This window comes from Streptomyces sp. NPDC006435, assembly GCF_040612315.1.
In the GTDB taxonomy this organism is placed as follows: domain Bacteria; phylum Actinomycetota; class Actinomycetes; order Streptomycetales; family Streptomycetaceae; genus Streptomyces.
Genome location: NZ_JBEXPY010000019.1, coordinates 57,672 through 144,560 on the forward strand (window position 1 = coordinate 57,672; position 86,889 = coordinate 144,560).

General features: G+C 72.3%; 81 protein-coding genes (1 of these 81 cut by a window edge). 29 read left to right on the forward strand and 52 right to left on the reverse strand.

The window, feature by feature from the left end:
• A protein-coding gene (locus ABZZ04_RS19820) for a nitrilase-related carbon-nitrogen hydrolase (RefSeq protein WP_356933503.1) crosses the window boundary here: on the reverse strand, positions 1 to 225 show its beginning. It extends 618 nt beyond the left edge of the window; only the first 225 of its 843 coding nucleotides appear in the window; the start codon lies at positions 223 to 225; the stop codon falls past the left edge of the window.
• A gap of 394 nt (positions 226 to 619) precedes the next feature.
• Between ABZZ04_RS19820 and ABZZ04_RS19825 the strand changes: the two genes are divergently transcribed.
• On the forward strand, positions 620 to 1,894 hold the full coding sequence (locus tag ABZZ04_RS19825; RefSeq protein WP_356933504.1) for an aminotransferase class I/II-fold pyridoxal phosphate-dependent enzyme: 1,275 nt from the start codon (positions 620 to 622) through the stop codon (positions 1,892 to 1,894).
• Positions 1,895 to 2,001: 107 nt separating this feature from the next.
• Here the strand turns inward: ABZZ04_RS19825 and ABZZ04_RS19830 are convergent, their stop codons facing one another.
• Positions 2,002 to 2,463 carry a nuclear transport factor 2 family protein gene (locus ABZZ04_RS19830; protein WP_356933505.1) on the reverse strand — a complete coding sequence of 154 codons (462 nt, stop codon included), beginning with the start codon at positions 2,461 to 2,463 and terminating at the stop codon, positions 2,002 to 2,004.
• Between the two features lie 88 nt (positions 2,464 to 2,551).
• Between ABZZ04_RS19830 and ABZZ04_RS19835 the strand changes: the two genes are divergently transcribed.
• The 3 genes from ABZZ04_RS19835 (at position 2,552) to ABZZ04_RS19845 (ending at position 5,153) form a co-directional block, all read left to right on the forward strand.
• Complete coding sequence (locus ABZZ04_RS19835) at positions 2,552 to 3,112, forward strand: TetR/AcrR family transcriptional regulator (protein WP_356933506.1); 561 nt, start codon at positions 2,552 to 2,554, stop codon at positions 3,110 to 3,112.
• A gap of 50 nt (positions 3,113 to 3,162) precedes the next feature.
• Entirely contained in the window at positions 3,163 to 3,834 is a 672-nt protein-coding gene (locus ABZZ04_RS19840) for a hypothetical protein (protein ID WP_356933507.1), read from the forward strand.
• Between the two features lie 191 nt (positions 3,835 to 4,025).
• Positions 4,026 to 5,153: a Rieske 2Fe-2S domain-containing protein gene (locus ABZZ04_RS19845; protein ID WP_356933508.1), complete on the forward strand. Its 1,128-nt coding sequence runs from the start codon at positions 4,026 to 4,028 to the stop codon at positions 5,151 to 5,153.
• Between the two features lie 9 nt (positions 5,154 to 5,162).
• On the opposite strand, the gene ABZZ04_RS19850 is transcribed toward ABZZ04_RS19845, so the two are convergent.
• On the reverse strand, positions 5,163 to 5,432 hold the full coding sequence (locus ABZZ04_RS19850; protein WP_356933509.1) for a helix-turn-helix transcriptional regulator: 270 nt from the start codon (positions 5,430 to 5,432) through the stop codon (positions 5,163 to 5,165).
• A gap of 41 nt (positions 5,433 to 5,473) precedes the next feature.
• On the opposite strand from ABZZ04_RS19850, the gene map reads away from it, so the two are divergent.
• Complete coding sequence (gene map, locus ABZZ04_RS19855; protein WP_356933510.1) at positions 5,474 to 6,241, forward strand: type I methionyl aminopeptidase; 768 nt, start codon at positions 5,474 to 5,476, stop codon at positions 6,239 to 6,241.
• Between the two features lie 73 nt (positions 6,242 to 6,314).
• On the opposite strand, the gene ABZZ04_RS19860 is transcribed toward map, so the two are convergent.
• Positions 6,315 to 6,905, reverse strand: a complete 591-nt coding sequence (locus ABZZ04_RS19860) for a TetR/AcrR family transcriptional regulator (protein ID WP_356933572.1) — start codon at positions 6,903 to 6,905, stop codon at positions 6,315 to 6,317.
• A 156-nt stretch (positions 6,906 to 7,061) separates the two neighbouring features.
• Between ABZZ04_RS19860 and ABZZ04_RS19865 the strand changes: the two genes are divergently transcribed.
• A complete protein-coding gene (locus ABZZ04_RS19865) occupies positions 7,062 to 8,081 on the forward strand; it encodes an aldo/keto reductase (protein WP_356933511.1) in 1,020 nt (339 codons plus the stop codon).
• 178 nt (positions 8,082 to 8,259) lie between these two features.
• Here the strand turns inward: ABZZ04_RS19865 and ggt are convergent, their stop codons facing one another.
• Complete coding sequence (gene ggt, locus ABZZ04_RS19870; RefSeq protein WP_356933512.1) at positions 8,260 to 10,068, reverse strand: gamma-glutamyltransferase; 1,809 nt, start codon at positions 10,066 to 10,068, stop codon at positions 8,260 to 8,262.
• A gap of 104 nt (positions 10,069 to 10,172) precedes the next feature.
• On the opposite strand from ggt, the gene ABZZ04_RS19875 reads away from it, so the two are divergent.
• A complete protein-coding gene (locus ABZZ04_RS19875) occupies positions 10,173 to 10,916 on the forward strand; it encodes a hypothetical protein (RefSeq protein WP_356933513.1) in 744 nt (247 codons plus the stop codon).
• A 154-nt stretch (positions 10,917 to 11,070) separates the two neighbouring features.
• Here ABZZ04_RS19875 and murJ read toward each other — a convergent pair whose 3' ends face one another.
• A complete protein-coding gene (gene murJ / locus ABZZ04_RS19880) occupies positions 11,071 to 12,741 on the reverse strand; it encodes a murein biosynthesis integral membrane protein MurJ (protein WP_356933514.1) in 1,671 nt (556 codons plus the stop codon).
• A gap of 340 nt (positions 12,742 to 13,081) precedes the next feature.
• On the opposite strand from murJ, the gene ABZZ04_RS19885 reads away from it, so the two are divergent.
• Positions 13,082 to 14,290, forward strand: coding sequence for an Ig-like domain-containing protein (locus ABZZ04_RS19885; protein WP_356933515.1), 1,209 nt, complete (start codon positions 13,082 to 13,084; stop codon positions 14,288 to 14,290).
• A 302-nt stretch (positions 14,291 to 14,592) separates the two neighbouring features.
• Here ABZZ04_RS19885 and ABZZ04_RS19890 read toward each other — a convergent pair whose 3' ends face one another.
• From ABZZ04_RS19890 to ABZZ04_RS19910, 5 genes are all read right to left on the reverse strand, one after another.
• Positions 14,593 to 15,465 carry an amino acid ABC transporter permease gene (locus tag ABZZ04_RS19890; RefSeq protein WP_356933516.1) on the reverse strand — a complete coding sequence of 291 codons (873 nt, stop codon included), beginning with the start codon at positions 15,463 to 15,465 and terminating at the stop codon, positions 14,593 to 14,595.
• Complete coding sequence (locus tag ABZZ04_RS19895; RefSeq protein ID WP_356933517.1) at positions 15,462 to 16,106, reverse strand: amino acid ABC transporter permease; 645 nt, start codon at positions 16,104 to 16,106, stop codon at positions 15,462 to 15,464. Before ABZZ04_RS19895 ends, ABZZ04_RS19890 begins: the two co-directional genes overlap by 4 nt.
• A gap of 17 nt (positions 16,107 to 16,123) precedes the next feature.
• Positions 16,124 to 17,038: a glutamate ABC transporter substrate-binding protein gene (locus ABZZ04_RS19900; RefSeq protein WP_356933573.1), complete on the reverse strand. Its 915-nt coding sequence runs from the start codon at positions 17,036 to 17,038 to the stop codon at positions 16,124 to 16,126.
• Between the two features lie 13 nt (positions 17,039 to 17,051).
• Positions 17,052 to 17,795: an amino acid ABC transporter ATP-binding protein gene (locus ABZZ04_RS19905; protein ID WP_356933518.1), complete on the reverse strand. Its 744-nt coding sequence runs from the start codon at positions 17,793 to 17,795 to the stop codon at positions 17,052 to 17,054.
• Between the two features lie 123 nt (positions 17,796 to 17,918).
• Positions 17,919 to 18,359 carry a DUF6278 family protein gene (locus ABZZ04_RS19910; protein ID WP_356933519.1) on the reverse strand — a complete coding sequence of 147 codons (441 nt, stop codon included), beginning with the start codon at positions 18,357 to 18,359 and terminating at the stop codon, positions 17,919 to 17,921.
• 536 nt (positions 18,360 to 18,895) lie between these two features.
• On the opposite strand from ABZZ04_RS19910, the gene ABZZ04_RS19915 reads away from it, so the two are divergent.
• Positions 18,896 to 20,071 carry a Cmx/CmrA family chloramphenicol efflux MFS transporter gene (locus tag ABZZ04_RS19915; RefSeq protein ID WP_356933520.1) on the forward strand — a complete coding sequence of 392 codons (1,176 nt, stop codon included), beginning with the start codon at positions 18,896 to 18,898 and terminating at the stop codon, positions 20,069 to 20,071.
• A gap of 173 nt (positions 20,072 to 20,244) precedes the next feature.
• Here ABZZ04_RS19915 and ABZZ04_RS19920 read toward each other — a convergent pair whose 3' ends face one another.
• The 3 genes from ABZZ04_RS19920 to pcaC are packed head-to-tail and all read right to left on the reverse strand — an operon-like array spanning position 20,245 to position 23,019.
• A complete protein-coding gene (locus ABZZ04_RS19920) occupies positions 20,245 to 21,024 on the reverse strand; it encodes an exodeoxyribonuclease III (RefSeq protein WP_356933521.1) in 780 nt (259 codons plus the stop codon).
• A 48-nt stretch (positions 21,025 to 21,072) separates the two neighbouring features.
• Complete coding sequence (locus ABZZ04_RS19925; RefSeq protein WP_148840191.1) at positions 21,073 to 21,729, reverse strand: MBL fold metallo-hydrolase; 657 nt, start codon at positions 21,727 to 21,729, stop codon at positions 21,073 to 21,075.
• 12 nt (positions 21,730 to 21,741) lie between these two features.
• Positions 21,742 to 23,019: a 4-carboxymuconolactone decarboxylase gene (gene pcaC, locus ABZZ04_RS19930; protein ID WP_356933522.1), complete on the reverse strand. Its 1,278-nt coding sequence runs from the start codon at positions 23,017 to 23,019 to the stop codon at positions 21,742 to 21,744.
• Between the two features lie 141 nt (positions 23,020 to 23,160).
• On the opposite strand from pcaC, the gene ABZZ04_RS19935 reads away from it, so the two are divergent.
• Entirely contained in the window at positions 23,161 to 23,364 is a 204-nt protein-coding gene (locus ABZZ04_RS19935; RefSeq protein WP_356933523.1) for a hypothetical protein, read from the forward strand.
• Between the two features lie 121 nt (positions 23,365 to 23,485).
• On the opposite strand, the gene ABZZ04_RS19940 is transcribed toward ABZZ04_RS19935, so the two are convergent.
• Positions 23,486 to 23,836 (reverse strand): hypothetical protein, encoded by a 351-nt coding sequence (locus ABZZ04_RS19940; RefSeq protein ID WP_356933524.1) that lies wholly within the window; start codon positions 23,834 to 23,836, stop codon positions 23,486 to 23,488.
• Between the two features lie 40 nt (positions 23,837 to 23,876).
• Positions 23,877 to 25,565, reverse strand: coding sequence for a cytochrome c oxidase subunit I (gene ctaD / locus ABZZ04_RS19945; RefSeq protein ID WP_356933574.1), 1,689 nt, complete (start codon positions 25,563 to 25,565; stop codon positions 23,877 to 23,879).
• Between the two features lie 489 nt (positions 25,566 to 26,054).
• On the opposite strand from ctaD, the gene ABZZ04_RS19950 reads away from it, so the two are divergent.
• Positions 26,055 to 27,731 (forward strand): GAF domain-containing protein, encoded by a 1,677-nt coding sequence (locus ABZZ04_RS19950; protein ID WP_356933575.1) that lies wholly within the window; start codon positions 26,055 to 26,057, stop codon positions 27,729 to 27,731.
• 49 nt (positions 27,732 to 27,780) lie between these two features.
• Here the strand turns inward: ABZZ04_RS19950 and ABZZ04_RS19955 are convergent, their stop codons facing one another.
• Complete coding sequence (locus ABZZ04_RS19955) at positions 27,781 to 28,497, reverse strand: response regulator transcription factor (protein ID WP_356933576.1); 717 nt, start codon at positions 28,495 to 28,497, stop codon at positions 27,781 to 27,783.
• Between the two features lie 295 nt (positions 28,498 to 28,792).
• Here ABZZ04_RS19955 and ABZZ04_RS19960 point away from each other — a divergent pair, with 295 nt between their 5' ends.
• On the forward strand, positions 28,793 to 30,094 hold the full coding sequence (locus ABZZ04_RS19960) for a globin domain-containing protein (RefSeq protein WP_356933525.1): 1,302 nt from the start codon (positions 28,793 to 28,795) through the stop codon (positions 30,092 to 30,094).
• Here the strand turns inward: ABZZ04_RS19960 and ABZZ04_RS19965 are convergent.
• From ABZZ04_RS19965 to ABZZ04_RS19975, 3 genes are all read right to left on the reverse strand, one after another.
• Positions 30,045 to 30,734 (reverse strand): vitamin K epoxide reductase family protein, encoded by a 690-nt coding sequence (locus tag ABZZ04_RS19965; protein ID WP_356933526.1) that lies wholly within the window; start codon positions 30,732 to 30,734, stop codon positions 30,045 to 30,047. The two genes, ABZZ04_RS19960 and ABZZ04_RS19965, sit on opposite strands and share 50 nt — an antisense overlap.
• On the reverse strand, positions 30,731 to 31,210 hold the full coding sequence (locus tag ABZZ04_RS19970) for a hypothetical protein (RefSeq protein WP_356933577.1): 480 nt from the start codon (positions 31,208 to 31,210) through the stop codon (positions 30,731 to 30,733). Before ABZZ04_RS19970 ends, ABZZ04_RS19965 begins: the two co-directional genes overlap by 4 nt.
• A 162-nt stretch (positions 31,211 to 31,372) precedes the next feature.
• On the reverse strand, positions 31,373 to 32,305 hold the full coding sequence (locus tag ABZZ04_RS19975; RefSeq protein WP_356933527.1) for an oxidoreductase: 933 nt from the start codon (positions 32,303 to 32,305) through the stop codon (positions 31,373 to 31,375).
• Positions 32,306 to 32,372: 67 nt separating this feature from the next.
• Here ABZZ04_RS19975 and ABZZ04_RS19980 point away from each other — a divergent pair, with 67 nt between their 5' ends.
• Complete coding sequence (locus ABZZ04_RS19980) at positions 32,373 to 33,005, forward strand: TetR family transcriptional regulator (protein ID WP_356933528.1); 633 nt, start codon at positions 32,373 to 32,375, stop codon at positions 33,003 to 33,005.
• An 82-nt stretch (positions 33,006 to 33,087) separates the two neighbouring features.
• Here ABZZ04_RS19980 and ABZZ04_RS19985 read toward each other — a convergent pair whose 3' ends face one another.
• The 6 genes from ABZZ04_RS19985 to ABZZ04_RS20010 all read right to left on the reverse strand — a co-directional run bounded on the left by ABZZ04_RS19985 (position 33,088) and on the right by ABZZ04_RS20010 (position 39,078).
• The gene (locus ABZZ04_RS19985; RefSeq protein ID WP_356933529.1) at positions 33,088 to 33,678 is read right to left on the reverse strand and encodes a hypothetical protein; all 591 of its coding nucleotides are present in this window, start codon (positions 33,676 to 33,678) and stop codon (positions 33,088 to 33,090) included.
• Between the two features lie 14 nt (positions 33,679 to 33,692).
• Positions 33,693 to 34,856, reverse strand: a complete 1,164-nt coding sequence (locus ABZZ04_RS19990) for an ROK family glucokinase (RefSeq protein ID WP_356933530.1) — start codon at positions 34,854 to 34,856, stop codon at positions 33,693 to 33,695.
• A gap of 130 nt (positions 34,857 to 34,986) precedes the next feature.
• Positions 34,987 to 35,847: an ATP-binding cassette domain-containing protein gene (locus tag ABZZ04_RS19995; protein WP_356933531.1), complete on the reverse strand. Its 861-nt coding sequence runs from the start codon at positions 35,845 to 35,847 to the stop codon at positions 34,987 to 34,989.
• Positions 35,844 to 36,896 (reverse strand): ABC transporter permease, encoded by a 1,053-nt coding sequence (locus ABZZ04_RS20000; protein ID WP_356933532.1) that lies wholly within the window; start codon positions 36,894 to 36,896, stop codon positions 35,844 to 35,846. The genes ABZZ04_RS19995 and ABZZ04_RS20000 overlap by 4 nt, the downstream gene beginning before the upstream one ends.
• Positions 36,893 to 37,876, reverse strand: coding sequence for a sugar ABC transporter substrate-binding protein (locus ABZZ04_RS20005; RefSeq protein ID WP_356933533.1), 984 nt, complete (start codon positions 37,874 to 37,876; stop codon positions 36,893 to 36,895). Before ABZZ04_RS20005 ends, ABZZ04_RS20000 begins: the two co-directional genes overlap by 4 nt.
• A gap of 194 nt (positions 37,877 to 38,070) precedes the next feature.
• Positions 38,071 to 39,078, reverse strand: a complete 1,008-nt coding sequence (locus ABZZ04_RS20010; protein WP_356933534.1) for a sugar ABC transporter substrate-binding protein — start codon at positions 39,076 to 39,078, stop codon at positions 38,071 to 38,073.
• 189 nt (positions 39,079 to 39,267) lie between these two features.
• Here ABZZ04_RS20010 and ABZZ04_RS20015 point away from each other — a divergent pair, with 189 nt between their 5' ends.
• On the forward strand, positions 39,268 to 40,290 hold the full coding sequence (locus ABZZ04_RS20015) for a Gfo/Idh/MocA family oxidoreductase (RefSeq protein ID WP_356933535.1): 1,023 nt from the start codon (positions 39,268 to 39,270) through the stop codon (positions 40,288 to 40,290).
• Between the two features lie 108 nt (positions 40,291 to 40,398).
• Here ABZZ04_RS20015 and ABZZ04_RS20020 read toward each other — a convergent pair whose 3' ends face one another.
• The 4 genes from ABZZ04_RS20020 to ABZZ04_RS20035 all read right to left on the reverse strand — a co-directional run bounded on the left by ABZZ04_RS20020 (position 40,399) and on the right by ABZZ04_RS20035 (position 44,433).
• The gene (locus ABZZ04_RS20020; protein WP_356933536.1) at positions 40,399 to 40,824 is read right to left on the reverse strand and encodes a PaaI family thioesterase; all 426 of its coding nucleotides are present in this window, start codon (positions 40,822 to 40,824) and stop codon (positions 40,399 to 40,401) included.
• 145 nt (positions 40,825 to 40,969) lie between these two features.
• The gene (locus ABZZ04_RS20025) at positions 40,970 to 42,076 is read right to left on the reverse strand and encodes a cytochrome P450 (protein WP_356933578.1); all 1,107 of its coding nucleotides are present in this window, start codon (positions 42,074 to 42,076) and stop codon (positions 40,970 to 40,972) included.
• Positions 42,077 to 42,269: 193 nt separating this feature from the next.
• Entirely contained in the window at positions 42,270 to 43,010 is a 741-nt protein-coding gene (locus ABZZ04_RS20030) for a response regulator transcription factor (protein WP_356933537.1), read from the reverse strand.
• A 205-nt stretch (positions 43,011 to 43,215) separates the two neighbouring features.
• Positions 43,216 to 44,433, reverse strand: a complete 1,218-nt coding sequence (locus ABZZ04_RS20035) for a histidine kinase (protein ID WP_356933538.1) — start codon at positions 44,431 to 44,433, stop codon at positions 43,216 to 43,218.
• A gap of 144 nt (positions 44,434 to 44,577) precedes the next feature.
• Between ABZZ04_RS20035 and ABZZ04_RS20040 the strand changes: the two genes are divergently transcribed.
• Positions 44,578 to 44,790, forward strand: a complete 213-nt coding sequence (locus ABZZ04_RS20040; protein WP_356933539.1) for a hypothetical protein — start codon at positions 44,578 to 44,580, stop codon at positions 44,788 to 44,790.
• Here ABZZ04_RS20040 and ABZZ04_RS20045 read toward each other — a convergent pair.
• Complete coding sequence (locus ABZZ04_RS20045; protein ID WP_356933579.1) at positions 44,771 to 45,733, reverse strand: DMT family transporter; 963 nt, start codon at positions 45,731 to 45,733, stop codon at positions 44,771 to 44,773. The genes ABZZ04_RS20040 and ABZZ04_RS20045 overlap by 20 nt on opposite strands.
• Before the next feature lie 167 nt (positions 45,734 to 45,900).
• Positions 45,901 to 46,524 (reverse strand): dihydrofolate reductase family protein, encoded by a 624-nt coding sequence (locus ABZZ04_RS20050; protein WP_356933540.1) that lies wholly within the window; start codon positions 46,522 to 46,524, stop codon positions 45,901 to 45,903.
• 320 nt (positions 46,525 to 46,844) lie between these two features.
• On the opposite strand from ABZZ04_RS20050, the gene ABZZ04_RS20055 reads away from it, so the two are divergent.
• Positions 46,845 to 47,600, forward strand: coding sequence for an SDR family oxidoreductase (locus ABZZ04_RS20055; RefSeq protein ID WP_356933541.1), 756 nt, complete (start codon positions 46,845 to 46,847; stop codon positions 47,598 to 47,600).
• A gap of 145 nt (positions 47,601 to 47,745) precedes the next feature.
• Here ABZZ04_RS20055 and alc read toward each other — a convergent pair whose 3' ends face one another.
• On the reverse strand, positions 47,746 to 48,861 hold the full coding sequence (gene alc / locus ABZZ04_RS20060) for an allantoicase (protein WP_356933542.1): 1,116 nt from the start codon (positions 48,859 to 48,861) through the stop codon (positions 47,746 to 47,748).
• Positions 48,862 to 48,863: 2 nt separating this feature from the next.
• The gene (gene allB / locus ABZZ04_RS20065; protein WP_356933543.1) at positions 48,864 to 50,207 is read right to left on the reverse strand and encodes an allantoinase AllB; all 1,344 of its coding nucleotides are present in this window, start codon (positions 50,205 to 50,207) and stop codon (positions 48,864 to 48,866) included.
• A gap of 374 nt (positions 50,208 to 50,581) precedes the next feature.
• Here allB and ABZZ04_RS20070 point away from each other — a divergent pair, with 374 nt between their 5' ends.
• Positions 50,582 to 51,382 carry an IclR family transcriptional regulator gene (locus ABZZ04_RS20070; protein WP_148840170.1) on the forward strand — a complete coding sequence of 267 codons (801 nt, stop codon included), beginning with the start codon at positions 50,582 to 50,584 and terminating at the stop codon, positions 51,380 to 51,382.
• 77 nt (positions 51,383 to 51,459) lie between these two features.
• Here the strand turns inward: ABZZ04_RS20070 and ABZZ04_RS20075 are convergent, their stop codons facing one another.
• Both ABZZ04_RS20075 and ABZZ04_RS20080 read right to left on the reverse strand, forming a co-directional pair.
• A complete protein-coding gene (locus ABZZ04_RS20075) occupies positions 51,460 to 52,140 on the reverse strand; it encodes an ABC transporter ATP-binding protein (protein WP_356933544.1) in 681 nt (226 codons plus the stop codon).
• The gene (locus ABZZ04_RS20080) at positions 52,137 to 53,228 is read right to left on the reverse strand and encodes an ABC transporter permease (RefSeq protein WP_356933545.1); all 1,092 of its coding nucleotides are present in this window, start codon (positions 53,226 to 53,228) and stop codon (positions 52,137 to 52,139) included. The genes ABZZ04_RS20075 and ABZZ04_RS20080 overlap by 4 nt, the downstream gene beginning before the upstream one ends.
• A gap of 111 nt (positions 53,229 to 53,339) precedes the next feature.
• Here ABZZ04_RS20080 and ABZZ04_RS20085 point away from each other — a divergent pair, with 111 nt between their 5' ends.
• Both ABZZ04_RS20085 and ABZZ04_RS20090 read left to right on the forward strand, forming a co-directional pair.
• Complete coding sequence (locus tag ABZZ04_RS20085) at positions 53,340 to 54,551, forward strand: sensor histidine kinase (protein ID WP_148840167.1); 1,212 nt, start codon at positions 53,340 to 53,342, stop codon at positions 54,549 to 54,551.
• Complete coding sequence (locus tag ABZZ04_RS20090; RefSeq protein WP_148840166.1) at positions 54,548 to 55,192, forward strand: response regulator transcription factor; 645 nt, start codon at positions 54,548 to 54,550, stop codon at positions 55,190 to 55,192. The genes ABZZ04_RS20085 and ABZZ04_RS20090 overlap by 4 nt, the downstream gene beginning before the upstream one ends.
• Before the next feature lie 30 nt (positions 55,193 to 55,222).
• Here the strand turns inward: ABZZ04_RS20090 and ABZZ04_RS20095 are convergent, their stop codons facing one another.
• Positions 55,223 to 55,525 carry a DUF5955 family protein gene (locus tag ABZZ04_RS20095; RefSeq protein ID WP_356933546.1) on the reverse strand — a complete coding sequence of 101 codons (303 nt, stop codon included), beginning with the start codon at positions 55,523 to 55,525 and terminating at the stop codon, positions 55,223 to 55,225.
• Positions 55,526 to 55,782: 257 nt separating this feature from the next.
• Between ABZZ04_RS20095 and ABZZ04_RS20100 the strand changes: the two genes are divergently transcribed.
• The 4 genes from ABZZ04_RS20100 to ABZZ04_RS20115 all read left to right on the forward strand — a co-directional run bounded on the left by ABZZ04_RS20100 (position 55,783) and on the right by ABZZ04_RS20115 (position 60,301).
• The gene (locus ABZZ04_RS20100; protein ID WP_356933547.1) at positions 55,783 to 56,400 is read left to right on the forward strand and encodes a nucleotidyltransferase family protein; all 618 of its coding nucleotides are present in this window, start codon (positions 55,783 to 55,785) and stop codon (positions 56,398 to 56,400) included.
• Between the two features lie 234 nt (positions 56,401 to 56,634).
• A complete protein-coding gene (aceB, locus tag ABZZ04_RS20105) occupies positions 56,635 to 58,254 on the forward strand; it encodes a malate synthase A (protein WP_356933548.1) in 1,620 nt (539 codons plus the stop codon).
• A 161-nt stretch (positions 58,255 to 58,415) separates the two neighbouring features.
• Positions 58,416 to 58,703 (forward strand): GNAT family N-acetyltransferase, encoded by a 288-nt coding sequence (locus ABZZ04_RS20110; RefSeq protein WP_356933549.1) that lies wholly within the window; start codon positions 58,416 to 58,418, stop codon positions 58,701 to 58,703.
• A 38-nt stretch (positions 58,704 to 58,741) separates the two neighbouring features.
• Positions 58,742 to 60,301, forward strand: a complete 1,560-nt coding sequence (locus ABZZ04_RS20115) for a hypothetical protein (protein ID WP_356933550.1) — start codon at positions 58,742 to 58,744, stop codon at positions 60,299 to 60,301.
• A gap of 57 nt (positions 60,302 to 60,358) precedes the next feature.
• On the opposite strand, the gene ABZZ04_RS20120 is transcribed toward ABZZ04_RS20115, so the two are convergent.
• Both ABZZ04_RS20120 and ABZZ04_RS20125 read right to left on the reverse strand, forming a co-directional pair.
• Entirely contained in the window at positions 60,359 to 63,853 is a 3,495-nt protein-coding gene (locus tag ABZZ04_RS20120; protein ID WP_356933551.1) for a DEAD/DEAH box helicase, read from the reverse strand.
• A gap of 206 nt (positions 63,854 to 64,059) precedes the next feature.
• Positions 64,060 to 65,355 carry an extracellular solute-binding protein gene (locus ABZZ04_RS20125; RefSeq protein ID WP_356933552.1) on the reverse strand — a complete coding sequence of 432 codons (1,296 nt, stop codon included), beginning with the start codon at positions 65,353 to 65,355 and terminating at the stop codon, positions 64,060 to 64,062.
• 82 nt (positions 65,356 to 65,437) lie between these two features.
• On the opposite strand from ABZZ04_RS20125, the gene ABZZ04_RS20130 reads away from it, so the two are divergent.
• On the forward strand, positions 65,438 to 66,067 hold the full coding sequence (locus tag ABZZ04_RS20130) for a TetR family transcriptional regulator (protein ID WP_356933553.1): 630 nt from the start codon (positions 65,438 to 65,440) through the stop codon (positions 66,065 to 66,067).
• A 63-nt stretch (positions 66,068 to 66,130) separates the two neighbouring features.
• Here the strand turns inward: ABZZ04_RS20130 and ABZZ04_RS20135 are convergent, their stop codons facing one another.
• Both ABZZ04_RS20135 and ABZZ04_RS20140 read right to left on the reverse strand, forming a co-directional pair.
• On the reverse strand, positions 66,131 to 68,449 hold the full coding sequence (locus tag ABZZ04_RS20135) for a glycosyl hydrolase family 18 protein (RefSeq protein ID WP_356933554.1): 2,319 nt from the start codon (positions 68,447 to 68,449) through the stop codon (positions 66,131 to 66,133).
• 251 nt (positions 68,450 to 68,700) lie between these two features.
• Positions 68,701 to 69,690, reverse strand: coding sequence for a fibronectin type III domain-containing protein (locus ABZZ04_RS20140; protein ID WP_356933555.1), 990 nt, complete (start codon positions 69,688 to 69,690; stop codon positions 68,701 to 68,703).
• 162 nt (positions 69,691 to 69,852) lie between these two features.
• Between ABZZ04_RS20140 and ABZZ04_RS20145 the strand changes: the two genes are divergently transcribed.
• Positions 69,853 to 70,914 (forward strand): amidohydrolase family protein, encoded by a 1,062-nt coding sequence (locus tag ABZZ04_RS20145; protein WP_356933556.1) that lies wholly within the window; start codon positions 69,853 to 69,855, stop codon positions 70,912 to 70,914.
• A gap of 36 nt (positions 70,915 to 70,950) precedes the next feature.
• Positions 70,951 to 71,556: a TIGR03086 family metal-binding protein gene (locus ABZZ04_RS20150; protein WP_356933557.1), complete on the forward strand. Its 606-nt coding sequence runs from the start codon at positions 70,951 to 70,953 to the stop codon at positions 71,554 to 71,556.
• 152 nt (positions 71,557 to 71,708) lie between these two features.
• Here the strand turns inward: ABZZ04_RS20150 and ABZZ04_RS20155 are convergent, their stop codons facing one another.
• Together ABZZ04_RS20155 and ABZZ04_RS20160 are read right to left on the reverse strand one after the other, a co-directional pair.
• Positions 71,709 to 73,835 carry a hypothetical protein gene (locus ABZZ04_RS20155; protein ID WP_356933558.1) on the reverse strand — a complete coding sequence of 709 codons (2,127 nt, stop codon included), beginning with the start codon at positions 73,833 to 73,835 and terminating at the stop codon, positions 71,709 to 71,711.
• Between the two features lie 91 nt (positions 73,836 to 73,926).
• The gene (locus tag ABZZ04_RS20160; protein WP_356933559.1) at positions 73,927 to 74,643 is read right to left on the reverse strand and encodes a TetR/AcrR family transcriptional regulator; all 717 of its coding nucleotides are present in this window, start codon (positions 74,641 to 74,643) and stop codon (positions 73,927 to 73,929) included.
• Between the two features lie 174 nt (positions 74,644 to 74,817).
• On the opposite strand from ABZZ04_RS20160, the gene ABZZ04_RS20165 reads away from it, so the two are divergent.
• From ABZZ04_RS20165 to ABZZ04_RS20175, 3 genes are all read left to right on the forward strand, one after another.
• The gene (locus tag ABZZ04_RS20165; RefSeq protein ID WP_356933580.1) at positions 74,818 to 76,440 is read left to right on the forward strand and encodes a CocE/NonD family hydrolase; all 1,623 of its coding nucleotides are present in this window, start codon (positions 74,818 to 74,820) and stop codon (positions 76,438 to 76,440) included.
• A gap of 344 nt (positions 76,441 to 76,784) precedes the next feature.
• A complete protein-coding gene (locus ABZZ04_RS20170; protein WP_356933560.1) occupies positions 76,785 to 77,093 on the forward strand; it encodes an SH3 domain-containing protein in 309 nt (102 codons plus the stop codon).
• 227 nt (positions 77,094 to 77,320) lie between these two features.
• Positions 77,321 to 78,205 carry a chitosanase gene (locus tag ABZZ04_RS20175; protein ID WP_356933561.1) on the forward strand — a complete coding sequence of 295 codons (885 nt, stop codon included), beginning with the start codon at positions 77,321 to 77,323 and terminating at the stop codon, positions 78,203 to 78,205.
• 129 nt (positions 78,206 to 78,334) lie between these two features.
• Here the strand turns inward: ABZZ04_RS20175 and ABZZ04_RS20180 are convergent, their stop codons facing one another.
• The 9 genes from ABZZ04_RS20180 to ABZZ04_RS20220 form a co-directional block, all read right to left on the reverse strand.
• Complete coding sequence (locus ABZZ04_RS20180; protein WP_356933562.1) at positions 78,335 to 79,777, reverse strand: nucleobase:cation symporter-2 family protein; 1,443 nt, start codon at positions 79,775 to 79,777, stop codon at positions 78,335 to 78,337.
• Positions 79,778 to 80,020: 243 nt separating this feature from the next.
• The gene (locus ABZZ04_RS20185; RefSeq protein WP_356933563.1) at positions 80,021 to 81,418 is read right to left on the reverse strand and encodes an 8-oxoguanine deaminase; all 1,398 of its coding nucleotides are present in this window, start codon (positions 81,416 to 81,418) and stop codon (positions 80,021 to 80,023) included.
• 45 nt (positions 81,419 to 81,463) lie between these two features.
• Positions 81,464 to 82,861 carry a nucleobase:cation symporter-2 family protein gene (locus tag ABZZ04_RS20190; RefSeq protein WP_356933564.1) on the reverse strand — a complete coding sequence of 466 codons (1,398 nt, stop codon included), beginning with the start codon at positions 82,859 to 82,861 and terminating at the stop codon, positions 81,464 to 81,466.
• A gap of 71 nt (positions 82,862 to 82,932) precedes the next feature.
• A complete protein-coding gene (gene pucL, locus ABZZ04_RS20195; RefSeq protein WP_356933565.1) occupies positions 82,933 to 83,880 on the reverse strand; it encodes a factor-independent urate hydroxylase in 948 nt (315 codons plus the stop codon).
• 7 nt (positions 83,881 to 83,887) lie between these two features.
• Positions 83,888 to 84,280, reverse strand: coding sequence for a hydroxyisourate hydrolase (gene uraH / locus ABZZ04_RS20200; protein WP_356933566.1), 393 nt, complete (start codon positions 84,278 to 84,280; stop codon positions 83,888 to 83,890).
• 69 nt (positions 84,281 to 84,349) lie between these two features.
• Complete coding sequence (uraD, locus tag ABZZ04_RS20205; RefSeq protein WP_356933567.1) at positions 84,350 to 84,859, reverse strand: 2-oxo-4-hydroxy-4-carboxy-5-ureidoimidazoline decarboxylase; 510 nt, start codon at positions 84,857 to 84,859, stop codon at positions 84,350 to 84,352.
• A 191-nt stretch (positions 84,860 to 85,050) separates the two neighbouring features.
• Positions 85,051 to 85,428, reverse strand: a complete 378-nt coding sequence (locus tag ABZZ04_RS20210; RefSeq protein WP_356933568.1) for a helix-turn-helix domain-containing protein — start codon at positions 85,426 to 85,428, stop codon at positions 85,051 to 85,053.
• Complete coding sequence (locus ABZZ04_RS20215) at positions 85,425 to 85,676, reverse strand: hypothetical protein (RefSeq protein ID WP_356933569.1); 252 nt, start codon at positions 85,674 to 85,676, stop codon at positions 85,425 to 85,427. The genes ABZZ04_RS20210 and ABZZ04_RS20215 overlap by 4 nt, the downstream gene beginning before the upstream one ends.
• A gap of 101 nt (positions 85,677 to 85,777) precedes the next feature.
• A complete protein-coding gene (locus ABZZ04_RS20220; protein WP_356933581.1) occupies positions 85,778 to 86,884 on the reverse strand; it encodes a lactonase family protein in 1,107 nt (368 codons plus the stop codon).
• Positions 86,885 to 86,889 lie beyond the last annotated feature (5 nt).

Here is an 86,889-nt window from a genome sequence, read left to right on the forward strand (position 1 = left end):
CATCCGGCGGACGGTCGGCCCGTCCGGCACGGCCTCGGCCCAGCGGTAGTGCTCGGGTTCCTGCACCTGACAGAAGTAGGGGGCGTTGAACACCTCCTGGAAGCCGATGATCTGCGCACCCTGACGGGCGGCCTCGCGTGCGTGTTCCTCATGCTTGGCGATCATGGATTCGGTGTCGCCGGTCCAGGTCGCCTGGACGAGTGCGGCGCGTACGACTTGGGACATGAGCTGCTCCTTCGACGCGGCGTCAGAGAGCCTCAACGCGTTTTCTACGCCCGTAGACACGGACGTAGAGGAGAACGTAAGCCCCGCCACACAGCGGGGCAAGACCATCGCCGTGAACCGGCGGAGTCGATCTTGTTTCACACCCGTGCGGTCCACACGCCCCCTGGGCCTCACCCTTGGAAAGCAGGTGCTGTTCCCGGGCCGCGGAGGCGGGGCCGGACGGACGGGAAGGGCGACCGGACGTCCTCCTCCGTCGCCGCCCCGTCACGGCGGGCGGGCAGGACCGGCGGACCGGGCGGGAACCGCGGCGCCGACGGGGCCGGCCGACGGGGGACGCGCGGTTTGTATTCTCGGCGGTAGCCCCTTCCGTGCGGCACCTGCGAGAGGAAACACCATGACCACCGAGCTGAGCCCCGAAGCCCTCACCGGGTTCCTCGACCGGGCCCGCCAGGACTACCGGGACCTGGTGGGGCTCGGGCTCTCGCTCGACCTCACCCGGGGCAAGCCGGCGCCCGAGCAGCTCGACCTCTCCGACGGTCTGCTGAGCCTGCCCGGCGGGCGGCACACCTCCGCCGACGGCACCGACGTGCGCAACTACGGCGGTCTGCAGGGGCTGCCCGAGCTGCGGGAGATCTTCGCCGATGTGCTCCAGGTGCCGGTGGGCCAGCTGGTCGCGGCCGGCAACTCCAGCCTGGAGCTGATGCACGACTGCCTGGTGCACGCCCTGCTGAGCGTGCTGCCGGGCGCCGAGTCGCGCTGGGTGGAGCAGGAGCGGATCGCGTTCCTGTGTCCGGTGCCCGGTTACGACCGGCACTTCGCGCTCTGCGAGCGGTTCGGGATCGACATGATCCCGGTGCCGATGACCTCCGAGGGTCCGGACATGGAGGCCGTGGAGCGGCTCGTCGCCGAGGACCCGACGGTCAAGGGCATCTGGTGCGTGCCGAAGTACAGCAACCCGGACGGCGTCTGCTACAGCGACGGGACCGTGGCCCGGCTCGCCTCGATGGACACCGCCGCCCCCGACTTCCGGATCTTCTGGGACAACGCCTACGCCGCCCACCACCTCACCGACGAGCCCGTCGGGATCGCCGATCTGCTCGCCGCCTGCGTCCGGGCGGGCAACCCCGACCGGGCGTTCGTGTTCGGCTCCACCTCGAAGATCACCGCGGCGGGCTCGGGCGTGGCGTTCTTCGGCTCCTCGCCCGCGAACGTGCAGTGGCTGCTGGGCAACAACTCCAAGCGGTCGATCGGACCCGACAAGGTGAACCAGCTGCGGCACGTGCTGTTCCTGCGGGACGCCGACGGCGTGCGCCGCCACATGGAGCACCAGCGCGCCCTGCTGCAGCCGAAGTTCGAGGCGGTGGCCCGGATCCTGGACGCCGAGCTCGGCGGCAGCGGCCTGGCGTCCTGGACCTCGCCCAGGGGCGGGTACTTCGTCACGCTGGAGGTCCCGGACGGCTGCGCCAAGGAGGTCGTGCGCCGCGCCGCCGAGGCGGGGATCGTGCTGACCCCGGCCGGCGCCACCCACCCGTACGGCGACGACCCGCGCGACGCGGTCATCCGCATCGCCCCCAGCTACCCGGGCCTCCCCGAGCTGGAGCAGGCGATCGCGGGCCTCGCCGTCTGCGTCAGGCTCGTGGGCTACGAGCAGCGGGCGGGCCGGGAGTAGTCGTCCCGCACCGCACGCCCGCGCCGGGTGCGGCGCGGGCGTGCGCGCCGCACCGGGACGGGACCGCTCCGGCCCCCCGACCGGAGCGGCGGAAGGTGTCGCGCCCGCTACCGGAGAGGGAGCTCGACGCCCCGTTCGCCCTCGGGGCGGGGGCCGAAGATCCTCCGGTCGGCCTCGTCGATCCGCAGGTCGTCGATGCTCGCCTCGCGCCGTTCCATCAGCCCTTGCGGATCGAACTGCCACAGCTCGTTGCCGTAGCTGCGCCACCACTGGCCGGCCGCGCCGTGCCACTCGTACTGGAACCGGACCGCGATGCGGTTCTCACGGAATCCCCACAGGCTCTTGCGCAGGGCGTAGTCGAGCTCCCGCTCCCACTTGGCGGTCAGGAAGCGGACGATCTCCTCGCGCCCCGTCACGAACAGGTCCCGGTTGCGCCAGGCCGAGTCGGGCGTGTAGGCCGACGCCACGCGGTGCGGGTCACGGGTGTTCCACGCGTCCTCGGCCGCCTGCACCTTCCGGAGCGCGGTCTCTTCGGTGAACGGCGGAAACGGCGGTCGGGACTCGCTCACAGGTATCCCTCTCAAGGAGAACGATCGTTCTCTACTGGTTTCGGCTACCGTAGAGAACGTTCGTTCTCAACGTCAAGGAGATCCTCGCGTGCCGGCCCCGATCAGCGAAGAACAGACCTCCCGCGACCGCGAAGCACTCCTGGCCGCCGCCGAGGCGCTCTTCTACGAACGCGGCGTCCAGGCGGTCGGCATGGACGCCGTCCGCTCGGCCGCGGGGCTGTCGCTGAAAAGGATCTACGCGCTCTTCGCGACGAAGGAGGATCTGGTCGTCGCGATGCTGCGGCGCCGGGACCGGCGGTGGCTGGCGAGCCTCTCCGAGTACGTGGAGCGGCACGAGGACCCCCACGAACGCGTCCTGTCGCTCTTCGACTGGCTGGAGCGGTGGTTCGCGGAGCCCGGCTTCCGCGGCTGCGCCTGGATCAACGCCCATGGCGAACTGGGCTCCTCCTCGCCCGCGGTCCTCGCCGAGGTGCGTTCGCACAAGAAGGCGTTCCACGACCGGATCACCGCATGGGTCGGCGCGGCCACCGACGCCCCGGCCGAGCCCGTGTGCCTCCTGGCCGAGGGGGCGATCGTCACGGCGTCCGTCACGGGAGACCCACGGACCGCCCGGGCCGCCCGGACGGCCGCCGGGACCCTCATCGGCTGACCTCCGGAAATATCCCGGCCCGGTGGCACGCGGCCCCCTATGCTGCCGCAATGGGGCTGGACATCACGCTGTTCATGGCGGACTGGGAGCAGCTGGGCGCCATTCCCGCAGCGGACCGGGCCGACGCACTGGGCGACGCGATCTGCGCCCTGGACCACAACGACGACTATCGGGGAAACGAGTTGTCCGGCGACTGGCTGTGGCCCCCGGACCGGGAGTCCGCGTGGTGCGCGGAGTACGTCTTCCGCACCACCACCGGCGCCTACAGCCCGCACTTCCGCGCGGGCAACGCGTGGAACGACACGCGACTTCTCGTCGACGCGTCCGTGCGCGGGGCGATGGACCGCTTCCTGACCGGCCTGATCCTGGACCCCGATCCGGCCGACGGTCCCGCGTCGACCGACGGCGCCGCACCCGACGACAGTCCCACGCCCGGCGACGGTGCCGCACCGGCCGGCGGGCGCCTCTTCCGTTCGGTCGCCGGCCACGGGTTCCCGTCCACGCCTCTGGAGTGCCCGCCCGAGGCGGTGTCCGGCAAGGCCCGTGCCTGGAAGCTGGTGGAACCGCGCCTCGACGAGTTGCGCGAGCCGTTCGCCGCCGAGTGCGAGGGCTGGGCGGGCCGCCCGGACACCTTCGAGGACTTCACCGCGCTTCTGCGCGAATGGGGCGACGTGACCGCGGACGTCGCCCGGCGCGGCTGGGGGCTGGTGGGCCTGCCCTGACGACCGGCCGCCCCGCGCGCGGCCCGGACCCGCCACGAGCGACGCCCGCGGCACCCGGCCGGAACCGTTCGAACCGGCACCCCGGACGTCAACTCACGTCGCTTTCCTCCTCCTTCAGGTGATGTGCGGCATACCGGGGGGATTTCGGGGCGAGCTGGGCAGGGTCCAGGCGACCGATCGAAGGGGAAGTCGTGGGACTGTCACGCGAGTACGGACGCGCCATCACCGAGGGACCGACCCCGGCCGATGCCGCGGGCGCCACCGCCCTGCCCTATCCGAGCGGCTGGTCGGCACTGGCCTTCTCGGACGAACTACGGCCCGGCACCGTGCTCACCCGGCCGCTGGCGGGGCAGGACGTGGTGCTGTACCGGCTCGGCACGGGGGCCCTTCGCGCCATCCGCCCGCACTGTCCGCACCTCGGCGCCCATCTCGGCCTGGCGAAGGTCGACGGGGACGACCTCGTGTGCCCGTTCCACTTCTTCGCGTTCGGCCCCGACGGGGCGTGCGTACGGACGGGATACGACACTCCGCCACCGAGATCGCCGTTGACACAGCTGCCGGTGCACGAGGTCAACGGCGCCGTCTTCGTCTGGCGGCACCACGACGGCCGGGCCCCGGACTGGTTCGTCCCCCGCTGGCACGAGATCGGTCACCGGCCGGCCCGCAGCGCCGCGTGGGAGCTGGCCGGCAACGTCCAGGAGGTGATCGAGAACTCGGTGGACCTCGGGCACTTCGCCACCCTGCACGGCTGGGACAAGGCGGAGATCGGCGGCCCCGTCGCCTACGAGGACGCCACGTTCCACGTGTCCATGCGGGCCCATGAGTCGGCCCCGCTGCTGGGCAGTTTCGTCGTGGACGTGGACGTGGACGGCTACGGACTCGGCTGCCTGCACGCCGACGTGCACACGCCCCGGCTCGGGCTGCGGATGTGCACGATGGTGATGCCGACCGCCATCGCGCCCAACCGGATGCAGTTCCGCCAGCTCAACCGGATCTCCTTCGCGGAGCCCTCCCGGCTGCCGGCGCCGCTCGCGCGGGCGGTCAGCCGGACCGCGGCACGGCTGCTGGACCGCGCGGTCTTCCGTTCCAGCTGCGAGTTCACCGCCGCCGACTTCCCGATCTGGCACCACAAGCAGTACCAGCAACCGCCCGGGCTGGCGCCCGGCGACGGCCCGATCGGACCGTTCCGGCGGTGGGCCCGCAGGTTCTACCCGCCGCTGGAGACCGACCGGAGGACACTGCCCGGCCCCCACGGGCGCGGCGGGTCCGGGGAGCGCAGCGAATCCGACGGGCGCGGCGCGGGAGCGGAGGTGGTCTGAGGGCCGCCGCTATCCGGCCAGCGGCACCGCGTCCGGTTCCGGGGCGCAGCGCACGAGGATCTCGTCCATCGAGAGCCCCAGCGCCCCGGCCAGCGCCGCGACGGTGAAGAAGGCGGGGGTGGGCGCGCGGCCCGTCTCGATCTTGCGCAGCGTCTCGGCGGAGATCCCGGCGCTCGCCGCGATCTCGACCATGCTGCGGCCGCCGCGCGCCTCGCGCAGCAGCACTCCGAGGCGTTCGCCGCGACGGCGCTCTTCCGGGGTCAGGGGCGTTCGAACCATGCCGTCATTCTAATACCGCTCCGACCGGTATAGTAATTGGCATGGTGCAACTCAAGACGGACACATCCATAGCAGCGATGCGCGAGACCGGACGGGTCGTGGCGCGACTGCTCGACGCCGTGCGGAAAGCGGCCACGACCGGCGTCTCCCTGCGCGAACTCGACGAGGTGGCCCGCGGCGTCCTGCGCGAGGCCGGGGCCACGTCGCCGTTCCTGAACTACCGGCCGCACTTCGCGCCCACCCCGTTCCCCGCCGTGATCTGCGCATCGGTCAACGACGCGATCGTGCACGGCATCCCGACCGACCAGCGGCTGCGCGACGGCGACCTGGTGAGCATCGACGCGGGCGCGATGCTCGACGGCTGGGCGGGCGACTCGGCGATCAGTTTCACCGTCGGAAGCGCCCGGCCCTCGGACACCAGGCTCGTGGAGACGGCCTTCGAGGCACTGGAGGCGGGCATCGCGGCGGCCGTCGTCGGCAATCGGATCGGTGACATCGCGCATGCGATCGGCACGGTCTGCCGCACGGCCGGGTACGGCATCCCGGAGGGGTTCGGCGGCCACGGCATCGGCCGGGCGATGCACGAGGACCCGGGCGTCCCCAACGAGGGGCGCCCCGGCCGCGGCATGAAGCTGCGGCACGGAATGGTGCTGGCGATCGAACCGATGCTGATCGGCAGCGGCAAGGACGCCTTCCACGCGGACCGGGACGGCTGGACCCTGCGCACGTCCGACGGCAGCCGGGCGGCGCACGCCGAGCACACGGTGGCGATCACGAACGACGGGCCGCGGATCCTGACCGCACCGTGACCGGTGCCGCCGCCCTCCGTACGCACACGGCACCGGCCGGACGCGCCGGGGCGGCGGCCGGGCCGGACCGGGGTCAGCGCGGGGCGCGCAGGCCCGCGACGAGGATTCCGACCAGTCGGCGCGCGTCGTAACGGGCATCGCCCTCCGCACCGATGCAGAGGTTCCCGACGCCGCGCATGAACTCGTAGGCGCCCGGGGCGGACCGGATCTCGCCGGAATCGGCCGCGGCGTCGAGCAGCCGGGCACAGACGGGCACCAGCCGGTCCAGGAAGTGGGCGTGCAGCGCCTCGAATCCGGCGTCGTCGGACCTCAGCACGGCGGCGAGCCCGTGCTTGGTGACCAGGAAGTCGACGAAGAGGTCGATCCACTTCCCCAGCGCGGCGTACGGGGACGCGCCGCTCTCCAGCAGGGCCGGTCCGGCCTCGGCGCAGGCCTCGATCTGGTGCCGGTAGACGGCGATGATGAGGTCCGCCCTGGTCGGGAAGTGGCGGTAGATCGTGCCCACGCCGACGCCCGCCTCGGCCGCGATGTCGCGCACCGGCGCCTCCACGCCCGAGGTCACGAAGATCGCGGCGGCCGCGTCGAGCAGGGACTTCTTGTTGCGCCGGGCATCCGTCCGCCCGGACCGGGCCGAGGCCCCCGGACCGTCGCCGCTGTGGTTCACCACGCCATTCCCTCCGACACCGACCTTGCAAAAACGGAACAGCGTTCCGTATTGTTACCGGAACAAGGTTCCGCTTTGGTCATGATGCCAGAGCGGCAGCTCGGTGACCAAGCCGTGCGCCGTCACCGCGCCCCACTCGCCACGGAGGAACACAGCATGCAGTACCGCACCTTGGGCCGTACCGGTGTGCAGGTCAGCTCCCTCGCGCTCGGCGCGATGAACTTCGGCAGGATCGGGAGGACCACCCAGGACGAGGTCACCGCCCTCGTCGACGCCGCCGTCGAGGGCGGGATCAACCTCATCGACACCGCCGACATGTACGGCGGCGGCGAGTCGGAGGAGATGGTCGGCAAGGCCATCGTCGGCCGCCGCGACGACATCGTGCTGGCCACGAAGGCGGGCATGCCCATGAGCGACGACCCCAACCACCGCGGCGGCTCGCGGCGTTGGCTGGTCACCGCGCTGGACGACAGCCTGCGCCGCCTCGGCGTCGACCACATCGATCTCTACCAGATGCACCGTTGGGACCCGGCCACCGACGACGAGGAGACGCTCTCGGCCCTGACGGACCTTCAACGCGCCGGAAAGATCCGCTACTTCGGCTCATCGACCTTCCCGGCCCACCGCCTCGTGCAGGCCCAGTGGGCCGCCCGGGAGAACCGCCTGGGCCGCTACGTCACCGAGCAGCCCAGCTACTCGGTCCTGCAGCGCGGCGCGGAGACCCATGTCCTGCCCGTGACCGAGCAGTACGGGCTCGGCGTGCTGGTGTGGAGCCCGCTGGCCTCGGGCTGGCTGTCGGGGGCGATCCGCGAGGGGCAGGAGATCACCACCAACCGCTCGGCGTTCATGCCGCAGCGCTTCGACCTCACCGTGCCCGCCAACCGGGCCAGGCTCGACGCGGTGGAGCGGCTGGCCGGGGTCGCCGAGGAGGCCGGTCTGACCATGATTCAGCTCGCGCTCGGATTCGTGACCGCGCACCCCGCCGTGAGCTGCGCGATCATCGGCCCCCGTATCCAGGACCACCTGCGCTCGCAGCTCGCCGCCGCGGACACGGTGCTGTCCGCCGATGTGCTCGACGCGATCGACGCGATCGTCGCCCCCGGCACCGACCTCGCCGCGCACGAGAAGAACGACACCCCGCCCGCACTGCTCGACCCGTCGCTGCGACGCCGCTGACCGCCCGGCCGACGGGGGCGCGTTCAACGGGCTCCCGCCCCGTTCCCCCTCGACAGGACCGCGGGGCTGCTTCCTCGCAAGGTTCCACGAGGAAGCAGCCCCTGCCGTACGGACATTGACGTGGCATCACATCAGATTTCCGTGTCGCACCCGGTGGCGGACGGCGGCACCGTGACGGTCACGGGCGTCCGGCCGGCCTCACGACCATCGCCGAACCACCGCCCCGGCGCTCCTTCTCGGCGGCTGCCAGCCACCGCCCGTCCGGCAGTCGCTGCACCCCGGTCGCCGCCCCGAGCTCCGCGGACAGCTTGAAGGAGTGCCCCAGGGACTCCAGCTCGGCCCGCACCGGGCTGTCCAACAACTCCGGTTCGAGCTCCGTCGTCGCCGAGTTGCGCTGGCTGGCGCGCGGCGCCGCGATGGCGTCGACCAGCGGGAGCCCCCGGTCGACGGTGCCGATGAGCGACTGCAGCACGGTCGTGATGATCGTGGAGCCGCCGGGCGATCCCAGGGCCAGCACCGGCTCGCCGTGCTTCAGCACGATCGTCGGCGAGATGGACGAGCGCGGACGCTTGCCCGGACCGGGCAGGTTCGGGTCGTGGACCGCGGGGTTGGCGGGCGCGAACGAGAAGTCCGTCAGCTCGTTGTTGAGCAGGAAGCCGCGACCCGGCACGGTGATGCCGCTGCCGCCGGTCTGCTCGATGGTCAGGGTGTACGCGACGACGTTTCCCCACTTGTCGGCCGTCGTCAGGTGAGTGGTGTTCTCCCCCTCGTACGTCGTCGGGGCGGCCGTGCCACCGGCCGTGCAGTCGGTCGGGTGGCGCGGGTCGGCCGGTGCGAGCGGGCTGGTCAGCACCGCGTCGTCCTTGATCAGGCACTCGCGCGAGTCGGCGAACCGCTGGCTGAGCAGTTCCCGCGTCGGCACGTCCTCGAACGCCGGGTCGCCCACCCAGCGCCCCCGGTCGGCGAAGGCGATCCGGCTCGCCTCGATGTAGCGGTGCAGGTATTCCGCCTCGCTCGCCTTCGAGAGGTCCGTGGACTCCAGGATGTTGAGCGCCTCGCCGACGCTCGTGCCGCCGGACGAGGACGGCGCCATGCCGTACACGTCCAGGCCGCGGTAGTCGACCTTCGTCGGGGCCTGCCGCAGCACCCGGTAGGACCTCAGATCCTTCGCGGTGAGGTCGCCGGGCCGCACCACACGGGTGGCCGCCGGGTCGACGGGCGGCTTGCGGACGGTGCGCACGATGTCCTCGGCCACCTCGCCCCGGTACAGCTCGTCCACGCCCTCGCGGCCCACCTTCTCGTAGGTGCGCGCCAGGTCCGGGTTCCTGAAGACGGAACCGACCACCGGGAGTTGGCCGCCCGGCAGGAAGAGCTCCCGGGTCGCCGGGAAGTCGGAGAACCTGGCCTGGTTGCTCCTGGTCTGCGCGCGGAACGTCTCGTCGACGACGAACCCGTCCCGGGCGAGCCGCTCGGCCGGCTTGAGCACCTGCCGCAGCGACTTGCTGCCCCAGGCGTCGAGCGCGGCGTCCCAGGTGGCCGGGGTGCCCGGGGTGCCCACGCCCAGTCCGCTGGTGACGGCGTCCTCGAAGGGGATCGGCCGGCCGTTCTCCAGGAACAGCGAGGAGTCCGCGCTGCGCGGCGCGGTCTCCCGGCCGTCGATCGTCCGGACCGTGTGCTTCCGGGCGTCGTAGTAGACGAAGTAGCCGCCCCCGCCGATGCCCGCCGAATAGGGCTCGGTCACACCGAGCGCCGCCGCGGTCGCCACGGCGGCGTCCACCGCGTTGCCGCCCTTGCGGAGCACCTCGATGCCCGCGGCCGACGCGTCCGGGTCGACGCTGGACACCGCACCTCCGTACCCCACCGCGACGGGCGATTTGGGTGGTGGTCCGGAGGTCGGTGCGGACGAGGAAGGACCGGCCGCCCCGACCGTGACCACAACGGCCAGAACAGCCGACAACGACACATTCCGCGCGACGGAACGTCTCATGCGTACCTCCAGTACGTGAACGTCCGCGCAGGGTAACGCCGCTCCGCCCGCCCCGTCAGGACCACCGTGAAACCGGGGCCGAATGCCCGCTAACATGCCCGCCCATGACCGACGACGTACGCAACATCCTGCTGGGCGTGATAGCCGCCGGCATCAGCGCCTCGCTGGGCTGGCTCGCCCGCACCTACCTCTGGCGCCGCAGACTCCGGCGCAAACAGGCCTTCTTCGGGCTCCCGGGCAATTCCGAGTGCCTGCTCGTCGTCAACCGCGACGCGGGCGGTGACGGCTCCGTCCACCGCCACGACGTCTTCGCCCTGCTCGAACTCTCCGCGCTCATCAAGGACTGTTCCGCCCACGCGCAGATCATGTCCCACGACATCGCACAGCAGGGCTTCGGCGAGCGCACCGAGTTCTGCGTCGGAGGGCCGGTCTCGAATCGGCGGATGGCCGCGCACCTCCATTCCCTGCTGCCGGGCGTGAAGGTGAACACCAGCCCCGAGCCCGGCCCCGACCGGGGCGCCTTCCAGATCGGCACGGAGCGCTACCGGGCCGAGAAGGGGGTCGCCGAGCACGTACTGCTGGCCAGGCTGACGGTCGGTCAGGATGCCCGTCCCGTCTTCCTGTTCTGCGGTCAGCAGGCGATCACCAACCAGGCGGCCTCCCGCTACCTGGCCCGCAACCACGAGAGGCTGTTCCGCAAGTACGGCGACAGCACCTTCTGCCTGCTGCTGAAGGTCGTCAACTCGCAGGCGTACGGCCCCGACGTGGTGGAACTCGTCGCGGACGTGACCCGCGCCGCACAGGCCCCCGTCCCGGCACCGCGCAACTCCCACCGCGCGACGGGCTGAACGGCGGGGGCGGGCGTCCTGGCGGACGGGACGCGGGCAGGGGCCGGGACGCCCCGCCCCTTGCGCTCCAGGACTCGGCGGCACGGCCCCGGTGACGGACCGCGATGCCCCGTGACCGTGCCGGGAGCGCCCCACCGGGCGGCACGGTCCGGTGTCACCCGGACCGTCGCAGCCGCCTCCGCCCCGCCGCGAGCGCGGCCTCGATCTCCCGCAGCCGCAGCGGCCGTGCCAGCAGCGCCACCGTGAGCAGCAGGACGCAGGTCCCCGCGCCCAGGGCGGCGAAGTCCCCGTACGACGCGCAGGCGCGGGCCGCCGCGTATCCCAGCAGTCCGGCGGGCACGGCCGCCACCACCAGTCGCGCCTGTGCCACCGGTGCGGTGGAGCGCGTCGGCGGCACCCCGGGCGCGGCACGGTCCGAGATCCTCCGGCGCAGCACGTACGCGGTGATCCCGAAGCCCACGAACAGTGCCACCGAGTAGGCCCCGGCCATCCCCGTCACGGCCCAGCGGATCGGCAGCAGCAGATAGGCGGCGACCGAGAGACCGGCGTTGAGCGCGGCGATCACCAGGTTGAGGAGGAACGGGGTCCGGGTGTCGCTCATCGCGTAGAACGCGCGGGAGAGCACGTACTGGCCCGAGTAGGCGATCAGTCCGGGCGCGAACGCCATCAGCATGCCCGCCATCACGGTGATGCCCGCGTCGTTCGTGCGCCCGTACCCGTACACGGCGCCCATCACCCACGGCGCCAGCGCGAACAGCAGGGCCGCGGCGGGCACCACGACCGCCGCCGAGGTGCGCAGGGCGTACGAGACGTCGCGCCGCACCCCCGCCAGGTCGTGGTCGGCCGCGGCGCGGCTCATCCGGGGCATCAGGGCGGTGACGAGCGAGACGGTGACGATGCCGTGCGGCACCACCCACAGCTGATAGGCGTAGCTGTACGCGGTGTAGCCGGGGCCGCCCGCCATGTGCTGGTCCGCGGCGCTCTGCCCGACGGTGGTGGAGAGCCGGGTGACCACCCAGTACGCGATCTGGTTGGTCAGCACGAGCATGACGAGCCATCCGGCCGCGCGCAGCGGCCGGGTGAGGCCGCTGCCCCGCCAGTCGAACCGGGGCCGCCAGCGGAACCCTGCGGCGCGCAGCGCGGGCACCAGGGCGAGGGTCTGGACGGCGATGCCCGCGGTCGTGCCCCAGCCGAGCCATTGGGCCTGTGCCGGGGTCAGCGTGCCGTCGGAACCGGTGGCGACGCCCAGGAAGATCCCGAACACCGCGATGATCACCAGGTTGTTGAGGACCGGGGTCCACATCATCGCGCCGAACCGGTCGCGGGCGTTGAGCACTTGGCCGAGCAGGGTGAACAGTCCGTAGAAGAGGATCTGCGGCAGGCAGTAGCGGGCCAGGGCCACGGTCAGCTCCGCCTGGCCGCCGCGGTAGCCGGGGGCGTAGACCTCGACGATCCACGGGGCCCCGACGACCGTGAGGCCGGTGAGGGCGAGCAGGGCGACGGTGCAGACGGTGAGCAGCCGGTCGGTGTACGCGGCTCCGCCGTCGGGATGGTTCCGCGCGGCGCGCACCAGCTCGGGGACGAAGACGGCGTTGAGCGCGCCGCCGATGAGCAGGGTGTAGAGGATGTTGGGCACGGTGTTGGCGACGTTGTACCCGTCGGCCTGGAGCCCGGTGCCGAGCGCGGCGACGACCACCGCCGAGCGTATGAAGCCGGTGGCGCGGGAGACGACGGAGCCGGCGGCCATGACGGCTCCGCTGCGCAGCACCGAGCCGGACCGGCGCTCCGCGGTCCGTTCGGCGGGGGCCTGCGGGGTGGTCGTCATCGGCGTCCCCGTACGGCCGAGGACGCCCGGGGCGTCCTGTACGAGGTGCTGTCCATGGCTCCGCCCACCGCGGTCTCCCGTTCCCCCGAGCGTCTTGACGGCCCGGTCGCCGGTACCGCCCCGTCCGGCGGAGCGACCGGGCGGGCGTCCGGATCAGGGATGGAGGGTACCCCGCGCGCCGGTGCCCACCCGCACACGGCGGTGCGGGCGGCGGGGACGGCCTGTCGCACTGCGGTCCATCTCACACCGGGATTTCCCGATTTTCTGCTATTTCGTGGAACCTGTCCCCTCCCGGATCGGCTCTCCCCCGGCGAGAAGCACTGCCTTGGAGGTTTTTCCGTTGTTCGCTGCACGCCGGCCCGTACGCCGTACCGCCGCTCCCGCCCGCCCGGTCCGGTTCGCCCTGACCGCCGGGACCGCGGTGCTCGGCCTCACGCTCACCGCCTGCTCCGGGGCCTCCGCGTCGGACTCGGCCGCGGGCGGTCCGGCCGGGGCGGCGCGCGGCGCCGGGATCTCGGTGAACCTCCGGGGCGACGCCGCCGCCCCGGGGAAGCCGGTGAAGGTGACGCTCGGCGCCGGAAAGCTGAAGTCGGTCGCGGTGAGCGCGGACGGAGGGGACGCCCTCACCGGCCGGATATCCGCCGACGGCCGGACCTGGACGTCGGACCGGGTGGCCGCGCCCGGCACCGCGTACCGCGTCGAGGCGAAGGACGCCGAGGGCGGCAGCGGCACGGCCGCCTTCACCACCGCGGCCGCCGACAAGGTCAACAAGCTGACGCTGGCCCCGGGCAAGAACACCACGGTCGGCATCGCCCAGCCGCTGTCGGTCGTCTTCGACAACCCGGTGAAGGACCGGGCCGCGGTGGAGAGGGCCCTGAAGGTCTCCACCTCGAACGGCACCGAGGGTTCCTGGGGCTGGCTGCAGGACTACTCCGGCAAGGACCGGGTCGACTGGCGGCCCAAGGAGTACTGGCGGTCCGGCACGAAGATCACGCTCGACGCCGATCTCAACGGCGTCGACTCGGGCCCGTCCGGCGGCTGGTTCGTCCGCGACTACCGGACCACCTTCACGATCGGCGACGAGCAGGTGGTGAAGGTCGATCTGGACCGCCACCGGCTCGCGTTGCAGCGGGGCGGGAAGACCGTCATGGACGTGCCCATGTCGGCCGGTACCCCCGGCGGCGAGAAGGCGTCCTGGCGCGGCACGGCCGTGCTGATGTCCAAGGAGGGCACGATCAACATGCGTTCGGAGACGGTCGGCCTCGGCAACGCCTACGACAAGATGGTCGACTCGTCGATGCGGCTGACCTGGTCGGGGATGTACGCCCACGCGGCGCCCTGGAACGCCGCGTACTTCGGCTCGGCGAACCGCAGTTCGGGCTGCATCGGGATGAGCGACGCCGATGCCGGTGCGCTGTACGGGCAGGTGCGGGCCGGTGACCCGTTCGAGATCACCGGCGCGGACGCCAAGGGCACGGTCGCGGAGGGCAACGGCTACGGGGCGTGGAACGTGTCGTGGGCCGACTGGCGGGCGAAGAGCGCGCTGTAACGGGAGGAACGGGCCCCTTGCGGGGTCGCGGGCCGTCGGGAGCGGTCCCGGGCGGCCCACGGCCCGGCGGGAGCGCGGAGCCGGCGCGGACGCCCGCCGACGTACGCCCCGAGGGGGCCGCCCCGGGGCGGGCGACGCCGTCGGCCGCCGTACGTCGAGCACGGCCCGGCCGGCACGCAGCTGACCTTCTTCTCGCCCGGGAAGGACCCGTCGCACGGATCCGTCGTCCCGCGCGAGAAGTGATCACCGGCTGCTGCCGACGGGGCACTGCTCCTCGGGGACCGCCTCGCGGCGGGCCCCCGCTACTGCACTCCCGGCAGCAGCGTTCCTGGTTCGGCCGGTGCGACATCCACGGCCTTCATCTTCGGACTGCGCCTCTCCCGCTCGGCCACCCAGGTCGCGAACCAGGAGAGCAGCATGCACATCCCGATGTAGATCGGCGAGATCACCATCACCACGGGGATGAAGGGAAGATCGTAGTCGAGGTTGGACGCGATGAGCTTGCCCGCGTGGAGGAACTCCTCGTAGGTGATCAGGTAGCCGAGCGAGGTGTCCTTCAGCGCCACGACCAACTGGCTGATGATGGTGGGCAGCATGGCCCGCACCGCCTGCGGGGCCAGTACGTAGGTCATGACGTGCGTCTTGCGCATCCCCAGGGCGTACGCGGCCTCGCGCTGGCCGCGCTCCACCGAGTTGATCCCGGTGCGGAACACCTCGGCGAGCACCGAGCCGTTGTACAGGGTCAGCCCGGTGACCAGCGCGGGCAGCGGCTGCACCTTCAGCGCCACGAAGATGAAGAAGATCATCACCAGTACGGGCATGGCCCGGAAGAACTCGACGAACAGCGTCGCGATCCACCGCACGATCCGGTGCTCGGAGAGCCGTCCGACGGCGAGCACCGCGCCGAGCAGCAGGGAGAGCACCGCGGCGTACGCGAACGCCTTGAGGGTGTTGCCCAGTCCGCGCAGCAGCAGTTCCTGGATGCCCTTGTAGGTGAAGGGGGTCCACTTGGCGGCGGTGAACTGCCCGGTGTCGAAGAGCAGATAGACGATCCAGCCGAACAGGGCGAGGATCAGCGCCGTCGAGACGATCCCGTACGCCCTGTGCCGTCTGCGGGCCGCGGGGCCCGGGATGTCGTAGAGCGCGGTGGCGGACGGTGCGGTGCGGGTGGTCATCGGGCGACTCCCCAGCGCTTCTCCATCACGTTGAAGAGCGCACTGATGGACAGGGTGATGATCAGGTAGCCGACGGCGATCCAGACGAAGGTCCAGATGATGCTGTAACCCAGCTCGTTGAGGGTCTTGTAGGTGCCGAGCAGTTCGGTGACGCTGAACGCGCCGGCGATCGCGGAGTTCTTGGCGAGGGCGATCAGCGTCGAGCCGATCGGCGGGATCACCGACCGGAACGCCTGCGGCAGCACCACGGTGTTCAGTGTCTGGCCGAACGTCATGCCGAGGCTGCGGGCCGCCTCGCCCTGTCCCCTCGGCACGGTGTTGATGCCCGAGCGCAGCACCTCGCAGATGAACGCGGAGGTGTAGCAGCCGAGTGCGAGCACCGCGAAGACCTCGAAGGGGAGCACCAGGCCGAAGCGGGGCAGTCCGAGCAGGACGGCGAAGAAGAGCAGGGTCAGCGGGGTGTTGCGCAGCACGGTCACCCAGACCGTGCCGAGCACCCGGAGCGAGCCGACGGGGGCCACCCGGCAGGAGGCCATGAAGAAGCCGAGGAGCAGGGCCAGGATCGAGGAGTAGACGGTCAGTTCGACCGTGCCCAGGAAGCCCTTGCCGTAGAGCGAGAAGTTCTCGGTGAGTACGTCCATGGTCGTGGTCCGCCCTCTCAGGTCGCCGGGTAGCGGTCGATGGGCGGCGGTGTCGGCGCGGGGACGCCGGACAGGCCGAGCGTGGCCTCGAACGCCTTCTTCCAGTTGCCGTTCTTCTCGTTGGCCTCCAGGGCGTCGTTGAGCGCGAACCGGAGCGCGTTGTCGTTGCGCGGGACCCCGATGCCGTACGGCTCCTCGGAGAACGGCTTGCCGACCACCTTCATCTCGTCGGGTGCCTTGGCCGCGAAGCCCAGCAGGATGGCGTCGTCGGTGGTGACGGCGTCGACCTGGTAGGTCAGCAGGTTGTCCACGCAGATCGAGTACGTGTCGTAGGAGACCAGGATCGCCTTCGGGTAGTCGGCGGCGATGCGCTGGTACGGGGTCGAGCCCGCGGCCGAGCAGACCGTCTTCCCGGCCAGGTCCTGCGGTCCGTGGATGTCGTTCTCGTCGGTGCGGACGAGGAGGCTCTGCCCTGCCATGTAGTACGGCCCGGCGAAGCCGACGAGCTTCTTGCGCATGTCGTTGATGGTGTAGGTGCCCACGTAGTAGTCGATCTGTCCGTTCTGCAGCGCCGTCTCGCGGTTGGCGGAGGCGATGGTCCGGAAACGGATCGTCTTCGGGTCGAAGCCGAGCGAGGCCGCCATCATCCTGGCGATCTCGATGTCGAAGCCCGAATAGACGCCGGTGGCGGGGTCCTTCTCGCCCAGGTAGGGCTGGTCCTCCTTGGCCCCGACCCGGAGGTATCCGCGCTTCTTCGCCTTCGTCCAGGTCGGCGAGTCGGGCAGCCGGAAGCCGGTGTCGACCTTGTACACCGGCAGTTGTTCGGGCTTGGGCCCCTTCACCGGCGGGCTGCCCTCCCTGCCGCAGCCGGCGGCGGCGAGGGCGGCCAGCAGGAGGCCGGCCAGGACTCCCAGAACTCTTGTCGTACGCAACACGGAGCCCCCGTCAGTGCTTGAGGATCTTGGACAGGAAGTCCTTGGCGCGGTCGCTCTCCGGAGCGGTGAAGAACGCCTCGGGGGTGCGGTCCTCGACGATGCGCCCGTCGGCCATGAAGACGACCCGGTTGGCCGCGGAGCGGGCGAAGCCCATCTCGTGCGTGACGACGACCATCGTCATGCCGTCCCGGGCGAGTTGCTGCATGACCTCCAGCACCTCGTTGATCATCTCCGGGTCGAGCGCGGAGGTCGGCTCGTCGAAGAGCAGTGCCTTGGGGTCCATGGCGAGGGCGCGGGCGATGGCCACGCGCTGCTGCTGGCCGCCGGAGAGCTGGGCGGGGTACTTGTCGGCGTGCGCGGCGAGCCCGACCCGTTCCAGCAGTTCGCGGGAGCGCCGGTCCGCCTCGTCCTTCTTCCGCCTGCGGACCTTGAGCTGGGCGAGCGAGACGTTGGCCAGCACGGTCTTGTGCGCGAAGAGGTTGAACGACTGGAAGACCATGCCCACTTCGGCCCGGAGGTCGGCCAGTCCCCTGCCCTCCTCGGGGAGGGGTCTGCCGTCGATCGCGATGTGTCCCGACTCGATCGTCTCGAGTCGGTTGATGGTCCTGCAGAGCGTCGACTTGCCGGAGCCGGAGGGGCCGATGACCACCACCACCTCCCCGCGGCCGACGGTGAGACTGATGTCCTGCAGTACGTGCAACTGTCCGTAGAACTTGTTGACGTCCCGCAGCTCGATCAACGGATCGACGGCCATACGCTGCCCTACCCACTTTTCGCTGTGCCGAGGTCAGCGCAAACTAACCAGCCCGAAAAGGGACTTCACCATCGACACGCACAAATGGTGCATAAGGCTTCTTGTCCGGTTGTAGGGAAATCCCTATCCCTCGGCCGACTCCGAGTACACCTGCGAAAGCTCGGGGCTGCCGGAGATCGCCCAGTCCAGACCCGCCTCGACCACGTCGATCTCGCGCCCCGACGCGAGCCGCACGACGGGCTGCCCGCTGGGCCTGATGCTCCAGGCCGCGCCGGAGACGTTCCGCACCAGCACCGTCCCCAGGTACAGACCCGCGTCGTTGCCCAGCCAGGGCAGCTCCTCGGGGTCGTCGCGCCAGCGCGGCGGCAGCTGGTCGAGGGCCGCCAACGAGGCCGGGGTGTCGTCGAGTCGGAGCCCCCGCTCCCCCACCCGGACACGCAGCAGCTCGCACTCGGCGAGAAGCTCGGCCACGCCCTCGGGATCGGCGGCGACCGCGGCGGCGAGCCCCGCCCCCCGCGTGCCGTCGTGACGCTTACGCCAGTTGTCCAGGAAAGGGATGTTCATACCGCCCAGGGTCGCATCCCCGGTGTGTCGCGCACCACAGGGCGCGCGGCCCGGCGTCCGAGTACCCGACACCGGCCGTGGTGCCCGCTCCCCGTGCCGAGGAGTCCGGGTCCCGGCCGAAAAGGGTGGAGGCCAAACGTCCGGGCTGGTAGTTTCGCGTCCATGTCCAGCCCCGAGTCCGACAGAGGCTAGCCACCGGTCCGCCGGTGGCCGATCCGTCGTCGAATCGATCCCGCGGGGCCGGACCCCGGCCCCGGATCGTCTCCGCCCCGGCTGCCGCCGCAGGACCGCCACGGTGTGGGCTGCGCTCTCCCGATGCGCTCGTGACCGCTTCCGTACGCGATACGCCCGTACGGCGTCACCCCCGTACGCGGTACGACGACGCGCGTTCCCCAGCCCCGGCTTCCGCCGTTCCGCCGGATCACGTCCCGGGTGCTCCCGGACGTTCTTCCGCGTCGCCGCCCGTCACGACGGGCGGGCGCGGGCCCGCACCCCCTCTGTTTGGTCCATCCATCAGCCGTCCATGGGGTTCCTTCATGCCATTTGCCGTCTACGCGCTCGGGCTCGCCGTCTTCGCCCAGGGCACCTCCGAGTTCATGTTGTCCGGTCTGGTCTCGGACATCGCCTCCGATCTGCATGTGTCCATCCCGGCCGCGGGCCTGCTGACCTCGGCCTTCGCGATCGGGATGATCGTCGGGGCGCCGTTGATGGCGCTCTTCAGCCGCTCCTGGCCGCGGCGTCGGGCGCTGCTGTTCTTCCTCTGCGTCTTCGGCGCCGTCCATGTGGTCGGCGCGCTCACCCCCAACTACGGGGTGCTCCTGGTCACCCGGGTCGTCGGGGCGCTGGCCAACGCGGGCTTCTGGGCCGTGGCCCTGGTGACCGCGGTCTCCATGGTCGGGCCCGAGGCCCGCGCCCGCGCCACCTCGGTGGTGGTCGGGGGCGTCACCCTCGCCTGCGTGGCCGGGGTGCCGGCCGGTGCGGCGCTGGGCGGGCACTGGGGGTGGCGGTCCGCGTTCTGGGCCGTGGCCCTGGTCTGCGTACCGGCCGCCGTCGTCATCGCCGGGGCGATCCCGGCGAAGCGGCCGGAGCCGGTCCCCGTCCGGGCCGGTGCCGAGCTGCGGGTCCTGACCGGGCGGCCCCTGCTGCTGACCCTGCTGACGAGCGCCCTGGTGCAGGGGGCGACGTTCTGCGCGTTCTCCTACCTCGAACCGCTGGCCACCCGGGTCACCGGGCTCGGGGACGCCTGGGTGCCGGTGCTGCTGGCGCTGTTCGGGCTGGGTTCGTTCCTCGGGGTCGCCGCCACCGGCCGGTACGTCGACGCGCGGCCGGTCGTCTGGACCGCCGCCGGGCTGGTGGCGCTGACCGTCGGCTGGGCCGGGTTCGCGCTGACCGCGGGCAGCCCGCTCGCCGCGGTCGTGCTCGTCCTCGTCCAGGGGACGCTCGCGTTCGGCACCGGGACGGCGCTGATCTCGTGGGTGTTCCGGCTGGCGGCCGACGCGCCGACCCTGTCCGGTTCGTTCGCGACGGCCGCTTTCAACGTGGGCGGTGCGCTCGGGCCGTGGTTCGGCGGGCTGGCGATCGATGCGGGGCTCGGCTTCCGCTCCCCGCTGTGGGTCAGCGCGCTGCTGATGGTCCTGGCACTGGGCACCGCCGCGGCACCGGGCATCCGGCGGGTCGCCGGGTACGGACGGGACGGGGTCGCCGCGCTCTGACGAGCGGGTCGTGGGCCCCGCCCGGCGCTGAACGGGCGGGGCCGTCCTGTTCTCTGCAAGCAGCCAGCAAGCGGGATAAGGACGAGAACCACGCTAGCGGCGACCACTGACAACGCCGCCCCGGAGCCGTGCCCCGCCCGCCGGACGGGGGCGCCACCGGGGCGGCGGGGCCGTCAGAGGCCGAGGTCCACCACCACCGGGGCGTGGTCGGAGGCGCCCTTGCCCTTGCGCTCCTCGCGGTCCACGTAGCTGTCCTCGACCGCCGCGGCGAAGGGCGCGTTGCCGTAGACCAGGTCGATCCGCATGCCCTTGTTCTTCGGGAAGCCCAGCTCCCGGTAGTCCCAGAAGGTGTAGGGGCGGTCGTACTTGAGCGGGCGCGGCATGACGTCCGACAGCCCCTTCTCGCGCAGGGCCGCGAGGGCGGCGCGCTCGGCCGGGGTGACGTGGGTGGCGCCCTCGAAGAGCGCCGGGTCCCAGACGTCCTCGTCGGTCGGGGCCACGTTGAAGTCGCCCAGCACGGCGAACGGCCGCGGGCCCGCGGCGTCCTCGGCGACGGCCTTCCGCAGCGCCTCGAACCAGCGCAGCTTGTACGCGTAGTGCGCGTGCTCGACCTCGCGGCCGTTGGGCACGTACACCGACCAGAGGCGGACCGGGCCGCAGGTCGCCGAGACGGCCCGCGGCTCCTGCGCGCCCTCGTAGTCGGGTCCGTCCGGCAGGCCCGTGACGACGTCGGACAGGCCGACGCGGGAGACCAGCGCCACGCCGTTCCACCGCCCGGTGGCATTGACCGCGGACTCGTAGCCGAGTTCGCGGAGCGCGTCCGCCGGGAACTGTTCGGCGGCGCACTTGGTCTCCTGGATGCACAGCACGTCCGTGCCGGTGCTCTCCAGCCAGGCCAGCAGCCTCGGGAGCCGGGCGGTGATCGAATTGACGTTCCAGGTGGCGATGCGCATGGGGGTAAACCTAGCGGCTGCCACCGACAGCCGCCGGTCCGGCGGCGGTCACAGGCCGGTCGAGTCCCCCGGGGCCAGCCGGCCGTGGTCGGCGCCCCCGAGGCCACCGATCTGGTTGTCGTAGATCGGGCGGGCGAGATCGGTGAGCAGCGCGTCGTGGATGTCGATGGCGCGCCGCGGTCCGACCTCGCGCACGTAGTCGATGACCTCGGAGATCTTGTTCCAGGGGGCCATCACCGGGAGCATCAGGGTGTCGACCGGCCGGTCGGGGACGGTGAGCGCGTCGCCCGGGTGGAACACCGAACCGTCCACCAGGAAGCCGATGTTGGTGATCCGCGGGATGTCCGGGTGGATCACCGCGTGCAGTTCGCCGTGCACCTGGACGTCGAAGCCCGCGGCGGTGAAGGCGTCGCCGTGGCCGACGGTGTGGACGCGGCCGGGGAAGGCCGCGGAGAGCCGCTCGGCGACGCTGCGCAGGGTCCAGACCTCGACGGCCGGATCGGCCTCCAGGCCGGCCCGCAGCCGCCCCTCGTCGAAGTGGTCGACGTGCTCGTGCGTCACCAGGATCGCGTCGGCGCCGACGGCGGCGTCCTGCTCCGAGAAGCCGCCCGGGTCGATGACGAGCGTCCGCCCGTCCTTCTCCAGGCGGATGCAGGAGTGCGTCTTCTTGGTCAGGGTCAGGTGTGTGGGGTTCTCCGCGTTCATGGCCCCATCCTGCTACGGGCGGGGCGTCGTTTCTTCCCGGATGACGCCCTGGGCGATGGTGAAGGCCGCGTTCGCGGCGGGCACGCCGCAGTAGACGGCGGTCTGCATCAGCACCTCCTTGATCTCGGCCGGGGTGAGGCCGTTGCGCAGGGCGGCCCTGACGTGCGCGGCCAGGCTCTCCATGCGGCCGGAGGCGATCAGCGCGGTGAGCGTGACACAACTGCGGGTGCGGCGGTCCAGCCCCTCCCGGGTCCACACCTCTCCCCAGGCGTAGCGCGTGACCAGTTCCTGGAAGTCGCCGGTGAAGTCGTCGGTGGCGGCCGCGGTCGTGTCCACATGGGCGTCGCCCAGCACCTCGCGGCGCACCTTCATCCCGGCGTCGTACGGGTCGGGGCGTCCGGCCGTCTCGGGCTGCGGCTGCGGGACGGCCGCGGTGATCTCCGCGACGGGCAGCACGGGGGCGGAGAGCTGCGGGACGTCCGACGGGACGGGAATGCCCGAGAGGGTGTCCTGCCAGGCCGTGGAGAAGTGGGTGAGGAGCAGGTCGGTGACGGCTCCGGGCTGTTCGACCGGCGCGAGGTGGGAGGCGCCGGGGACGAGGGCGAGCCGGGCGTCGGGTATGCCCGCGACCAGGATGCGGGCGTCGCCCGGTCCGGTGACCCGGTCCTCCGAGCCGACCAGGGCGAGGGTCGGGACGGTGATGCGGCCGAGCTCGCCGCGGATGTCGAAGGCGGCGAGGGCCTCGCAGGCGGCGATGTAGCAGCCGGGGTCGGTGGTGCGGACCATCTGGACGGCCCAGTCGACGATGGCCGCCTGGGCGGCGGCGAACCCGGGGGTGAACCAGCGCTCCGGCGCGCTGCGCGCCATCGGCTCCAGACCGTTGGTGCGGACGACCACCCCGCGCTGGCGGAACTCGTCGGCGCTGCCGAACCGGGCCGAGGCGGCGACCAGGGCCAGCGAGGCGATCCGGTGCGGGTGGCGCAGCGCGAGGTCGGCGCCGATCGCGCCGCCGATGGAGCAGCCCGCGTACCCGAAGCGCCGGACGCCGAGGCCGTCGAGGGTGGCGATCAGCCGGTCGGAGAGTTCGCCGATGGCGGTGGCGGGGTGTGCGGGGGCGCCGCCGTGACCCGGGAGGTCGTAGCGGAAGACTCTCCAGTGCCGGGTGAGCTCCGGCACCTGGCGGTCCCACATGTGCAACGAGGTGCCGAGGGAGGGACCGAGGACCAGGATCGGAGCGTCTTCGGGCCCGTCGAAGCGGTACTGCAGGGTGTTCGGTGGTGTCTCGCTCACGCCCAAGACCCTCTCACGTATCGCGGGCGCCCCCATGACTGGGGTTCGATGGGTGCCCCGTCCGGGTTCGAAGGCACCCCGGGCGGCATGTCGCCCGAGACATCGGACGATCCGCCGAATTCCGGAAGGGAGCTGGGTCGGGTGACGCGGAGGACCGACGAGTACGCATTCCTCTGGGACGGGTCGGAAGAGGGCTGGGTGGTCGTCCGGACGAGAACCGGTCCCGGCGCCCTCTACAACACCATGACGCGTCGGGCTCTCCTCATCGAGGACGACGACGAGCACGAACGCGCCGTCCGGCTGATGGCGGAGCACGGGCGCCCGTTCCTGGACTCGATCCCGTAGGCGCCCCGGAAGCACGAGCCGCCGCCCCGGCCTCCCCCACGAGGCCTTGACGGCGGCTCCGTCCGTCCCGGGCCCGCCGGAGGGGCGCGCACCCGGGCCGGAAGCACCTTCCCCCCGGCGGTCAGTCGGTCGCCCGCCTCCCGGCCGCCGGTGCCGGGAAGAGGGCGGACCAGCACGCCTCCTCCTCGCGCCGTTCCCGGGCCCGCAGCAGCCGGGACCGGACGGACAGGCACGCCACGGCGGTGGCGCCGGCCACCGCCGGGAGCACGGCCAGTCCCGGTGCCACGGGCAGGAGCAGCAGGAACAGGGTGAGGGTGGCCGTTCCCCACCCGGTCAGCACGGCGGCCGCGGCGGGCCGCCGGGAGCGCGGCCGGTCCTGGCCCGCCCGCAGGTCGACGTAGGCGGGCAGGTACCAGACGTTGCCGGCGGCCAGGAGCGCGAGGACTCCTGCTGCCAGTACTCCGTGGGACATCGGTGACACTCCTCGGGAAACGGCTCGCGGGGCGGGCGGGTCAGTGCGACGCGGTGGCTTCCAGTGCGGTGATCTCCGGGTGGTGCAGGTCGAAGGCCGGGGATTCGCTGCGGATGCGGGGCAGGGAGGTGAAGTTGTGCCGGGGCGGCGGGCAGGAGGTGGCCCATTCCAGGGAACGGCCGTAGCCCCAGGGGTCGTCGACGGTGACCTTCGTGCCGTACTGGCTGGTCTTCCAGACGTTGTAGAAGAAGGGCAGGAACGACAGTCCGAGCAGGAACGATCCGATGCTGGAGAGCGTGTTGAGGGCGGTGAACCCGTCGGCGGCGAGGTAGTCCGCGTACCGGCGCGGCATTCCCTCGGCCCCCAGCCAGTGCTGGACGAGGAAGGTGAGGTGGAATCCGGCCGTCAGCGTCCAGAACGTGATCTTCCCGAGCCGCTCGTCGAGCATCTTCCCGGTGAACTTGGGCCACCAGAAGTGGAATCCGGCGAACATCGCGTACACGACCGTGCCGAAGAGCGTGTAGTGGAAGTGCGCGACGACGAAGTACGAGTCCGAGACGTGGAAGTCGAGCGGCGGCGACGCCAGGATGACCCCGGTCAGTCCGCCGAAGACGAAGGTGATCAGGAATCCGGTGGTCCACAGCATCGGCGTCTCGAAGGACAGCGAGCCCTTCCACATCGTGCCGATCCAGTTGAAGAACTTCACCCCGGTCGGTACGGCGATCAGGAAGGTCATGAAGGAGAAGAAGGGGAGCAGCACACCGCCGGTCACGTACATGTGGTGGGCCCAGACGGTGACGGAGAGGCCGGCGATGGCGATCGTCGCGGAGACCAGGCCGATGTAGCCGAACATCGGCTTGCGGGAGAAGACCGGGACGATCTCGGAGACGATCCCGAAGAACGGCAGGGCCAGTACGTAGACCTCGGGGTGGCCGAAGAACCAGAAGAGGTGCTGCCACAGCAGCGCGCCGCCGTTGGCGGGGTCGAAGATGTGCGAGCCGAATTTCCGGTCCATCTCCAGTGCGAAGAGCGCCGCGGCCAGGACCGGGAAGACCAGGAGGATGAGCACGGCGGTCAGCAGCACGTTCCAGGTGAAGATCGACATCCGGAACATGGTCATTCCCGGGGCGCGCATGCAGATGATGGTGGTGATGAAGTTGACCGCGCCGAGGATGGACCCGAAGCCGGAGAGCGCCACGCCCATGATCCACATGTCGGCGCCGATTCCCGGTGAGTGCGTGGCGTCGGACAGCGGGGCGTAGGCGAACCAGCCGAAGTCGGCGGCGCCCTGCGGGGTGAGGAATCCCCCGGCGGCGATCAGCGAGCCGAAGAGGAACAGCCAGTACGCCAGCATGTTCAGCCGCGGGAACGCCACGTCGGGCGCGCCTATCTGGAGCGGCATGAGCCAGTTGGCGAATCCGGTGAACAGCGGCATCGCGAACAGCAGCAGCATCACCGAGCCGTGCATGGTGAACGCCTGGTTGAACTGCTCGTTGGACATGATCTGCGTGCCGGGGCGGGCGAGTTCGGCGCGCATCACGAGCGCCATCGCGCCGCCGACGAGGAAGAACACGAACGCGGTGACGAGGTACAGCGTGCCGATCTGCTTGTGGTCGGTCGTGGTGAGCCACGAGACGACGATCCGCCCGCGGGAGGCACGGCCCGGCCGACCGGGGCCGGGGGGCAGGGGCCCCTGTGCGGGGGCGGCTCGATTGCCCTGCTTTTCCATTGCGTCCACCGGACCGTGTCCTCCAGCTCTTGCGTTCCACGAGCGCTCCCCGGCCGCGGGGAGGGCGGCGGGGAGCGGCCGGGAAGGTCCGGTGGATCACGAGGGGACGGCCGGACCTTTCCCGGCCGCACCATGCTGGCCGCGCCCTCCGGGGACCTCCAGGGACCGACGGGCACCGTCGGCCGGGACGACCGGCCCCACTCGCCGGCCCCGCGGGTGGCCGACCGGCCCCACCGTCCGGCCACCGGGTCCGGCGGCTGCCGTAGGCTGACGGGCCGTGGACCGGTCCCAGCCCCGCGGTGATCCGGTGAGCGACTTCCCGGCATACGGCACACGGAACCTGAGAGCGGCACCCCGATGACAGAGACAGCACCCACGGTGCCCGGCCTCCCCCGCGAGACCCCTGCTCCGGACTCCGGCACCCCCGCCCCGCACGGGGCCCGCTGCCCCGGTCCGGCGGCCTGGCCGCAGCCGAGCCGGCCGGACCGGATGCGCAGTCTGCTGGACGCCGTGATGAGTCTGGGGCGGGGGCTGGAACTGCCCGAGGTGCTGCGCGGCATCGTGGAGGCCGCGGTGACCCTGACCGACGCGGAGTACGGGGCGCTCGGCATCGTCGGGGACGGGCAGAAGCTGCTGGAGTTCCTGCCGGTCGGCATATCGGAGCAGTTGGCCGCCGAGATCGGTCAGACGCCGTGCGGGCGCGGCATCCTCGGTGAGCTGATCCACCGGCCGGAACCGCTGCGGCTCACCGATCTCAGCAGCCATCCGCGCAGCTTCGGCTTCCCGCCCCACCATCCGCCGATGCGTACCTTCCTCGGGGTTCCGGTGCGGGTCCGGGACGAGGTGTTCGGCAATCTCTACCTCACCGAGAAGCGGGGCGGGGCGGGCTTCGACGCCGACGACGAGGCGGTGCTGACCACCTTGTCGATCGCGGCCGGGGTGGCCATCGACAACGCCCGCATGTACGACGAGAGCCGCCGCCGGGAGCGGCGTCTGGAGGCTCTCGGCGAGATCACCCGCACCCTCCTCTCGGGGACGGACGCCGACGAGGTGCTGCATCTGATCGCCGAGCGGGCGATGGAGGTGGCGGGGGCCGACCGGGCCGCGATCCTGCTGCCGACGCCGCCCGCCACCGGGGCCGCGGACGCGGCCGACGCGCGGCTGACCGTCGCCGTGGCCCACGGCAAGGACGCCGGGCGCGTCACGGGGCTGTCCGTCCCGGCGCGGGGGTCGCTGGCCGGGCTCGCGGCCCGTACCGGGACGCCGGTGCACTGCGCCGACGTACGGACCGATCCCCGGGCCCATCCGTTCGGCGGCGGCGTCGAGGAGGGGCTGGGGCCGGTGGTGACGGTGCCGTTGCGGGTCGACACGGGGGCGAGCGGCGCGCTGCGGCTGGGGCGGCCGGTGGACCGTCCGCCGTTCGACGACACCGAGATCGCGCTCGTCTCGGGCTTCGCCGACCAGGCGGCCATCGCCCTGGAACTGGCCCGCAGGCGGGCCGAGTCCGAGGAGCTCGCCGTCATGCACGACCGGGACCGGATCGCCCGCGATCTGCACGACCTGGCGATCCAGCGGCTCTTCGCGACCGGGATGACGCTCCAGAGCACCACCCGTGCCATCGCGGACCGGCCGGACGCGGCCGAGCGGGTCAGCCGGGCGGTGGACGATCTGGACACCACGATCCGGATCATCCGGTCCACCATCTTCGACCTGCGGACCGCGGAGCGGGCGGGCCGCGGCGGGCTGCGGCACCGGATGGCGGAGACCGCCCGCACCGCGGCGCACGCCCTGGGGTTCCAGCCCTCGTTGCGGATCGACGGGCCGGTGGACACCACGGTGCCGGACGAACTGGCCGAGCACCTGGTGGCGGTGGCCGCCGAGGCGGTGTCCAACGCCTCCCGCCACGCCCGCGCCACCCGCATCGGCATCGAGCTGTCGGCCGACGAGGTGGTGACCCTGACCGTCACCGACAACGGCGTCGGGATCGGGGGCGGCGTGGTGGCCGCCGCCGGGACGGGGCCGGCGTCCGGCGACCCGGCGGACGGGCGCCCCGGGGGGCTGGCCAACATGCGTACGCGGGCGGAGCTGTGCGGCGGTTCGCTGACCGTGGAGCGGCCGGCGGACGGCGGCACCCGGATCGTCTGGCGCGCGCCGCTGCACGACTGAGGGCCCGTCCGGGCGCGTGCCGCCCGGCGGGCCCCGCGGCGCGGGTCCGTCAGCCCCTGCGGTCCTTGACCCGGCCGACGAGCATCGCGGCCTGGATGCGGCGGCCCACGCCCAGTTTGGCGAGGATCGACGAGATGCGGTTCTTGACGGTCTTCTCGGCCAGGAAGAGGCGTTCGGCGATCTCCCGATTGGTGAGTCCCTCGCCGATGAGGTCCAGGATCTGCCTCTCCCGGGGCGTGAGCCCGTCCAGTTCCGACGCCTCGGACGGTTCGGCCGGGCGCTGTTCGGCGCCCCGCAGCCGTTCCATCACCCGGGCGGTCGTCCGCGGGTCGAGCATCGAGGTGCCCGAGGCGACCCGGCGCACGGCGGTGATCAGGTCGGCGCCGTTGATCTGCTTGAGCACATAGCCCGCGGCCCCCGCCATGATGGCGTCGAACAGCGCCTCGTCGTCGTCGAACGACGTCAGCATCAGGCAGGCGAGTTCGGGCATCAGGGCGCGCAGTTCCCGGCACACCTCGATCCCGGCGTGGTCGCCGCCCCGGTCGTCGCCGAGGCGTACGTCCAGCACGGCGACCTGCGGTCTGGTGGCCGGTACGCGCACCAGCGCCTCCCGGGCGGTGGACGCCTCGCCGACCACCTCGATGTCGCCCTCGGCCTCCAGCAGGTCGCGCACACCGCGCCGTACGACCTCGTGGTCGTCGAGGATGAAGACGCGTACGGGGGCCGCGGGCCCTGACGGGTCCGTGTCCGGCGGGGTCGTGCCCAGGGGGTCCGTGCTCGGCGGGGTCGTGCTCGGCGGGGTGTTCGCGAACTCACTCACATCAGGCTCTATCGGTTCGGGGAGAGGGCCGGGAACAGTATGTGCCCGGCTCCAAAGGTGCTTCCGGCGGGGTGTCACGGCATGGTGAACGGCGTCTGAACAGGGCCGAAAGTCCCTGTGGCCGGGGGCCGGTCAGCGGGCGGGGCCCGGTGCCATACTGACGCCGCCAAGATCGTCCGGGCGCCACGGACATCTCCCTTCCGGCCACCCCCACTGCGCTGCATCAAGGAGCCCCCGGCCCATGAACACCTCCAGCGAGGACTACCACGCACTGCTCGCACGGCACGACGCCATGCGGCTGCGACGACGCATCCTGGCCCCGGCCGACAGCCGTACGGACCGGTGGAGCACCGAGGTCCCCCGTGCCTACGACGGCACGGCCGACCAGTTGCTGATCAGCGACTCGCTGGCGCTGGTGGCCCCGATGGAGGAGCTGATCGCCGACCTGTACCGGGTGCTGTTCGAGCGGCACCCGTACCTCCGGGCACTGTTCCCCGAGTCGATGGCCTTCCAGCAGGACCATCTCGCCTCGATCTTCCACTACTTGATCGGCAATCTGCACCGTACGGGCGAACTGATCCGCGTCTTCGGCCAGTTGGGGCGCGACCACCGCAAACTCGGGGTCCGCCCGGCACAGTTCGAGGCCTTCGAGGCGGCGCTCATCGAGGCGCTGCGGCTGCGCGCCGGGGCCCGGTGGACCGGTGCGCTGGAGGACGCCTGGCTGCGGATGCTGCACCTGGCGGTCTCGGCGATGGTCAGGGGCGCGGACGAGGCGATCGCCGAACCGCCCAGCTGGGAGGCGACGGTGACCTCGCACGAGCTCCGCACCCCCGGCCTGGCGGTGCTGCGGATCCGCCCGCACCAGCCCTACGCCTTCGAGGCCGGCCAGTACGCGTCCCTGGAGTCGCCGCTGCTGGAACAGGCCTGGCGCCCCTACTACCTGGCCCGCGCACCGCACCCGGACGGCGAGCTGGAGTTCCATGTACGGGCCCGGGGCGCCGGCGGGGTGAGCGACGCGCTGGTGCACGGCACGCGGGAGGGCGACACCGTCCGCGTCAGTGCGCCGCGCGGCGCGCTGGCCCTGCCGGACCACCTGCTCTCCGCGGACCTGCTGCTGCTCGCCTCGGGCACGGGCTGGGCGCCGATGAAGGCGCTGCTCCAGCGGATCGAAGCGGATCGCTCCGGTGTGCACCGGGTGCGCCTGCTGCTGGGGCGCACCGGTCCGGGGGAGGCGACGGGCGAGGAGATGTACGACGCGGCGTGCCTGGACGTGTTCCGGCGTACCCGGCCCTGGCTGACCGTCGTCACGGCGGACGCCGCGGGCGCCTCCTTCGGGGACGTCGGGGCGCGGGCCCTCGCCCGGCAGCACGTCTTCGTGGCCCTCTCCCCCGAGACCGCCGCGGCCGGGGCGGAGCAGGAGATCGCCACCCGGCTGTCCGCCGCCGGGATACCGGACACGCACATTCACCTCGACACCACCGGCATGGGAACGGTCACAGGAATGTCCGCCAGTACGGCCAGAACCGGACTGCTATCAGCATGACGACGGCCAGGCACCAGGTCACCGGCACCACCAGCGGGAACTCCAGCACCGCCGCGACCAGCGCGCGCGGCGCCGGCAGCACGCCGTGGCGCAGGTTGTGCACCGTGACGTGCCAGAACATGAAGATCGTGACCGCCCACACCAGCATGCACCACAGGCACAGGGCGCCGATCTCGTACAGGGCCTGGGTCATCAGCCACATGCAGAAGCCGACGCCGAGCAGTGTGCCGAGGTTCAGCCCCAGCCAGTACCAGCGCCGGTAGCGCGCACCGGCGAGCAGGCCCGCGCCGGTGCACAGCACCACCGCGAAGCCGATCAGCCCGAGGAGCGGGTTGGGGAAGCCGAACACCGACGCCTGGTCGCTGGTCATCACGCTCGTGCAGGACAGCACGGGGCTGAGCGAGCAGGCGGGCACGAAGCCGGGGTCGACGAGCAGTTCGATCTTGTCGACCGTGATGACGAACGAGCCGAGCAGCCCGAGCGCGGCGGTGACGATCAGCAGCCAGGCCGGTCCCCGCTCCGCTCCGGCACGCTCCGGGGCGTGGCCGGTCCCACCGTTCCCGGCGGCTCCGGCCCGCCCGCCGTTGTCGGTGTCCTCGGCGTCCCCGCTGTCCTCCACGACGCGTTCCGACAGTTTCATGCCCGCCCCCGCACCGAGCCGTCCGGCCAGACGACCTCCACCCGGATGCCCCGCGCACGCGCGAAGGCGACCAGATGCGCGGTGGCGTCCCGGCCGTCCGACGGTGATCCGTCCCACACCGCGAGCACGGTCCGGCAGGTCTCCACCAGCCGCTCGTCGGCACCGACGCACGCGTCCCGGTCGGCCGGGTCGAAGGCCAGCAGCCGTACGTGTTCGGCCAGGACCAGCAGTTCGCCCGCGGCCGAGCGGTCCGGCTCGGGCAGGGGGGCGGGCACCGCGCCCTGGGCCGGCAGCAGCACCGTCAGCTTCCGGCCCGCCTCCCGGGCGGCCCGTCCGAACACCACCGGCAGCCCGGAACCGGCCCGCACCAGCGCGGCGGCCCCCTCCGCCAGCCGGTCCAGCCTCGTCCTCAGTTCGGCTTCCACCAGCTCCAGGGTCGATTGGCCGAGGTCCCTGTGCCCGACGACTGCGATCACCATGCTTCCCTCCCGCGCGCACCGGCGGCGTGCGATGCATCGCAGTGAACCCACCGGCGGCCCGTGGCCACTAGGGCCGATCGGCCCTGGGCGGTTCGGCGTTCGACGACCGGGGCCGGACGAGGTCCCCTGCGGCGTACCGCGGTCGTGCCCGTGCGGTGCTCACCCGGCCGTCAGGTCCGGGAAGCGCACTCCGGTCAGCCGCTCCGACAGCTCCCACAGCCGGCGCCCGGTGGCGGCGTCCTTCGCGCGGGGCGCGAGGGTCACCCGCGTCGGCGCCCCGCGCAGTTCGCCCGCGCCGCCGGGTCCGATGAACTCGCCGCCGCGCACGCCGGGTTCGATCGCCGCGTACAGCTGGGAGAGCGCGCCGTCGGCCGGCTTCTGGGCCAGCGGGGACAGCAGAAGGCCGTACAGCAGTCGCACCGTCCCGACCGGCGTGTCCTTCTGGAGCCCGGTGGCGGTGTACCCCGGGTGGGCGAGCACGCTCCGTACCGGGCTGCCGGCCCCGGTCAGGCGCAGGTGCAGCTGATGTCCGAAGACGGCGTTGGCCAGCTTGGACTGGTTGTAGTGGCCCATCGGGGAGTACGCGCGCTCCCCGTCCACGTCGTCGAAGGCGATCCGGCCCTGCCGGTGGTTGGGCGAACTCACGGTGACCACCCGGGGGTCGACGCCCCCGGCCAGCAGGTCGAGCAGCAGGCCGGTGAGCGCGAAGTGGCCCAGATGGTTGGTGGCGAACTGCAGCTCGTGGCCCTGCGGGCTCAGGGTGCGGGGCGGTGCCATGATTCCGGCGTTGTTGACCAGCACATCGACGTGTGAGTGGTCCGCGCGCAGCGCGTCGGCGAAGGCGCGCACCGACCCGAGGTCGGCCAGGTCGACGCGGCGCACCTCCAACCGGGCGCCGGGGGTGCCGGCGGTGATCGTGGCGGCGGCCCGTCGGCCCTTCTCCGTGTCCCGCACCGCGAGGACCACCCGTGCTCCCCGCCGGGCGAGTGCATGAGCGGTCGCGAGACCCAGTCCGCTCCCGGCACCGGTGACGACGAACACCCGGCCGGTCTGGTCGGGGATCAGCCCGGCGTTCCAGCGTTCTTGTTTCATGCGGCACAGACTGACCGTGATGACACTTGGTGTCAAGAGAGGTATTGAGTGCCAAATTCGGCACGGCATGTACCATGCGGGGGTGAGTACGCGATCCGATCTGAGCCTGGCCGAGCGCAAACGTCGGCTCGTCTCGGACGAACTGACCGAGGCGGCCCTGCAGCTGCTGGCCCTCAAGGGCTTCGACGCCGTCACCGTCGACGAGATCGTGGCGGCCGCGGGCGTCTCCAAGCGGACGTTCTTCCGCTACTTCGCGTCCAAGGAGGACGTCGTCGTCCAGTTCCTGGCCGACATGGGGGCGGACATGCGGGCCGCGCTGGCGGACCGGCCCGCCGAGGAGCCGCCGGCCGAGGCGCTGCGGCACGCCGTGCGGGTCCCGGTGACCACGTGCGCCGCCCACTCGGAGCGGGCCCTGCGCGTGGTGCGGCTGATCCTGCGCACCCCCGCGCTGCTCGCCCGGTTCCTGGAGCGGCAGGACCGGTGGCGCGACGAACTCGCCGAGGAGCTCGCCCGCCGGGTCGGCCGCGACGTCGGGAGCGACCTCTACCCGCGCCTGGCCGCCGGGACGGCCCTGGCCGCCTTCCACGTGGTCCTGCGGCGCTGGAGCGAGAGCGACACGGCCCTGGACCCGGCGGCTCTCCTGGACGAGGCCTTCGACCTCGTCTCCCCGGCCCTCGGTCCCGCCCCGGGCACCCGTTGAGGGCTGTCGGGCCGGGGCGGGGCGGGGCTGCGGTGTCCCGTCGGGGCGTCGCCCCTTTCCGTCCGGGCGTCGCCCTCTTCCGTCAGGGGGTCGCCGCGGACACCACGTAGACGACCGGGTTCATCGGGTCGGTCATGTTCACCATGATGTCCTGGGTGGGCCGGGGGTCCTTGTTGGTGTGCGTGGTGCCCGCCCAGTCGGTCCCGGGGTCGAAGGACCAGCCCGAGACCTTCCGGTCGCGGGCGCCGATGGTCACCTCGCCGGCCTTCAGGTCGCCCCGCCCGCTGCCGAGCCGGCTGAGGAACCGGTCCAGCCCGGCGGACGTGGTGCGGAACTCCACGTACAACCGGCTGGCCTTCCAGTTGTTGGTCTCGTAGTACTGCACGTCCAGGGAGTTGCCGGGCATCGGGAGCTCGAAGATCCGGCGCTGCATCCGGGACGGCCAGCCCTCCCGGAGCCCCTGGGCAGCCGCCTCGGCCTCCTTGTTCTGGCCGGCGCGGCGGCTCTGGCCGGCGGAGATCAGCAGGTAGCCGGCCGGGATGCCGATGAGCAGCACGATGATGGTCGCCGTGATCAGACGGCGGCGGATCATCCGGCGCCGGTCCTGCGGCGGCCGTTCGTCGTCGGGCGGCGAGGACTGGCGCGGCAGGACGGGGTGCTCGGCTGCGGTCATGTGTCTGCTGGTCCCTAGGAGGTGCGGGTGTTTCGCGTGTTGCGGATGGTGCTCGCGGCCTGGTCGTAGATCTGGGCGTACCGCTCGTGCCGTTCGACACGGCGGCGGTTGGTGCGGCGGAACCTGCGGGCCACCAGCCGGGCCAGGTCCGCGGCGCCGACCATACCCGCCTCCGGGCCGAGCTGGGCCTTCGTGATCCGGGCCTCGGGGCGGTAGCCGCGGCCGGTGAGGTGGCGCTTGAAGGCGTCCCTGGCGGGGCCGATGAGCAGGTCGTCGGCGGCGCTGACGCCACCGCCGATGACGAAGCAGGAGGGGTCGAGCGCGGCGGCCAGGTTGGCGATGCCCACGCCGAGCCACTGACCGATGTCCTGGAGGAGTTCGACGCACATCGCGTCGCCCTCGCGGGCCAGTTCGGTGATGAGGGGGCCGGTGATGTCGGGGATGTTGCCCTTGACCCGCTCGATGATGCCGTGCGCCACCGGGGAGTCGGCCGCGGCCAGCTCCTTGGCCTCGCGGACCAGGGCGTTGCCGGAGCTGTACTGCTCCCAGCAGCCGCGGTTCCCGCAGGGGCAGCGGTGTCCGCCGGGCACCACCTGCATGTGGCCGAACTCACCGGCGACCCCGTACTTGCCGCGCTTGACCCGGCCGTCCTCCAGGATCGCGCCGCCGATGCCGGTGCCGAGCGTGATCATGACGAGGTGGTCCTCGCCGCGGCCCGCGCCGAAGCGCCATTCCGCCCAGGCGGCGGTGTTGGCGTCGTTGTCGACCATGACGGGGACGACGAGCCGGGAGGCGAGGGCGTCGCGCAGCGGTTCGTCGCGCCAGGCGAGGTGCGGGGCGAACAGCACCCGGGAGCGGTCCGCGTCGACCCAGCCGGCCGCCCCGATGCCGACGGCGTGCACGTCGTGCCGGTCGGAGAGGTCCAGGACCAGTTCGACGATGGTGTCCTCGACGACCTTGGGGCTCTTGGACTTGTCCGGCGTCTCGGTGCGCAGTTGCTCCAGGATGTTGCCGTCGGCGTCGACGACGCCGGCCATCACCTTCGTGCCGCCGATGTCGATGCCGACGGTGGGGACCCGGGGCGCCGTGAGGTGGGAGCGCCGCTCCCTGGTGCCCACGGTCCGCAGGACGGTGGCGCGGGCGGAGCCGCGGTGTGTGAGGTCGCGGTACGTGCTCATCGTCCCTGCGGGGTCGGGGAGCCGGGAGTGGTGCCCCCGGCGGCGGACTGCGCCCGTCGGGCTCGATTCTGCCACTGCCGGGGGGCCGGGGCGGGCGGACCGGGGCGTACGGGGCCGGTACCCGCCGGGGCTACGCGGGGTCGTCGGTGTCCGGGCCGGCGGGGGGCCGGTCCGGGCCGGTGGCCCGTTCCAGCTCGTGGCTGAGCTCCTCCAGCTCGCTGCCGCCCGCCATCTGGCGGGTCAGCTCGTCCAGCGTGACGCTCCCCTTGGTGTGGCTGCCGGCCATGGCGCCCCGCTTGAGCAGGACGAACCGGTCACCGACCAGATACGCGTGGTGAGGGTTGTGCGTGATGAGGACCACGCCGAGACCCGCGTCGCGGGCGGCCGCGACGTACTTGAGCACGACCCCGGACTGCTTGACGCCGAGCGCGGCGGTGGGCTCGTCCAGCACGAGCACCTTGGCACCGAAGTGGACGGCCCGCGCGATGGCGACGCACTGGCGCTCGCCGCCGGACAGGGTGCCGATCGGCTGGTCGACGTCGCGCAGGTCGATGCCCATGCGCAGCAGTTCGGAGCGGGTCGTCTCGCGCATCAGACGCACGTCGAGGCGTTTGAAGGGGCCCGAGCCCGTGGTCGGCTCCGAGCCGAGGAAGAAGTTCCGCCAGACCGGCATGAGGGGGACGACGGCCAGGTCCTGGTAGACCGTGGCGATGCCCCGGTCCAGGGCGTCGCGCGGATTGACGAGGGTGGTCTCCTCGCCGTCGACGAGGAAGGTGCCGGCGTCGTGCCGGTGCAGCCCCGCGATGATCTTGATCAGGGTGGACTTTCCGGCGCCGTTGTCGCCGAGCACACAGGAGATCTCCCCCGCGTGGACCTCCAGCGAGACGTCGTCGAGCGCCCTGATGTTGCCGTAGTACTTGCTGACGCGGTCCAGCTCGACGAGCGCCCGGCGGGGCGTCTCCGGGGCGGCCGGTGCCTGGGGGGCCGTCATTTCGTCGCCTCCGCGCGCTTGCGTACCCATGCGTTGAGCAGGGTGGCCAGGAGCAGCATGGCTCCGAGGAAGAACTTGAACCAGTCCGGGTTCCACTCCGCGTACACGATGCCCTTGCTGGTCATGCCGAAGATGAAGGCACCGACCGCGGAGCCGATCGCGGAGCCGTAGCCGCCGGTGATCAGACAGCCGCCGATGACGGCCGCGATGATGTAGATCAGTTCGTTGCCGACGCCCTCGCCGGACTGGACGACGTCGTACGAGAACAGCAGGTGCTGGCCGGAGACCCAGGCGGCGAAGGCGACGCCGAGGTAGAGCCCGATCCTGGTGCGGATCACCGGGACGCCGACCGCGCGGGCCGCGTCGGCCCCGCCGCCGACCGCGAAGATCCAGTTGCCGAAGCGGGTACGGAGCAGGATCCAGGTGGCGACCGCGACGAGGACGGCCCACCACAGGATGGTGACCTTGAGCTCGACGCCGCCGATGGTCCACTGCGAGGCGAACATCTTGCGGGCCGAGTCGAAGCCCTCCATGTCGCCGATGGCCTTCGTCGAGACGGTGCCGCTGATCAGCTTGGTGAACCCCAGGTTGAGGCCGGTCAGCATCAGGAACGTGCCGAGCGTGATGATGAAGCTCGGCAGTTTCGTACGGGTCAGCATGAAGCCGTTGAACGCGCCGAAGGCCAGGGTGACCAGCAGCGACACGAAGACGCCGACCCAGACGTTGGCCGTCATCTGGTAGCTGAACATCGACGAGATCAGCGCGGAGCTGGTGACCATCACCCCGGCGGAGAGGTCGAACTCGCCGCCGATCATCAGCAGTGCCACCGGCGCGGCCATGATCCCGATCGTCGAGGCCGCGTAGAGCACCGTGCCGAGGCTGGAGGCGCGCAGGAAGCTGTCGGCGACGATCGAGAAGAAGACGAAGACGGCCGCGGCGCCGACCACCGAGCCGAGCTCGGGGCGGCCGAGGAGCCTGCGCAGCGGTGAGGTGTGCAGCAGCCGCTCGTCCTTCCCCGCCGGGGCGGACGGTCCGGCGATCGTGCTCATCGGGTCCCCCGCTTCGTGTACTGGGCCAGTTCGGCGGCGTCCTTCGCGGTGATGATCTGCGGTCCGGTGAGGACCGGGCGGCCACCGCCGAGCACGTTGCCGTTGTAGCGGTTGAGCCAGAGCAGGTCGACCGCCTCGTAGCCCTGGAGGTAGGGCTGCTGGTCGACGGCGAAGCCGAGGGTCTTGTCCTGGAGGGCCGTGGCGACCTTGGCGTTCAGGTCGAAGGTGTCGATCTCGGCCCCGCTGCCCGCGGTCCTCTTCGCCTTGACGGCGGCGTCCGCGAAGGGCGCGCCGAGGGTGACGACCGCGTCGATGTTCTTGTCGGCCTGGAGCTTGGCCTCGATGGACGCCTGGACGTCGGGCATGTTGGTGCCCTCCACGTACAGGTTCTGCAGCTGTCCGTCGAAGGACTTCTTCGCTCCGGCGCAGCGCTGCTCGTGGCCGACGTTGCCCTGCTCGTGCAGGATGCACAGGGCCTTCTTGCGGCCGCGCGCGTTGAGCTCCTCGCCGACGGCCTCGCCCGCGATGGACTCGTCCTGGCCGATGTGGGTGAGCGCGCCGAACCGCTTGGACTCCGCGGAGCCCGAGTTCACCGTGATCACCGGGATTCCGGCCTTCACCGCCTTGGTGACGACGTCCTTCATCGCGTCGGGCTTGGCGAGGGTGACGATCAGCCCGTCGACCTTCTGGTCGATGGCGGCCTGCACGAGCTGGGCCTGCTGCTGCGCCTCGTCGTTGTGCGAGTACAGGAACTTGATGTTGTCCTTGGCGGCCGCCTGCTCGGCGCCGCGCTGGACGATGTCCCAGAAGGTGTCGCCGTCGCCCGAGTGGGTGACCATGGCGAAGGTCCAGCGGGGTGTGTCCACCGCGGCCCGGCCCTCGGCGGCGGCCCGGGCCGCGCGCTCCTCCGCCCGCTTGCCGCCGGTGCTGCTGCATCCCACGAGGGAGGCCCCGAGCACCGCCGCAAGCACGGCGCCCATCGCACGTACCCCTGTCCGAACCCTTGCCACGACGCCGTGCCCTTCTTGTGCTGCTCGCTGTACCGCCTGGAGCGGCCGGGGGCGGTTCGCGCCCCGACCGGCTGGCCAAGTATCCCCGAGCCGTCCGCGGCGCGGCCCGGCAGGGGCGGGGCGCGTGTGTCGGGGCCGGGTGCGCGCGGCGGGGCGCGGAGGGTTCACCGGGTACCGCGCGCGGTGTACTTCTCCAGCTGCGGCACGTCGTCGGCGGTGACGATCGCCGGGCCGGTGAGCACCGGTTTCCCGCCGCCGACGACGTTGCCGTTGGTCCGGTTCAGCCACAGTCCGTCGACGGCGAGGTAGCCCTGGAGGTAGGGCTGCTGGTCGACGGCGAAGCCGACCTCCCCGGCCTTCAGCCGTCCGACGACCTCGGCGTTCAGGTCGAAGGTGTCGATCTCGGCCCCGCTGCCGGAGCCGTCCTTGGCCTTGACGGAGGCGGCGGCGAAGGGGGCACCGAGGGTGACGACGGCGTCGATGCCCTTGTCGGCCTGGAGCTTCGCCTCGATCGAGGAGGTGGCGGCCGGCATGTTGGTGCCTTCGACGTTCAGGTTCTCGACGTGGCCCCCGAAGGTCTTCCGCACCCCGGCGCAGCGCTCCTCCAGCGATACGTTGCCCTGCTCGTGGATGACGCAGAGGACCCGCTTGCGCCCGCGGTCGGCGAGCTCCTCGCCGACCGCCTCGCCGGCGACGGCCTCGTCCTGGCCGATGTGCCCGAGCGCGCCGAACTCCGCGGAGAACCGTGCGCCCGCGTTGATGGTCACCACGGGTATGCCGGCCTTCACCGCCTTGGTGACGACCGTTTTGAGCGCTTCCGGTTTGGCGAGGGTGACGACGATGCCGTCGACCTTCTGGTCGATGGCGGCCTGGACGAGCTGGGCCTGTTTCCCGCCCTCCTTGTCCGCCGAGTAGAGGAACTCGACGTTGTCCTTGGCCGCCGCCTGCTTCGCACCGTTCTGCACGATGTCCCAGAAGGTGTCGCCCTCCCCCGAGTGCGTGACCATCGCGATCTTCATCCGGGGGGTGCCGGCCGCCTTCCCGCCGCCGCTTCCCGCCGCGGGCCTCTCCTCGGCGTCCTTGCCGCCGGAGCCGCTGCATCCGGAGACGGCGAGGACGATGCCGAGGGCCGTGACGGTGATCAGGGCCGCTGCCCTGCGGGAGGTGCGCATGGTGGGGTCCGCCTTCTCTCCACGGCCGCCGGAATGCGGCTGGACGTTTTCTAGCGGCGGTCGTACGGAACGTCAACGGCGCCCGGCGGTAAGGGTGTTGTGATGCCGGGATGCCATGACAACCGAACAAGTCGCACCTTGTAAGGACATATGGTTGACAGCGCAGCCGGTGGGCGGCACGTTGGGTCCATGCGTATCGGACTCATCGGCACCGGCCGGATCGGTTCCTTCCACGCGGGTGTGCTGGCCCGCCATCCCGAGGTGGACGCCCTGGTGGTGACGGACACCGACGGGGACCGGGCGGCCGGGGTCGCGCGGCACGTCGGCGCGTCGGCGGTCGGGAGCGCGGCCGAGGTGTTCGGCGCCGGGGTGGACGCCGTGGTGATCGCCTCGGCCACCGCGGCCCACGCGGAGCTGATCGGCCGGGCCGCGCGCGCGGGGCTCCCGGCGTTCTGCGAGAAGCCGATCGCGCTGGACCTGCCGGGGACGCTGGGCGCGCTGCGCGAGGTCGACGAGGCGGGCAGCGTGCTCCAGCTGGGCTTCATGCGCAGGTTCGACGCCGGCTACGGGGCGGCCCGCGCCGCCGTGCGGGCCGGGACGCTCGGCAGGCTGCACACCGTGCGGGCGACGACGATGGACCCGGCACCGCCGCCCGCCGCGTACCTGCCGCTCTCCGGGGGGCTGTTCCGGGACTGCCTGGTCCATGACTTCGACATGCTGCGATGGGTGACGGGCCGTGAGGTGACCGAGGTGTACGCCACCGGGTCGGACGCCGGGCCCGCGATGTTCCGGGCGGCGGGTGACGTCGACACGGCGGCGGCGCTGCTGACCCTCGACGACGGCACCCTGGCCACGGCGACGGCCACCCGTTGCAACGGCGCCGGTTACGACGTGCGGATGGAGCTGGCGGGCGAGCTGGACCAGATCACGGTCGGCCTGGACGACCGTACGCCGGTCACCTCCGCCGAGCCGCTGGGCCCCGCCGCCCCCGCCCGTCCCTGGCCCGGTTTCCTGGAGCGGTTCGCCCCCGCGTACGAGGCCGAACTGGACGCGTTCGTAAGGGTGGTGCGGGGCGAGCTGCCCAATCCGTGCGACGGCCGGGAGGCGTGGTACGCGCTGCTGGTGGCGGAGGCGTGCGAGGTGTCCCGCCGGGAGCGGCGCCCCGTGACGGTCGCGGAGGTCGCGAAGGCCGCCGACGGGGCTGCCGGGTGACGGAGGACGGGTGACGGAGGACGGGTGATCGACGGGCCCGCGCCGCCCCTCGTACGGGGGGCGGCGCGGGCCCGTCGGTGTCCGGCCGGCCGGTGGGCCGGGGCGTGGTCAGGAGGACGGGGCACCGGCCGACAGCACGGTTCCCTGCGCGACCGCGCAGAGCGTCTCCGTCCCGTCCTCCTCCGCGGCGAACAGTTCGCAGCGGACCACCGCCTGGCGGCGGCCGGTGTGCACGACCTCGGCCCTGGCCACGAGCGTGCGACCGGTGGCGGGCCGGACGTACTGGATGGAGAAGCCGCCGGTCAGCACGGCCGGGCCGAGGGTCGTACCGGCGGCGAAGGTGATCGAGTTGTCGGCGGCGTAGGCCAGCACCCCGCCGTGCAGAAAGCCGTTCTGTTGCTGGAGTTCCTGTCGTATGTCCACTTCGAGGGTGGCCGCACCGCCCCCGAAGGCGGTGATCCGTGCCCCGACGAGGCCGCTGAACGGCTGGCTGTCGAGAACCTTCTGGGCCATGGGCAGATCGAGTCCGGTCATGACAGAGTTCCTACCTCACCGGAGTCCGTCCCTCACCGGATTTCCCGCCCGCCGGGTTTCCCGTTCACCGGATTTCCCGCCCGCCGGGTTTCCCGTTCACCGGATTTCCCGCCCACCCGGTCCCCCCGCCCGTCGGGTCCCCGCCTCACCAGCGGACCGGAAGTCCCCGCCGACCGCGGATCAGCAGGCCGGGAAGCCAGTCGAACTCCCCCGCCTCCGGGTCCGGTTCGAGGCCCGGGCACCGCTCCAGCAGCGTACGGATCGCGATCCGTCCCTCCATCCTGGCCAGCGGCGCGCCCACGCAGAAGTGCACCCCGTGCCCGAAGGCCAGGTGTCCCTGGGCGTCACGGCGGATGTCGAAGGCGTCCGGTGCCGGGTAGCGGGCGTGGTCGCGGTCGGCACCGGCCAGCGACACCAGCACCGGCTCGCCCGCCGGGACGACCCGCTCCCCGATCTCGACCTCCTCGCGGGGGTAGCGGAAGGTCGCGGTCTCCACCGGCCCGTCGTAACGCAGCATCTCCTCGACCGCGCCGTCGAGCAGGCCCGGATCGGCGCGCAGGGCGGCGAGTTGGTCGGGGTGGTCGAGCAGCGCCCGTACCCCGTTGGAGATCAGGTTGACCGTGGTCTCGTGCCCGGCGACGAGCAACAGGAAGGCCATGCCCACGAGTTCGTCGGGCGACAGCCCGTCCCCCTCCTCGTCGCGCGCCCTGACCAGCGCGCTCATCAGGTCCTCGCCGGGCGAGCTCCGCTTCTCCCCGATGAGTTCGCCGAGGTACGCGTTCATGGCGCGCACCGCTTCCTGCTCCTGCTCCGGCGAGGTGGGGGTGACGACGCCGTTCGACAGCCGGCGGAAGGTGTTGCGGTCCAGGTCGGGGACGCCGATCAGCTCGCAGATGACGGTCATCGGCAGCGGGAAGGCCAGTGCGTCGACGAGGTCGGCGCGCCCCGCGGGCACCATCGCGTCGAGGAGTTCGTCGGTGATCTGCTGGACCCGCGGGCGCAGCGCCTCGACCCTGCGGGCGGTGAACTCCCGGGCGACGAGCTTGCGCAGCCGGGTGTGGTGGGGAGCGTCCAGCTCCAGCATGTTGAGGAAGATCGGGTCGCTCTCGGCGGGCGCGCCCGGCAGGCCCCGCCAGTCCTTGGCGAACCGCTGGTCGGCCAGGACCGCGCGGGCCTCGTCGTACCCCACCACGAGCCAGGTCCGCTCGAACTCGTCGGTACGGATGGTGTGCACGGGACCTGCGGCGCGCATTTTCTCGTAGTACGGATACGGGTTAGCCGTGAAGTCCTTCGCCCCGCGCAGATCGACGTCTACCTCGGCCTCGGTGTCGGCATGGGCATCGGTGTCGGCGGGGCCACTGACTTCGGACATGGGACCGTCCCTCCCGGTCTGATCGGTTCGATCGTTCGGCCCGATCGTCCCCGATCGCTTCGGATCGACCGGTTCAGCCTACGTCGCCGGCTTCCGCGGCATCGTCGTCGAGCAGCCCCGAGTCGTGCACCAACAGCGCGATCTGGACACGGTTGTTGAAGTCGAACCTGGTCAGGATCCGGGACACCTGTGTCTTCACCGTCGCCACGCTGAGGTAGAGCGCCGCGGCGATCTCGGCGTTGGAACGGCCGCGGGCGACGGCGATCGCGACCTCGCGTTCCCGCTCGCCGAGGGAGGCGATCCGCCGGCGCGCCCGGTCGGTGCGGTCCATGCGGTCGTCCCGGCCGCCCCGGGGCCCGGTCCCGGCGGCACGGGTCATCAACTGGCGCGTCACCGCGGGCGACAGCACCGGATCACCGGCCGCGACCCGCCGCACCGACTCGACGATCTGCGCCGGAGGGGTGTCCTTCAGGACGAATCCGGCGGCCCCCGCCCGGATCGCGCGCAGCACCTGTTCGTCGGCGTGGAACGTCGTCAGGACGATGACCTCCGGCGCGTCGGGGCGGGCGCGCAGGGCCTCGGTCGCGGTCAGCCCGTCCACGACCGGCATCCGGATGTCCATCAGCACCACGTCGGGGCGGACCCGTTCGACGAGGTCCGCGACGTCCGCGCCGTCGGCCGCCTCCCCCACGATGTGGATGTCGTCCGCGCCGCCGAGCATGAGGGCGAGCCCGGCCCGCACGAGCGGGTCGTCGTCGACAACGGCGAGCCGGACGGGCGGGGCCGGGTGGTTCTCCGGAGGTGGGGTGATCATGACGACCACCGTAGCCAGGCCCGGACACCGGCCGTACCGGGGGCGGCCGTTGCACCCGGCGCCACCGGTACGGAGGAGACGGGGGGAGCGATCGGTCCGGTACCCACCGGGGCGACGGGGGGAGCGATCCGCCCCGCGCGCACGGGGGCGACGGCGGGAGCGACCCACCCCCCGCTGACGACGGCGGGAGCGCCTCGCCCCGTGCTCACGCGGGCCACGGCAGTGCGGCCCGGAGGCGGAAGCCGCCGTCCGGTTCGGGGCCGTGGTCGAGGTGGCCCCCGGCCAGCGTGGCGCGTTCCGTGAGGCCGATGAGTCCTTGTCCGGAGCCGGGCACCTGGGCGAAGGGCTCGGTGGGTGCCGGGTTGCGCACCTCGATGGTGAGCCCTTCCCCCGGACCGCCGGTGACCGTGACGGTGACCTCGGCGCCGGGCGCGTGCTTGCGGGCGTTGGTCAGGGCCTCCTGGGCGATGCGGTAGACGGTGCGGCCGGTGGCGGCGGGGGCCGCGGCGGGATCGGCGACCCGGTTGTCGAGGGTGACCTTCATGCCGGCCAGCCGGGACTCGGCGACCAACGAGTCCAGGGTGGCGAGGGTGGGCTGCGGCCGGTCGCCGTCGCTCTCGCCGGGGCTGCGCAGCACCCCGATGATCTCGCGGAGGTCCTGGAGCGCCTCGTGCGCGCTGTCCCGGATGACCCCGGCGGCCCGCGCCACCTCGGCCGTCGGGGCGTCCGGGCGGAATTCGAGGGCGCCGGCGTGGACGCTGAGGAGGGTCAGCCGGTGGGCCAGGACGTCGTGCATCTCCCGGGCGATGGCCTCGCGGGCCAGCCGTTGCGCCTGTTCGGCGCGGAGCTCCGCCTCCGCCTCGGCCCGGTGGGCCCGTTCGCGCAGGCTGAGGACGACCTGGCGTCTGGACCGTACGACCATGCCCAGGCTGAGCACCAGCAGGAACAGCAGGGTACCGATGATCACGGACTCGACGAACGAGGCGTCCGGCTCCGGGCGCAGGTACGGCTGCACCGGGCCGGTGATCACGGCAAGTGCCCCGATGGCCGCCACCGGGCGGAACGGGCGGTGCACCGCCACGCTGAACAGGGCGACGAGCGCGGCTCCCGCGGCGACCGGTTCGACGGCGGAGACCAGGACCAGGGCCACCGCGACGCCGACCGGCCACCTCCGCCGCACCCACAGGGCGCAGCAGGCGGCCGCCCCGACCACGCAGTCGACGAGGACGACGATGTCGGGGGTGGTGCGGTCGGCGTCGACCGTCGCCGCCGTGAGCATGCCGATCAGGGCCGCGCCGAGGAAGGCGGTCAGGTCGACGGCCCAGTCCCGCACGGTGCGTCGCGAACGGCCGCCCCGGTCTCCCGGCAGCTCGGGGTCGGCCATCGCCGAGGGCAGCAGCCAGCGGTACTCCGTACGTGTCATACGGCAAAACTACCCAGGTCGGGCGGGTGTTCCGGGTGTACGGGACCGGCGGCGACCAAAGTCGTGGAACCCGAGACTTTCGGCGGCACCGCGCAACCCGTCGGCCGACGCGGGGGCCGGGCCGGAGCCGCGAGGCTCTCCCACATGAAGAAACTCTGCGAGACGGTCGGCTTCCTCCTCTGTGCCCTGGGGATCGCCGGACTCCTGAACGAATGGTTTGACCGGTTCCGGTTCTTGGCGGTGATGCGGCGGCTGGACTTCATCGGCCCGTACGCGGTCTTCGTCAACATCGTGATGATCGTGGCGGGGGTCGCGTTGTTGGTGGCGGCCGACCGGGTCAAGGAGCAGCAGGGGTAGCCGGAGGGGCCGGGGCCGTTCGGGAGGCGGCCGGGGTCACCGCCCGGCGGCCCCAGGCCGTACCGGCCAGGACCAGTGCCGCGCCCGCCGCACCGAGGACGCCGAGGCGCTCGCCACCGATCGCGATGCCCGCGGCGGCGGCCCACAGCGGCTCCGTGCCGAGCAGCAGGCCGACCCTGGACGGCGAGGTGCGGCGTACCGACCACATCTGCACGAAGAAGGCGAAGAGCGTGCAGAGGACGGAGAGGAAGAGCAGCCCGCCCCACTCCCGGACGCCGAACCCGGCGGCCACCGTCCACGGCGCCTCCCCGGTGCCGGGCACGGCCGCGAGCAGGGCGAAGACGGCGACCGCGCTGCCGAGCTGGACCGTGGTGAGCGACAGCGAGTCCGCCTCCTGCACCGACTTGATGCGGGCCATCAGCAGGACGTGGACGGTACGGGCGAGCGCGGCCACCAGCATCAGCAGGTCGCCCGTCGACGGGGCGGTGAATCCGCCGCCCTGGGTCAGCAGCATCACACCGGTCACCGAGAGCCCGGCGGCGGCGAGGAAGGCCCGGGGCGGCCCGACCCGGGTCACGGCGGCCTCGGCGAGCGGGGTGAAGATCATGGTGAGGCTGATGATGAGCCCGGCGTTGGTCGCCGAGGTGTGCACGACGCCGTACGTCTCCACCAGGAAGATCGCACCGAGGACGAGCCCCAGCAGACCGGCACCGCGCCACTGCGCGGCGCCGAGCGCCCGCAGCCTGCGCCGGCCGGCCACCACCAGTACGGGCAGCACGACGGCGAAGCGCAGCACGAGGACGGCGAGGACGGTCTGCGTGGTGGTGATGCCCTTGGCCGCGAGGTAGCTGGCTCCCCAGACGACCGCGACGAGCAGTACGGGCAGGTCGGTGACCCAGGCACGGCGCGAGGGGGCGACGGCGGGCACGGCGATCGAGGACACCTGGCGGTTCTCCTGGTTCTCCACGGCAGAAAACGCGGTGGAGACCTCGGTGGCTCGCACGCGGAACGATCACGCTACCCGGCGGTTCCCCGCTCCGGAACACCCGTCTCGCCCCTCGTCCGGCACACCGGTTCCGGCCCGGGAGGGGCGCGAGGGTGCGCCGGGCCTCACTCGTCGAGGTCGAAGGAACCGAACCGGACCGGGCCGGTGGGCCGGTAGGTGCGGATCGAGATGCCGCTCGGGGTCTCCCGCGCCCCGATCCGTTCGAAGGCGGTCGGCCGGCCGCCCTCGGGGAAGAGCCGGCGGCCCCGGCCCAGTACGACCGGGTAGGTGAGGACGTTGTACTCGTCGATCAGCCCGTGCGCCATCAGGAACCGGGCCAGTCCGCCGCTGCCGTGGACCTGGAGCTCGCCGCCCCCGGTGCGTTCCTTGATGCGGGCGACCTCCTCGGCGACGTCCGTGGACACGACGGTCGTGTTCTGCCATCCGGGGTCGCTCAGGGTGGTCGAGACGACGTACTTGGGACGTGTGTTGAGCGGGCCCGCGATCGGGTCGTCGGGGTCGGTCACCTTGGGCCAGTACCCGGCGAAGATGTCGTAGGTGCGGCGGCCCAGCAGGAAGGCCGCGGAGCGCCCCATCACCCCGTTCATGAAGTCGATCATGTCCTCGTCCGCGAACGGCACCGTCCAGCCGCCGTACTCGAACCCGCCGTCGGTGTCCTCGTCGGGGCCGCCCGGCGCCTGCATGACGCCGTCGAGCGACAGGAATGTGGTGAGAGTCAGCTTCGCCATGGTTCTTCTCCCGGTGCTTCGGTCGTCCGTCCCCCACTCTTCCGACTCCGGCACCGGCCGCAACTCATCGGTCCGGCCGCACGGACGGGCCCTCCTCACCTCCCGTACCGGCCCGTCGCGCGCTCCCGCACCGGCTGTCACGCGTTCCCCGCCGGGCTGTCGCACGGGGCCCCATCCAGGCGTCCGATTCCCGCCGGTGACCGCGGGGCGGAAGGACTTTCCTTGTCCATGTCGAAGCCGCGGCAGGAGCCGTGGCGAAGCCCGCGGCAGAGCGGTCGGCACATCCGGCTGGACTCCGCCCCGATCTGCGAGGAACCACCATGACCAGCACCATCGCCGGCACCGGCGCGCCCCGGACCGCACTCGTCACCGGCGGCAGCCGCGGCATCGGCGCCGCGACCGCCCTGCGGCTCGCCCGGGACGGCGCCGACGTGGCACTGACCTATGTGGAGGACGAGGCCGGCGCGCGGGCGGTCGTGGAGAGGATCCGGTCGTACGGCCGGCGCGGCACGGCCCTGCGCGTGGACGCCGCCGACCCCGAAGCGGTCCCGGCGGCGGTGGCCGGGGCCGCGGACGCGCTCGGCCGGCTCGACGTCCTGGTCAACAACGCGGGCATCGGCGTCCTCGGACCGATCGGCACCCTGAGCACCGCCGACGTGGACCGGGTGCTGGCCGTCAACGTACGGGCGGTGTTCCTGGCCTGCCGTGCGGCGGCGGAGCTGATGGAGCCGGGCGGCCGGATCATCTGCGTCGGCACGGCCCTGAGCCGGTACGCGGGCGGCCCCGGCTCCACCCTCTACACGATGAGCAAGTCGGCGCTGGCCGGGCTCACCAAGCCGCTGGCCCGCGAGTTCGGCCCGCGCGGCATCACCGTCAACCTGGTCCAGCCGGGCCCGGTCGACACGGATCTCAACCCGGCCGACGGCCCGTTTGCCGAGGGCCAGCGCGCCGCGACCGCCCTGGGCCGGTTCGGCACGGCGGACGAGGTGGCGTCCCTGATCGCCTACCTGGCCGGTGACGAGGCCGGCTACATCACCGGTACGGAGGTGGTGGTGGACGGGGGCCACGCGGCCTGACCCGACCGCGCGACCGGACCGGGCCCCGTGACCGGGCCGCCTGACCCCGTGGCCGGGCGGCCCGGCCGGAATCGGCCGGCCCCGCGCGCGGCTCCCGCGACCGGAGTCCGTCGGGTGGCCCGGACCGGGGCCGCCCGACGGACCCTCAGCCGCCCAGTTCGCGGTGGCGGGCGGCCAGCCGGGCGGCGCCCTCCTCGGTCGGGGTGCCGAACAGCCGCAGCCGGGAGATCCCGCCGTCCGGGAAGATGTCGATGCGGACGTGCGTGGCCCGGACCGCCTCCGGCAGCACGAAGCGGTGGTCGGTGTCGGGCTGCAGCCGGGTCCGGGGCAGCACCTCGGTCCAGTCGCCGCTCCCGCCGTCCCGGACGGAGAGGCTCGCCCATCCGGCCGAGTTGCCCTTCAGATACGCGGTGTCGATCTCGACCGCGCCGATCAGTGCCTGCTCGACGAGCCGGTAGCGGATCCAGTCGTTGCCCCGGTCGCGTCGGCGGCGGGTCTCCCAGCCGTCGTCCATCTTGCGGGACCGGCCCGGCTGGATGGTGTTGGTCGCCGGGGAGTAGAAGCGGTCGGAGGCGTCCTCCACCGTGCCGCCGTTCTCCAGGGCGACCAGGTCGAAGGTGCCGAGGGCGGCCAGCCACGCCGGGTCGGGGACGACCTCGCCGTACACTCGCAGGCGGGCTATCCCGCCGTCGGGGTGCTGGTTGACCCGCAGGTGGGTGAAGCACCGCTCGGCATCGACGGCGAAGCCGTTGGCCGCGTGTCCGCCGACGGCCGTGCGGGGCACGAGCGTCGTCCACTTCACGTCGGGCGCGAGGAGTTCCTCCGGCGACGGGGAGCCGGGTACGCAGGTCGCCTCGACGGAGACGGCCTGCGGGTAGTTGCCGCGGAAGTGGGCGGTGTCGACGACGATGCCGCGCACGACCCCGGGCGCGCCGAGCCGTACCAGCGCCCAGTCGTGGTCCTCGTCGGCCGGGTGCGGCGCGTCCGCGCCCGTGCCCCGGCGGCGGCGGGTCTCCCAGCCGTCCATGACCTTGCCCTTGTGGCCGAAGCGCTCCGGGTCGAACTCGGCGGGCTCCGGCTTCAGCAGGTTCTCCCGCTCGGCGAAGAACTCGTCGTTGGCCGCGATCACCCCGGCGCCGAGCCGCCGGTCGGCGAGGTCGACGAGGTCAGTGAAGGGGAAGTCGTCGGTGCGGTAGTCGGCGTACGGGTCGCCGCCGCCGTACGGGTTCGCGTCACCGGTGAAGCGGGCTGTCGCCGTCATGGTCAGTGGTTCCTTTCGAGGAGGTGGCCGGTGGGTCCGGCGACGGTGCCGTCGGCCGCGATCCGTACCCCGCGCAGCCAGGTGGACCGCACCACGCCGTACAGGGTCCGGCCCGCGTACGCGGTGACCCGGTTGCGGTGGAGGAGTTCGGCGGGGTCGACGGTGAACGTGTCGTCGGGGGCGAGCACCGCGAAGTCGGCGTCGCGGCCCGCCTCGATGGCGCCCTTGCGGGTCAGCCCGGCGAGTTCGGCGGGGGCGGCCGACATCCAGCGGGCGACGTCGTCGAGCGAGTGGCCGCGCCTGCGGGCCTCGGTCCAGATGGCTGGCAGTCCCAGCTGGAGGGAGGAGATGCCGCCCCAGGCGGAGGCGAAGTCCGGCGTCTTCAGGTCGGTGGTGCACGGCGAGTGGTCGGAGACGATGCAGTCGATCGTCCCGTCGGCGAGTCCCGCCCACAGCACGTCCTGGTTGGCGGCCTCCCGGATCGGCGGGCAGCACTTGAACTCCGTCGCGCCGTCGGGGACCTCCTCGGCGGTGAGGGTGAGGAAGTGCGGGCAGGACTCCACCGTGATCCGTACGCCCTCGCGCCTGGCGGCGGCGATCATCGGCAGCGCGTCGCCGGAGGAGAGGTGCAGGACGTGGACGCGGGCGTTCAGCCGCCTGGCGTGCGCGATCAGGCCCTCGATCGCGGTGTTCTCGGCGTCGCGCGGCCGGGAGGCGAGGAAGTCGGCGTACGCGGGGCCGCTGCGCTGCGGGGCGGAGGCCAGGTGGCGCGGGTCCTCGGCGTGCACGATCAGCAGTCCGCCGAAACCGGCGATCTCGGCCATGGAGCGGGCCAGCTGCTCCTGGTCGAGCTCCGGGAACTCGTCGACGCCGGAGGGCGAGAGGAAGCACTTGAAGCCGAACACCCCGGCCTCGTGCAGCGGGCGCAGGTCCTTGATGTTGGACGGGACCGCGCCGCCCCAGAAGCCGGTGTCGATGTGCGCCTTGGCGGCGGCCACCCGCTGCTTGGTGCGCAGGTGCTCGACGGTGGTGGTCGGCGGGAGGGAGTTGAGCGGCATGTCGAGCAGGGTGGTGATGCCGCCCGCCGCCGCCGCGCGGGTGGCGGTGTGGAAGCCCTCCCACTCGGTGCGGCCTGGGTCGTTCACATGGACGTGCGTGTCGACGAGGCCGGGCAGCAGGACGTCCTCGCCGAAGTCCTCCAGCCGGGCGCCGGCCGGCACCTCGGCGTCGTACGGCAGGACGGCGTCGATCCGCCCGTCGGCGACGGCGACCGTCGCGGGCCGCGTCCCGTCCGGGGTGACGACCCGCGTCGAGCGCAGCACCAGATTCACGTCAGCACCGGACACCCGTGCTCCTCACTTCGACTCTCCGCCGAGGCCTCCGCCACCGGCAGATTCAACGAACTGTTGAAGGAGTCTTCACTCGGGACCGGGACCCGTCAAGACCCCGTCCACCTCACCCGGTCCGCCGGCGGACCGCCCGCGTCCCGGCTTGGAGATTTCCACAAAGTAGAAGGGTAATTTCGAGGAGCGGAACGTAACATGGGACCAGTGCGACCCCGAAGGACTGCTCCGCCGAGCGCCGACACCGGGACAAACGGGCTCTGACCGGCCAGGACGCCCCGCCCGGGGCGGTGGGCCGATCGGGAACCGCCCGGTAGGCTGCTGGGTGCCTCGCCGGGCGGGGCGCCCCGCCCTTCCGCCTCGAAAGGACCGTTGACGTGCCGCCGTCCCACGCCAGCACATCCGACTCCAAGCCTGCCGCTTCCGGCGGTGGTGTGCAGTCCCTTGAGCGTGCCTTCGATCTGCTGGAGCGGATGGCCGACGCCGGGGGCGAGGTCGGTCTGAGCGAGCTCTCCGCGAGCAGCGGCCTCCCGCTGCCGACCATCCACCGCCTGATGCGGACGCTGGTGCTCTGCGGATACGTGCGCCAGCAGCCCAACCGGCGCTACGCGCTCGGCCCGCGCCTGATCCGGCTCGGCGAGTCCGCGTCCCGGCTGCTCGGCACCTGGGCCCGCCCGTACCTCGCGCGGCTGGTCGAGGAGACCGGCGAGACCGCGAACATGGCGCTGCTCGACGGCGACGAGATCGTCTACGTGGCGCAGGTGCCGTCCAAGCACTCGATGCGCATGTTCACCGAGGTCGGCCGTCGCGTCCTGCCCCACTCCACCGGGGTGGGCAAGGCGCTGCTGGCGAACACCCCGCCGGACGAGGTGCGGGCCCTGCTCGCCCGTACCGGGATGCCCGCCGCCACCGAGAAGACGATCACCACCCCGGACGGCTTCCTCGAAGCGCTGGAGCAGGTCCGCAGGGTCGGCTACGCGGTGGACGACAACGAGCAGGAGATCGGGGTCCGCTGCCTGGCGGTCTCCGTCCCCGACTCCCCCACCTCGGCCGCGATCTCGATCTCCGGTCCGGCGGGCCGGGTGACGGAGGCGGCGACGGAGCGGATCGTGCCGATCCTCCAGCAGGCCGCGAAGGAACTCTCCGACGCGCTGGCGAGCAGCGGCTCCGCCGGCTGACGCACGGGGGAACCGACCGGCGCACGAGGGGAGGGGGCGGCCCCGCGGGGCCGCCCCCTCCCTCTCCGCACCCCGTCTCAGACCCGTTCGGGCACCGTGAGACGGCCGTCGTCCATCGTGACCGTGCGGTCCGTCCGGTGCAGATGGGCCCGGTCGTGCGTGACCATCACCGTCGCCGTCGACCGCTCCCGGGTCAGGGTGATCAGCAGGTCCAGCACCGCCGCGCCCCGTTCGTGGTCGAGCGCGCTGGTCGGCTCGTCGACGAGCAGCACCGCAGGGTCGTTCATCAGGGCCCGCGCGATGTTGATCCGCTGGCGCTGACCGCCCGACAGCTGGTGCGGCCTGCGGCCGGCCCGGTCCGCGAGGCCGACCGCGTCCAGCAGTTCCAGCGCCCGGCCCCGGGCCCCGCGGGCCGCCTTGCCCGACAGATGGGTCATGACCTGGAGCTGCTCGACCGCGGTGAGGGAGGGCAGCAGATTGGGCTGCTGGAAGACGATGCCGATGCGCTCTCGGCGCAGCGCCGCCTTCTCCGCCCGGTCCAGGCTCCCGGTGTCCGCCCCGTCGACGACGACCCGGCCGGAGTCCGGCGTGACCAGGGTCGCGGCCACGGCGAGCAGGCTGGACTTGCCGGAGCCGGACGGTCCGACGACCGCGGTGAGCGTGCCCGCGGGCACCTCCAGCGAGACCCGGTCCAGGGCGGTGAGCCGGTCGTCGCCGTCGGGGTAGGTGAGGGTGACGTCGGCGAGGGTGAGGGTCATCGGGCACTCCCGAGTGCGGTGAGCGGGTCGACGGCGGTGATCCGCCGGATGGACAGGGCCGCCCCGAGCGCGCCGAGGACGATCATGACGGCGGACGGGACCAGCACGGTCGTCACGTCGAGGACGAACGGCACCGCCCCGCCGCTGATCAGCGCGCCGATGCCGGAGGCGAGCGCGGCGCCCGTGCCCGTGCCGATGACGAGCATCACGACGGCCTGCCCGAGCGCGTCGCGCAGCAGGTACGGGGTGGAGGCGCCGAGCGCCTTGAGCACGGCGACGTCGCCGCTGCGCTGGATGGTCCAGACGGTGAAAAAGGCGCCGATGACCAGGGCGGAGATGGCGAAGAGGAAACCGCGCATGAGCTGGAGCGAGCCGTTCTCCGCCTGGTAGGAGCCGATCGCGGTGAGCGAGTCCGCCAGGGCGAGGGTGCTGGTGCCGGCGGCCCGGTCGCCCGCGGCGAGGTCGGCTCCGTCGTCGGTGGTCAGCGCGATCACCGTGGCGTGCCGCGCCCCGCCCGCGCCGTCCTCCCCGAAGCGCTGCCAGTCGTCGAGCGAGGTCCACACGACGGGGGTGTGGCTGTACGAGGCGTCCCCCGCGACCGACGCGACGGTGACCTCGGTGCCGCCGATCCGCAGCCGGTCGCCGGGCGCGGCGTCCAGATCGGCGGCGGCCGACTCGGACAGCGCCACCTCGCCCGTGCCGACCCGCGCGCCGTCGGGTGCGAGGCCGCCGTCCGGTTCCACGCCGAACGCCGACACCGCAGCCGTGCGCCGCCCCTCGTCGGCGGCGGCGTTCAGGGTGCGGATGCCGAGCGGCTGCGCGTCGCGCACGCCGGGCCGGTCCGCCCAGCTCCGCCAGGCGTCCTCCGCGACGACGGAGTCGGTGAAGGACACCGACCGGCCGTCGGGCGGGGCGGCGAACGCCAGGTGATCGGCGTCCAGCCCCGTGACGGCCGAGGTGTTCTCCCGGGCGAGGCCGGCCGTGAGCCCCGACAACAGACCCACGAGCAGCGTGATCAGCACCACGACCGTGCCCATGAGCGCGAACCGGCCCTTGGCGAACCGAAGGTCTCTCCATGCGACGAACATGTTCCCAGCCTCGGCCTCCGGGCCCCCCGGCGACATCGCCCGACAGTGGGGCCCGACATCAAACTTTCGATTGACCGGCGCCGGGCGCTCCTTGTTTACGCTGGACGAATCATGGATTTCCGCACCCACCCCCCGGTCGCCACCGCGCTGCGGCTGTGCATGCACGCGCTGCTGGTCGGACTGCTCGCCCTCGCGGCACTGCGGGCCGTCGGCGACCGCGCGCCGCACGCCGTCGCAGCCGTCGTGGTCTGCGTCCTGACGGCCGCGGTGTACGGGGCGGGCGCGCTCGCCCCCGCCGTGCAGCCGCGCACCCGTGCGGCCGCCCTGTGGCTGGCGGTGCTGGGCGCCGGGTGGCTGGTGCTGCTCGGCCTGTCGCCCGACGCGCTGTGGGTGGCCTTCCCGCTGTACTTCCTCCAACTGCACCTGCTGCCGACGCGTTGGTCCCTGCCGGTCGTCGCGGTCACCGCGCTCGCCGCCGTCGCCGGTTTCACGCTGCACGGCCAGGCCGTCACACCGGGCGCCTTCATCGGTCCGCTGCTCGGCGCGGCGGTCGCGGTCGCCACGGTGCTGGGGTACGAGGCGCTGTTCCGGGAGAGCGAACGGCGCCGGCAGCTCATCGAGGAACTGGTGTCCACCCGGGCGGAGCTGGCCGAGGCGGAACACACCGCGGGCACCCTCGCCGAGCGCGAACGGCTGGCGCGCGAGATCCACGACACCCTGGCGCAGGGCCTGTCCAGCATCCAGCTGCTGCTGCGCGCCGCCGAGCGAACCCTGCCCGACGACGCCCCCGCCTCCGCGCACGTCCGCCGGGCCCGCGAGGCCGCCCAGGACAATCTCGCCGAGGCCCGCCGTTTCGTGCGCGCCCTCTCCCCTCCCGACCTGGAGAACGGCTCGCTGGCGGCGGCCCTGGAACGCCTCTCGTCGCGGACGACGGCCCCCGGCCTCACGGTGCAGTTCGCGGTGAGCGGCACCCCGGTGGAGCTGCCGACCCCGTACGAGGTGGCGTTGCTGCGCACCGCGCAGTCGGCGCTCGCCAACACGGTGCGGCACGCCGCGGCCCGGCGGGCGGAGATCACCCTCAGCTTCATGGACACCTCGGTGTCGCTGGACGTCGTCGACGACGGCCGCGGCTTCACCCCCGGGGACGCACCGGCCGCCACGGACTCCGGCACCGGTGGTTTCGGACTGCCCGCGATGCGTTCGCGGGCCCGTTCGCTGGGTGGCACGCTCAGCGTCGAGTCGGCGCCCGGTCAGGGCACCGCCGTCGCCCTCACCCTTCCTCTTCCGCTGCCCGACGGCCGGCCAGGACAGGACGCCGCATGACCTCGCCCACGCCCGATCCCATCAGGCTGCTGCTCGCCGACGACCATCCGGTGGTCCGGGCGGGGCTGCGCGCCGTCCTGGACTCCGAGCCCGGGTTCCGGGTGGTGGCCGAGGCGGCCACCGCCGAGCGGGCCGTCGCGCTCGCGGCGGACGGCGGGATCGACGTCGTCCTCATGGACCTGCAGTTCGGCGCGGGGATGCACGGTTCGCAGGCCACCGCGGCCATCACGGCGGAGCCGGACGCCCCCCGCGTCCTGATCCTCACCACGTACGACTCGGACGCCGACATCCTGGCCGCGGTGGAGGCGGGGGCGGCCGGTTATCTGCTGAAGGACGCCCCGCCGGAGGAGCTGGCGGCGGCGGTGCGCACGGCGGCGGCCGGCCGGTCGGCGCTCGCGCCCTCCGTCGCCCACCGGCTGATGGACCGGATGCGGACCCCCGCCCAGGCGTTGACCAAGCGCGAGCTGGAGGTCCTCCAGCTGGTCGGCGAGGGGCTGTCGAACCAGCAGATCAGCAAGAAACTGTTCCTCAGCCAGGCGACGGTGAAGTCCCATCTGGTGCACATCTACGCCAAGCTGGGCGTGGACTCCCGCACCTCGGCGGTCGCGGCGGCGACGGCACGCCGGCTGATCCGCCGCTGATCCGCCACCTGCCGACGGTCTTCTCCCCGGTCAGCCGCGCGGCGGTTCCCCGAAGAGGTCGACGGCGACCCGTACGTCCCTGAGCGCGGCGGCCAGGGCGCTGACCGAGCCGATCGCACCCGCGATCAGCAGCAGCGAACGGCGCAGGCGCGGGATCTCCGGCACGCCGCTGAGCGCCATCGCGTCGAGCGCGGCCAGTTCGTCCTCGGCGATGCCCCGGTCCGGGAATTCCGCGGGGTGCCCGGCCAGTTCACGGCGGAGCCGTGAGACCGCCGTGCGCAGCTCCGTCACCCTCGGGTCCTCGCCATTGCTGGTCACCCGCGTCTGCCCCACGCTTCGCAACAAAGCACTCCCCCTCGCACAAGCTTGTGCCAGTGTTCCGCCTGGTCCGCGCACCGCGGTCAAGTATCCGGGCGTGCGCGCAAGTTAACGCCATGAAAGGTGCCGAGCGCCACTCCGCGGACAGAATTCGGGGGGTCCCGTAAGGGTGATCTCCATGTCGTCCGGTGGACGGTGTTCCCATTCGCATCCCCTGTCGCTTGCTTCAGCGAAGGGTGCGCGTCCGGGAGGCGGTGGGGTATCCAGTCCGCATGACTCGGACGACACAGGCCACCGAACGGACCCCCGCGGTCGCCGGACTGCTGCTCGCCGCGGGCGGCGGACGACGACTCGGCGGACGCCCCAAGGCACTGCTCGAACACCGCGGCCGGCCCCTGGTCGAGCACGCGGTGCGGGTGCTGCGGGACGGCGGTTGCGACCCCGTCCACGTGGTGCTGGGCGCCGCCGCCGACGAGGTGCTGGCCCGCGCCGACCTCTCCGGCTGCGTCGTGACCGTCAACCCCGAATGGACGGGGGGCATGGGCTCGTCGCTGCGGGCGGGGCTCGGGGCGCTCACCGGCTCGGGGGCCGACGCGGCGCTGGTCCTCCTGGTGGACCAGCCGGGCATCGGCGCACGGGCGGTGGACCGGGTGCGTTCGGCCTACCGCTCCCGAAGGAGCCTGGCGGCGGCCGCGTACGACGGGGAGCGCGGCCATCCGGTGCTGTTCGGGGCCGATCTGTGGGCGGAGGTGGCGGCGGGCGCGGTGGGCGACCGGGGGGCCCGCGCCTATCTGCGGGAGCGCCGCGATGCGATCACTCTCGTCGAGTGTTCCGATGTGGCCCAGGCGTACGACATCGACACGGCGGAGGACCTCGGGCACCTGGAGTGAACGGGGTGGCACGCTGCGCCGACACCGCTCCGCTTCTGTCGATCCGGAGAATCTCGACATCAACAAACCATTGAACTTCCACCATGAGGAAACTACTATCCACTGATCAGAAGCCCTCTGCACCTCAGACGGCGCCCCCACCCGTATCCCGGAGCCTTGGCACGCCGTGCCGTCCCAGGCGACCCGGCGGTCGCGGGGCGCCGCCCGCACCGCCCGCTGAAGGAGTGACCGCTCATGTCCGCACCAGCGCCGTCCCCGCTGGCCATCGTCGATGCCGAGCCCCTGCCCAGGCAGGACGAGGTCCTGACCGAAGCGGCCCTCGCCTTCGTGGCCGAGCTGCACCGGCGGTTCACGCCCCGTCGTGACGAACTGCTCGCCCGCCGGGGCGAACGCCGCGCCGAGATCGCCCGCACCTCCACGCTGGACTTCCTGCCCGAGACGGCGGCGATCCGCGCGGACGACTCCTGGCGCGTCGCGCCGGCCCCGGCCGCGCTGAACGACCGCCGGGTGGAGATCACCGGTCCGACCGACCGCAAGATGACCATCAACGCCCTGAACTCGGGCGCCAGGGTCTGGCTCGCCGACTTCGAGGACGCGTCCGCCCCCACGTGGGAGAACGTCGTCCTCGGCCAGCTCAACCTGATCGACGCCTACACCCGCACCATCGACTTCACGGACCCGGGGTCCGGCAAGTCCTACGCCCTGAAGCCCGCCGAGGAGCTCGCCACGGTCGTCACCCGGCCGCGCGGCTGGCACCTGAACGAGCGCCACCTCCAGCTGGACGGCGTCCCGGTGCCGGGCGCGCTGGTCGACTTCGGCCTCTACTTCTTCCACAACGCCCAGCGCCTCATCGACCTCGGCAAGGGCCCGTACTTCTACCTCCCGAAGACCGAGTCCCACCTGGAGGCCCGGCTCTGGAACGACATCTTCGTCTTCGCCCAGGACTACGTCGGCATCCCGCAGGGCACGGTCCGCGCGACCGTCCTCATCGAGACGATCACCGCCGCGTACGAGATGGAGGAGATCCTCTACGAACTCCGCGACCACGCCTCCGGTCTGAACGCGGGCCGTTGGGACTACCTCTTCTCCATCGTCAAGAACTTCCGTGACGGCGGCGCCAAGTTCGTCCTGCCGGACCGCAACGCGGTGACGATGACCGCCCCGTTCATGCGCGCGTACACCGAACTCCTCGTCCGCACCTGCCACAAGCGCGGCGCGCACGCCATCGGCGGCATGGCGGCCTTCATCCCGTCCCGCCGCGACGCCGAGGTCAACAAGGTCGCCTTCGAGAAGGTCAAGGCCGACAAGGACCGCGAGGCCGGCGACGGCTTCGACGGCTCCTGGGTCGCCCACCCGGACCTGGTGCCGATCGCCATGGCCTCCTTCGACGCGGTCCTCGGCGAGAAGCCGAACCAGAAGGAGCGCCTGCGCGAGGACGTCTCGGTGGCCGCCGGGGACCTGATCGCCGTCGACAGCCTGGACGCCGTTCCCACGTACGAGGGCCTGCGCAACGCCGTCGCGGTCGGCATCCGCTACATCGAGGCATGGCTGCGCGGCCTGGGCGCGGTCGCCATCTTCAACCTGATGGAGGACGCCGCCACCGCGGAGATCTCCCGTTCGCAGATCTGGCAGTGGATCAACGCGGACGTGGTCTTCGAGAACGGCGAGCACGCCACGGCGGACCTGGCCCGCAGGGTCGCGGCCGAGGAACTCGCCGCGATCCGCGCCGAGACCGGCGACGAGGCCTTCGCCGCCGGCAAGTGGCAGCAGGCCCACGACCTCCTGCTCCAGGTCTCCCTGGACCAGGACTACGCGGACTTCCTGACTCTGCCCGCGTACGAGCAGCTGGGCTGACGTCGCTCGCATGCATGACTGCCCCAGGTGCCGACGGCACCTGGGGCAGTGCCGTATCGCGATGAGCTCGAAGCCGGAAAGCCGTCGGGCAGGTGTCAGGGTGACAGATCCGACCGGAAAACCGGTGGCGGGCCCGGCCGGCCCGTGATGAAGATCGCGGCATGTCCGACTTCCTGGAGACCGACCGGCTCGCCCTGCGCGCGCTCACGACGGCCGGCACCGACCGTCTGATCGCCCTGGACCACGACCCCGAGGTCATACGCTTCATCAGCGGAGGCCGCCCCACCAACCGTGAGGCAATCGAGACACGGGCCCTGCCGCGACTCCTGCACGGCTACGCCACCGAGGGGTCCCGGGCCCTGATCCACAAGGGGTTCACGGGCCTGGAGGCCGAGCAGGTCACGGCGAACACGGTGGCCGTCAACTCCCGTTCCCGCCACCTCCGGTGACCCCGGAACACTCTGTCGACCGGACGGACACAACGGCCTTGCCCGCCGAGCCCTTCAACCGGCGGATCGAGGTCCTGGTCGCGGTCGTCGACAGCCCGGACGAGACGAGTCTCGCGGCACAGCTCCTGGAAGGGCGTGGCTGGTCGGTGCGACCGTGGCTTCCCCGTGACCACACCGCGGATGCCTCGGCGCTCGGCCCCGGCCGTACGGGGCTGCTGGTCGAAGTCCGGCTGCACGGCGCACGTTTCGGCGCAGTGCAGGCCGCGGTCTCCGAGATCGAGAACCTGGCTCGCCGCCACCAGGCGGGCATGTGGGTGGTGGATGCGTTTCTCATCGAGCACGACCTGACCCACGACCACCGCTCCGTGTTCCACGCCCACCGTCGGCTCCCGGGGTCGTCCGCCCCCTCGGGCTCCCCGAGCCCCGGAGCCCGGATCGCATCCCTGCGTACGTCGCTCGGTGCCATCTCCACCGTCCGTATCCTCAAGCAGACCGGCCGCCCTTCCGTCGAAGCGCTCGAACAGCGTCTGGAGCGCGGAACGCTCACCGGACGCCCGTACGACCCGCAGCGCCTCCAGCTACGCGTCCCCATGGGTATGGAAGGCCGGGACCCCGACGCACCACCGCCGAGCCCGGTGTCGGCGTGGCGCCTGGCGGGCCCTCTGCTGGCGGGACTGGGCCTGGCGGTCGCCTGCGGATCCGCGGCCGCGGCCGCGGACGGTCTGTTCGTGCTGGTGCCGCTGCTCGTGGCGTGCGCCCTGATATGGCCCGTGGGCCACGGGATCACCAACCGGAGGGAGGAACAATCCCTTGCCGTCACCGTGGTCTGGGGCGCTGCGGCCGTCGCCCCGATGACCTTGGCCGGCCTGTTGCTGGTTCTCACCCTGCCCGGTCCCCCGGCGCAAGTGGCACGCGTGACGGCGTACGTGGTGCTCGGGGTGGCTCTCTGTGCCCTGATCCTCTACGGGCTCGGGTACGCACTGGTTCACTCCTGGTTCAGCCGCAACGCCAACTGGGCCGTACCAGCACTCGTTCCCGCGCTCGCCCTGAGCCTGCCCTGGTTCGGAGGCCTGCTGCACACGATGTATCTGAAGGCCGGGTTCGGCGTCCCTTCCGACGCCATCCCGGTCTCGGTGTACTGGTCCTACGCGGCCTCGCTCAAGCCCATCGGAATCGCGGTCGGGCTCGCGGCAGTGGTGCTGGCGATCGCCGGCTGGATGCGCCACTACCACCAGTGGGTCCACGCACGGGGCATGGTCCGGATCGGCGTTCCTCTCATGAGCCTGTTCGTCATCGGGATCTCCCTGACCGCCGGACTCGTCGGAGCGGAAACGGCCGCGAGCCGAGCGCGTACGGCCGCGGCGTCCGGCAAGTCCCCGGCGGCGTACTACGGAGTCCAGGGCCGACTCGTCTGTGTCGAGCCCGTGTCCGAGGAGATCCCCGTCTTCAACGGTCCGCTCGCCACTACGCGTTCTCTGCTCACCTTCGGCACCTCCGGGGACCGCGTATGGCTGTGGGACCCCCGGCGCGACCAGTCGCTCTCCGTCCGGCTCGAGGACGTGGTCGTCACGGAGGCCCGGGCGAGCGCCTGCGGCTGAGGCAGCACCGGACGAGGCCGTGGAGGGCACGAGGTGTGCCCTCCACGACGCCCTTGCCTACCGGCAGCGGCAGCCTTCGGCGAGCGACGTCGGGGCGAGTGCCCGCATGGCCGCCTGCTCGTCTTCCGAGATGCACGGCAGATGACGTGCGAGTACGTCGAAGTGCTGGTGTCCGCGCCATGCGTCGTGGTCACCCACGACGAACAGCCGCCGACGAGCGCGACTCACCGCGACGTTCAGCAGGTTCGGGGCGGAGGCCGCCCAGGTTCGCGGTCCTGCTTTGTCCCCGCCCGCGCCGAGGATCAGCAGCACCACGTCGGCTTCCTTGCCCTGGGTCGTATGCACGGTGCCCACCCTGTCGCGGGGGACGACCCGGCACAGGCTGCGACGGAGTCCTGCCACGACATCCCGGAACGGGCTGATGACGAAGAGCTCACGCTCCGGGTCCAGGCCCTGGTCGACCAGCCGGTGCACGATGACGTTCGCGCAGTCCCCCTCGTCCGGCGACCACTTGCCCTGCGGTGCGCGCCCGCCGCTCACCGGCCACCACACACCGCGCCGGGCCACCGCGTAATCGTCTTCCCGGTGCACCCCGTGCACCATGAGCCCGTCGTAGGCGATCTCGTTGCTGATCGTGAACATCGGGTCGTCGCAACGCCGGTGGACGCGCAGGGGCGACCCCACCCAGACCCGGTCGTCCTCGGAACCCTGGGGTGCCGGGAGCCAAGTGCCGTAGCTGTTCAGCCGGTCCGCGACGCGCTGTGCCGAGGTGCGGGACGGTTCCCACTCCTCGGCCACACCGAACGTACGGCGAAGGGCCTGCTGGCCCGTGTGCGGCAGTGTGACCACCGGCTCCAGCTGCAGCGGATCGCCCACGACGACGCCTCGCCGCGCCCGCCACAGGGCACCCACCGGCATCTGCGCGGTCGCCTGGCCGGCCTCGTCGATCAGCATCCAGCCCAGCGACCGGGGCCCCAGACCCGTGAACATCCGGTCCAGTGAGGCGAAGGTCGTGGAGACGACCGGCAGAGCGAGGAAGAGGCTCTGCCAGGCCGCCAGCACCACTTCCGGCTTCAGGGTCCTGGGCGCGTCACCGCAGAGGACGTCCATCGCGGCGTCGAGGTTCTTGCGCATCCGGTCGGCCGCGCCTTCGATGAACGCACGGTGCAGATCCATCGCGGCGAGAAACAACCGGGTGCGGGCCCTGGTGAACTCCGGATCGGACCAGGGCGAGGAGAGCTCTCTCGCCTCCTCCTCCGTTCGCTCACCGCGCTCCTCCTGGCCCGGAATCGAGGTGCCCCACCGCTCGATGGCCGCCCCCAGGGTTGCCAGAAGTCGCGCGTGGTGTTCTTCCGCCGATCGGAGCGCCCGCCGGGCTTCGTCCAGGGTGCCTCTGCCCGCTGCTTCGGCCCGGTCGTACGCGGCGGCCGTCTGCGTGTGTGCCTCGTACCCGGCGCGAGCCGTCTGCTCCGCTTCGGCCAGCAGCCGGTCCTCCGCCTGCCAGTCGCGCTGTGCCGCGCCGAGTGTGAAGATGCCCGCGGTCAGGCCGGGGCGGTGCCGACGGTGCTCCGCCCTTCGGTCCGCGGGGCCTGCGAGGTCCCTCTGCGCCCTGTCACGAGCCGCGCGGGCCTCCACGGCCGGTTGCCGAAGTGCTTCCAGGTTCTGCTCGGCGCCGAGTACCGCCTCCTGGGCGGTGGCGACGGCCGCATGCGACCCGTTGTGGTTCAGGAGTGCCTCATACGCTCGCTGCCGCTCGTCCTGCAGGGCCCGCACCGTCTGCCGCGCGTCCCGGAAACGGGCGACGGACTCCCGCCAGCACATCGGGTCGAAGCCGCGTGAAGCTGCCGCCTTCAGGACGTCCCGCATGCCCTCGCCACGCTCGGCCCGTTCCTCGCGCGGCGGGCCGAACCAGTACTTGTTGCGGAAATCCGAACGGTTCCCCTTGTTGCCGAGCTTTGCGGCGAGGGTTCCCCACGACGGTGCGCCGTCCAGGAGAAGGCGTCCCTGTTCCGGGAAGAAGGACGCTGCCTCCCGCCACTCCGCAGCGACGGATTCGAGTGCCGGGATCTCGTTGGAGACGTTCTCGACGGCACCGTTGTTGGCCGACGCGATCACCATCTCGTAACCCGTCAGCTCCGGTTCGAGCGGGGCGACGGACCGCTGGTAGGTGCCGGTGCTCCAGCGGTGCGCCTGGCCGGTGAACGCGTCCTCGGGGCGCCGCAGTTCGGACAGGCGCTCGGCCCGCATGACCAGTACGGCGGCGATGAGGTCCCGCAACTGTGTGGTCTTGCCCGTACCGGGCGGGCCGTTCACCGCGTACAGGCCGTCGGCGTCGGTGAGCTGCTCCACGATCCGGTCGACTGCGAACTGCTGGCTCAGTACCAGCGGGTGCTCCGTCTTCGCCGGCCATCGTCCGAGCGGGAAGCGGGCCGGCTGAACACCGTCGAGTACCGCTCCGGGCTCGTGCTTGAGATCGATGCGCGTACGGCCGCGCAGCAAGGCCGAGGCGGTCAGGTAGTCCCTCAGTGCGGGCCCCGGCTCGTCCTTGCCGAGACTGTCGGCGACGAGGCCGAGGTCCGCCGCGATGAAGCTGTTCAGGAAGTCGGATCCGCCCGACCGGCCGGCCTTCCGCCGGGACACGGACCTGCACTGGACCCGAATCGTCTCCGGCCGCAGGTCGTCGGTGACACCGAACTGTTCCGCGACCCAGCGGGTGACGGCCGACAGGTCCCGCACGGTCAACGGCTTCTCCCCGAGCCGGGGCGGAGCCCCGTCGCCGTCCGCCGCATCGGCCGCGTCGCCCTCGTCCGGCGGGCTCCCGTCCAGCGACTCGTCCTCCTCGCGCCCGGCGGAACGCCCGGTGGAGCGCCCGGTCGAACGCCCGGCATCGCCGTCGGTCACCGCACCGACCGCGCCGGACAGGGCACCGGCCGCCAGATCACCGAGCACCGGCCCGAGTACGGCGTTCAAGGCGCCGCCGACCGCGCCGGTCGTGATCTCGCACAACAACCCCGCGAAGGGCCGCTGCCGCCGCCCCGACGCCGTGTCCGCGATCGTCACCCTGCCGTCGCCGACACCCAGCACAACGCCTTCGCACGCGTCGGCTTCCGCCTCGAAACCGTCGAGCCATCCCTGGGCCCCGGGTCCGGGCTTACGGCTGCGCCCCGTCGCCCAGGCGCACGCGGAGAAGGTGATGGAGTCCTGGACCAGCAACCCTTCATCCGTGACCTCGAAGGCCAGCAGGGCACTGTCGCCGTCCACACGGCCGTCGTGGTCCTCCTCGCTGTCGCCGAAGACATCGAGCAGGACATCACGGACGGACGCCACCGGGTACACCCCGCAGTAGACGGTGTGCTGCCTCACCATGTTCCGGCCCGGGTTCCGCCGCCGTACGGGATGCCCCTCCTCCCACGGCAGCGGGTTCCCGGATTCCACGGGGTACATGCCCTTCGGCGGCGAGGTCCTCTCCACCTTCTGCGGGCTGAACATCTCCACCGCGCGCCAGTAGCGCACGATGTCCGCCCTGCGCCGCCGCTCACTGCTCGCCGCCATACGGCCCGCCCCCTCGTTCCGGTCCGCCAGGAACGATCACCTTAGCCAGCTCCGTGAGCGGTGCGGAGTGGGTGGTGGCGCGTATGCGACCTCGAGCCGGTGTCCACCGTGCCGTCGGCGGCGAACGGCGCCGTGCGCTGCCGGGCACCGAGCTCCGAGCTCCGAGCTCCGAGGGAAGTCCGGGGACGCACCGTGCCCGGCGCGGCTCAGGAGGTCGCCGCCTTCACCTCCGCCTCGGCGGCCGCCTTGTCCAGTGCGGCGAGTACGGTCCCGGGTTCGCCGCCCTCCATCACGGCCCGGCCCACATCGGCACGGATCGTCTCCCTGACGGCGGGCCAGGACCGCATGTTGACCGGGGCGAACTGCGCGTCCGACAGCTGCTCGACGAATGCCGACAGCGGCTGCTCGGAGGGGTTTCCGGTCGCCGCGTCGGACGCCGAGTACGTCACGGGGAGCGCGGACTGGCTGCCGCCGTAGGCCAGGGCGGACTTCCCGCTGTAGAGGAACGAGAGGAACTTGCCGCACTCCTCGCGGTGGCCGCCCCGCTGGAACGCCATCAGCCAGTCGCTCAGCCCCAGCGGGACGGCGGCCCCGCCGTCCTTCTTGGGGAACGGGGCGTGCGCGTAGGGGACCTTGGCCTGATCGGCCGCGCCCATCAGCACGGGGTGGGCGATCAGCATCCCGATCTCGCCGCCCAGGAACTGCGCGTACGCGTCGGTCCGGTTGAGCTTCGCGGGGGCGGCCCCGGCCAGCCCCTCCCCGACGAACTCGTCCCGCAGCCAGGTCAGGGCCTCGGTGTTGGCGGCCGTCGCGAAGTCGTACTGTGCGGTGTCCCCCATGTAGCCGCCGCCGGCCGCGAGCAGCCAGGACAGTGCCTCGTCGTCGGCCGCCTCGGGTCCGAACTGGAGCCCGTACGGCGTCTTCACGCCGATCGACTTCAGTGCCCGGGCGGCCTTCCGCAGCTCGTCCCACGAGGTGGGGGCACCGCCGACGCGCGCCCGCCGGAAGAGTTCCTTGTTGTAGAAGAGCCGGGGGGTGCTGGCCAGGAAGGGGATTCCGTAGGTGGCGCTGTCGACCGTGCCCGCCTCGGTGAAGGACCGGATGAAGTCGGCCTGCGTGACGATGTCGAACAGCTTGGTCATGTCGTGGAGCAGACCGTCCTCGGCATAGGGCGCGAAGATGTTCGACTGCGCGATGTCGGGCGCCCGGCCCTCCTCGACCCGGCGGGCGAGCGTCCGGTCGATCTTGTCGTACGGGACCCGCTCCAGGTTGATCCTGATGCCGGCGTGCTGCTTCTCGAAGGTGGAGACGACCTTGTCCCACTGGTCGCCGATCGAGGCGCCCACGCTCTTGTCGTAGCTGGCCACGAGGAGATCCAGCTTCACGTCCTCGCGCGTCTCGCAGCCGGTGAGCCCGAACGCCGCCGTGGCGCCGGCGAGGCCGGCCGTCTGAAGAAGGAACTGCCGCCGACGCACCGCTCTTGCCACCTCTTGCTGGTTCACCACATGCCTTTGTGGCAGATTCTGCCACATGGGCAGTTGACGCCTGACGGGCGGAGTGGCTCCAGGGCATACCCTGGCCCGCATGCAAGGTGGCTCTCTGACGGAGCGGCGCAAGGCCGCGACCCGGCTGGACATCGCCCGTACGGCGGCGGCGCTCTTCGTCGAGCACGGCCTGCGGGGCACCCGCGCCGAGGACATCGCACGTGCCGCAGGCGTCGCCCCGCGCACCTTCTACCGCTATTTCGCGACCAAGGAGGAGGCCATCACCCCGCTGCTCGCCGTCGGCGCCCGGCAATGGGTGGAGGCGGTGCGGGACGCGCCGGGCACCCTGTCGGTGCCGGACGCGCTGCGGCACGCGGCGGGGCGGACACTGGCCCCGGCCCCCGGTGACACGGCGGCCTCGGAGTCCCTGGAGTGGGTGCGGTCGCTGCTGCGGATGGCGGCGGACAGCCCGGCCCTCCAGTCGGTGTGGAACGACGCGTGCCACGACGCGGACGCCACCTTGGCGGCGGTGCTCGCGGCGCGCGCCGGGCTCCCGGACGGGGCGGGCTCGCTGGAGATCCGGCTGACGGCCGGGGTCGCGGGCGCCGCGGTGCGGGCCGCGGTGGAGACCTGGGCGGCCGGCGACGCCCCCGCGACGGGCCCGGAGGGGCCGGCGGCACTGGCCGAACGCTGTCTGACCTCGGCACAGGGCGTGCTCGGGGGCGTCTGATCCCGGCTCCGCCGCACGACCGGTCCGCGGGACCCGCCGGAGCCCCGCGGACCGGCGGGCCGGCTACTGCCGCCGCTTCTGTCCGGAGAGGCCCTGCTTCAGGCCGGTGTCCAGGGCGTTCATCAGGGTGCCCTGTGCCGTGTCACCCGACATCTCCCAGATCATCACCCCCAGCAGCCCCTTGGACTTCACGTAGTCGGTCTTCTTGCCGAGGGACCAGGTGTCGTCGAAGGACCACCACTGGTTTCCGGTGTAGCCGTACGTGGAGACCGACTGTTCGTCGTGGTGCACCGTCATCGTCGGGTACGCGCCGATGAGGTTGGAGTAGCCGCGGTTGCCGGCCTCCTCGGCGAACTGCCCGGGGGCGGCGCCGCCCGCGCCCTGCCATTCGCCCGCGACCCCGCCGTCGGTGACGTTCTGCCAGCCCCGGCCGTAGAACGGTATGCCGAGGGTCAGTTTGCGGGGTTCGACGCCCGCGTCGGTGTACGCCTTGATGGCGGTGTCGGCGCTGAACCGGGTCGTGTAGGGGTCCTGGTCGTCCGGGTAGAGGTTGGCCTGGTGGCCGGTGCGGTCGGGTTCCCAGGAGTTGTCGCTGCCCGAGCCGTGGAAGTCGTAGCCCTGGACGTTGGCCACGTCGAGCGAGTCGAAGACCTTGGCCAGGTCCCAGCCGTCGCCGATCTTCTGCGGGTCGGCGGGGGTGAAGGCGGTGAGGAGCCGGTGCTCGCCGCCGAGGGCGTCCAGCTGCCTGCGGAACTCGGCGAGCAGCAGGGTCAGGTTGTCCTTGTCGTCGGGCGAGTAGTGGTTGCCGGGGTGTCCGGTGCCGGTGCCCGGCCACTCCCAGTCGACGTCGAAGCCGTCGAAGATGCCCGCGGCGACCCCGGGGCCGCCCGCGCCGTTGTATTCGGGCAGGTTGCCCTTGATGTACATGTCGATGCAGGAGGAGACGAACTTCTTGCGGGCCGCGTCGGTGGCCGCCACGTCGGAGAAGTACTTCGAGTACGTCCAGCCGCCGAGCGAGACCACGATCTTCAGGCTCGGGTTGAGCTTCTTCAGCTTCTTCAACTGGTTGAAGTTTCCGCGCAGTTTGGCCCATCCGTCGTCCGCGACGCCGTCGACGGACTGGGCCGCGGCGAACGGGCGGGCGTAGTCGGCGTCGGCGTCCCCGGCACCGGTGCCCTGTTCCGGGTCCTGGGGGTCGGCGGTGGTGCCCTTCGTGACGCCGTTCAGGCAGGTGAGGTTGTCGGGGTCGATGTTGGCGAAGGCGTAGTTGATGATGTCGAGCTTGCCCGCGGCCCCGGAGTCCTGGAGGTTCTTGACGAAGTACTGGCGGCCGTAGATGCCCCACTGGACGAAGTAGCCGACCTTGGCGTAGTCGCCCGCACCGACGATGTCGTCGGTCTTCACGGTGAGCGCGGCACTGGCCGGGGAGGCGTTGTCCGCCGCGTCCCGCGCCTTGACGGTGAAGGTGTACGAGGTCGAGGGCGAGAGTCCGCCGATGGTGGCGGTGGTCGTCGTGCCGGAGACCGTGGTGGCGAGCAGGCCGCCCCGGTAGATGTCGTACGCGGCGACCCGCTGGTCGTCCGTCGCCGCGTTCCAGGCCAGGGTGACGGACGAGGAGTCGGCGGCCGTGGAGCGCAGCGATCCGGGCGCGGTGGGCGGGGAGGTGTCGGTGGCCGGGTCGACGGTGGTGACGGCGAGCGGCGCGCTCTCGGCCGAGGTGTTGCCACGGGTGTCCTTGGCGCGGACGGTGAACGAGTAGGCGGTGGCCGGGGTCAGGCCGGTGACCGTGGTGGAGGTGGCCGCGGTGGCGGACCCCACCACCTCGCCACCGGCCAGGACGTCGTACGACGCCACGGGGAAGTCGCCCGCCGCGGCCGCCGTCCAGGACAGGGACGCGGTGCGGGCGGTGACGTCGGCCTGCTTCAGCCCGCCGGGCACGCCCGGCGGCACGTCGGCGGAGCCGTCGCACTTGTCGCCGTTGATCCGGCAGCCGGTGGGCGCGGTGACGGGGCCCTTGGCGACGAACCAGAAGCTGTACGGCTCACTGGTGCCGTGCGCGGCGACCGTGCCGTTGTAGTGGGCGTTGGCCGCGGTGACGTGGCTGCCCCGGGTGGTGACGGTGCCGTTGTAGGAGGTGTCGATCGTGACCCCGGCAGGCAGGTCGAATTCGAGTTCCCAGCCGGTCACGGCGGTGTCGGTGTCGTTGTGCAGGACGTAGGTGCCCTTCCACCAGGAGCCGTTGTCGGCCGAGGTGAAGGTCGCCGTCAGCTTGCCCGCCGCGTGCGCGGGGGCGGCCTGGAGCGAGAGCAGCGCGAGGAGCAGCCCGAGGACGGCGACGAGCGCGGTGGCCGTTCTCCGTCTGAGAGTCATGTGCTCGAACATGGTGTTCTCCCATGAGGCAGGGACCGGTGAGGCGGTCCTGAGAGGGGAGCCGGATTCCTTGGTGCCATGGAGCACAGGGGAAACTAAAAGGTCTGGACCAACTCGTCAATAGGTACAGACCAATCACGGGTAAAGCCTCCGCCCGCACCCCCGGCGCGCCTCACCCCCGTACGCCTCACTCACCCTGCGCGCCCCACTCCCCCGTGCGCCTCACCCCGTGCGCCTCACCCACCCCGTGCGCCTCACTCGGCTCACTCACCGAGGACGATCGTGCGCTGGGCGGAGAAGTCACCCCACTTCCCGTCGGGCAGCTTCGCGCGGATCTTCAGCGAGTAGCGGGTGCCGCGCGGGTCGCCCACGGTGAGCCGGTAGCTCGCCCGCCCCTCGGGCGGGGCCCCGCCCCACACGATCGTGGTGGTCGGCCGGCCGTTCATGAACAGCTGGTACGCGGGGATCTCCCCGCCGGTCTCCGGCTGCTCCCAGTCCAGGTCGATGGCGTACTCCTCGCCCTGGGCACGACTGTCGACCCGCAGGTCGGTGGGGGCGGTGGCGGCCGGGGCGCCCGGGGCGGACCCGGTCGTGAGGTCGACGGCGTTGCTGTCCGGCGAGGAGATGTCGGCCGCGTCGCGGGCCCGGACGGTGAAGGTGTAGACGGTGCCGGGGCGCAGTCCGGTCAGATGCGCGGTGGTCCGGTCGCCGGGCACGCTGTGGATCCGGGAGTCCTCCTGGTAGATGTCGTACGAGGTGACACCGACGTCGTCCGTCGAGCCGCCCCAGGAGAGGTTCACCGCCCGGCTGCCGTCCACCGTGCCGCGCAGCTTCACCGGGCGGGTCGGTGCCTTCCGGTCGGCGCGGGCGGCGGCGGGCGTGGTGACGCGGGCGGCGGCACCGGGCGCGGAGAGGTTCCCGGCGGCGTCACGGGCCCGGACGGTGAAGGTGTGGGCGGTCGACGCGGTCAGCCCGTCGACATCGATCATCAGCTTGGCCGCCGGGACCGACTTCACCCGCTTCCCCTCCCGGTAGACCTCGTAGCCGGTGACCGCCCTGTCGTCCGAGGCCCGCTCCCACATGACGTGCACGGAGGTGGCGCTGCCGGCCTGCGCCGTCACGTGACCCGGCGCCGTCGGCCGCTCGGTGTCGGCCTCGGGGGCGGATTCGCAGGCGGTCAGCGCGGCGAGCAGGACGACGGAGCAGGCCAACGCGGCGGTTGCGTGGGGGCGTTGCACGGTTGCGCCTTCCATCCGGGAGCAATGGTCCAGACCTGTATCGCACGACGTGGGGGTCGCCGACAAGAGGACGGATCGGAACGTTCCGCAATGTGCCGGTGTGACCGTGCGTCCCGCGGGGCGGGGCGGGGCGGTGGCGCTCCGCCCCGCGGGGCCGTCGTGCCGTACGGTCGTCCGATGCTGTGCATACGAGGAGTCGTGCTGCCGGAGCGCGAGGAGCGCACCTTCCTGATCGACGGCGAGGTGCTCCGCGCGGGCGGCCCGTCGGGCGGCCTCTCGGGCCGGGACGTGGAAATGGTCGTGGACGGCGGCTGGTTGCTGCCCGGCCTCGTCGACGTGCACACCCACCCCGGCACGACGGACCCCCGTGTGCCCTTCGACGAGGGGCTGCTGCGGCGGCAGTTGGTGGAGCACCGGGACGCCGGGGTGCTCGCGGTGCGCACCCCGGGCACGGCGCGGCGGATGCCCGGCTGGGTGGCGGAGGACCCGGAGCTGCCCCGGGTGACGTCGGCGGGGCGGTGGCTGGCCACGCCCGGCCGGTTCTTCCCCGGCTTCGGACGGGACGTGAGCGAGGCGGAGTTGGTGCGGGCCGCCGTGGAGGAGGCGACCGCCTCGTCCGGGTGGTGCAAGGTCGTCGGGGACTGGGCCGCCGACGAACCCGCCGTGCCGCTGCCGCTGTTGACCTCGGTGGTGGAGGCGGTGCACGCGGTCGGCGGCAAGGTCGCGGTGCACTGCCAGACCTCCGAGGGCACCCGCAACGCCGTACTGGCGGGCGCCGACAGCCTGGAGCACGGCATGCATCTCGATCCGGCGCTGCTGGACCGGATGGCCGCGCGGGGCACGGCGTTCGTGCCGACGCTGAGCGTCTTCGCCGCCGGGGTGGACCGGATGCGGGCCCGGGAACCGAGCGTGCGCCGCGATCTGTGGCTGGCCGGGTGGGACGGCATGCTCGACAATGTGCGCGCTGCCCACGAGGCCGGTGTGACGGTGCTGGCGGGGACGGACTCCTTCCCTTGCGGGACGGTCGCGGGCGAGATGGAATGGCTGGTACGGGCCGGTCTGCCGGCCCGCGCGGCACTCGGTGCCGCGTCCTGGACGGCACGGGCCTGGCTCGGACTGCCGGGCCTCGTGGACGGCGCGCCCGCCGACCTCGTCGCATACGCCACCGACCCGACCGAGGACCCTGCCGTGCTGAACCACCCGAGCCGGATCGTGCTCCGTGGACGCGTCGTGCGATGAGCGATGAGTTCGGGGCGCGGGAGAGGTCTGCACTGTATGGACACGCACACCGAGACGATCCCCACGATCGACCTGGAGCCCGCCGCGCGCCGGCTCGCCGCCCTGCTCGGCGGCATCGACGACCGGCAACTGGGCGGTCCGACGCCCTGTCCCGACTACACGGTGCGCGAGCTGCTCGCCCATGTGGTCGGGCTGAGCGCCGCCTTCCGCGACGCGGCGCGCAAGGACCTCGGGCCGACGACCGACACCCCACCGGCCGACGCCCCGCCGGTGCTCCCCGACGACTGGCGCGAGACACTGCCGCCGCTGCTGGACGAGCTGGTGGCGGCCTGGCGCGCCCCCGACGCCCGGCAGGGGATGACCAGGGCGGGCGGGGTGGATCTGCCGGCCGAGGTGGCGGTGGTGGTCGCACTGGACGAGCTGGTGATCCACGGCTGGGACCTGGCCCGTTCGACCGGTCAGGAGTACGAGCCGGACGAGGCGAGCCTGCGCGTCTCGCTGGCCCTGCTGACCCCTGACGACGACGCTCCCCGCCCGGAGGAAATCTTCGGTGCCCCGGTCCCCGTCCCGGCCGACGCGCCCCTGCTCGACCAGACCGTCGCCATGAGCGGCCGCCGCCCGGACTGGCGGCCGGGCACCTGAGCCACGCCGCCCCCGCACCGGACCACGCCCGGCACGGGGACGCGGTCCGACGCGGTCGCGCCCGGCGCGGGGCACGGGCGCGGTCCGGCACGGGGCGCGATCTCGGCCCGGCACGGGGCGCGGCCCGGTGCCGGCGACGGTGCGCCGGTCGGTCAGCCCAGGCCGCGCGCCACCTCGCGGGCCTGTTCCCGCAGCTGTTCGTCGGCCGGGCATATCGCCGGTTCCACGCCCGAGGACCGCACCCGGAGGTCCTGTTCGGCCAGGGCCGTCAGCCGGCGCCGGTGGTCGTCGGTGAGGGCGGCGGGGCCGAGCAGGGCCAGGGCCTCCAGCGCGAGTTCCGCGTCGGCGTCCGCCTCCGCGGAGTCCAGGAGCAGACCGGCCGTGCGTGGTCCGTCGAGGGTTTCGGGGGCGATCGCGTGCAGGGCGAGCACCGCCGCCGGAACGTGCGCAGGGTCGGTCAGCAGCCCCTCCAGCGCGGGCACCAGCGGCCGGGCCGCCCCGCCCATCGCGGCGGCCGCCCGCGCGGCCCGGCGGAACGTCCAGCGCATCCACATGTTCCCGGTCTCCGCCAGCACACCGGCCAGCACCGGCACCGCCTGCGCGGTGTCCCCCGTGATCCGCCACAGGGCCGACGCGACCGCGATGTCGCAGTCCATCCGCGAGGTGGTGCGGCCGCTCCCGAGGTCGCTGAGCGCGGCCCGCAGGGCCGGTACCAGCTCCAACGCCTCCGCGCCCAGCCCGGCGGCGAGTTCCGCGGCCTCCTGCACGTCGTCGCCGTCGGCGAGGCACGTGGCGACGGCCGTCCTGAGCGGCCCGGTCTCCCCTGTCAGTTCGCGCACCGCCTTCGCGGCGGCGAGCCGGCCGTTCCCCGGCCCGGAAGCGGCGGCGGTCAGCAGCCGTGCGGTCTCCGCGCGGTGTTCCGGCGGGCAGACCGCGACCAGCGTCCTCGGCACGGCCGCCGGGAAACGCGGCAGCACGGACCGCAGCTCGGGCAGGGCGGCCGCCGCCCCGCTCCCCCAGGATTCGAGCAGGGACAACAGGTGAACGGGCTCGTTGCCCTCGATGTCCTCGGCGGCCAGCCGGACACGGATCGCGGCCAGCAGCGCCTCGTCGCACGGCAGGGGCCGGATGCCGACCACCACCCCGAACAGGGGGCCGCCCACCGCGCGAAGTGCTCGCGGGCGTCGTCCCAGGTCACGAGCGAGGAGCGGCGCCGCCAGATCGGGGGCCACGAGGACGAGCGTCTCCAGGGCGCAGTCCGCCGGATCGCCCTCGCCCCCGGCGATCCGGGCCAGCTCCGGGGCGGCCTCGACTGCGTGCGGTCCCAGCTTCTGGAGCAGCGAGTACGCCGCGGGCAGTGCGTCCGGATCGGCGACCAGCGCCGGTACGGTGCCCGCCAGCCGGTCCGGGGCGCTGCGCGACAGCAGACAGGCCTGCTCGGCCGCCCACAGCGCCTCCGCGCGCGCCTCGGGATCCGTGCTGCGCAGCGCGGCGTCCAGCAGCGCGTACGCCGCGTCCCGGTCCGCTTCGGTGTCGCGGAGCAGCAGCGCCTCGACGACGTACTGCAGGGGCTCGTTCCGCTCCTGGTCGAGGTGGTCCACGACCAGCCCGTCCGCGGGAAGCAGGGACAGCATCGCCCCGTGGTGCTCGGGGCCCCAGGGCAGGCCGCCGTCCACGCAGGCCAGCAGGGCCACGACGCGCACCTCGTCCGGCTCCTGACCGCCGATGGCCTCGCCCGCCGCGGCGGCGGTGCCCGCCGGGTCCAGATGGGCCATGGCCCCGATCAGCTCGGCCCGCACCCGCGGGTGCTCCTCCGTCCCGCGGCGCCGCCGGAGCACCGGCAGCACCCGATCGGCCGCACCGGTCATCGCGGCGGCCCACACCGCGGCGCACCGGAGCCCCGGTTCCCCGGCGTCGACCGATGACAGGATCAGCGGCAACCGGTCCACGACGGCCGCCCGGCAGGCGGCCTCGTCCGTGTCCCCGTCGTCCGCACCGCCCTCCGCTATCCCGCCGAGGAGCACCAGCAGGTCCTCGGTGCGGTACCCGGCCCCGGCGAGCCGTGCGAGGTACGGGACGGCGTGGGCCGTCGCCCCGTAGACCGAACCCTGGTGCAGGATGGCGGAGTACAGCTCGGAGACCGCCTCCGCCGCGGCCTCCTCGTCGTCGCCCGCGAGCGCCCGCAGGTGCCCGGGAACGTCGGCGGCGCCGCCGTAGGCGTGCTGCAACTCCGCCCAGGGCTGCGCGTCGACGTCGGCGAAGAACAGTTCGAGATCCATGCGACGGATCATGGCATCCGGCACTGACACCGACGCCGGTGCCCGGGTTCCGGTGGGGGCGGGCCCGCTCGCCCGCTCCCGCGCCACGGGGTCAGTCGGTGTCGAGACCGTCGATCAGGCGGTTGAGGAATCGGGTGAAGGTGGCTTCGGGGGTGAGGGGGCGCCCGGGGGCGGAGAGGGCTTCGGCGAGTTCGGGATGGCGGCCGTCCGCGGCGACGGCGGCGAGGTAGCGGGCTTCGGCCGCGGCCCGTTCGGGGGACTGCGAGGCTGCGGCCTGCGCGATCTCATGGGCGACGTGTCCGGCCACGAACGCTGTGAGTTGGGCGAAGACTTCCAGCTTCGCCGTACCGTCCAGCCCGGTGGGCCGTAGCGCGGCGAGCGCGTTTTCCAGGAAGGCCAGGGTGTTGGGGCCGGGGACGCGCCGGGTGGCCAGCACGGCGGGCAGCCAGCGGTGTCGCAGCATGAGGGCGCGCTGGAGGTGGGCGATGGCCTTCAGGTCGGCGCGCCAGTCGCCGGTGGGTGTGTCCGTGGTCGCCAGTTCGCCACTGACGTGGTCGACCATCAGCTCCAGCAGCGTTTCCTTGTCGGGGGCGTAGCTGTAGAGCGACATGACGCCGGCTCCGGCCCGTGCGGCGACTTTCCGCATGGTGACCGCTTCGAGCCCCTCGGCGTCCGCCAGGGCGACGGCCGCCGCGGTGATCGCTTCCCTGCTGTAGGCGGGCGGGCGGCCCCTGCGCGGCCGGTCGGAGGCCAGCCAGAGCTGCTGGGGGTCGACGCCCGGGGCGCCGGCCCCTCCGTCACGGGACATGGTCCACGCTCCTTTCTCGATCGGCGGCCCCTGCCGGGGCCCAGTCAAGCATCCCTTATTCTCGTACATCGTACGGAAACCAAGGAGGGAACGATGACGTCACGCACGCACGGTTCGGTGCCGAGGCCGACCTGGGCACCGCCTTCCGGGAAACCGCCCCTCGCCGCACGGATGATGAGAGCGATGTGGCGCCGTCTCCCGGCCGGACCGCACGATGTCGGGTGGGAGCCGGGGCTGGCGGTGCCGGCCGCCGACGGCAGCCCGCTGATCACGGACCACTACTTCCCGCGCACCGAGGGCGAATTCCCCACCCTCCTGGTGCGCTCGCCGTACGGCAGGGGCCTGCCGTGGTCCCCCATGTACGGCCTGCTCTTCGCCGAACAGGGCTTCCACGTGGTCCTGCAGAGCTGCCGCGGCACCGGCGGCTCGGGGGGTGCGTTCGACCTGTGGCGCAATGAGACCCCGGACGGCCTGGCCACGGTGTCCTGGCTGCGCGAACAGCCCTGGTTCAACGGCACACTGGGCACCGTCGGCCCCAGCTATCTGGGCTACACGCAATGGGCCCTGGCCGTGGACCCGCCGCCGGAACTGAAGGCGATGGTGGTGCAGGTGGGCCTGCACGATCCCTACGCCCTGTTCCACGCGCACGGCGTGCTGCGGCTGGAGACCGCACTCGCCGTCGGCGCGGGCATGACCTACCAGCACCAGGGCATGGCACCGTTCCTGGGGGCGACACTGCGCCTGCAGCGGCGGCTGCGTGACGCCATCACCGCGCAGCCGCTGCGCGGGGCGTACACATCGGCGCTCGGGGGCGAAGTGCCCTGGCTGGACGGTGTGATGACACACCCGGACGCCGAGGACGCCTACTGGCACGGCGCGTCCCTGGCCGAGGTGGCGGAACGACTCGACGTGCCCACGGGCCTGATCACCGGATGGCACGACGCGCTGGTCGACCAGACCTTCGAGCAGTACGACCGGCTGCGTCGGGCCGGATGCGAGACCGCCCTGCTCGTCGGCCCCTGGACCCACACCTCCGCCCTGCAGCAGGGCTGGCCCGAGGTGTTCGCCGAGAGCCTCGCCTGGCTGCGCGCCCATCTGGGCGCCGACCCCTCCGGCCTGCGTCCCACGAGGGTGCGCGTGCACATCGGCGGCGAGAACGCCTGGCGGAACCTCGACGACTGGCCGCCGGTCACGGCCGTCAGCCCGTGGTTTCCCACCGTGCAGGGACATCTCACCCGGCAGGCTCCCGCGGACTGCACGCCGCTGACATCCTTCCGCTACGACCCGGGCGACCCCACCCCGTCCCTCGGCGGCCCTCTGCTCTCCCGCACCGCCGGTCCCCGCGACAACAGCGGCCTGGAGGCCCGGGAAGACGTGCTGACGTTCACCGGCCCACCCCTGGCCGAGCCCGTGGACATACTCGGGCCGGTCTCGGCGCGGCTGAGCGCCTCCACGGACACCGGTCACGCCGATGTCTTCACCCGCCTGTGCGACGTGGATCCGCAGGGCCGCTCCGTCAACATCTGCGACGGGCTGGGCCGACTGCGGACGGACGGGCAGGAGCCGTCGCGGATCACCGTGCCGATGAGCTCGACCGCCCACAGGTTCGCCGTCGGCCATCGCATCCGCTGGCAGATCAGCGGAGGCGCCCATCCGCGCTACGCCCGCAGTCCCGGCAACGGGGAGTCACCGGTGGACGCCACCACCTTCACACCGGTGCGCATCACGCTCCACACGGACTCGGCGCTGATGCTCCCGGCGCAGGCCCACGGCTCCGGGCCCGCGGCGAACGGCTGACCGGCTGACCGGCTGACCGGCCGGACCCGACAGCCGGGTCACTCCTCGGCGCCGCCTTCGCCGTCCGGGCCGACCGCCTCCGGGGTGCGCAGAGCGCGCCGGGCCGGTCCTCCCGCCCCGGCCGGTACACCCGCACGACCTCTCCGCGTTCGCCGCGACGTCGGCACCAGCGCGAGCACGGGATCGGCCCGCCACCCGCGCACGCCGGTGCGCACATCGTGTGAGCTGCACTTTCACTGCTGCTCGAACGACGTGTCCGGCCCGTGACCGGACGGTCCGCGACCGCGTTGGGGTCGACGGACGGCTCGCGCCGACGCGAGCCGGAACACGGAGGAGAGAACCGCATGGTGAAGAAGATGATGCTGGCCGCGACGGTCCTGGCGGCCGGTCTCGGGCTCGCCCTGAGCCCCGCCGCCCAGGCCGTGCAGAGCCCCGTCGCGGCCCAGGCCGCGAAGGCTGCCGCGGTGGTCTGCACCGTCAACGACAACGGGGTGAACTTCCGCGGCGGACCCGGCTCCGACTACCCGGTCCTGGGGCAGGTGAACCGGGGGCAGAAGCTCAACGCCCGCGGCCAGGAAGGAAGCTGGGTCATGGGCGACCTGTGGGGCGGCCCCACCGGCGTCTGGATCCACGCCGGCTACCTCGACTGTTGAGACCGGCGCACCCCGGTCCGCACCCCGACCCCGTACCGGTCCCGGGCTCCGGCCCGCCACGGCCCCGCACCGCGCCCTTCGCGCGGTGCGGGGCCGTTCCGCGTTCCGCGTTTCGGGGGAAGTTCTCAACTTCCCCCCTGTCGAGGGGTGTACGACCCTCCCTCCATCCTGATAGGAAAGCTTCCTAACAGACCGACGGAACGAAGAACTCCCTCTGGAGGACTCTGGTGCACGCTCCCCATAAGCGCGCCGCACGTCGCAACGCCCGTCCCGTGCGCATCGCGGTCGTCGCGCTCGGGCTTTCCCTCACGGCGATCCCCGTCGCAGCCCACGCCGGTGCCCCCACGCACCAGGCACAGCAGTCCTCGGCGGTGGTCCGGCCGGCCGCGACCGTCGCCGCGGCGACCGGTCTGGACGACCCGGCGAAGAAGGAGATCGCCATGCAACTGGTCTCCAGCGCCGAGAACTCCTCCCTCGACTGGAAGGCCCAGTACAAGTACATCGAGGACATCGACGACGACCGCGGCTACACCGCGGGCATCATCGGTTTCTGCTCCGGCACCGGGGACATGCTCGACCTCGTCGAGCTGTACACCGAGCGCAAGCCCGACAACGTCCTCGCGAAGTACCTCCCCGCGCTGCGGAAGGTCGACGGCACTCCCTCGCACGAGGGTCTCGACCCGAACTTCACCAAGGACTGGGTGAAGGCCGCGTCCGACTCGGCGTTCCGGAAGGCGCAGGACGACGAGCGCGACCGGGTGTACTTCAACCCGGCCGTCAAGCAGGGCAAGGCCGACGGCATCGGCACGCTCGGCCAGTTCGCGTACTACGACGCCATCGTCATGCACGGCGACGGCGGCGACAGCACCGGCTTCAGCTCCATCCGCAAGCGCGCCCTCTCGAAGGCGAAGCCGCCGTCCCAGGGCGGTGACGAGGTCACGTACCTCAACGCCTTCCTCGACGCCCGCGTCTGGGCGATGAAGCAGGAGGAGGCCCACGAGGACACCAGCCGGGTGGACACCGCCCAGCGGGTCTTCCTGAAGAAGCGCAACCTGAACCTCGACCCGCCGCTCGACTGGAAGGTGTACGGCGACAGCTTCCACATCGGCTGACACGTCCGGACCCCATGACCGTGGCGCGTACGGCGGCACCCGCAGGTGTCGTCGTACGCGCCACGGCGCCGTACCGGGTCGTGCCCGTGTCGCCCCGGCCCGTACCGGCCCGGGGCGGACCCGATCGGGTCAGTGCGCGCCCACCGGGGCCGCCACCGACCGGTCCCCGTCCCGCTCCGGCGCCTCCGCGTCCGGCTTCCGGCCGAGGTGGTTGAAGGCCAGGTTGAGCACGATCGCCACCACGCAGCCGGTCGAGATCCCGGAGTCGAGCACGACGAGCAGGTCCTCGGGGAACGCGTGGTAGAACTCCGGCGCGGCGATCGGGATGAGGCCGACGCCCACGGCCGCGGCCACGATCAGCGCGTTCTCGCCCTTCTCCAGCGCGGCGGCCGCCAGGGTCTGGATCCCGCTCGCGGCGACCGAGCCGAACAGCACGATGCCCGCGCCGCCGAGGACCGGCAGCGGGACGAGCGCGATGACCGAGGCGGCGACCGGGACCAGCCCGAGGACGATCAGAATGCCGCCACCGGCTGCCACCACGAAGCGGCTGCGCACCTTGGTCATCGCGACGAGGCCGATGTTCTGGGCGAAGGCGCTGCACATGAAGCCGTTGAAGAGCGGGCTGATGGCGCTGCCGAGGGTGTCGGCGCGCAGACCGCCCTCGATGGTCCGTTCGTCCGCCGGCCGGTCGACGATCCTGCCGAGCGCGAGCATGTCGGCGGTCGACTCGGTCATGCAGACCAGCATCACGATGCTCATGGAGACGATCGCGGCGATCTCGAACTGCGGCGCCCCGAAGTGGAACGGGGTGGGGAAGCCGATCAAGTCGGCGTCCCCGAGGGCGCCGAAGTCGGTGATGCCGACCGGGATCGCGATCAGCGTGCCGATGACCAGGCCCAGCAGGATGGAGATCTGCTGGAGGAAGCCGCGCAGCAGTTTCCGCAGCGCCAGGACGATCACCAGGGTGACGGCGGCCATGGTGATGTTGGTCGTGGAGCCGTAGTCCGCGGCCTTGGCGTTGCCGCCCTGGGACCAGTTGAAGGCGACCGGCAGCAGCGACACGCCGATCAGGGTGATCACGGTGCCGGTGACGACGGGCGGGAAGAAGCGGATCAGTTTGCAGAAGTACGGGGCCAGCAGGAAGCCGAGCAGACTGGCGACGATGATCGCGCCGAAGATGACGGCGATGCCGTCGTGCCCCCGGTCCTTCCCGATCGCCACCATCGGGGTGACCCCGGCGAACGAGACGCCGTTGACGAACGGCAGCCGGGCGCCGATGCGCCAGAAGCCGAGGGTCTGGAGCAGGGTGGCGATGCCCGCGGTGAACAGGCTCGCCCCCATCAGGAAGGCGGTCTCCTTGGCCGTGAGGCCGACGGCGGGCCCCACGATCATCGGCGGGGCGACCACGCCCGCGTACATCGCGGCCACGTGCTGGAGGCCGCTGGTGAACATCTTCAGCGGGGGGAGCGTCTCGTCGACCGGATGTTTCCGGTCCGCCGAGGACGGCCCGGGGGCGGGGCCGGTGTCGGGTGCTGCGACTGCGTCGTTGTGAAACCTGGGCTTAGCTGCCACGGCGGTTCCTCCGGTCGGTTACACGCCTGGGGCGGCGTGGGTGTCAGGGAGGTGGTGCAAGTGGGGCGTTGATGCAGGTGGAACGTGACGTGCAGCTGGTGCGGGCAGCTTGGGTCGCCGGTGCGGCGGCGCGTGCGCGGGGCACGCTCCACCGCACCGGTTTGCCGTGGACCCCTTCGGGGTCCGCGGCGGCCGGTCGAGGGCCGTCCCCCTCGACCGGCCGGTACGGGGGGTTCCGGGGCGTCAGGCCCCGGCGGCGACCTGCGCGAGGCGGCGGGCCTCGTCGCGGGTGGCGCGGGCGATGGCTTCCTCGTCCGCGGTGATCAGGTGGTTGTCCTCGACGACGGGCCTGCCGTCGACGAGGGAGAGGGTGACGGGGGCGGCGGCGCCGAACACGAGCGCGGTCACCGGGTCGGCGATGGAGGCGTGGGCGAGGGTGTCCAGCTTCCAGAGCACCAGGTCGGCGAGCTTGCCAGGCTCCAGGGAGCCGATCTGGTCGGCGCGGCCCAGGACCTGGGCGCCGCCGTACGTTCCCAGGCGCAGGGCCTGCCGGGCGTTCAGGGCCTTCTCCCGGTGGGCGCCGAGGCGGTTGATGAGGAGGGCGTTGCGCAGTTCGGTGTGGAGTTCGCCGGACTCGTTGGAGGCGGTGCCGTCGACGCCGAGGCCGACCGGGACGCCGGCCGCGAGCATGTCGGGGACCCGGGCGATGCCCGCGGCCAGCCGGGCGTTGGACGAGGGGCAGTGCGCGACGCCGGTTCCGGTGCGGGCGAACGCGGCGATGTCGGAGTCGTTCATGTGGACGCAGTGCGCCATCCACACGTCGTCGCCGAGCCAGCCGGTCGACTCGAAGTAGTCGGTCGGGCCCATCCCGAACAGCTCGTGGCAGAACTTCTCCTCCTCCACGGTCTCCGAGCCGTGGGTGTGCATGCGCACCCCCTTGCGCCGGGCCAGTTCGGCGCCCTGGCGCAGCAGTTCGGTGGAGATGGAGAACGGGGAGCAGGGTGCGGCGGCGACCTGGGTCATCGCGTCGAAGGAGGGGTCGTGGTGCGCGTCGATGGTGGCCTCGGTGCCGGCCAGCGCGCCGTCGAGCGTCTCGACGGCGAAGTCCGGCGGCAGTCCGCCGTCCTTCACGCTGCGGTCCATGGAGCCCCGGGCCAGGGTGAACCGTACGCCCATGTCACGGGCGGCCCCGATGATGGCGCCGGACAGGTCGCCGGAGCCGCGCGGGTAGACGTAGTGGTGGTCCATGGCGGTGGTGACGCCGCCGCGGGCCATCATGGCGAGCGAGCCCTGCGCGGCGGCCCGGACCATCGGTTCGTCGATGCGCGCCCACGTCGGGTAAAGCGCGACGAGCCAGTCGAACAGGTTGTGGTCGGTGGCCAGGCCGCGGGTGATCCACTGGTAGAAGTGGTGGTGTGTGTTGACCAGGCCGGGGGTGGCCAGGTGTCCGGTGCCGTCGACGCGGCGCACGACGTTCTCCAGGCCCTCGGGTGCCCGTCCCGCGCCGACGGATTCGATGCGGTTGCCTGCGACGACGATGTGGCCCGAGGCGTACTCGGTGTCGTCGGCGTCGACGGTGGCGATCGAACAGTTCTCGATGACGACGCGTTCCACGCGCTCGGGGGTCGGCGTTGCTGCCATGGCGCTGCTTCCTTCTCTTTCCGGGGGTGCGGGCACGGCAGGACCCTAGGAGGATTTGAGTGCCACGGCCGGGCGGCCGTGGGTGCCGAGATGGTGGAAGAACAGGTTGAGCAGGACCGCGACGAGTGCTCCGGCGCTGATTCCGGAGCCCAGGACGGTCTGTGCCCAGGAGGGGAATCCCGCGTAGAAGCCGGGCGCGGCGAGCGGGATGATGCCCGCGCCGAGGGCCACGGCGACCAGGATGATGTTGGAGCTGTCGTCGAGTCCGGCCTCGGCGAGGGTGCGGATGCCGCTCACCGCGATCGAGCCGAACAGGACGACGCCGGCGCCGCCGAGCACGGGCATCGGTACGAGGGAGACGACCGCGCCGAGCACCGGGAAGGCGCCCAGGACCAGCAGGGTGCCGCCGGCGGCCGCGACGACGTAGCGGCTGCGCACCTTCGTCAGGGAGACCACGCCGACGTTCTGGGCGAAGGCGCTCGTCGGGAAGCCGCCGAAGACCGGGCCGAGCACGGTGGCGATGCCGTCGGTGCGCAGTCCGCGGGTGATGGTCCGGCCGTCGGTGGGCCGGTCGCAGATCTCGCCGAGGGCCAGCATTCCGGCGCTGGACTCGGTCATCAGGACGAGCATGACGATGCAGAGCGAGAGGATCGCGGCGGGGTGGAACTCGGGGGCGCCGAAGGCGAAGGGGGCGGGCAGCGCGGCGACCGGCGCGGACCTCAGCGCGGTGAAGTCGGCGAGTCCGAAGGGGATCGCGGCCAGTGTGCCGACCAACAGCCCCATCAGCAGGGCGATCTGTTTGAGGAAGCCGCGTCCGAACCGCTGGATGAGCAGGATGACGACGAGGGTGAAGGCGGCCAGTGCGAGGTACTTCATGTCGCCGAAGTCGGCGGCCTCCTTGTCGCCGCCCTGCGCCCAGGAGACCGGTACGGGCATCAGGGTGACGCCGATCAGGGTGATGACGACGCCGGTGACCAGGGGCGGGAAGAAGCGCAGCAGCCGGCCGAAGAACGGTCCGACGGCCAGGCAGAAGGCCCCGGCGACGATCACCGCCCCGTAGATCGCGGGGAGTTGGCGGCCGGGCGCGGTGGTCTCGGCGATGGCGAGCATCGGGGCGATGCCCGCGGAGGAGGCCGCGTTGACGAACGGCAGCCGGTTCCCGGCGAGGCCGCCGATGCCGAGGGTCTGCAGGAGGGTGGCGCAGCCGGCGATCAGGAGGCCGGCCGCGATCAGCCGGGTCATGCCCGCCGGGTCGAGGCCGACGGCCTGGCCGATGATGAGCGGAGGGGTGACGACGCCCGCGTACATGGCGGCGATGTGCTGGAGCGCGGCGGGGACGAGCCGCGCGGGGCGGAGCTTTTCGTCCACCGGGTGGACCGAGGTCGCCGGTGGGGTGGGGCACGGGCCGTCTGCTTCCGCCGGTCCGTGTGCAGGCTGTGCCATGAGGGTTCCCTCCGGTCCGGCCGGTCCCCGTCCGGCGGTGCGCTCGGGACGGGGACCGGCTCGGCGCCGCGTCAGAGGTTGGTCATGTCGACCGGGATCTGCGGCTCGATGCCGTCCCGCAGCACGGTGGCCTCGATCAGGCCGTACGGGCGGTCCGCCGCGAAGTAGACCTCGTTGTCGTTCTTGAGCCCGAACGGTTCCAGGTCCACCAGGAAGTGGTGCTTGTTCGGCAGCGAGAAGCGGATCTCGTCGACCTCGCTGCGGCTGTTGATGATGCGCGAACCCATCTGGTACAGGGTCTGCTGGAGGGAGAGGGAGTACGTCTCGGCGAAGGCCTGGAGCATGTGCTTGCGCACCTGCTCGTAGGACTTCTCCCAGTTCGGCATCCGCGCGTCGTCGCTGGTCCAGTTGTACCGCCACTTGGCGGACACCTCGGTCGCGAGGATGCGGTCGTACGCCTCCTTGAGCGTCGTGTACTCGTCCTTGACGTAGCCCCAGAACTCGGAGTGCGTGGAGTTCATCACCACGAGGTCCTTGAGGCCCGAGACGACCTGCCACTTCTCGCCGTCGAAGGTGATCTGGGTGGTGCGCGTCTCCTGGCCCCTGCGGACGAAGGAGTGCTTGACCTCGTCGGCGCCGATGAACTGCGAGTTGGCGTCGGAGGTGGCGATGCGCTCCCAGGCGTACTCCTCGATCCGGATCCGGGCCGTCCTGATCGGCTCCTGCGAGGTCACGAAGTGGCGGGCGAGGTGGATGCCGAACTGCTCGGCCGACTCGATGCCGTGTTCCTTGGCGAACGCGTACACCGTGTTCTTGGTGGTGTCGGTCGGCAGTACGTGGGCGTTGGAGCCGGAGTAGTGGACGTCCTCCATGTCGCCGGAGAGCGCGACGGAGACGTTCAGGTCCTTGATGTGGTGGGTGTCGCCGTCCCGCGTGATCCTGACGACGCGGTTCTCGGCCTTGCCGTACTGGTTCTGTCCGAGGACCACAGGGCGGGGCTGGTGGGGATTGACTGTCATGTCGGTGCTAGCTCCCTCGGTAAACGGAGTAGCCGAACGGGTTGAGCAGCAGCGGTACGTGATAGTGCTCGCCCGGAGTGACAGCGAAGGTGATCGCCACCTCCGGGAAGAACACACCGCTGTCCCTTACGCGGGGGGCGTCCTGCTGCGCCTCGGCTTGCTTCTTGCTGGCGAAGTACGTCCCGGTCTCGAATTCGAGCCGTACGTGGGTGGTGCCCTCCGGCAGTGCCGGCAGGTCCTTGCAGCGTCCGTCCGCGTCGGTCGCTGAGCCGCCGAGCGCCGTCCACGGTGCGTCGGCGCCGCTGCGGGCGGCGAGCGTGACGGTGACGGCTGCGGCGGGGCGGCCGATGCTGGTGTCCAGGATGTGGGTGGACACCGATGCGGTGGCGGAGGTGCTCAAGACCTTCACTCTCCTTCTGATGCGCGTTCTGCGGTACGTGTCCGGGGTGTTTCCGGGACGCGTCCCGTGTTACGTGTCTTCCGTGACGAGACGGGTGAGGCGGATGCGGTTGATCTTGCCCAGTTCGGTGCGCACCTGCTCGCGCTCCTGTTCGGGCGAGTTCCCGATCCGGGACTTCACCGCGTCGCGCATCTGCTCCCCGGTGGCCCCGGTGGCGCAGATCAGGAAGACGTGTCCGAACCGCTCCTGGTAGGCCAGGTTCAGTTCGAGCATCTCGGCCTTGAGTTCCTCGGAGGCCCCGGCCATCCCCCGCTGTTCGCGGGAGGAGGTCGGGTCCCCGGGCTTCGGGCGGCCTATCGGCGGGTGTCCGGCCATCGCTTCGGCCAGGTCCTCCGGGGCCAGTCCGGTCGTGGCGGCGTCACTGGCGGAGAGCATGTCCTGCAGGGTGGCGTACGGGCGTCGGGAGAGGATCGCTCTTCCCCATGCCGCACTGGCGCACACCTCGTGCAACGTGGTGGTGGCCTCGTCGTCCGCCAGGGTGTTGAACCGGGCGAGGCCCGGCGTGGAGCTCGAAGTCACGGGAGCCTCCGTGGCTGTTTTCGCTGTGCGTTTCTTCGCGCCGCGTCGGTCGGGCTGCGGATAGCTAACGCCCTCCACAACACCACGTCAACACTTTGTTGAAATTACGCGAACGTAAAAGGCCGCCGTCCGTTCCTCCGGACGACGGCCCCGCGCGATCCCGCACCGTCTTTGTTCGCCCACGGCCTCAACTACTCGGCTTTGGCGGCATTTTCCCTGTTCAGGTAGTTGTAGATGGTGAAGCGGCTGACGCCCAGCGCACTCGCCACGGTCTCCACCCCGTGCCGCACCGAGAAGGCACCGCGTGCCTCCAGACTCCGCACCGCCTCCTGTTTGGTCCTGCGGTCCAGCTCGGCGAGCGGCTTGCCGTGCCGGCGCTCCATGGCGGCCAGGATGTGGCCGAGCGATTCCGAGAGCTGGGGCAGCCGTACGGCTATGACGTCCTCGCCCTCCCAGGCCAGTACGACGTCGTCGGCCCGGGCCTGCTCCGGCACGAGCAGTTCCGCGCCCATGGCGTCGACGAGCGGCTTGACCGCGGCGACGAGCGGGTGGTCGGCCGGTTCGGTCACTTCTCGCCCTCCCCGATCACGTTGACCTGGAGCGACACCCGGGTGGCACCCGATGCCAGGGCTCTGCGCAGCAGGGTGTCCACCGCGGTGAGCACCTCGTCCGCGCCGCCCTCGGCCGTGTTGCCGAAGGGGCCGACGTCCACCGCGTCCAGGTCGGCCGTCTGGATGACCTCGCGGGCCACGACCGCGTGGGCGGGCGCCTCGTCGAGATCGAAGGGCTCGGTGGTGAACTCCACTCTCAAGCGCACTGTGCCTCCCTCATGCGCGCTCCGCGCCGCTGCGGAACCCGCGGTTCGGGCCCGACCCTAACGGACCCGTGCCGGGGCCGGGCGGCGGCGGTCCGGCCCGGTCAGCCCCGGCCCGGGGCGCCGCCCCCGTACGGCAGGACGCACACGGCGACCGGGGCCGCGAAGGAGTCCTCGGTGCGGGTCAGGCCGCCGGTGCGGGCGTCGACCCGGAAGACCGTGACGGTGCTCGACCGCTGGTTGGCCGCGAAGAGCAGCCGCCCGTCGGGCGAGAGGGCGGTGTGCCGGGGGAAGTCGCCGCCGACCGGCACCGTGTCGAGCAGCCGCAGCGCGGCCCCGCCGCCCTCGACCGCGTAGCGCGTCAGGCTGTTGTGCCCCCGGTTGGCGAGGTAGGCGAACCGGCCGTCGGCGGTGACCAGGAACTGCGCGGGGTAGCTGGTGCCGGGGCCGGTCCCGGTGGACTGCGGGGCGCCCGGGGACAGGGTGCCGGTGGCCGGGTCGTAGCCGCAGACGACGGCGGTGTCGTCGAGTTCGCAGGCCAGGTAGGCGAACCGGCCGCCGGGGTGGAAGGCGAGGTGCCGGGGCCCGGCCCCGGGGCGCAGCGACGCGTGGGAGACCCGGGCGAGCGTGCCGCGCTCCTCGTCCAGCCGGTAGGTGTACACGGTGTCGTTGCCGAGGTCCACGGCGAGGACGTGTCCGCCGTCGGGGGTGGTGACGATCTGATGGGCGTGCGGCCCGGCCTGGCCCGGGCCCGGCGGCGGCGTGTCGTGGGCGACCAGGTCCGTGCGCTCCCCCAGCGAGCCGTCGGCCCGGACGGGGTGCACCGCGACGCTGCCCGAGGTGTAGTTCGCGGTGAGCAGCCATCTGCCGGTGGGGTGGACGGAGAGGTGAGCGGGCCCGGCCCCGCCCGTGTCGCGCGCCCCCAGCACCCGGTGGGCGCCGTCGGGCGAGAGGGCCACGGCCGTCACCCGGCCCCGGTCCTGCTCGTCGACCGCGTAGACGGTGGCGCCCGAGGGGTGCATGGCCAGGTACGAGGGGTCGGCCACCCCGGTGATCACGGGTCCGGCGGTGATCGCCCCGGTGCGGGGGTCGTAGGTCGCGGTCCCGATGCCCGTGCCGCCGCCCTGGGCGGAGGTGTACGTGCCGAGCAGCAGGCGCGGGGCGGCCACGATGGAGAGCACCGTGGTGAGCAGCGCGTTGTTGAGGAGCATGCCGA

What these genes read in the sequence shown, in the direction of transcription:
- ABZZ04_RS19825 (WP_356933504.1), top strand. Translation starts at nt 620, where the DNA reads ATGACCACCGAGCTGAGCCCCGAAGCCCTCACCGGGTTCCTCGACCGG.
- ABZZ04_RS19840 (WP_356933507.1), top strand. Translation starts at nt 3,163, where the DNA reads ATGGGGCTGGACATCACGCTGTTCATGGCGGACTGGGAGCAGCTGGGC.
- ABZZ04_RS19850 (WP_356933509.1), bottom strand. Translation starts at nt 5,432, where the DNA reads ATGGTTCGAACGCCCCTGACCCCGGAAGAGCGCCGTCGCGGCGAACGC.
- map (WP_356933510.1), top strand. Translation starts at nt 5,474, where the DNA reads ATGGTGCAACTCAAGACGGACACATCCATAGCAGCGATGCGCGAGACC.
- ABZZ04_RS19865 (WP_356933511.1), top strand. Translation starts at nt 7,062, where the DNA reads ATGCAGTACCGCACCTTGGGCCGTACCGGTGTGCAGGTCAGCTCCCTC.
- ggt (WP_356933512.1), bottom strand. Translation starts at nt 10,068, where the DNA reads ATGAGACGTTCCGTCGCGCGGAATGTGTCGTTGTCGGCTGTTCTGGCC.
- ABZZ04_RS19875 (WP_356933513.1), top strand. Translation starts at nt 10,173, where the DNA reads ATGACCGACGACGTACGCAACATCCTGCTGGGCGTGATAGCCGCCGGC.
- murJ (WP_356933514.1), bottom strand. Translation starts at nt 12,741, where the DNA reads ATGACGACCACCCCGCAGGCCCCCGCCGAACGGACCGCGGAGCGCCGG.
- ABZZ04_RS19890 (WP_356933516.1), bottom strand. Translation starts at nt 15,465, where the DNA reads ATGACCACCCGCACCGCACCGTCCGCCACCGCGCTCTACGACATCCCG.
- ABZZ04_RS19895 (WP_356933517.1), bottom strand. Translation starts at nt 16,106, where the DNA reads ATGGACGTACTCACCGAGAACTTCTCGCTCTACGGCAAGGGCTTCCTG.
- ABZZ04_RS19905 (WP_356933518.1), bottom strand. Translation starts at nt 17,795, where the DNA reads ATGGCCGTCGATCCGTTGATCGAGCTGCGGGACGTCAACAAGTTCTAC.
- ABZZ04_RS19910 (WP_356933519.1), bottom strand. Translation starts at nt 18,359, where the DNA reads ATGAACATCCCTTTCCTGGACAACTGGCGTAAGCGTCACGACGGCACG.
- ABZZ04_RS19915 (WP_356933520.1), top strand. Translation starts at nt 18,896, where the DNA reads ATGCCATTTGCCGTCTACGCGCTCGGGCTCGCCGTCTTCGCCCAGGGC.
- ABZZ04_RS19920 (WP_356933521.1), bottom strand. Translation starts at nt 21,024, where the DNA reads ATGCGCATCGCCACCTGGAACGTCAATTCGATCACCGCCCGGCTCCCG.
- ABZZ04_RS19925 (WP_148840191.1), bottom strand. Translation starts at nt 21,729, where the DNA reads ATGAACGCGGAGAACCCCACACACCTGACCCTGACCAAGAAGACGCAC.
- ABZZ04_RS19940 (WP_356933524.1), bottom strand. Translation starts at nt 23,836, where the DNA reads ATGTCCCACGGAGTACTGGCAGCAGGAGTCCTCGCGCTCCTGGCCGCC.
- ctaD (WP_356933574.1), bottom strand. Translation starts at nt 25,565, where the DNA reads ATGGAAAAGCAGGGCAATCGAGCCGCCCCCGCACAGGGGCCCCTGCCC.
- ABZZ04_RS19950 (WP_356933575.1), top strand. Translation starts at nt 26,055, where the DNA reads ATGCGCAGTCTGCTGGACGCCGTGATGAGTCTGGGGCGGGGGCTGGAA.
- ABZZ04_RS19960 (WP_356933525.1), top strand. Translation starts at nt 28,793, where the DNA reads ATGAACACCTCCAGCGAGGACTACCACGCACTGCTCGCACGGCACGAC.
- ABZZ04_RS19965 (WP_356933526.1), bottom strand. Translation starts at nt 30,734, where the DNA reads ATGAAACTGTCGGAACGCGTCGTGGAGGACAGCGGGGACGCCGAGGAC.
- ABZZ04_RS19975 (WP_356933527.1), bottom strand. Translation starts at nt 32,305, where the DNA reads ATGAAACAAGAACGCTGGAACGCCGGGCTGATCCCCGACCAGACCGGC.
- ABZZ04_RS19980 (WP_356933528.1), top strand. Translation starts at nt 32,373, where the DNA reads ATGTACCATGCGGGGGTGAGTACGCGATCCGATCTGAGCCTGGCCGAG.
- ABZZ04_RS19985 (WP_356933529.1), bottom strand. Translation starts at nt 33,678, where the DNA reads ATGACCGCAGCCGAGCACCCCGTCCTGCCGCGCCAGTCCTCGCCGCCC.
- ABZZ04_RS19990 (WP_356933530.1), bottom strand. Translation starts at nt 34,856, where the DNA reads ATGAGCACGTACCGCGACCTCACACACCGCGGCTCCGCCCGCGCCACC.
- ABZZ04_RS19995 (WP_356933531.1), bottom strand. Translation starts at nt 35,847, where the DNA reads ATGACGGCCCCCCAGGCACCGGCCGCCCCGGAGACGCCCCGCCGGGCG.
- ABZZ04_RS20000 (WP_356933532.1), bottom strand. Translation starts at nt 36,896, where the DNA reads ATGAGCACGATCGCCGGACCGTCCGCCCCGGCGGGGAAGGACGAGCGG.
- ABZZ04_RS20005 (WP_356933533.1), bottom strand. Translation starts at nt 37,876, where the DNA reads ATGGGCGCCGTGCTTGCGGCGGTGCTCGGGGCCTCCCTCGTGGGATGC.
- ABZZ04_RS20010 (WP_356933534.1), bottom strand. Translation starts at nt 39,078, where the DNA reads ATGCGCACCTCCCGCAGGGCAGCGGCCCTGATCACCGTCACGGCCCTC.
- ABZZ04_RS20015 (WP_356933535.1), top strand. Translation starts at nt 39,268, where the DNA reads ATGCGTATCGGACTCATCGGCACCGGCCGGATCGGTTCCTTCCACGCG.
- ABZZ04_RS20020 (WP_356933536.1), bottom strand. Translation starts at nt 40,824, where the DNA reads ATGACCGGACTCGATCTGCCCATGGCCCAGAAGGTTCTCGACAGCCAG.
- ABZZ04_RS20025 (WP_356933578.1), bottom strand. Translation starts at nt 42,076, where the DNA reads ATGCGCGCCGCAGGTCCCGTGCACACCATCCGTACCGACGAGTTCGAG.
- ABZZ04_RS20030 (WP_356933537.1), bottom strand. Translation starts at nt 43,010, where the DNA reads ATGATCACCCCACCTCCGGAGAACCACCCGGCCCCGCCCGTCCGGCTC.
- ABZZ04_RS20035 (WP_356933538.1), bottom strand. Translation starts at nt 44,433, where the DNA reads ATGACACGTACGGAGTACCGCTGGCTGCTGCCCTCGGCGATGGCCGAC.
- ABZZ04_RS20040 (WP_356933539.1), top strand. Translation starts at nt 44,578, where the DNA reads ATGAAGAAACTCTGCGAGACGGTCGGCTTCCTCCTCTGTGCCCTGGGG.
- ABZZ04_RS20050 (WP_356933540.1), bottom strand. Translation starts at nt 46,524, where the DNA reads ATGGCGAAGCTGACTCTCACCACATTCCTGTCGCTCGACGGCGTCATG.
- ABZZ04_RS20055 (WP_356933541.1), top strand. Translation starts at nt 46,845, where the DNA reads ATGACCAGCACCATCGCCGGCACCGGCGCGCCCCGGACCGCACTCGTC.
- alc (WP_356933542.1), bottom strand. Translation starts at nt 48,861, where the DNA reads ATGACGGCGACAGCCCGCTTCACCGGTGACGCGAACCCGTACGGCGGC.
- ABZZ04_RS20075 (WP_356933544.1), bottom strand. Translation starts at nt 52,140, where the DNA reads ATGACCCTCACCCTCGCCGACGTCACCCTCACCTACCCCGACGGCGAC.
- ABZZ04_RS20080 (WP_356933545.1), bottom strand. Translation starts at nt 53,228, where the DNA reads ATGTTCGTCGCATGGAGAGACCTTCGGTTCGCCAAGGGCCGGTTCGCG.
- ABZZ04_RS20085 (WP_148840167.1), top strand. Translation starts at nt 53,340, where the DNA reads ATGGATTTCCGCACCCACCCCCCGGTCGCCACCGCGCTGCGGCTGTGC.
- ABZZ04_RS20090 (WP_148840166.1), top strand. Translation starts at nt 54,548, where the DNA reads ATGACCTCGCCCACGCCCGATCCCATCAGGCTGCTGCTCGCCGACGAC.
- ABZZ04_RS20100 (WP_356933547.1), top strand. Translation starts at nt 55,783, where the DNA reads ATGACTCGGACGACACAGGCCACCGAACGGACCCCCGCGGTCGCCGGA.
- aceB (WP_356933548.1), top strand. Translation starts at nt 56,635, where the DNA reads ATGTCCGCACCAGCGCCGTCCCCGCTGGCCATCGTCGATGCCGAGCCC.
- ABZZ04_RS20110 (WP_356933549.1), top strand. Translation starts at nt 58,416, where the DNA reads ATGTCCGACTTCCTGGAGACCGACCGGCTCGCCCTGCGCGCGCTCACG.
- ABZZ04_RS20120 (WP_356933551.1), bottom strand. Translation starts at nt 63,853, where the DNA reads ATGGCGGCGAGCAGTGAGCGGCGGCGCAGGGCGGACATCGTGCGCTAC.
- ABZZ04_RS20130 (WP_356933553.1), top strand. Translation starts at nt 65,438, where the DNA reads ATGCAAGGTGGCTCTCTGACGGAGCGGCGCAAGGCCGCGACCCGGCTG.
- ABZZ04_RS20135 (WP_356933554.1), bottom strand. Translation starts at nt 68,449, where the DNA reads ATGTTCGAGCACATGACTCTCAGACGGAGAACGGCCACCGCGCTCGTC.
- ABZZ04_RS20140 (WP_356933555.1), bottom strand. Translation starts at nt 69,690, where the DNA reads ATGGAAGGCGCAACCGTGCAACGCCCCCACGCAACCGCCGCGTTGGCC.
- ABZZ04_RS20145 (WP_356933556.1), top strand. Translation starts at nt 69,853, where the DNA reads ATGCTGTGCATACGAGGAGTCGTGCTGCCGGAGCGCGAGGAGCGCACC.
- ABZZ04_RS20150 (WP_356933557.1), top strand. Translation starts at nt 70,951, where the DNA reads ATGGACACGCACACCGAGACGATCCCCACGATCGACCTGGAGCCCGCC.
- ABZZ04_RS20155 (WP_356933558.1), bottom strand. Translation starts at nt 73,835, where the DNA reads ATGGATCTCGAACTGTTCTTCGCCGACGTCGACGCGCAGCCCTGGGCG.
- ABZZ04_RS20160 (WP_356933559.1), bottom strand. Translation starts at nt 74,643, where the DNA reads ATGTCCCGTGACGGAGGGGCCGGCGCCCCGGGCGTCGACCCCCAGCAG.
- ABZZ04_RS20165 (WP_356933580.1), top strand. Translation starts at nt 74,818, where the DNA reads ATGAGAGCGATGTGGCGCCGTCTCCCGGCCGGACCGCACGATGTCGGG.
- ABZZ04_RS20170 (WP_356933560.1), top strand. Translation starts at nt 76,785, where the DNA reads ATGGTGAAGAAGATGATGCTGGCCGCGACGGTCCTGGCGGCCGGTCTC.
- ABZZ04_RS20185 (WP_356933563.1), bottom strand. Translation starts at nt 81,418, where the DNA reads ATGGCAGCAACGCCGACCCCCGAGCGCGTGGAACGCGTCGTCATCGAG.
- ABZZ04_RS20190 (WP_356933564.1), bottom strand. Translation starts at nt 82,861, where the DNA reads ATGGCACAGCCTGCACACGGACCGGCGGAAGCAGACGGCCCGTGCCCC.
- pucL (WP_356933565.1), bottom strand. Translation starts at nt 83,880, where the DNA reads ATGACAGTCAATCCCCACCAGCCCCGCCCTGTGGTCCTCGGACAGAAC.
- ABZZ04_RS20220 (WP_356933581.1), bottom strand. Translation starts at nt 86,884, where the DNA reads ATGCTCCTCAACAACGCGCTGCTCACCACGGTGCTCTCCATCGTGGCC.